The following is a 115,343-nucleotide window of genomic DNA, read 5'->3' as shown; positions in this document are numbered from 1 at the left end:
GACGCTGACAAGGATAGTCCAGGTCAGCCTTGCAAGATACTCTTTTCATGCAAAACGGCTATTGCCGATTTATTTCTTATCATTTACAAAAAAATACCTGCCGAAGCCGACCTATGACTAATCAGGGAATTAGCATAACTATCCATATTGCTGAATCGGATACAGCGATCGTTACCGCACAATTAATCACACCCGTGACGATCCTGGGTTGGTATTAGGGACTATTCTTAACTGGCTCTCTGATGTTCTTGATCACGATGTGAGATTTAAGAGGAGTCCTCAATGGAATATAAAGATCCTGAGTTTGAACTGCTGAGCAGTCTGGAACAGATCATTTTTAAAGATGTACCGCAGATGATTACCCTGCAACAAAAATCCAATCCCTTTACAGAATATGAGCAATTGCGCAAAGGGACAGGACTGAAAACCGAAGAATTCGCCAGAGCGATGGGTGTCAGCGTGGCTATGGTGCAGGAGTGGGAGTCAAAACGTGAGAAACCCACCCCAACCGAGTTACGGCTGATGCGCCTGATTCAGGCCAACCCTGCACTCAGCAAACAGATAGCGTAGTGAAGATTGAATGCCCCCGCCGTTGCGGGGGCTTGTGTTTTACAGGCTATCACAACGCCAACCCGCCTCTTCCCATACCAGCTCATGCGTTAACGCCAGGCCTCTTAAAAAAAACTCATCGTGTGATACCACCAGCAGAGCCCCGGGGAAACCGGCCAGCGCCGCTTCAATGGCCTGGACTGAAGCCAGATCCAGATGGTTGGTCGGTTCATCCAGCAGAAGAAGCTGCGTGGCCTCCGCACGCCACAGCGCGCAGGCCAGGGCAGCCTTAAGACGCTCGCCGCCGCTGAGCGCCGCCAATGGGAGCTTCACTTTGTCGGCCCCCAGTTGAAGCTGCGCTAAACGGGTTCGCAATACCCCCTCTTCCAGAGGAGTATGACTCAAATTGAGATGTGTCATGACCGACTGCGTGAGATCGAGTTGCGACAGATGCTGGTCGAGATAAGCACAGCTGACGGATACCTTACAGGCACCCGAACGGGGAGTAATCTCGCCGAGGATGGTTTTTAACAACGTCGATTTCCCACAGCCGTTCGGTCCCTTTAACGCCACGCGCATCGGTCCGTCCATACGCCATGTGATGGGTGGGACAGGCACATGCGGCAACACCAGATCCTCCAGAACCAGTACCTGTTTCCCTTCCGGGATCTGACTCCCCGGCAGGGTGAACATGACCGGGTTATCGTCTTCAACGCGTTCACGCGCCTTGTTTACCGCGGCGTTCAGGGCTTCATTTTGCTCGCTGTGCTGTTTTTTCCATGAGCCGATCCGCTCCTTTGCCGCGCCTTTGTATTTGACACGCTCAAACGATGCGATATTCAGGGTATCGACGGTGCGTAACGTCTTTGCCGACCGCCGCTGGCTGTCATCATGCTCTTTTTGCATGCGCGCGCGGGTGCGTTTGCGCTCGGTTGCCGCATGTTCCAGCGCCGCGCGGGCAGCCTGCTGTTCGGCATCGCGCTGGGCTTGATAATCCGCATAATTTCCGCCGTAGCTGCGCAGACCCGAGGCGCTCAGCTCAAGAATACGCGGCACCTGCTCCAGAAGTTCGCGGTCATGAGAGGCCACCAGCACGCCGCCCTGATAGCGACTCAACTGGTCGTAGAACCACGCCCGACCTTGTCGATCCAGATGGTTAGTCGGTTCGTCCAGCAGCATGAAATCCGCTTCAGCCGTAAACGCCCCGCACAGCAGGGCGCGGATGCGCTCGCCGCCGCTGAGTTCCTGGGCAGGCTTATCCGGATCAAACGCCGGGAGCTTCGCATTGATAAACGCCTCGCTCAGTCGCTCGGCTACATCCCAGTAGCCGTCGAGCAACGCCAGATCGTCAGGCTGGTAATCACCGCTGTCGATGCGCTTACGCGCAGTAAAAATCGCGTCATATCCGAGAAGTTCAGCCAGCGTCGTGTGCGAAGAAATAACGTGCTGCTGCGCCACAAAGACATGCGAGCCAAAGCGTTCAATATGACCGGTAGCCGGTTCGTCCAGCCCCGCCAGCAGACGCAGCAGACGCGTTTTTCCGCTGCCGTTGCGGCCAACCAGCGCGCACAGAGAGGGTTCCAGCGTGAGATTCAGCGGGCCAAAAAGGGTATCGCCCGTCGGAAACTGACAGGTGACCTGATGCAAAATAAAAGAAGGGGGTTGCGCAAAATGAGCCATAAGCACTCCTGAATGAAATCAAAACATCCCCTGCCGACGCGGTGGCGTTTAGCAAGGATCGAAATTCATCAGTCGTGTTTGTTCATTTTTGGGGGGCACTCCAGCGCGAGAAAGTTAACGTGGATAAGGATAGCGGTAATGTGTTGACGGTTTCAAGGTTAAATTTTCAGCAACACATCATAAAAAAACCCGCCGAAGCGGGTTTTTAGCATTTGTATCAACGGGCACATTACTGCAGCAGCGAAATATCCGCTACGCGCAGGAACAGCTCACGCAGTTTTTCGAGCATAGAGAGACGGTTAATACGCAGCTCTTTATCTTCTACGTTCACCATCACTTTCTCGAAGAAGGCGTCAATGACGTCACGCAGCTCGGCCAGCTCCACCAGCGCTTCCTGGTAGCGACCTTCCGCGAAGACCGGCTCGAGCTTGTCGCGCAGCACCACAACCTGCATCGCCAGGGCGATCTCTTCCGGCTCTTTCAGCGTCGCGGCGTTCACACGCTCGTTCAGCGTCTCGTCGGATTTCGCCAGAATGTTGGATACACGCTTGTTGGCAGCCGCCAGAGCAGATGCTGCTTCCAGCGTACGGAAGTGGGAAACCGCCTTCATACGCGCATCGAAATCAGCCGGACGGGTCGGACGACGCGCCAGCACCGCCTGAATGGTGTCGACGGTGTAACCTTCATCCTGATACCAGGCGCGGAAACGACCGAGCATAAAGTCGATCACGTCATCCACCACGTTCGCGTTGGTCAGCTTGTCGCCGTACAGACGCACCGCTTCTTCGGTCAGGGTCTGCAGATCCAGGTTCAGGTTCTTCTCAACGATGATACGCAGCACGCCCAGCGCGGCACGACGCAGCGCAAACGGATCTTTGTCGCCTTTTGGATGCTGACCGATACCGAAGATACCCGCCAGGGTGTCCATCTTATCGGCGATCGCCACGGCACAGGCAACCGGGTTGGACGGCAGTTCGTCACCCGCAAAGCGCGGCTGATACTGCTCGTTCAGGGCCACGGCCACGTCTTCCGCTTCGCCATCGTGACGCGCGTAATGCATACCCATCACGCCCTGGGTGTCGGTAAATTCGAACACCATGTTGGTCATCAGGTCACACTTGGACAGCAGGCCAGCACGCGTTGCGTGGTTGACGTCCGCACCGATTTCACGGGCAATCCAGCCGGACAGCTCCGCGATACGGTCGGTCTTGTCGCGCAGCGTACCCAGTTGCTGCTGGAACAACACGGTCTGCAGGCGTGGAAGATGATCTTCCAGACGCTTTTTACGGTCGGTATTGAAGAAGAACTCGGCATCGGCCAGACGTGGACGCACGACCTTCTCGTTACCAGAGATAATCTGGATCGGATCTTTCGATTCGATATTTGCCACGAAGATGAAGTTTGGCAGCAGCTTGCCGTCGTTGGCATAGACCGGGAAGTACTTCTGGTCACCCTTCATGGTGTACACCAGCGCTTCAGCCGGAACGGCCAGGAATTTCTCTTCAAACTTCGCGGTCAGCACAACCGGCCATTCTACCAGCGAGGTCACTTCTTCCAGCAGGCTGTCGCTCAGATCGGCTTTACCGCCAATCTTGCGCGCCGCGTCTTCCGCGTCCGCTTTGATTTTGGCTTTACGCTGTTCGTAGTCAGCAATGACCTTGCCGCGCTCCAGCAGGATCTGCGGGTACTGGTCGGCATTGTCGATGGTGAACTCTGGCTCGCCCATAAAGCGGTGGCCGCGGATCACGCGATCGGACGCCACGCCCAGAATGGTGGCCGGAATAACGGTGTCGCCCAGCAGCAGGGTCACGGTGTGAACCGGACGCACAAAGTGCACATCAGACGCGCCCCAGCGCATCAGCTTAGGAATAGGCAGCTTCGCCAGAGACGTGGCAATCATGTCCGGCAGCAGCGCTTCCGCGCTTTCGCCCTTCACGTGCGCACGGTACAGCAGCCATTCGCCTTTATCCGTGGTCAGACGCTCGGCCTGATCGACGGTGATGCCGCAGCCGCGCGCCCAGCCTTCCGCCGCTTTGCTCGGCTTGCCTTCCGCGTCAAACGCCTGAGCAATCGCCGGGCCACGTTTTTCGACTTCGCGATCTGGCTGAGACGCCGCCAGGTTTGCCACTTTCAGCGCCAGACGGCGCGGGGCAGCAAACCACTCAATTTTACCGTGCGCCAGGCCAGCGTTATCCAGCTCGGCGGTCACGTTCGCAGCAAAAGATTCAGCCAGGCTGCGCAGGGCTTTTGGTGGCAGCTCTTCGGTGCCGATTTCCACCAGGAAAGTTTTCTCAGACATGGCCGCCTCTTATTTGTTTCGGTTGCACATCGGGAAGCCAAGGGCTTCACGGGACGCGTAGTAAGCTTCTGCAACGGCTTTGGTCAGGGTACGAATACGCAGAATGTAGCGCTGACGTTCAGTCACGGAGATGGCTTTGCGGGCATCCAGCAGGTTGAAGCTGTGGGCGGCCTTCAGAATACGCTCGTAAGCAGGCAGCGGCAGCGGAGTCTCCAGCGCCAGCAGCTGCTGCGCTTCTTTCTCGTACTGCTCGAAGCAGGTGAACAGGAAGTCCACGTCCGCGTATTCGAAGTTATAGGTGGATTGCTCCACTTCGTTCTGATGGAACACGTCGCCGTAGGTGGTTTTACCCAGCGGGCCGTCGCTCCAGACCAGGTCGTAAACGCTGTCTACGCCCTGAATGTACATCGCCAGACGTTCCAGACCGTAGGTGATTTCACCGGTGATCGGCTTACATTCCAGACCACCCACCTGCTGGAAGTAAGTGAACTGGGTCACTTCCATACCGTTAAGCCACACTTCCCAACCCAGACCCCAGGCACCCAGCGTTGGGTTCTCCCAGTTATCTTCCACGAAACGGATGTCGTGGATGGTTGGATCCATACCCAGCTCTTTTAGCGACCCGAGGTACAGTTCCTGAATGTTGTCGGGTGATGGTTTAATCACCACCTGGAACTGATAGTAATGCTGCAGACGGTTCGGGTTCTCACCGTAACGACCATCGGTCGGACGACGGGAAGGCTGCACATACGCGGTCGCCATTGGCTCTGGCCCCAACGCACGCAGACTGGTCATCGGGTGTGAAGTGCCGGCGCCGACTTCCATGTCCAAAGGTTGAACAATGGTACAGCCCTGACGAGCCCAGTAATCCTGTAAGGTCAGGATCAGGCCCTGGAAGGTCTTGGTATCAAACTTTTGCATAGTATTTCGTGCTGGATACGTGTGGTTTTAAATGGAAGCGACCAGTATACCCGCTGGCTGCAAGATATACAGTACGAAACGGGGTTGTTTAGGGAAAATTGGGAAATAAGCCTTCCGGCCAGAACGCTGACGGCGTCTGGCTGCTGATTATACGAGCAGGCTAGCGCATGGAGAGGTGTAAAAACTGACCGTCCGCATCAAACGAGCAGACAAAGCCCTCTTTGCGCGACGTATGGCCCCGTAGCTCGTAGCTTCCCTGAAAACGCTCGAACCCGGTGACATCAATTTTTTGAACGTCCGAGTTATAGCGCCGAGCGGCCCGATCTTTACAGAGCGCTTCCATATTCAGCGAACGTTCCGGGCTCATTTTACCCTGCTGCGCTTTTTGCACGGGTGCTTCTTGCGGCGCACTGCATCCCGCCAGGATCAACAGCAGAAAGAGTGACGCCACACGCTTCATCATCATTTTTATTACCGTCCCGGTCAGCGGCTGTTATTTTTAGTATCAACACTTTTATAGATTAAGGACTGCCATTCTGCGAATCTCGCGGTCTCCCGGCAAGCCTGCGCATAAAACTCAGAATTTTCCAAACGAAGACTTTTGGACAATGGGAGTCACACTCAATTTACAGGGAATACGAGGAACTGATGCCGTCAAAAATTAACTGGATTGATAACCTGCGAGGAATAGCGTGTCTGATGGTGGTCATGATCCACACGACGACCTGGTACGTCACGAATGCCCACAGCATCAGCCCCGTTAACTGGGATATCGCCAATATTCTCAACTCTGCGTCACGCGTCAGCGTGCCGCTGTTCTTTATGATTTCCGGCTTTCTCTTTTTTGGCGAGCGCAGCGCGCAGCCAAGGCACTTCATCCGCATCGCAGCCTGCCTGGGGTTTTACAGCGCCGTTGCCCTGCTCTATATCACCCTATTTACCTCAATAAACGCCGGACTATCGCTGAAATACGTGCTGCAAAAACCGGTGTTCTACCACCTGTGGTTCTTCTTCGTCATTATCGTTATCTATCTGGTCTCCCCGCTCATTCAGGTGAAAAACGTCAGCGGGAAAATGCTTCTGGCCCTGATGGTGGTCATTGGCATTGTCGCCAACCCGAATACGGTCTCGCAGAAAATCGACGGCGTTGAGTGGCTGCCGGTGAACCTCTATATCAACGGCGATACCTTTTACTACGTGCTTTACGGCATGCTGGGGCGCGCCATCGGGATGATGGAGACGCAAAAACGCGGTCTGAACTGGCTCTGCGGGGCACTGTTTATCGCCGGCGTGGCGGTGATTTCACGCGGGACGCTGCATGAGCTTCAATGGCGCGGTAATTTTGCCGATACCTGGTATCTCTACTGCGGGCCGATGGTCTTTATCTGTGCCGTATCGCTGCTCACGCTCGTTAAAAACACTCTAAATGCGCGTCCCCTTCCCGTACTGAGCGTCATTTCACGACACTCTCTCGGGATTTACGGTTTTCACGCGCTGGTGATCCACGCGCTTCGGACACGAGGCGTCGAGCTTAAAACCTGGCCGGTGCTGGATATCATCTGGATTTTTGCCGCGACCCTGGCGATCAGCCTGCTGCTGTCGATGCTGCTGCAAAAAATAGACGTTCGCCGCTTCGTCAGCTAACGCTGCGCTGCCGGGCGCGATGGTACTGGCGCGGGGAGGAAAACCCTGCCGCCAGGGAAGCCTGCTCCACGCCGCGCCCGTGCAATAGCCACTGCTCCGCCACCGCCAGACGCAGCTGCTCCAGATAATCGCGAACGCTAATGCCTAAATGAGTCTGGAAAAGCCGGGTGAGATGGCGCGGGCTGACGTGCGCCAGCGCGGCGATGTCAGGCAAGCTCCACGCTTTTTGCGGCTCGGCCGTGAGCGCATCCTGCGCCCGATGGATCGCCGGATGAAGATGATTGCGGTAGCGCAGCCACGGGGATAGCTGGGGATCGTCACCGGAACGGCGGAACCAGACCACCATCTCGCGCGCCACACTCAGCGCCTTTTCGGGACCGCACAGGCGGTTAATCATATGCAGCGCCAGATCGATGCCCGACGTGATCCCCGCGCTGGTCCAGATGTTCTCGTCCTGCACAAAGATGCGGTTTTCTTTAATCGTCGCCGAGGGGGCTGCGGTGCGTAAACGGCTGATAACGTCATGGTGGGTTGTACACTGCCGGTTGTTCAGCAGGCCCGATTTCGCCGCCAGCAGCGCGCCAGAACAGACGCACATCACCGTGATATCCCGGCGCTGAATGGCCGGCTGCAGGCGCATCAGCCAGTGCTGTATCCGTAACGCCTGCGGCGTCGAAAACTGAGCGCGGGAGTCACTCACGCCGGGCAATACCAGCAGGCTCCCCTCTGGAAGACGTTCCGGCAGCGGCTGAATGCCGCTCATCGTCAGGCCTATCGATGTCGGAACGTCAGGTTGCGGGCCAATGTAATGCAGACGAAACGCGTCGCCAGCCAGCACAAAGGTCTCTGCCGGGCCCGTCATATCTAATGACAGCACCCCGGGCAACATGACGAACCAGACGTCGATGCTCATTACAGTGACTCCAGCGTCTCCGCTACCGTTTTAATTTCGGCAAAACGCCCGGACAGTACCGTTTCGGTACGGTGGCGAATTTCCGCTGCGCTAAGGGTTATCCCTTTGTACGTCATGGGAAACGTCAGCGTCGCCTCGCTTACAAAGGTCACAGCATAACCCAGATCGGATGCCACCCGGGCGGTGGTTTCACAGCATTGTTCAGTGCGAATGCCGCAGATAATCAGCTGGTTGATATCACGCTCGCGCAGCCAGCGGTCAAGCCCGGTATCCGTGAAGGCATTATGGACGTGTTTCTGAAAAACCACATCCGGCTGATGACGTAAAAAGGCCATCGGTTTGACATAGCCGCTTTCCAGGGTGAAAGGACCGTCTTCATCCACGTGAAAAATATCAACGACCGGGATATTACGTGCCTGGCAGCCATCAATCAGCCCCAGCATCGCCTGCTGAAAGGCAGGGATCTCGCTTTCCTGCCAGTAATTGCGGTGATGGAAGGACTGCTGAGTATCAATATTGATGAGTGCAATACGTGACATGATGAATCTCCTCGCCGGTGGGTGTGACACCATACTGGCAAGGAAAGGAAGGCACGCACAGACCAAAAAAGGACATCCTCGTGCCTCTCCCGGACAAGCGTATTTACGACATCAGCGGCAGCAGCTGCTGGTAGATTTTACGGAATACCGCGCGCCTTTCCGCGTACCGCGCATGGTTTACCGCGTTCGGGAAATGCGCCTGCTCAAGGGTAAGCTGCGGCAGCAGTTGTGAAAGCGGTTTTTCCGGGTTCACAGCAATCTGCGCCAGACGCGCGGCGCCGAGCGCGGGGCCAACATCCCCTCCCGTGCGGAAATCCAGCTGCAACCCGCTGATATCCGAAAGCATTTTTCGCCAGTAAGGGCTTCGCGCACCTCCGCCAATCAGGGTGACGCTCGTCGGTTTCAGGCCGCAGTCGTGCACCACGTCCATCCCGTCGGCCAGCGCATAGCCCACCCCTTCCAGAACTGCACGCGCCAGTTCTGCCGGACCATGCTGATGGGTTAAGCCAAAAAACACCCCTTTCGCTTCCGGGTTGTTGTGCGGCGTACGTTCGCCAGAAAGATACGGTAAAAACCAGACGGTACCGGCATTTTCATCCGCCTGCTGTGCTGCGGCAATCAACGCAGGAACATCGGCCATCCCGGTCAACTTCGCCGCCCAGTCCAGGCAGGATGCAGCGCTCAGCATCACCGACATCAAATGCCATTTCCCAGGAAGCGCATGACAGAAACTGTGCACAGCGCTTTCAGGATTACTACGATACCCATCGCTGACGGCAAAATAGACGCCAGAGGTTCCAAGCGAAAGCATCGCCTGACCCGCCTCAACCATGCCGACGCCCACGGCACCCGCGGCATTGTCACCGCCCCCGGCAACCACCGGCACGGCAGACATATTCCAGCGTTCCGCAACGTCCGGCAGCAACATGCCTGTTACCTCGCTACCTTCGAACAGCGCGGGCATGTGTTCCCGGGTTAGATGGCAAGCATCCAGCATCGCCTCGCTCCAGTCGCGTTTCGCCACGTCGAGCCACATCGTGCCTGCGGCATCGGACATGTCGGAAGCAAAATCGCCCGTCATACGAAAGCGCAGATAGTCTTTCGGCAGCAGAACTTTCGCCACCTGACGGAAAATCTCCGGCTCGTGTCGCTGCACCCACAGCAGTTTGGGCGCAGTAAAGCCAGGCATCATCAGGTTGCCGGTAATTTCACGAGACGTGGGTACATGCGCCTCAAGAAGCGCGCACTCTTCCGCACAGCGGCCATCGTTCCAGAGAATGGCGGGTCGCAACACGCGATGCTCGCTATCCAGCAAGGTTGCACCGTGCATTTGCCCGGCAATCCCCAGCGCTTTAACGTCGCGCAGGCTATGCTGCTCGCCTAAAGCTTTGATTGCACGATCCGTTGCCTGCCACCACTGCTCCGGGTCCTGTTCCGACCACAGCGGATGCGGACGTGAAACCTGCAGCTTTTCAGTCTGCGTTGCTAACACCTCGCCCTGCTCGCTTAACAGGATGGCTTTCACACCCGATGTGCCCAGATCGATCCCGATATACATTGCGGTGACTCCTTTGACAGAAATGCCCGGTGGCGCTTCCGCGTACCGGGCCTGGATGCTGTTATTTATCGAACAGGTAGTGATTAACCAGATTTTCCAGCAGCTCCTGGTGCCCGCTCTGGTGCTGCGGCGCCAGCTGATGGTGTTCAGCGTACTTCGCGATGTCCGCAAGCGATAACTGCCCTTTCAAAATTTGCTGGCCCAGCTCACTGTTCCAGCCGCTGTAGCGCTTCGCCACGCGTTTATCCAGCTCGCCGTCTTCAATCATACGTGCCGCCACTTTCAGCGCCAGCGCCATGGTGTCCATCGCGCCAATGTGGCCGTAGAACAGATCGTATTTGTCGGTGCTCTGGCGACGCACTTTGGCGTCAAAGTTCAGGCCACCGGTGGTGAAACCGCCCGCTTTGACGATCTCGTACATCACCAGCGCATTCTCTTCCACGCTGTTCGGGAACTGATCGGTGTCCCAGCCCAGCTGCGCATCGCCACGGTTCGCATCGACAGAGCCGAAGATGCCCAGCGCAATCGCAGACGCGATCTCGTGGTGGAAAGAGTGGCCCGCCAGCGTGGCGTGGTTGGCCTCAATGTTCACTTTGATCTCTTTTTCCAGACCGAACTGCTTCAGGAAGCCATACACCGTCGCCACGTCGTAGTCATACTGGTGCTTGGTCGGTTCCTGCGGCTTCGGCTCGATCAGCAGCGTGCCGCGGAAGCCGATTTTGTGCTTATGGTCGACAACCATCTGCATAAAGCGGCCAATCTGCTCGCGCTCCTGACGCAGGTCGGTGTTCAGCAGCGTTTCATATCCTTCACGGCCACCCCACAGGACATAGTTCTCGCCACCCAGCTGATGCGTGGCGTTCATTGCCGTCACCACCTGCGTGGCCGCCCAGCTAAACACTTCCGGATCCGGGTTGGTTGCCGCACCCGCGCCGTAGCGTGGGTTAGTGAAGCAGTTTGCCGTGCCCCAGAGCAGCTTCACGCCGCTTTGCTGCTGTTTTGCTGCCAGTACATCCACCATCTGTGCAAAGTTGTTCAGATACTCTTTCAGCGATGCGCCTTCCGGCGACACGTCGACGTCATGGAAGCAGTAGTACGGCACGTTCAGTTTGTGGAAGAACTCAAACGCAACGTCGGCTTTGCGCTTTGCCAGTTCGATGGCCTCACCCGGCTGCTGCCATGGGCGATCAAAGGAGCCCACGCCGAACATATCGGCGCCATTCCAGCAGAAGGTATGCCAGTAACAGGCGGCAAAGCGCAGATGATCTTCCATGCGCTTACCCAGCACCAGCTCATCCGGGTTGTAGTGACGAAATGCTAAAGGATTGGTCGTTTTCGGGCCTTCGTAACGAACACGATCGAGTTGGTCGAAATAAGCTTGCATATTGAGCTCCATAATCAGGGTATGCGGCGAGTCGTTGATACAGGAGTAATAGTGAATAGACATTTTGGGTTGCTCAATTACGTTATTTCACACTGCTATTGAGAGAATGCACAACTGTGCGCTGGCTCGCAAAATAATGCGCAGACAAACTATTTTTCGGCGCATATTCCAGAATCAAATGTAATTAAGACGTTACGTATTTTAAAATCCGATCGCGGTCATAAATTCAGAAATAAACCAAATATCATAATGCGAAGATAAAAATCTGTAATTGCCAGCCCGCCTTTCCGCGTTAAAAATTTGCTGCGTCCCAGCAGTGAATGTTTCTTTTATCTCAGCAACATATACCCCTACAAAAAGGCCTAATAATTATGAAGATAAAGAACCTGACTCTAACGCTCTGCACTACGCTCCTCCTTGCAAGCTTTGCAGGACATGCCAAAGAGGTCAAAATTGGCATGGCGATTGACGACCTGCGCCTGGAGCGCTGGCAAAAAGATCGCGATATTTTTGTTAAAAAAGCAGAATCCCTCGGCGCCAGCGTGTTTGTTCAGTCGGCTAACGGCAACGAAGAAACACAAATGTCGCAGATTGAGAATATGATTAACCGTGGCGTCGATGTGCTGGTCATTATCCCCTATAACGGCCAGGTATTAAGTAACGTGGTGAAAGAAGCCAAACAGGAAGGCATTAAAGTCCTGGCCTATGACCGCATGATTAATAATGCGGACATTGATTATTATATTTCGTTCGACAATGAAAAAGTCGGGGAATTACAGGCGCAAAGCCTGATCGACAAAGTGCCTCAGGGCAATTATTTCCTGATGGGCGGCTCGCCGGTGGATAACAACGCCAAGCTGTTCCGCGAAGGGCAAATGAAAGTCCTTAAGCCGTACATCGACAACGGGAAAATTAAAGTGGTCGGCGATCAGTGGGCCGACGGCTGGCTGCCAGAAAACGCGCTGAAGATTATGGAAAACGCGCTGACGGCCAACAACAACAAAATTGATGCGGTTGTGGCCTCCAACGATGCCACCGCAGGCGGTGCTATCCAGGCCCTGAGTGCACAGGGGCTGGCCGGTAAAGTCGCCATTTCAGGACAGGATGCCGATCTGGCTGGCGTAAAACGCATCATCGCAGGCACCCAAACCATGACGGTCTACAAACCGATTACCGAGCTTGCCAATACGGCGGCGGAAATCGCCGTGGAACTGGGCAATGGCAAGCAGCCTAAAGCAGACGCAACGCTAAATAACGGGCTGAAAGACGTTCCGGCTCGCCTGCTCACCCCTATTGAAGTCAATAAAGAGAACATTGACGCCACCGTCATTAAAGACGGCTTCCACAAGAAGAGCGAACTGTAATCCGGCGCGTCCCCTGCTTTGCGGGGGCGCATCACGTTGTACTGTTCTTCCCTCGGGTTATGTGGAGCAGTTATGCCTTATTTACTTGAAATGAAAAGCATCACCAAGCGCTTCGGCACGGTGAAAGCCGTCGATAACGTCAGCCTCCGGTTGAACCCCGGCGAAGTGGTTTCGCTGTGTGGCGAGAACGGCTCGGGCAAGTCGACGCTGATGAAAGTGCTGTGCGGGATCTACCCGCACGGCAGCTACGAAGGCGAAATCGTCTTTGCCGGTGAAGTTATCCAGGCGACTCACATTCGTGATACCGAACGTAAAGGCATCGCCATCATCCATCAGGAACTGGCGCTGGTGAAGCATCTCACCGTGCTGGAGAACATTTTCCTCGGGGCCGAAATTTCCCGCCACGGCGTGCTGGATTACGACACCATGACGCTCCGCTGTGAAAAGCTGCTGGCGCAGGTGAGCCTCAGCATTTCACCGGATACCCGCGTGGGCGACCTGGGCCTTGGGCAACAGCAGCTGGTCGAAATAGCGAAAGCGCTCAATAAACAGGTCAGGCTGCTGATCCTTGATGAGCCTACAGCCTCGCTCACCGAACAGGAAACCGCGGTTCTGCTCAATATCATCCGCGATCTGCAAAACCACGGCATCGCCTGCATCTACATTTCACACAAGCTGAACGAGGTTAAAGCCATTTCGGATACCATCTGCGTGATCCGCGACGGGCAGCACATCGGCACGCGTGAAGCCGCCGGGATGAGCGAAGATGACATCATCACCATGATGGTAGGGCGCGAGCTGACGGCGCTCTACCCGAATGAGCCTCACACCAAAGGTGATGAAGTGCTGCGCGTGGAAAACCTGACCGCGTGGCACCCCGTTAACCGCCATATCAGGCGCGTCAATAACGTCTCGTTTTCTCTGCACAGCGGCGAAATTCTCGGTATTGCCGGGTTAGTCGGCGCCGGGCGCACGGAGGCCGTACAGTGTCTTTTTGGCGTGTGGCCGGGGCGCTGGGAGGGCACGATTTATATCGACGGCCAGCCGGTGAAAATCGACAACTGCCAGCAGGCGATCGCCCGCGGCATTGCCATGGTGCCGGAAGACCGCAAAAAAGACGGCATCGTGCCGGTCATGGCGGTGGGGAAAAACATTACGCTGGCGGCGCTCGATCGCTTCTCCGGCGCGCTGAGCAGCCTGGACGATGCCGCAGAGCAACAGTGCATCCTCCAGTCACTCGCCCGTCTGAAGGTCAAAACATCCTCTCCGGAACTGGCGATTGGTCGCCTGAGCGGCGGCAACCAGCAAAAAGCCATTCTGGCGCGCTGCCTGCTGCTTAATCCACGCATATTAATCCTTGATGAACCGACGCGCGGGATTGATATCGGTGCCAAATATGAAATCTACAAACTGATTAATCAGCTTGTACAGCAAGGGATTGCCGTCATTGTCATTTCGTCTGAGTTACCCGAAGTGCTCGGCCTGAGCGACCGCGTGCTGGTCATGCATGAGGGGAAACTGAAAGCCAACCTGATTAACCAGAACCTGACGCAGGAGCAGGTGATGGAAGCCGCTTTAAGGAGCGAACGTCATGTCGAAAAGCAATCCGTCTGAGATCAAAGTCGCCGTTCCGACGCCCGGTGCGTTCGCAGGGCTAAAAGCGCTGAACCTGCAGGTCTTCGTGATGATCGCGGCCATTATCGTCATCATGCTGTTCTTTACCTGGATGACCGATGGCTCGTACTTAAGCGCGCGAAACGTCTCCAACCTGCTCCGCCAGACCGCCATCACCGGCATCCTGGCCGTGGGCATGGTGTTCGTGATTATCTCCGCGGAGATCGATCTGTCGGTCGGGTCGATGATGGGACTTCTCGGCGGCGTGGCGGCGATTTTTGACGTATGGCTCGGCTGGCCTCTGCCGCTGACCGTAGCGGTCACGCTGGTGCTGGGTCTGGTTCTGGGGGCCTGGAACGGCTGGTGGGTAGCCTATCGTAAAGTGCCGTCGTTCATTGTCACCCTGGCGGGGATGCTGGCCTTCCGCGGGATCTTAATCGGCATCACTAACGGCACCACCGTCTCCCCGACCAGTGCAGCCATGTCGCAGATTGGCCAGAGTTACCTCTCAGATAGCGTGGGCTTTTCCATCGGCGTGGTGGGATTGCTGGCGTTTGTCGCATGGCAGTGGCGTGGACGCATGCGCCGTCAGGCGTTGGGGCTCGCTTCTCCGGCGTCAACGTCGGTGGTGGGGCGTCAGGCGCTCACGGCGGTCATTGTGCTGGGCGCCATCTGGCTTTTAAACGACTACCGCGGTGTCCCGACACCCGTCCTGCTGCTGGCACTTTTACTGTTGGGCGGTATGTTTATGGCGACGCGCACCGCGTTTGGCCGCCGTATTTATGCCATTGGCGGCAACCTTGAGGCTGCTCGGCTTTCGGGTATTAACGTCGAACGCACCAAACTCGCGGTCTTCGCCATTAACGGCCTGATGGTCGCTATCGCCGGGCTGATCCTCAGCTCAAGACTGGGCGCCGGCTCTCCCTCCGCCGGTAACATCGCCGAGCTGGATGCTATCGCCGCCTGCGTCATTGGCGGTACCAGCCTCGCAGGGGGTATCGGTAGCGTGGCAGGCGCGGTCATGGGGGCATTTATTATGGCGTCGCTGGATAACGGGATGAGTATGATGGACGTCCCGACGTTTTGGCAGTATATCGTCAAGGGGGCAATTCTTTTACTGGCAGTCTGGATGGATTCGGCCACCAAGCGACGGGCCTGATAACGGTATTGTGACTTAATTAGGAAGTGAGCCATGTTTGAAAAGCGTCACCGCATTACGTTGTTATTCAATGCCAACAAAGCCTACGACCGTCAGGTGGTGGAAGGCGTGGGTGAATATTTGCAGGCGTCGCAATCCGAATGGGATATTTTTATTGAAGAAGATTTCCGCACCCGTCTGGAGAACATCAAAGACTGGCTGGGCGATGGCGTCATCGCCGACTATGACGACCCCGTCATCGAACAGCTGCTGACCGACGTCGACGTTCCGATTGTGGGCGTCGGCGGCTCCTACCATTCGCCCGAACACTATCCTCCGGTTCACTATATTGCCACCGATAACCATGCCCTGGTCGAGGCCGCGTTTCTCCATTTAAAAGAGAAAGGCGTCCACCGCTTTGCGTTTTACGGCCTACCCGCCACCAGCGGCAAGCGCTGGGCCGTTGAGCGTGAACACGCGTTTTGCCAGCTGGTCGCGCAGGAGAAGTATCGCGGCGTGGTCTATCAGGGGCTGGAAACCGCGCCGGAAAACTGGCAGCACGCGCAAAACCGCCTCGCTGACTGGCTGCAAACGCTGCCGCCGCAAACCGGTATCATTGCCGTGACGGACGCGCGTGCGCGCCACGTGCTGCAGGTCTGCGAACACTTACATATTCCGGTGCCCGAAAAGCTGTGCGTGATTGGCATTGATAATGAAGAACTGACCCGCTATCTGTCCCGCGTGGCGCTTTCCTCCGTTGCCCAGGGCACTCGTCAGATGGGCTATCAGGCGGCGAAGCTGCTGCACCGTCTGCTGGATAAAGAATCTCTGCCGCTTCAGCGCCTGCTGGTGCCACCGGTTCGCGTCGTGGAACGTCGCTCGACCGATTATCGCTCCTTAAGCGACCCGGCCGTCATTCAGGCCATGCACTATATTCGCAACCACGCCTGCAAAGGGATTAAGGTCGATCAGGTGCTGGATTCGGTGGGTATTTCGCGTTCGAATCTGGAGAAGCGTTTTAAAGAAGAGGTGGGCGAAACTATTCATGCCGTCATCCATGCTGAAAAGCTGGAGAAAGCACGCAGCCTGCTCATCTCCACATCGCTGTCGATCAACGAAATCTCGCAGATGTGCGGTTACCCGTCGCTGCAATATTTTTATTCGGTGTTTCGCAAAGAGTATGACACCACGCCGAAAGAGTATCGGGATCGCCACAGCGAGGTGCTGATCTAGAAAAGAAAACGCCTTCCAGTGGAAGGCGTTTTTTTGATATTACATATGGGCGGCGATTAAGCGCTGGTTATCCTGGTACATAGCAAACAGATAGTTGTTATAGCTCTGTCCCTTCGTCGAATACCCTTTCAGCTTGTGGATCATCGTACTGGCCGTCACTTCCTGGTCCGCTTTACGCAGCTGAGCGCGTGATTTCCGGAACGATGAGTAGGCCGGGTGCGTGTTCAGATTCACCACATAGGCGCTAACGGAATCTTTCACGGATTCAAACTGCGAATAGCCTTTCACTTTGCCCGGCGCATTAGTACAACGGCCTTTAACGCATTTCATGCCGAAAAGGTTGTTGTTGCTACGCGCAAGCTTAGAAGTCCCCCAGCCGCTTTCGGCTGCAGCCATGGTCGCAACCATACTGCCTGGGATAATATCCACACGCTCAAGGAGAGCATTCCACGGAACACGACGCGTGTTACCGTTCCAGCTCAGCTTGTAGCGCTTCGTGATATCCTTCAGACGCGCGCGCTCGGATGGCGACCAGCGGCTATCGTACTGTTTGGAAATCAGCCAGTTACGATCCGCAGTAATCGCGGCATTTTGACTCGTGATGTAAGGCATTACCGTCCGGAGAAACGCTTTTTTCCTTGGTGTTCCGGAAGGGTATTTTCGCAAATCAGGAAGTGAACTACTCTTTGCACTATTGCGAGAATACTCTTGTTTACTGCTAACCTTACTACTTGTCGTCTTTATTACGTGGGCTTTCTTACTCGTTGTATCCGTGTGCGTCTTCGCAAGCACCTCACCCGAAAATGCCGTGGTGAGTAACATGAGTATCGCAGCCCCATATCGTCGAATGGGAGTCGATATCATTAGGTCTCCTGGTCGGATGTAATCATCCTAACACCTTATTTTTTTACAAATTTGAGAGCGGAATCTCAAATCATATCAAAAATAGACTTCAAGAGCACGTATAGAAATAGTCCAATTCCGAAACTATGTCACCTGAAACTTGCTCATAAAAACATCATTCCACAAAAACTGTGTGCGCTATCGCAGATAACTGCCTAATTTTGCGCGAGATCACTCATCCTCACGCATCCTCCTGGCGGAAACCGACTGGGGATGAGTTTTTGCCCCTCGCCTGATGGCACACTGGTCAAAAATGCCGCGACAGGAAAAAGGAATGAAACGTACCGCATTAGCCTTTCTGATGTTACCCGCACTGGCGCATGCCGACTGGTCATCGCCAGGGTTTAGCGCATTTAGCGCCGAAGGCACCGGGGTCTTCACCAGCCAGGCAAAGCTTGCGAAGGGTACGCGTCCTCTTACGCTGAGTTTTGACAAGACGTGCTGGCAGCCTACAGGTGCGATAAAACTCAATGAGATGCTGTCGCTCAAGCCCTGTGACGGCACGCCGCCGCAGTGGCGCCTTTTCCGCGGCGGTGAATACCAGATGCGGATTGATACCCGCTCCGGCACGCCCACCCTGCTGCTGACGATTCAGAGCGCCGCAGAACAGCCGGTTGCAAACGTCATCCGTCAGTGTCCGAAGTGGGACGGTAAGCCGCTGACGCTGGACGTCAGCCATACCTTCCCGGAAGGCTCCGTCGTGCGCGACTACTACAGTAAACAGACGACGACGGTGCAGAATGGAAACATCACTCTGCAGCCAGCCGTCAACAGTAACGGCCTGCTGCTGCTTGAGCGCGCCGAAACCGACAGGTCTGCGCCGTTTAGCTGGCAAAATGCCACCGTCTATTTTGTGCTGACCGACCGCTATGCGAATGGTGACCCGGGTAACGACAACAGCTACGGTCGCCATAAAGACGGCATGCAGGAAATTGGCACTTTCCACGGTGGCGATCTCAAAGGACTTGCCGGCAAGCTCGATTATTTACAGCAGCTGGGAGTGAACGCGCTCTGGATAAGCTCCCCGCTTGAGCAGATCCACGGCTGGGTCGGCGGTGGCACCAAAGGAGATTTTCCTCACTACGCCTATCACGGCTACTACACCCAGGACTGGACAAAACTCGACGCCAACATGGGCACCGAAGATGATTTACGCCATCTTGTCGACGAAGCGCACAAGCGCGGGATCCGCATTCTGTTCGATATCGTTATGAACCACGCTGGCTATGCCACGCTTGCAGACATGCAGGAGTATCAGTTTGGAGCCCTGTACCTGCAGGGTGATGAACTGAAAAAGACGCTGGGAGAACGCTGGACGGACTGGAAGCCGGGCGCGGGACAAAGCTGGCACAGCTTTAACGACTACATTAACTTCGGCGATAAAGCCGCATGGGAAAAATGGTGGGGTAAAAAGTGGATCCGCACCGACATCGGTGATTACGACAACCCCGGTTTTGATGATTTAACAATGTCGCTGGCGTTTTTACCCGATCTGAAAACGGAATCCACCGTCCCTTCCGGGTTGCCCAATTTCTATCAATACAAGCCCGATACCCACGCGAAAGCGATTCCGGGCTATACCCCGCGCGACTACCTGACCCACTGGCTCAGCCAGTGGGTACGTGACTACGGCATCGACGGTTTTCGGGTGGATACGGCGAAACACGTTGAGCTTGCGGCCTGGAAACAGCTGAAAGACCAGGCAAGCCAGGCGCTGGCCGCCTGGAAAGGCGCTCACCCGGACAAAAAGATCGACAACGCACCGTTCTGGATGACCGGGGAATCCTGGGGCCACGGGGTGATGCAGAGCGATTATTACCGTCACGGTTTTGACGCGATGATTAACTTTGACTATCAGGAGCAGGCGGCAAAGGCGGTGGATTGCCTGGCCGATATGGATCTCACCTGGCAGCAGATGGCGGAAAAGCTGCAAAACTTCAACGTGCTGAGCTATCTCTCATCACACGATACGCGTCTGTTCCGCGAAGGGGGCCAGCGCGCGGCGGAGCTGCTCCTGCTGGCGCCGGGCAGCGTGCAAATCTATTACGGGGATGAGTCTGAGCGTCCATTCGGGCCAGCAGGCTCCGACCCGCTGCAGGGCACCCGTTCGGATATGAACTGGCAGGACGTTACGGGCAAGCAGGCCTTAACCGTCGCCCACTGGCAAACGCTGGGTCAGTTCCGCGCCCGCCACCCGGCGATTGGTGAAGGCAAACAAACCACGCTGTCGCTGAAAGAGGGGTATGGCTTCGTACGTGAACATGATGGCGATAAGGTGATGGTCGTCTGGGCGGGGAATCAGTAGATCATACCCCTCACCCTAACCCTCTCCCCATGGGGAGAGGGGAGGAGCTCCAGAATTATTCACTACACAAACCCATTCCCGCCCTATAAAACAACAAATCCGACCACACCACCCGATTTGCACCAACACGGTGCTAGCGTTATGGTTACCCACTTTCAAAATAAGCTCGACAGATCACCTGCTATGACGTTTTCACTTTTCGGCGACAAATTTACCCGCCATTCAGGCATTACTCGCCTGATGGAGGACCTCAACGACGGGCTGCGCACACCGGGCGCAATCATGCTCGGCGGCGGAAACCCGGCTCAAATTCCGGAGATGACGACCTATTTCCAGACGCTGCTCGCTCAGATGCTGGAAAGCGGCAAAGCAACCGATGCGCTTTGCAATTACGACGGCCCGCAGGGTAAAACCGAACTGCTGGCACTCCTCGCCGAAATGCTGCGTGACGAGCTGGGCTGGGATATCGAACCACAGAATATTGCACTGACAAACGGCAGCCAGAGCGCATTTTTCTACTTGTTTAACCTGTTCGCAGGGCGTCGCGCCGACGGCACCACCAAAAAAGTGCTGTTCCCGCTGGCGCCGGAGTATATCGGCTATGCCGATTCCGGCCTGGAAGAGGATCTGTTCGTCTCCGCGCGCCCGAACATCGAGCTGCTGCCGGAAGGCCAGTTCAAATATCACGTCGATTTTGAACACCTGCATATTGGTGAAGAGACGGGCATGATCTGCGTATCGCGCCCGACTAACCCAACGGGCAATGTGATCACCGATGACGAACTGATGAAGCTGGATGCACTGGCAAATCAGCACGGCATTCCACTGGTAATCGATAACGCCTACGGCGTACCGTTCCCGGGCATTATCTTCAGCGAAGCACGTCCGCTGTGGAACCCGAACATTGTCCTGTGCATGAGCCTCTCTAAGCTGGGACTGCCGGGCAGCCGCTGCGGCATCATCATCGCCAATGAGAAAATCATCACCGCCATTACCAATATGAACGGTATTATCAGCCTTTCACCGGGCGGCATTGGCCCGGCGATGATGTGCGAGATGATCAAACGCAAGGACCTGCTGCGTCTGTCGAATGACGTGATTAAGCCTTTCTATTACCAGCGCGTTCAGGAAACAATCGCGACAATTCGCCGCTATTTGCCGGAAGAACGCTGCCTGATCCACAAGCCCGAAGGAGCGATTTTCCTGTGGCTGTGGTTTAAGGATTTGCCTATCACTACCGAACTGCTCTACCAGCGCCTTAAAAAGCGCGGGGTGCTGATGGTTCCGGGCGATTATTTCTTCCCGGGACTGGATAAGCCGTGGCCGCATACCCATCAGTGCATGCGCATGAACTACGTCCCCGACCCGGAAAAAATCGAAGCGGGGGTTAAAATTCTCGCCGAAGAAATCGATAAAGCCTGGCTCGAAGGCAATTGTTAAAAAATAAGGCTCTTCAAATGAAGAGCCTTATTTTTCCGTGATCTGAATCTTACAATAAGGATATATCCTGTAGCGTTTCATTTATCATCCCCATTGAGTTTTCTTAGGAATATTCCTTTAATTTACGCCCACTAACTACTCACTCAATAATTAAGCATCGATTAAATAGCCTAACTTATTGTTATTTTGAATAACCACCTACACCGAAGAAAAATATCTTCCTCAGCCACTTTCATGCATATTTAAAAATACTGCATATACTCACTAATACGCCGCTCGGCGTTCTTTTGCGTGGAGTATTCATATGCTACCTAATAATGTTAGTCGCATCAGCGCTATTGCTGTTGCGGTACTGCTCGCGTTCTCTCTTTCTGCCTGTAGTGGAAGCGGTGGCGGATCACACTCAACGGCCAAAAATAACCCTGCAACGGGAAGCAGCAGCGGCTCAGATGATGGAAGTGGCACAACCGCGAGTAATGGCGGTTCGAGCAGCAACGGAACGGGTTCGGATACCGGGACAGGCGCTGGTGGCGGAACGGGTTCTGGTTCTGGCTCAGGCTCAGGATCAGGGGGCAGTGGAGGAACAACTACCTCAGGCGTAAATACGATACTGGGTGATGCAGGTAAAACCGTGACCAGCGTCGGATCCACTGTGGATGGCCTCGGAAGCCAGCTTCCAACAAATAATCCCGTCACATCAACCGTTTCAACCACCGTCAGCGGTGTTGGCAGTGCCGTGTCCACCGTGGGGACAGGCGTCACGACTGGCGTTGGCGATCCAAACAACCCGAACGGTGTGGGTACAACGGTTAAAGGCGTGACCACGTCGGTCACCTCCCTCGGCAATACCGTTTCAACGGTAGGTACGGGTCTGGCGAGTTCCACTTCCGGAACATCGGTCAGCGGCGTAACGGGCCTGACGGGCAGCGTGGTAAACAGTACCGGGCAACTGGTCAGTAACACCGGCACGGGTCTCACCAACACGGTAAGCAGCCCTGCAGTCACTCAGGTAACAACCGATACCACGACCCTGGCTAACAAGACGCTGGGCGGAGTACAAGGCGTGACGCAAACCGTAGGCACCACAACGGGTCTCGGCACACCGGTCAACGGTCTGCTAACCCAGGTGGGTGGTACCGTCAGCGGCGTAGGGACCAACATTAGCAGCAGCAATAGCGGGCTTAGCAGTGTCGGTCAGGTCGTTCAAAATGTCGGCCAGACGGTCACGGATAGCGGTACGCTAGTGAAACCCACATCAACCACCGGAGGCAGCGGCACAGGATCTCTGACGGCCGATGCCAATGTGACAGCCACAAACAATAGCCTGAGCACAACGGTCAATACCACCCTCAATACGCTGACTGCGGGTGTAACGGCCAATGCAGGCACAACCCAAAATACATCTACGACAAACCCGATTAATGGGCTCAACACGTTAACCACGAGTCTACTGACGTCAAAACAGTAATCCTTTTATTGCCTGTCTGCGCCCCTGGTTCAGGGGCGCTTTATTCAGCGACACTTACCCCAACCGGGGATGACGAACAGGGATTGCGCGATGAAACTCCACTTCCTTTTTTCGCTGACGGGGCTGGTTGTGCTGAGCATGGCCCGCGCCGATACTCTGCCCTCTATTATTAACCCCGATAACCCGGCGCAAGTTTCTCGTAACGTTGCCCCCGAACAGACTGAAGCCGTTCAACAGCCGACCGTCAAAATAGAAAAACCGAAGTCAACGCTGACGCCTGAAACGCCCATTACCATTAATCACATTCAGTTTATTGGCGGCACGCGTTATCCCTTGAAGGAATTACTTCAGCCCTTCAGGCCTTACGCCGGAAAAACCGTGCCGCTAAAAACGCTCACGGGGCTGGTAAACGATATTACGGCGCGCTACAAGGCTGACGGTTTTCCGCTCTCCTATGCCTGGCTGCCCGATAATAATTTCCAGCAGGGCAATATTAAAATTGTTCTGGTTGAAGGCTATGTCGCTCATAGCGACATCACCAGTAATAACCCCCACATCGCTGAACGTCTTAAACGTCTGTCCGAAAAAATCATGGCGGAAAAACCGCTTTCACAGGATACGTTCGACCGCTACAGCCAGCTGATGACGCGCACCCCGAACGTTCCGGTTACGGCTAACGCGCAGCTGCCAACCAATATCTATGGCGCGGCGGCGATGCAAATAACCGGCAACCAGGAGCGGAGCTGGAATATCGCCTCGACGATCGATACCCGTAAAGGGCAAGATTTAATGATGCTGAACGGCACGCTCAGCAACATGACAAGCTATGGCGATCAGCTTGGCGTGGCCACGCTTGTGCCGTTAGATAGCCACACGCGAAAAAACTATGTCGGGCTCAACTGGCAGCAGTTTTTAAACGATGAAGGGCTGACGATGCAGCTCAAAGGCAGCTATTACCATGAAGAGCCGCGAGATTTTTCTCCCCTGCTCTCTTTGCCGAATAATATCAGCGTCGATTCGAAGCAAAAAACAACGCAATACAACGGCGGCGTGACGTTTGGCTATCCCCTGCTGCTGACGCAAAAATCACAAATTAATCTGACCAGCGGTTTTGATTACACCGACCGCCAGGATGATTATGCTCTGCAGGCCAGACTACAGGGCAAAACCTATAGCCTTGACTCCGTCAATCAGCACGCGCGTTATCCCGCCCTTGAAGTCGGCATTAATGGTGCACATCAATTCTCAACGGCCAGCATCAGCGGCCGACTCAACGTTCGTCAGGGTATTGATGCGATGGGTGCCGATATCGTCTCGGCCCCCAGGCCCGATATTAATTTTACACTCACGAAAAGCTATCTGGACGCAGCCTGGCTGTTTGCCGATAAATGGCGGCTATCAACCTCCTGGGAGGGAGACTGGTCAAACAACACGCTGCCCGAGCCCGAACGCGTTAGCTTCGGTGCCCAGCGCTTTGGACGAGGATATCAGGACAGTGAAGCAAGCGGTGACTACGGCTACGGCGGGCAGGTAGAACTGCGCTATATCCAGATGCGAAAAGAGAGTACCTGGCTTGCCACTATCCAGCCCTACATCCTGGCCGATACCGCGCAAACCTGGTTTAACACCTCCGGCTTGCCTCATCAGCGGCTCGGGTCAGTGGCGGCAGGCGTGATGGTAGGCGATACCCGCCACTATAGCATCACGGTTGAGGCGGCAAGACCCGTCGGGGATGTTCCGACAGACAGTCGCAACAGAGACTGGCGCTACAGCCTGACGTTTACCTGGAATTTCAATAAAATGCAGTAAGCTTTTCAGCCCGAAGACTGGCAGGATCAACACAGCGCAGCGCGTGGGTTGGACAGGCCTCCACGCAGGCCGGTCCGCCTTCGCGATGCAGGCACAAATCACATTTCAGCGCTTGTGCCTTACCCCCATCCAGACGCACCTGCATCGCCCCAAACGGACAGGCGACCATACAGCTCTTGCAGCCAATACAGCGCGTCTGCTCAACAAGCCAGGCGCCCGCCATAAGGCAAATGGCATGGGTTGGGCAGACATTGGCACAGGGTGCGTCCTCGCACTGATGGCAACCCACCGCCGTAGTATATGTATCCCCCTTCACAACCCGCAGGCGAGAGGTAAAAGCCTCTGCGGTGAAGTCATCCTGATGCGCAACCGCACAGGCCACTTCACAGGTGCGGCACCCGATGCATTTTTCCGCATCCGCCATGATAAATCGGTTCATCTGTTACGCCTCGCGTGCATTAAAAGCGGGTACTGTATACATCATACATACCGCCAGATTCAGCGAAGGTGTTATGGGTCAAAGAGGATGCGCTCAGCCGGAATTGATATGCTCTTTACAGTACCGCCGTTTCCAGACAGCGGGTGTTAAGCCCGTATGCTTTGAAAATATCTGCCGAACATAGCCCACGTGATTAAAACAGCAGCGGTTTGCCACTTCGGTCAGCGAGGCAGAGCCATCCAGCTACGGTTTTCCGCTGCCCTGACTGAGGCGATGTATCGCCTCAGTCAGGGTTAAATGGAAAGTCCGGCGAAACACGCGCCTGAAGTAATCAATACTGCCGTGCAACGCTTTTGCTGGCTGCGACTTCGAAAGCGGTAAATGAAACTACGTGCGAATGAGCTGCTTCGTCTTCCACGCAATCGCCGCACCGGCCTGATCCGCGCTGTCTTCATACTCTTAAGAGAGCGACACCTGCTATAAAATCATCTCCAGCGCCAGCCTTGCACGCTGACTCTTATTCCCTGGTTCAGTTGGGCAAATCGGGGAGAAGGAGAAATGCGGATCTGGGTGGATGGAACATAAACAAGAATAATATCACCTTTATGAATATATAATATTTTTATGGAGTTCGGTGATGCCGAGTTCCCTGATTATCATCGATTGAAAGACAATGTGATCTAACCCTCGATATTGTTTTTTTGCAGCCGTTCAGCTCAGACATACCATTGTCTGAGATGCCTTTTAGTGTTATTCCATAAAGACACACAGCTAAAAATAAGGATATCCCATGGAATTCACAGAAAGATTAAATGCCTTATCAAATAAAATAAGACAACAACTTGATGCAATTAATACTGAAGAAGCAACAAAAACTGCATTTGTAATGCCATTCATCCATAACGTTCTGGGTTATGATGTTTTTGATCCTTCAGAGGTGACACCTGAGTTTGTCTGTGATGTTGGTACAAAAAAAGGCGAGAAAATCGATTATGCCATAATGAAAAACAATGATGTGCAGATACTTATTGAATGTAAAAAAATTGGCGAACCATTAAATATAAATCATGCCTCGCAATTATTCAGGTATTTTCATGTAACAAACGCCAGAATTTCAATACTCACCAATGGACAAAATTATAAATTTTTCACAGATCTGGATGCCCCTAATAAAATGGATGAAAAACCATTTTTGGAAGTAGATCTTCTTGATATTGACGAAAATATCATACCTGAGTTAAAAAAAATAACTAAGTCTTCCTTTGATTTGGAATCAATTATCAATGCTGCTGGTGAATTAAAATATGTCAGCCAGATCAAAAAAATCCTGCACTCTCAACTAAATAATCCTGAAGATGACTTTGTGAAATTTTTTGCATCCCGAGTTTATGATGGGATTCTGACTCAAAAAGTCAGAGAGTCTTTTTTAAATTTGACCAAAAAAGCTGCAAGTCAGTACATAAATGATCAGGTTAATGAGCGCCTCAAGTCAGCTATTACGGGCATAACCCCAGCGATCATCGAAACTCCAAATGAATCATCACATATTGAGGAAGACGAACATAAAGATGAAAGCGACGTGGTTACAACGCTAGAGGAGCTCGAGGGATATCATATTGTTAAAGCAATCACCAGAGCGGTACTGGAGGCACCCCGTATAACTCATCGAGATACCAAAAGTTACTTTGGTGTTCTTGTAGATGACAACAACCGCAAACCTCTTTGCCGATTGCATTTTAATCGCACACAAAAATACATCGGACTTTTCGACATAGAAAAAAACGAAACGCGTCACCCTATAACGACAGTCGATGATATCTATTCCTTTGCTGATATGCTGAAAGCAACAGCAGCTCTATATAATTAATTTTTTACCCAGGCAGCACGCGACGTGCTGCCTCAGCCCGAAATACGCTTCGAAGTGCGCTATGAGCGCATCACGTGCATCCTTAAAAGCGTCGTACATGGAATCACCTGAAACAACAGCATGGAACGTCAGGGAAAAGCCGCTGGCGCTACCGTCTGAATCAGAATGAATGTAAGCCGGAAAAAACATAACGACTCCTGATATCCGTGCTTAATTCCCGCCTTTCACCAAATACGGGCGAGAGTGCCAGATTTAATTTTCTTTAAGAATGATACACATGATGCACATCTTTATTGATGGCGCAGATCGCATTAGCATATCAGGAACATTAATGAGGAAGTTTTTAAGGGAAAGGAAAATGGGAGTTCATTACAATCAAAAATACCCGGCGGCGCTTCGCTCGCGCGGGCATACGTAAAACTGCGATGGCAGTTCAAGTAGGCCGGGTAAGGTGAACCTGCCCCCGGCTTTACCGCATCAGAAACGCCAGGTCAGGCCGGTCATCAGCGCGAAGCTGTCATCGCGGTCGATCATCGGGCTGTTCTTCACGTCGTCAGGCAACACGGTGTAAACCGCGCTGGCGTTGAGGTATAGATTCTGGGTTAACTGATATTTAGCCGCCAGGCCAACGTATGGCGTCCAACTGTCGCCAGCGGTGTATTTATCCAGTCCGGAGCGGCGAGACTCGCTGCCGGATACGCCGTAGTAATAGTCGTTATAGCTTTCGTCGCTGTAGAAAACACCAACAGAAGGTGTCAGGGTCAGGCGCTCCATTTTGATCGGACGGAAGTACGATACCTCGCCCACCACGCCGCCGCTTTCATCCATCGCATCGCCAGAAACGGCCACTTTCAGCGACCCCCAGCTTTCGTGACGGTAGTACGCCCCACCGAGGAACGCAGATGCTTTACGCTCATCAAGCTGCTTCATCTGATGGTCGTCGTTGTCATCAGGATCGAAATGCAGCGGCATCCACGTTGCGGTCAGGCTGAGTTCATTTTTTGCGTCTTTCCAGAGGATCCATCCACCCGTGGTCTGGCGAACATAAAAGCGATCGCCTTCGTAGCTAATTAACGGTACTGCGGTAGTATTTTCGTTATAACCTTTGTAAGGAGACTCATTAAATACAGCCCCCGCTCCAAGTGAAAAATCACCAGCCATGGCAGACGTTGATGCAAATAACGTGGCCGCGATGAGTAAATTGTATTTAATAGTCATTCTATGTAATCCATTTAAATGCCAAACAAGCGAGGCGCATAATAATGGTTACAAAATTGCCAATGCAACGCTGCGGTTTATATAATATTATATATAAAATCATATAGATGGGTGTGCATGATGAGTACATTACAGCTAAAACCACGCGAATTAAAAATTATCTCCGTCATTGCAGCCACCCACAGCATTGGTGATGCCGCCGCCCTGCTGGGTATGGCGCAGGCCAACGTCAGTAAATATCTGTCTGATTTTGAAACGCGGGTTGGACTCAAGGTTTTTGAGCGCACCACGCGCCAGCTTGCCCTGACCCAGTTTGGTGAAGCGTTGCTCCCTTACGTTAATGCAACACTGGATAAGAACAGCCAGCTTGTGAATTTCATTGCGGATTATAAGCACGAAAAGCGCGGAAAAGTGACGATCTATGCCCCAACCGGCATCGTGACCTACCTCGCGCGACACGTGATCCATCAGATAGAAGACATCGGTGACATTCGCATCTCTTTGAAAACCTACAATCTGGACCGGAATGAATTTTCAGAAGGCGTTTCCTTTCCGGATGACTGCGACATTTTAATTACTTATGCGCAGCCTAAAGACGAAAGTCTGGTTGCCAGCGTTCTGACACAATATTCCGTTACGGCCTTCGCAACCGTGGAGTATTTAAATAAACACCCCTTAACGGGACCGGAAGATTTAATTAATCACTCCTGTATTCTCATTGACTCCATGCTGGTTGATGATGCCAACATCTGGCGTTTCCGAGTGCACGGCAGCGATGACGTGCATGACTACCGGGTGACCGGTAATTATATTTGCGACAATACTCAGACGGCTCTGGAGCTGGCAAGAAATAATCTTGGGATTGTTTTTGCACCAAAAGAAAGTCTGAAAAAAGAATTAACGCAAGGGATGCTGGTCCCCTGCTTCCCGCATCAGGAAGAGTGGTGGCTCGATCTGACGGCCATCTTCCGCAAACGCGAATACCAGCCCTGGCGCGTGCAATACGTACTGGATGGCGTTCTGAACTGCCTGCGCCAGCAAATTGCTCAGGCCGTGCATGGACGGCCTGAGCTGGGTGATTAAAACAGCCCCAGCGGCTTATCGGAGTAGCTGACCAGCAAACATTTCGTCTGCTGATAATGCTCCAGCATCATCTTGTGGGTTTCACGCCCGATGCCCGATTGCTTATAACCGCCAAATGCCGCGTGCGCAGGATAGGCGTGGTAGCAGTTGGTCCATACGCGCCCGGCCTGAATGCCTCTGCCCATTTTATAGGCCAGATTACCGTTGCGGCTCCAGACGCCTGCTCCCAGGCCATACGGCGTGTCGTTGGCAATCTCCAGCGCCTCCTCCATCGTTTTGAAGGTGGTCACGGCCAGTACCGGTCCGAAAATTTCTTCCTGGAAGACGCGCATGTTGTTTTGACCGAACAGGATCGTCGGCTCCAGATAATACCCGTCCTGCAGATCCCCACCGAGTACCTTACGACGCCCACCGGTGAGAATATCCGCCCCCTCTTTCTTGCCGATATCAATGTAGTTGAGGATAGTTTCCAGCTGTCCATGCGAGACCTGCGCCCCCATCTGCGTGGCGTTATCAAGCGGGTTACCGCTGCGGATAGACTCAACGCGCCGAATCGCCCGCTCCATAAAGCGCTCGTAGATGGACTCTTGTACCAGCGCACGGCTTGGGCAAGTGCAGACTTCGCCCTGGTTAAACGCAAACAGCGCAAACCCTTCCAGGGCTTTATCGAAGAAGGCATCCTCTTCCTCCATCACGTCTGCGAAGAAGATGTTCGGGGATTTCCCGCCCAGCTCCAGGGTCACCGGAATGATGTTCTGCGTGGCGTACTGCATGATCTGCTGGCCCACCTCCGTCGATCCGGTAAACGCCACTTTGGCGATCCGTTTTGAGGTGGCCAGATATTCCCCTATCTCCCCGCCCGCGCCGTTAACCACGTTAATCACGCCCGGCGGCAAAAGATCGCCAACGATTTCCATCAGCAGCAGCACCGAGAGCGGGGTCAGACGCGCCGGTTTCAGCACGATGCAGTTTCCCGCCGCCAGCGCGGGCGCCATTTTCCAGCTCGCCATCAGCAGCGGGAAGTTCCACGGTATGATTTGCCCAACGACGCCCAGCGGTTCGTGGAAGTGATACGCCACGGTATCGCTGTCTACCTCGCTTATTCCTCCCTCCTGAGCGCGAATGCAGGAAGCAAAATAGCGGAAGTGGTCAATGGCCAGCGGCACGTCTGCCGCCATCGTTTCCCGTATCGGCTTGCCGTTATCCCAGGTTTCAGCCGTCGCCAGCAGCTCCAGATTCTGCTCCATCCGATCGGCGATTTTGAACAGGATCGCCGCCCGGTCCTGCACGGAGGTGTGAGCCCATTTTTCTTTCGCTTTGTGCGCCGCATCCAGCGCCAGGTCTATATCACGCTTGCCGGAGCTGGCAATTTCGCACAGCGGCTGGCCGGTAACGGGAGTCAGGTTGGAATAGTATTCGCCGTCGACGGGAGCTACCCAGTCGCCGCCAATAAAGTTGTCATAACGAGGCTTCAGCTTGAGGGGAAAACCATACTCGCCGGGCTGGATACGCGATGAGGGAGGATTGTTTGTCATGTCCGTCTCCTTGCTGTTGGTGTACAACAAGGGTAGTTCCGGCTGGCGATTTTCTCGCCAACCGGTAACGGCGTTTACGACGGGGGTCACGGAGTTTCAGGAAATAATAACGAATCGCGTAATAAATGATCGTTACCGCGACGGCGGGTAAAGCCGATGCGGTTGAAGTATTCCAGGATCTGGATCGCCAGCTTGCGCCCCACGTTCAGCCGATCGCGGAAATCCGCTGCGCAGGTCGAGCCGCGCGCCTGATCCAGCTCGCGGATCAGGTTGGCAAACGCCACAATACGATCGTTACGGTAATAACGATCTTTCACGATCGCGACTATTAGCCCCTGCTGCGCCGCATGGCGCAATACCTGGCGCATCAGCTGCTCGTCGGTGTTGGTTTCGCGAGCCAGATCGCGAACCCACCACGGCTCATCGCCAAACAGCGGGGCTACTTTTTGCCATATCGCCTCCTGATCTGCGGTGAACCCGGCCTTGTGATCCGGCAGGTGCAGCCAGCCGTGGTGGCTTTTAATCACCCCGCTTTCGCGCATGTTTTCAATCAGCAGCAGCACCAGCGCATCGTCTTCCATCGGCAGCGCCATGCGTCGCAGACGCTCACGGCCCGGGCCTGGCTCGTCCTGATGCTGTTCGTGGTAAGTCGCAAGCGTGTTCAGTATCTTACGCTGCCATTGCGCAGCAACCGGGGCATTGAGCAGGCTGTCTCCGGCCTGTATAAAGCCCGGCTGCTGGGCCAGCAGGCGTAACCCTTCTTCGCTCAGCTGGCGTGCCCATGCAAAATCACGCAGGCTCACCGCCCCGCGATCGAGGTGCACCCGCAGCGCGGCGTTATCATCGCTGGCCTGCGCCAGCGCGGCCAGCCACTGCAGATATTCAGGTTTGCGCTTGCCGCGTCGCGGTGGATTCAGCGCCACCACGCGCGCCCCGGCCAGCGTTTCCCTTGCAGAAATATCACGCAGAACCAGACGATCGTTGTCTGCCAGCCAGAGCGGTGAATCGAATACCAGTTCGGCAAGATCGTTTTCCAGCAGCGACACGCGCCCGGTGATATGGCTGGCCGCGTGGTGAATATGCAGCGGCTGCCATTGGGTCAGGGGCACGTTTGCCTGCAGGGAGACGATGACGCGTTCAGACGGTTCCAGCGGAGCATCGGCCAGCAGCCAGTCGCCGCGATTAAGCTGCTCTTTTTCCGCATCCCCGGCAATGTTCAGCGCGATCCGCTGCCCGGCGTGGGCGCGGTCTGCGGGCTGGTTTTGTGCGTGCAGCCCGCGCACGCGCATCGGTTTGTTCACGCCCGTCAGCCAGAGCGTATCACCGACGTTCACTTCGCCGCTCAGCGCCGTACCAGTCACCACCAGCCCCGCGCCTTTTACGGTAAACGCCCGGTCGATCGCCAGGCGGAAACGATGATGGCTGGCGTGGTCGCGTGATGAAAGCTGCTGTAAGTGGTGGCGAAGTTCGTCGATACCGCGCCCTTCCGTCGCCACGGTGACAAATAGCGGTGCATCGGAAAAACCATACTCCCGCAAGGTCGCCTGTACCGTTTCGCGCACCTCGCTGACGCGTGCGTCATCCACGCGATCGGCTTTGGTCAGCGCCACGGTCAGCTGCGGGTTACCGGTCAGCTGCAGGATCGCCAGGTGCTCGAGGGTTTGCGCCATCACGCCGTCATCGCAGGCCACCACCAGCAGGGCATGATCGATGCCGCCCACGCCCGCCAGCATGTTGGACAGAAACTTTTCATGCCCCGGCACATCAATAAAGCCCAGCACGCGGCCATCAGGCTGGGGCCAGTAGGCATAGCCCAGATCGATGGTCATGCCGCGCTTTTTCTCTTCCGGCAGGCGGTCGGCGTTTACGCCGGTAATGGCCTGCAGTAACGTGGTTTTTCCGTGGTCAACGTGACCGGCGGTGGCAATAATCATTTCAACAACATCTCCAGAAATCGCTCTTCATCTTCAAGGCAGCGCAGATCCAGCCACATCCGGCCATCGTAAATCCGCCCGATCACCGGCGTCGACAAATTACGCCAGCGCGACGACAGGGCTTCAAGGTGGCTGCCGCGCCCGTCGCGCGGGGTGAACGTCAGCGCTTCACTCGGCAGCCTGTCCACCGGCAACGAACCGCTGCCAATCTGCGACTGGCAGGGCTCAATGCGAACGTCAAAATCGGGGTAGTGAGGAGCGACGCGCGGCAGCAGTAATTCGGCCTGGGCGCGAATCGAGGCGGCATCGCGGCTTAACAGGCGCAGCGTGGGCAGGCGCTCAGCCAGTTTTTCCGGATGGAGATAGAGCCGCAGCGTCGCCTCCAGCGCGGCAAGCGTCATTTTATCGGCGCGCAGGGCGCGCTTGAGCGGATGCTGCTGCAGCTGCGCAATCAGCTCGCGCTTGCCGACGATAATCCCGGCCTGCGGCCCGCCCAGCAGTTTGTCGCCGGAAAAGCTGACCAGGCTAACGCCCGCCGCAATCATCTCCTGCGGCATCGGCTCTTTTGGCAGCCCGTACAGGCTCAGATCCACCAGCGAGCCGCTGCCGAGATCGGCAATCACCGGTATGTTCAGTTCGCGCCCAATCGCCGCCAGCTCCGCCTCTTCAACCGTTTTGGTGAAGCCTTCAATATGATAATTGCTGGTGTGGACCTTCATCAGCAGGGCAGTATTTTCATTCACTGCCGCGCGATAGTCTTTCGCATGGGTACGGTTGGTGGTGCCCACTTCATGCAGCGTACAGCCCGCCTGGCGCATCACGTCCGGAATACGAAATGCCCCGCCAATCTCCACCAGCTCGCCGCGGGACACCACTACCTCTTTGTCGCTGGCGGTGGCCGCCAGCATCAGCAGCACCGCTGCGGCGTTGTTATTCACAATGCAGGCATCTTCCGCACCGGTCAGCTGGCACAGCAGCTCCGCCAGCGCGTGGTCGCGATGCCCGCGTCCGGCGCCGTCCAGATCGTACTCCAGCGTTACAGGCGCTTGCATGGCCTGCACGACGGCGGCAACGGCCTCTTCCGCCTGCTGGGCTCGCCCGAGGTTGGTATGCAGTACGGTACCGGTCAGGTTAATCACCGGGCGTAATGCGCTTTGCGCCTTCTCATCCAGCCGCTGTTCAACTTCCTGCTCCCACGCACTGCACCAGTCGGGCAAGGCGTTTTCTGCCTGAATCGCGCAGCGGGCTTCGTCCTGAAGCAGGCGTAACATTTCCACCGTCGCGGTATGGCCGAAGCGCTCAACAACAGCATGAATGCGGGGCTCGCGAAGGAGACGGTCGGTAGCGGGGATCTGGCTGTACAGCGAACGATGAGTAGTCATGAAAGCGCCTGGCGAGTAAATATCTTCCCCCCTCCCGACGGGAGAGGGAGTTAACATGTAGAGGGATTGTACCGCCTCCGACGCCGAAGTGTTATAACCCGCGTCAAGCCTTTGGCGGTTCGGTACGGGCAAAGCTCTCGCGGCTAAAAAGCGTGTCTGCAAGCTTCACCAGCAGCGGACGGTCGACGCACCAGCCAGGGGAAACCCGGCGGAAGTTGAGATAGCCGATGGCGCAGGCGATGGCGATGGTCCCCAGGTTCAGGCTGTCGATATGGATCTTGCCCTCCCGGATAAGCTGTTCGCACCTGTCCAGGCTACGGCTGATTTTTTCCCGCTGGCGTAACAGTTCCGTTTCCGACTGCTGGGCAGCGGGCCTGGCCTGTTCACGCACGGAGGTTAACGCCGCATCCATAATGCCATCGGCCAGGGCTTCAATTTGCTTCACCGCCAGCGCCGCTTTTGGGTCAGCCGGCAGCATTGCCGGGGCAACGCCCAGCAGCTCGATATACTCCGCAATAATCGGGGAATCAAACCAGTATTCGCCCTCGTCCGTGACCAGCGCTGGCACTTTTCCCAGGGGGTTATACTGCGCGACGCCGTTTTCCGCGTTGTAGGGCTGTTCATTCACGAATTCAAAATCAATCCCCTTCTCAAGCAGGAGAATCGAGATTTTTCGCACGAAGGGACTGGTATAGCTGCCGATGAGTTTCATTGCCTGATCCTTGATGCCGGAAAAAAGTCAGTATGGATCAAGCGATGAAAAAAGGGCAGGTCTGCATGTCGCATTCCTGCCCTGGAAGGATTAGTGATCGAGGTAGAGGTAGTGCATCCAGCTGGTCATACGCAGCAGTACTTTACGCATGACCGAGACGTGGGCGAAGTGGTCCGAATAGACCGCCACCTGGGCATAGATACCGTCCGGCAGGGCATCGACTTCGGCGTTGGGTTCCAGCTCAATAAGTGCCTGAACGCCGTCCGTTCCCGGCACCACCGTCAGCGACTGCAGCGCGCCCTGCGCCTGATAGGTTCCCCCCGGCACCACCGGCAGAATACTGGTGAGCTTCCCGGAGAACACCTGGCCCGGCAGCGCGTTAAACACCACTTCCGCTTCATCGCCCGGCTTCAGACGCAGCAGCGAGTTCTGGCGGAACTGGGCCACAATCTGACGCTTCTGTTCTGGGATAAAGACCATCACCGGACGCAGAGGCAGCGCGGCGGCATAGGTCCCCGGACGTATCAGCACCTGGGTGATGTAACCATCGCTCGGCGCACGCACCACGGTCTGATCCAGATTGTATTTGGCTTCGGCAAGCTGGGCGCGTAACGACGCAATCTGCGACTGCTCGCCGTTCACCATGCTGTCTAACTGGCTTTGGATCTGTACCTGTTCAGCCACGGAGCCTTTCACCAGCGCATCCTGCGCCAGATAGTTCTGCCGCGCGTTGTCGATATCGCTTTCAGAGAACGGATTCACCTTCGCCTGGCTGCCTTTCAGGTAGCGCTGATAATCTTTATAGAGGCGATCGCGTTCAGCGGAGACGCGCGTGGTATTGGCAACGGCTTCCGCCAGCTGCGCTTTCAGATTATCGATATTGTGCGTCGCGGTCACCAGGTCGGCCTGAAGCCTGTCGACCCGCGCCTGATAGCGGCCTGGATCCAGTTTAAATAACACTTCGCCTTTTTTAATTAGCTGGTTATTTTTATCGGTCACTTCGCTGACCACACCGGTCACCTGCGGCGTGATTGGAATAGAAATAACCGCTTTTTGCGCCGTAAACGTATACGGGTGGTTATAGTTCATTAGCAGAATAAGTCCGGCAACAATAAATACGCCGCCTAATGTTGCGGTGGCAAGCGTCCACTGGTTGACCGGAATTCGGAATATTTTAAAGATGGCCCAGGCAAATGCCACGTAGGTCAAAATAATCAACAGATCCATGATTAGCGCTCCAGCGTGTTCTTATCAGCAGCGGGCTTTACCGCGGCCAGCTTTTGTTCTAATTCGGCCACGCGTTTTGCCAGCGCATCCATGCCCGGGACCTCATCAGGCTTTGTGATGTGGTTTTGCATGCCCCAGCCGCGATCCTCGCGGTACAGCGTGGCCCAAATCCACAGGAATGGCCAGATGGCATGAAGCGTAAACAGGCTAATCCAGCCAGCCGTATGAATGGCATCGGCATGCGGATGGTTACGCTTTTTAGCCATATTATAAGGAATATCATGGATGGCGATGATTCCATAAAAGAGAACCAGAAATACAAAAATCAATACGCCCAGCGCAAAATAGTTGAGAAACATATTCTCCTCACTTAAACAACGTCAACTCATTAAATTAATAAAACGGTACGCAACCTAATTAATTTTTTATAAACACGGGGTTGTGCTTATTATTTCCGAGCAGGGGAGTATGGGTTTTTATAATATCTCCATGCAAGTTTATAAGCGTGTCAAAATATATCCTGAATAATAATAGACTTAACCTTACAATATGAGCGTAATCCACCTTTTAACTTTTCGCCATACCACACATCAAAAGTGGTTTTTTGGCTTATCGTGTCGTGCCATATCATCCTGGCGCTGAAACGCGAAGCAGAGTTTGCCGTCGATCACAGCCGGAGAAATCTGCATAAAAATATTTTGTGAAATCAGTCACAATCCAGAAACAAACACGCCAGAACAAAACGTGACAACAATCACACAAAAGGGTGTGTTTTGCTTTTTTTCTCGCCATCGTATTTTTTTTGCCCATCGTTTTTGTGATTCAGATCACCTCATAGATATCCTCACCCCCTACATTTACGTGACATGAATCACATAAATTTTCACTGTCTGGACAGTTGAACGATTCAGTGCCAGATTTCACAGCATCAGAACAGGGCCCGGCTACCTCTGCCGCCTCATTAACAATAAACCTCGGGCCATAAGCCTTAGCGTAAACAGAAGAAGGGGTGTTTTATGTCATCCGATTTCAAGATCAAAGTTCAAAGCTTTGGTCGTTTCCTCAGCAACATGGTGATGCCAAATATCGGCGCGTTTATCGCGTGGGGTATCATCACCGCATTGTTCATTCCGACAGGGTGGTTGCCTAACGAAACGCTGGCGAAACTTGTTGGCCCAATGATTACCTATCTCCTGCCGCTGCTCATCGGTTTCACCGGGGGTCGTCTGGTGGGCGGTGACCGTGGTGGCGTAGTGGGTGCCATCACAACCATGGGTGTTATCGTCGGTGCGGATATGCCGATGTTCCTCGGTGCGATGATTGCCGGTCCTCTGGGCGGCTGGGCGATTAAGAAATTCGACGTCTGGGTTGATGGTAAGATCAAATCCGGCTTCGAAATGCTGGTGAACAACTTCTCTGCGGGCATCATCGGGATGATCCTCGCCATTCTGGCGTTCCTCGGCATTGGCCCTGCGGTTGAAGTGCTGTCTAAAATTCTGGCGGCAGGCGTTAACTTCATGGTGGCGCACGAAATGCTGCCGCTGGCGTCTATCTTCGTTGAACCGGCGAAAATCCTGTTCCTTAACAACGCCATCAACCACGGTATCTTCTCGCCGCTGGGTATTCAGCAGTCTCACGATCTCGGCAAGTCTATCTTCTTCCTGATTGAAGCTAACCCGGGTCCAGGTATGGGCGTTCTGCTGGCGTACATCTTCTTCGGCCGTGGTAGCGCAAAACAGTCTGCTGGCGGTGCGGCTATCATCCACTTCCTGGGCGGTATCCACGAAATTTACTTCCCGTACGTGCTGATGAACCCACGTCTGATCCTGGCCGTTATCCTCGGCGGTATGACCGGCGTGTTCACCCTGAGCGTGCTGGGCGGCGGTCTGGTTTCTCCAGCTTCTCCGGGTTCTATCCTGGCGGTACTGGCGATGACGCCAAAAGGCGCTTATTTCGCGAACCTCGCAGCTATCTTTGCGGCAATGGCCGTCTCCTTCGTGGTCTCTTCTATCCTGCTGAAAACCAGCAAAGTGAAAGAAGATGATGACATCGAAGCCGCAACCCGTCGTATGCACGACATGAAAGCCGAATCCAAAGGCGCGACGCCACTGGCAGCCGGTGATGTCTCTAACGACCTGAGCCACGTGCGTAAAATCATCGTTGCCTGCGACGCCGGTATGGGTTCCAGCGCGATGGGTGCAGGCGTGCTGCGTAAGAAAGTGCAGGATGCGGGCCTGACCAACATCTCCGTGACCAACAGCGCCATTAACAGCCTGCCGCCGGATGTTGACCTGGTCATCACGCACCGCGATCTGACCGAACGCGCCATGCGCCAGGTGCCGCAGGCACAGCACATTTCGCTGACCAACTTCCTCGACAGCGGCCTGTACACCAGCCTGACCGAACGTCTGGTGGCCGCGCAGCGTCACGAAGACAACGAAGTGAAAGTGCGCTCCAGCCTGCAGGACAGCTTTGACGAGAGCAATGCACACCTGTTTAAGCTGGGTGCGGAAAACATCTTCCTCGGTCGTACCGCGGCCACCAAAGAAGACGCGATTCGCTTTGCCGGTGAGCAGCTGGTGAAAGGCGGCTACGTTCAGCCTGAATATGTCGACGCGATGCTGGAACGTGAAAAACTGACGCCAACCTACCTGGGCGAATCCATCGCGGTGCCGCACGGAACGGTTGAAGCGAAAGATCGCGTCCTGAAAACCGGCGTCGTATTCTGTCAGTATCCGCAGGGCGTGCGCTTCGGTGAAGAAGAAGACGACATCGCCCGTCTGGTAATTGGTATCGCCGCTCGCAACAACGAGCACATTCAGGTGATTACCAGCCTGACCAACGCGCTGGACGATGAGTCCGTCATTGAGCGTCTGGCCAATACCACCAGCGTGGAAGAAGTGCTGGCTCTGCTGAACAAATAAGTTCTCTTCCCTCTCCCTCCGGGGAGAGGGCTAGGGTGAGGGGATAAACGTTCCTCACCCCAGCCCTCTCGGGTAAAAACATTGATGAAGGTTAACACTATGAAAGCATTACATTTTGGCGCAGGTAATATCGGTCGTGGTTTTATTGGTAAACTGCTGGCAGACGCGGGCATTACCCTGACATTCGCCGATGTGAATCAGGTCGTCCTGGATGCCCTGAATGCCCGTCATAGCTATCAGGTTCATGTGGTGGGCGAAAACGAGCAGGTTGAGACAGTATCTGGCGTCAACGCGGTCAGCAGCATCGGTGAAGACGTTATTGACCTGATCGCCAGCGTCGATCTGGTCACCACCGCCGTGGGTCCGGTTGTGCTTGAGCGCATCGCTCCTGCAGTTGCAAAAGGCCTGGCAAAACGTAAAGCGCAGGGTATCGACACCCCGCTGAACATCATCGCCTGTGAAAACATGGTGCGCGGGACTACGCAGCTGAAAGGCCACGTTCTTAACGCGGTGGCAGACGAAGACAAAGCCTGGGTTGAAGCGCACGTGGGTTTTGTGGATTCCGCCGTGGACCGCATCGTTCCGCCTTCCGAATCCGCGACCAACGACCCGCTGGAAGTGACCGTAGAAACCTTCAGCGAGTGGATCGTCGATAAAACCCAGTTTAAAGGCGCGCTGCCGACCATTCCGGGAATGGAATTAACCGATAACCTGATGGCATTTGTCGAACGCAAGCTCTTCACGCTGAACACCGGGCATGCTATAACCGCGTACCTCGGAAAATTGGCCGGTCATCAGACCATTCGTGACGCGATCCTCGATGAGAAGATCCGCGAGGTGGTAAAAGGGGCAATGGAAGAGAGCGGCGCGGTGCTGATCAAACGCTACGGTTTTGATGCTGAGAAACACGCAGCATACATCCAGAAAATCCTCGGTCGCTTTGAAAACCCGTATCTGAAAGATGACGTTGAGCGCGTGGGCCGCCAGCCGCTGCGCAAGCTGAGCGCGGGCGATCGCCTGATTAAGCCGCTGCTGGGCACGCTGGAATACGGCCTGCCGCATGCCAACCTGGTGAAAGGGATTGCCGCAGCGATGCACTACCGCAGCGAGCAGGACCCACAGGCGATTGAGCTGGCTCAGCTGATTGATGATAAAGGCGCGCAGGCTGCGCTAGCGCAGATTTCCGGTCTGGACGCCAACAGCGACGTGGTTGCGGAGGCGGTTAACGCATACAACGCAACCAAATGATGCAGAATGCGGCGCAGGTAATCCTGCGCCCTGATTACAGATTGTCAGATATGCAGGCAATAATGGAACAAACCCAGGCCTTTGAAAATCGTGTGCTTGAGCGTCTGAATGCTGGCAAAACCGTACGAAGTTTCCTGATTGCCGCCGTCGAGCTGTTAACCGAGGCGGTGAATATCTTGGTGCTTCAGGTGTTTCGCAAAGACGACTACGCGGTAAAATATGCTGTAGAACCGTTACTGGACGGAGACGGACCGCTGGGCGATTTATCCGTGCGTCTGAAGCTGATTTATGGTCTTGGGGTGCTGAACCGACAAGAGTATGAAGATGCGGAGCTGCTAATGGCGCTGCGCGAAGAGCTCAATCATGACGGTAACGAGTACACCTTTACCGACGATGAGATTCTGGGGCCCTTCGGCGAGCTGCACTGCGTTACCGCGCTGCCCCCTGCTCCCCATTTTGATAACAGCGACCCTGAGCTTTACGCGATGCAAAAGCTGCGTTATCAACAGGTTGTCCGTTCCACGATGGTTCTCTCCCTGACTGAGCTGATTTCCCGAATCAGCTTAAAAAAAGCGTTTCAGAAGTAAGCCTGCTCACATTGGTGTATCCTTCCCTGTAAATTCCCCGTTTTCAGAGTCATTTGTTATGAAAGAAGTCGAAAAGAACGAAATTAAACGCCTGAGCGACCGCCTGGATCTCATCCGCCACCAGATGGCTGGCCTGTCGCTGGTCGATTCCGCCGAGAAATACGCCGAGCTTGAGAAAGAGACCGCGAAGCTGGAAGCGGAAATCGAGCGCCTGCGCGAAGTCAAAGGCCAGAAGCTGAGCAAAGAAGCGCAGAAGCTGATGAACATGCCGCACCGCCGCGCCATCACCAAAAAAGAACAGGCCGACATGGGCAAGCTGAAGAAAAGCGTCCGCGGTCTGGTGGTGGTACACCCGATGACCGAGCTTGGCCGCGAAATGGGCCTGAAAGAGATGACGGGCTTTTGTAAGACCGCGTTCTGATACTTAATCTAAGTAAAATTTAATACAAGCCAGCCCAATATATTCATCAGAAGAATGTATTGGGTTTTTTATTGTCCAAAACTACAGGATTACTTCCCGTAAATCTAAACAAGCAATAGTAAAATCTGCAGGTTCACAATTCTCATTCTTGAGAGTAAAGTGGACATTCATTTCTTTCGATCTAACTAATACACACGGCACGTCATTGAAATATAAAATATTTCTTTGGCATGATGGTATGTCATTGCATTAGGTTATAAATTTTATGAATTCTACTGAGAGCTCTACCTTTCAAAACAGCGCCCTTTCTTTAGAACAAAAACTTGAAAAAGCCAGGGCTGAACTTCTGGATTTGGGGGCAAGAAACCGCTTACTAAACATTCCGCGATCGAAGAATACACGTTTCCTGGAAGTGATTGATGAGCGTTCTGAACTGGTCTACAACCTTCTGTTTAATGAAAAAAAAACGTTCACATTTTTGCATGGTAAATCAGGTAAAGAAGACGACCAGGAGACTGAAGATGGTCTTTCAGACGAAAAAGCTTTTATTTATCAATTTGATGAAAAAAACACCGAAATCAAATCGCAGCATCTTGATACTAAACTGCAGACTCGTTTAACCCCTAAAGGGTTGCAAACTCGATTACTTGATTTGTACCACGACTCCAAAACGCTTGAAGAGGAGCAAGGCGCAAACATTCTTTTCCTGGCACTGGGCACATTGAAGTGGGTAGATCCCGCCAATAAAGAGAATGTCCGTTATGCTCCTCTGATACTAGTGCCAGTAAGTCTGGAACGCGGTAGTGCTGGAGAAAGATTTAAACTAAAAGCACGTTCAGAAGACATCATTCCTAACCTCTCTTTGGAAGCATTCCTTGAACGCGTACATCAGATCACATTACCTGTGATGCAATCTGATGATGATGAAATTAACATAAGTAGTTACTTTGAAGCTGTACAGCAATCAATAGCTTTGAAAACAGGCTGGGAAGTTATAACAAATGACATCATCCTTGGTTTGTTCTCATTTTCTAAATTTTTGATGTATCGAGATCTCGATCCTGCAAACTGGCCCGATGATGAAGCTATTACATCAAAATATCTTATTCGCGCCCTCATGGAAGAAGGGTTTGATGAAAGCGATGGACTACTTTCAGAAGACAGCTCTATAGACCAACTTATCACGCCTAAAGATATGCTTCATATTATGGATAGCGATAGCTCTCAAACGCTGGCGATCCATGAAGTAAGGAGAGGTAAAAACCTTGTCATACAGGGACCTCCTGGCACGGGTAAGTCACAGACAATAGCCAATATTATTGCGTCGGCTATCGCGGATGGAAAAACAGTACTTTTTGTTGCAGAAAAAATGGCAGCTCTTGAAGTCGTCAAACGCCGTCTCGACCAAACAGGAGTCGGTGATGCCTGTTTAGAACTTCATAGCAACAAGGCCAATAAACGACTTTTACTCGAGGAGTTGAAGCGAGTATGGGATTTAGGTTCGCCCCGCGGTGAATTTCCTGATGAATTAATTGAGAACTTAACCGAAGCTCGTGACTCCCTGAATGCCCACCCAGCGCGCCTCCACAAAGTCTATACACCTTCGGGTTTGAGCCCTTATCAGGTGATTGGGCAATTGGTAAGATTGCGTCAAAATGAACAAACACCTACGGACTTCATTCTTCATGGCTTCGATGAATGGAGTAATAACGATCTGATAAAACGACTGGATCTCGTTAAAGAGCTTATTGAACGAATTGAGAGTATTGGGCTACCCCATAATCATCCCTGGAATGGTGTCAAACGAGAATCCGTTTTACCGGGTGAACTCGATCGCCTGATGCCAAAAATTACTACGTTGTTACACAAAGTACATGACTTTCAAAACACTATAGCGACTTTAGCTGTACGAGTTGGAATAACACCTGAACCAGTACTTTTCAACGAGGCGGACAAAATTTTTCAGATTGCTAACCTCATAAATCAGGCACCTGAGTTAGAGGAAGCTGCACTAGTTAATCCTGTCTGGTCTAACTCTCTTTACGAAATAAAAAGTCTAATTGAGCAGGGTACAACGTATCAAAATAATTTCGAGGAAATCAAAGACCAGCTTCATGATGAACAGTTTGATACCCCTCTACTTGAATTCCGAGATGAACTGCAAACAGTCCCAGAGGATCTTTTGCCAGATGCCTTCTCAGCTGCCAGAGCATTACTACCACTATTACCGCAAATTCAATTAACAGTGGCCCATCTGACGAAAGAGCTAGGTACTGAATCTCTGTATCGTTCATCTCAGGAAATCAATAATCTGATTGAACTCAGCATACGCGTAGCTGATGCCCCCGATGCGAGCCCGCAAGCTTTTGTCGCTTCCGTATGGGAGCATGGTGTCGAACAAGCCAGAGAGTTGGTCAATTCAATCGCTGATTTACATTCTTTGCGTCAGAAAATCGATCCCCATGTTTCGGAGACCATATGGGATACCGAACTCACACAAATTCGTCATAACCTTGCGATACATACTGGGATGTTCAAAATACTGAACAGCGAATGGCGTCGTTCACGTGCACTTGCTCACTCCCTCATTCGAAATACAAATCAACCTATTCAGCAGCAAATTGAGCTTTTGGATAAGGTTATTCAGGCGCAAGCGCTACGAAAAAACATCGCCAACGCTAGCGAGTTTGGGGACAGTGCGTTTGGCTCACATTGGCGTGGTGAAAACAGTGACAGCAGTGCTCTGAAGGCATTAGTAGAATGGATGGCAACGCTTAAAGATGTTGGTTCAGAAGCACGTTTACTGGCGAGCCAACTGTCTGATCGTGAAACGTTGAGGCACTTTAGCCAGAAACTGGAGCTGCTTCTTAATCAAGCCGATATTGAACTGAAACAACTTTGGAAGGCTTTTGGCGCAACTGCAGAATCCTGGTTTGATAATCATTATTCTATTAAGCGTGTTCCATTAAGCTATGTTGAAGCTATGGCTCAAAAACTTAGTCGTATAGATTCAACATCACAACAGGTGTTTAAAGATCCGGCAGATCGCCCTGGTGAACGTCTGGCGCTGGTCAAGAAGATTATCGCATTGCAATATCAAAAGAAGGCCATCGAATCCCAATACGAATTGGGAAGCGCAGCATTGGGTAGTGCATGGCGAGGTACACTGTCCAACTGGCAAAATATCGTTAGCGATTGTACATGGATTGAAAAACACGGTGACTTACGCTTCATATGCGCGACAGTAAACGATCCTGGTGAGTTACTGAACTCCGCTAATCAGCTTTCAGCGACACGTGTCTCTATCATTAACGAACTTGAAAATCTGGCCAACGAACTCGAATCGTCCACCGACGAATTCTTCCATTTGGATAATCAGCATTTACGTATCGATAGTGTCCTGCAAAAACTAACCTCCTGGACTGAAAATGCCGAACAACTGTCTAAATGGGTTGCCTGGCAACACCGGCGCAACCAGGCAAATAATTTGGGACTCTCAGAAGTTGTAGAACGGCTTGAGGATGGGCGCTTACCATTATCAACTTGTTATAGCTCGGTCGAATATACCTACTATGAATCGCTGTTCAGTTTAATGGCTAAAGAGACACCGTCTCTTTCCCGCTTCGACGGTGAACTTCATAACCGAAAAGTGCAGTACTTTGCCGAAATGGATTTACGCCGTATAAAGAGCTCAAGTATCGAGGTCGCTCGGGCACACCATCGTCGTATTCCTTCAAAAATCGGAGCGGCAGGTCCGGTTGGAGTCCTGCGTGCCGAAATGGCGAGGAAAAGAGGCCATATGCCTATTCGCCAATTGATGCTTAAAGCGGGCCCGGCAATTCAGGCAATCAAACCGGTCATGATGATGAGCCCACTCTCTGTCGCACAATTCTTGATCCCAGGTAAGCAAAAATTTGATTTGCTCGTTATGGACGAAGCCAGCCAGATTCAGCCTGTCGATGCCATAGGTGCAATTGCGCGCTGTCAGCAAGTTGTTGTTGTCGGGGACGAAAGGCAATTGCCGCCAACCAGTTTCTTCTCTCGTATGACTGAAGCCAGTAACGATGATGGGGATGAAGATTCGACGCAAGTAGCAGATATCGAAAGCATACTTGGATTGTTTGTTGCCAGAGGCTTGCCACAGCGAATGCTCCGCTGGCATTACCGTAGTCGACACCAGTCGCTTATTGCGGTTTCTAATAGTCAGTTCTACGAAAACAAATTGTTTATAGTACCAAGCCCATACACTGAAGAGGCGGGTATGGGCTTGCGATTCCATTATGTTGAAAACGGTGTTTTCGAATCAGGTGCAGGTAATTCCAACCCTATTGAGGCAAAAAGAATTGCTACCGCAATTCTTGAGCATGTACAGCAGAATCCCGAATTGTCACTGGGAGTCGCAACATTCTCGGTTTCACAACGTAAGGCTATTCAGGATGAATTAGAGGTTCTTCGCCGTTTAAATCCTCAATATGAGGATTTCTTTAATTCCCATCCAGGAGAGCCATTCTTCATTAAAAACCTGGAAAATATCCAAGGTGATGAACGTGATGTCATCATGATCTCTGTAGGGTATGCGCGTAATAAACAAGGCTATCTGGCAATGCGATTTGGCCCTCTGGGTTCGCAAGGTGGTGAGCGACGGCTGAATGTGCTGATTAGCCGTGCAAAACGTCGATGTGAGGTTTTTGCATCGATCACCGATGAAGATATTGATCTTGAGCGAGCGAAAGGTGTTGGTGTCATAGCATTCAAACTATTCCTTCAATATGCCCGTACAGGACGATTATCAATGTCCAAAGTTTCCGGGCGTCCGATGGATAGCGTATTTGAAGAACAAGTCGCCTCAGCACTTCAGAACCGAGGCTATCAAGTACACCCGCAAGTAGGAATTGCTGGCTTCTTTATCGATCTAGCAATTGCCGATCCTGAATTACCGGGACGTTATCTTCTCGGGATTGAATGTGATGGCAGTGCTTATCATTCCTCTCGGTCTGCCCGAGAGCGTGATCGTTTACGTCAGGCCGTACTTGAAGATCATGGTTGGATAATACACCGAATCTGGAGTACGGATTGGTTCCAAAGACCAGAGGAACAATTGCAAAAAGTTATTGATGCTATTGATAATGCAAAAGCAGAACTGAATAGCAGAGCAGAACATACATACGGGCGTTCCCGAGCTGTTCCTATTGATATCGTGGCAGTTGAACGAGAAGACGTTATTGAGGTTGGTTTTGATAGAACTGATTCCGCTAATGGCCAGCCTGTAAGTTATGAAGAAGCACAGCCCGAAGCCAATCTTTCATATGCTTTACATGAAACACCAACCGGCATACTTGCTGACATGGTTGAAAAAATAGTCTTCACAGAATCTCCTATCCATATTAACGAGGTAATAACTCGTCTTCGCTCCGCATGGGGATTACAACGGGCTGGTGCACGGATAGAAAGCGTTGTTAGTCATGCTGCTCAAATTGCCTGCAGGAAAGGTAATATTTATAAGGAACATGAATTTTTCATACACAAGGAAGTAACTATTCGACTCCGCAACAGACAGAACGTCTTGTCTGCAAGCTTGCGTAAACCAGAACTGATCGCACCTATAGAAATCGCTTCGGGTATATTTGACATCGTTAGCGCAAGCCTTGGAGCAACTGAAGATGAAATCATTACATCTGTCTCAAGGATGCTTGGTTTTAAATCAACCAGTAGTGTTCTTCGAAAAGTGATCTCCGATGTTATTGAGCTGGAGATTAAAGATAACCGTCTTAAGCAACAAGATGGTTTGATAGTCATCGGGGAGACAGCTTCTATTCAAAATGCTGTCTAATTCCTGAAATTCGATTAACTCTTCTGCGGGGCCCACCATCATACTGTGGAGCCCCTGCCTCAAATTGGCCCAACCAATCCCCCTGCTCTTTCTTCCCTGGTTCACAATTCCATTATTTCCGCTCACAAACTCATTGCCTGACCATAACAATTGGTTAACCATTCATTGTCATTAACCCTACAACACAACATTGGCAGGACCACTTTTACACAACCTGTGACGCAGAGTTGAGCGGAGACTCACCCGCAGCGCAGGCTGTCTGGTCCCCAGGAGACCTGCATGAGCCTCTGGCAACAAAACTACGACCCGGCTGGAAATATCTGGCTGTCGAGCCTGATCGCATCGCTTCCGATTCTGTTCTTCTTCTTTGCGCTGATTAAGCTAAAGCTGAAGGGCTACCTCGCCGCGACGTATACCGTTGCCATCGCCCTGATGGTGGCGTTGTTCTTCTACAAAATGCCGGTCGATCGCGCGCTGGCCTCCGTCGTCTACGGTTTCTTCTACGGCCTGTGGCCGATTGCGTGGATCATCATCGCGGCGGTCTTTGTCTATAAAATCTCGGTGAAAACCGGGCAGTTCGACATTATCCGCTCGTCGATTCTCTCCATCACGCCTGACCAGCGCCTGCAGATGCTGATTGTTGGCTTCTCCTTCGGGGCGTTTCTGGAAGGCGCGGCAGGCTTTGGCGCACCGGTGGCGATCACCGCTGCGCTGCTGGTGGGTCTGGGCTTTAACCCGCTCTATGCCGCGGGCCTGTGCCTGATTGTGAACACCGCGCCGGTGGCGTTTGGCGCGATGGGTATTCCGATTCTGGTGGCCGGCCAGGTCACCGGGCTGGACAGCTTCGAGATCGGCCAGATGGTTGGCCGCCAGCTGCCGTTCCTGACCATTATCGTCCTGTTCTGGATCATGGCGATTATGGACGGCTGGCGCGGCGTGAAGGAGACCTGGCCTGCGGTGATGGTGGCGGGCGGTTCGTTCGCTATCGCCCAGTACCTCAGCTCGAACTTCCTTGGCCCGGAGCTGCCGGACATCATCTCTTCGCTGGTTTCTCTGGTCTGCCTGACGCTGTTCCTGAAACGCTGGCAGCCGGTCCGTATTTTCCGCTTCGCCGACATGGGCGCCTCGCAGGTCGATCAAACGCTGGCCCGCACCGGCTACACCGCAGGACAGGTGATCCGCGCCTGGTCACCGTTCCTGTTCCTGACCGCCACGGTCACGCTGTGGAGCATCCCGCCGTTTAAAGCCCTGTTCGCCCCTGGCGGCGCGCTGTACGACATGGTGATTAATATCTCCGTGCCGTTCCTCGACAAGATGGTCGCCCGTATGCCGCCGGTAGTGCACGCCGCCACGCCGTATGCCGCGGTCTATAAATTCGACTGGTTCTCCGCCACCGGGACCGCCATCCTGTTTGCCGCTATTCTTTCCGTGGTGTGGCTGCGCATGAAGCATGCGGCTGCGGTGCAGACCTTTGCGGCGACCGTTAAAGAGCTGATGCTGCCGATTTACTCCATCGGCATGGTGCTGGCGTTCGCGTTTATCTCGAACTACTCCGGACTGTCATCGACGCTGGCGCTCGCGCTGGCCCATACCAGCCACGCCTTCACCTTCTTCTCGCCGTTCCTCGGCTGGCTGGGGGTATTCCTGACCGGGTCCGATACCTCGTCTAACGCCCTGTTTGCCGCGCTGCAGGCCACGGCGGCCCAGCAGATTGGCGTGTCGGACATCCTGCTGGTGGCCGCGAACACGACGGGCGGCGTGACCGGGAAAATGATCTCCCCGCAATCCATCGCCATTGCCTGTGCGGCGGTGGGACTGGTCGGTAAAGAGTCGGATCTGTTCCGCTTTACCGTGAAACACAGCCTGATATTCACCTGCATGGTCGGGGTGATCACCACCCTGCAGGCCTATGTCTTAACCTGGATGATCCCATGATAGTGATGCCCAGACGCCTGTCCGACGAGATTGCCTCTCGCGTGCGGGCGCTGATTGAAGAACAACAGCTGGAAGCGGGCATGAAGTTGCCCGCCGAACGCCAGCTCGCCGCCCAGCTTGGCGTGTCGCGCAATTCACTGCGCGAGGCGCTGGCGACGCTGGTCAGCGAAGGGGTACTGGTAAGCCGTCGCGGCGGCGGCACCTTTGTGCGCTGGCAGCATGACGACTGGTCCGAGCAAAACATCGTTCAGCCGCTGAAAACGCTGATGGAGAACGACCCGGACTACAGCTTCGACATCCTTGAAGCGCGTCACGCCATCGAAACCAGTACCGCCTGGCACGCGGCCATGAGGGCAACCGACGCCGACAAAGAGAAACTCATCGCCTGCTTTGAGGCCACGCAAAGCAGCGACCCGGATATCGCCTCCCAGGCGGACGTCCGTTTTCACCTTGCGATTGCCGAGGCGTCGCACAACGTGGTGCTGCTCCAGACCATGCGCGGGTTTTTCGACCTGCTGCAATCCTCCGTGAAGCAGAGCCGCCAGCGCATGTATCTGGTTCCGCCGGTGTTTGCCCAACTGACCGAACAGCACGAGGCGGTGCTCAACGCCATTCTTGCCGGTGATGCCGAGGCCGCGCGCAAAGCGATGATGGCGCATCTGGGCTTCGTGCATACCACCATCAAACGATTCGATGAAGACCAGGCCCGACAGGCGCGTATTACCCGTCTGCCAGGCGACAGTGATATTTCCAGGGAGAACAAAGCATGATTATTTCAGCAGCCAGTGACTATCGCGCCGCGGCGCAGCGCATTTTGCCCCCGTTCCTGTTCCACTACATCGACGGCGGGGCGTATGCCGAATACACCCTGCGCCGCAACGTGGAAGACCTGTCGGAGGTGGCGCTGCGCCAGCGCGTGCTGAAGAATATGTCTGACCTGAGCCTTGAGACGAAACTGTTCAACGAAACGCTTTCCATGCCCGTCGCGCTCGCGCCCGTAGGCCTGTGCGGTATGTATGCCCGCCGTGGCGAAGTGCAGGCCGCCGCTGCAGCGGATGCCAAAGGTATTCCGTTTACCCTCTCTACCGTCTCGGTTTGTCCGATTGAAGAGGTCGCCCCAACCATCAAACGCCCGATGTGGTTCCAGCTGTACGTCCTGCGCGATCGCGGCTTTATGCGTAACGCGCTCGAGCGCGCCAAAGCGGCGGGCTGCTCCACGCTGGTCTTTACCGTTGATATGCCGACCCCCGGCGCGCGCTACCGCGATGCGCACTCCGGCATGAGCGGCCCAAATGCGGCGCTCCGCCGCTACTGGCAGGCGTTAACGCATCCACAGTGGGCGTGGGACGTCGGCCTGAACGGTCGTCCACACGATCTGGGGAATATCTCGGCGTATCTGGGTAAACCCACCGGGCTGGAGGATTACATCGGCTGGCTGGCGAATAACTTCGATCCGTCCATCTCCTGGAAAGACCTGGAGTGGATCCGCGAGTTCTGGGATGGCCCGATGGTGATCAAAGGGATCCTCGACCCGGAAGATGCCCGCGATGCGGTGCGCTTTGGCGCAGACGGGATTGTGGTCTCTAACCATGGGGGACGCCAGCTTGACGGGGTGCTCTCCTCCGCACGCGCCCTGCCGGCGATAGCCGATGCGGTGAAAGGCGATATCGCCATCCTGGCCGACAGCGGGATCCGCAACGGGCTGGACGTAGTGCGCATGATTGCGCTGGGTGCCGACAGCGTGCTGCTTGGACGCGCGTATCTGTACGCCCTGGCGACGGCCGGTCAGGCAGGCGTGGCGAATCTGCTCAACCTGATCGAAAAAGAGATGAAGGTGGCGATGACGCTGACCGGTGCGAAAACCATTAGCGAAATCAGTAAGGATTCCCTGGTGCAGGAGTTAAGCAAATTACCGGCAGCGCTGGCTCCGCTTGCTCAGGGAAACGCGGCCTGAATTATCCCTCGTTAACACCTCTTCTCACGCGTCCGATCTCCCCCTCGGGCGCTTTTTTATGCCAAAAATAACATCCAGATAACATATTGGATAAGAAAATTTGACATCCGCCTGCCGTCCGCAATTGTATAGACAAGCAAAGACAAGAACACAAAAACAACATCACATCAGAGGGGAGCGTATGGCGTATTCAGGTAAGGTGGATATTCAGCAGGTGATCGATGAAAGTCGCTTTTCAGGATTTCACTGGCTGCTCATTGTGCTGGGCTTTCTGGTTCTGGCGATCGATGGCTTTGATACGGCGGCGATGGGCTACATCGCGCCTACGCTGTCGGCAGAATGGGGGATTCATAAACAGGATCTGGGGCCGGTGCTGAGCGCGGCGCTGCTGGGGCTGTCGCTGGGTGCGCTGATCGCCGGTCCGGTATCGGACCGGATGGGGCGCAAGCGCGTGCTGGTCTTTTCGTGCCTGTTCTTCGGCCTGGCGAGCCTGGGGACGGCCTGGGCGCAAAGTCTGAATACCCTGACGCTGTGGCGCTTCCTGACGGGGCTCGGGCTCGGTGCTGCGATGCCCAACGCCATTACGCTTATCTCCGAGTTTGCCCCCCAGCGCTGTCGCGCCATGGCGATTAACACCATGTACTGCGGCTTCCCTCTGGGTGCGGCGGGCGGCGGCGCGATCTCGTCCTGGCTGATTCCCCACCACGGCTGGCGAAGCGTGCTGCTGACCGGCGCAATTGCACCGCTGATTTTAACGCTGCTGCTGGCGCTGCTGTTGCCGGAGTCGGTGAAGTTTCTGGTGCAGCGCGGAAGAGATGTCATGCAGGTCCGCCGCATCGCCAGCCGGTTCGCCCGCAGCACGCTGGATAGCGTCACGGGCTTTTTCCTGGCGGAGGAGAAAGTCGCGTCTAAAAAAGGGAGCGTGTCGCAGCTGTTTTCCATGCCCTGGCTGCCCGGCACCCTGATGCTGTGGGTGACCTATTTTATGGGGCTGGTGATTTACTACGTCCTGCTGAGCTGGATGCCGACGCTGATGCAGGGAATGGGTTATGCCCTGGCGGAGTCTGCCTGGCTCACCTCGCTGTTCACCTTCGGCGGCACGGCCGGGATCCTGCTCGCGGGCTGGATGATGGACCGCTGGGAAGCGCACAAGGTGGTCGCGGGCGGGTTTATCCTGACGATGGGGCTGATCCTGCTACTCGGCATGGAGCATAATCATATCGCCCTGTTTGGCGGGTTGATTTTCCTGATGGGGATCGCGATGAACGGTGCGCAGTCGGGCATGCAGACCCTGGCCGCCACCTTTTACCCTACCGAGTGCCGCGCGACGGGCATCGCCTGGATGCAGGGGATCGGCCGCTTTGGCGGCGTGGCGGGAACTATGACCAGCGCCCAGCTTCTTTCGATGCAGTGGCAGGCGGACAGTATTTTAATGATCCTCAGCGTACCCGCTCTGGTGGCCGCCGCGGCAACCGTCTACAAAATGCTGTATAGCCGCTCGCAGGAGCCCGGCGTCGCGTAGTTCCTCTCTTTTCTGCTATCCTGCCCCCGCAATTAAGGGGGCAGCATGCTTAACATCGTTTTATTCGAACCAGAAATTCCGCCGAATACCGGCAATATTATCCGCCTGTGTGCCAACACCGGTTTTCGTCTGCACATTATTGAGCCGATGGGCTTTACGTGGGACGACAAACGCCTGCGTCGCGCAGGGCTGGATTATCATGAATTCACCGCCGTTATTCGCCACCACGATTACGCCGCGTTTCTGGAAGCAGAGCAGCCGCAGCGCATGTTCGCCCTGACCACCAAAGGCACGCCAGCGCACAGCGCCGTCAGCTATCAGGCAGGTGACTATCTGATGTTTGGCCCGGAAACCCGCGGCCTGCCGGCCACGATTCTGGATGCCCTGCCCGCCGAGCAGAAAATCCGTATTCCGATGATGCCGGACAGCCGCAGCATGAACCTGTCGAACGCGGTGTCGGTGGTGGTGTATGAAGCATGGCGCCAGCTGGGATATCCGGGCGCCATTCTCAGAAGTTAAATGCCGTCGCCATACTCGAAGGTATGGTGAATGCCGTTGAAGTGCTGATCCATGTCCATGGACGGCTTGTCGCTGTCTGGCTTACCGACGATGCGCGCCGGTACGCCAGCGGCGGTAGTATGCGGTGGCACAGGCTGGAGCACCACGGAGCCTGCGCCGATCTTCGCGCCGCGTCCGACTTCGATATTGCCAAGAATTTTGGCACCCGCGCCTATCATCACCCCTTCACGAATTTTCGGATGGCGATCGCCGCTGGTTTTGCCGGTACCGCCCAGGGTAACCGACTGCAGGATCGAGACGTCGTCTTCAATCACTGCCGTTTCCCCGACAACAATCCCGGTGGCGTGGTCGAGCATGATCCCACGGCCTATCTTAGCCGCCGGGTGAATATCAACCTGAAACGTCACGGAAACCTGGTTTTGCAGGAAGATCGCCAGCGCGCGGCGGCCTTCATTCCACAGCCAGTGGCCAATGCGGTACGCCTGCAGAGCGTGGAAGCCTTTCAGGTACAGCAGCGGCGTAGAATATTTATCGACCGCCGGGTCACGCGTGCGCACCGCCTGGATATCACAGGCGGCAGAGGCGATCATTTCCGGGTCAGCGGCGTAAGCCTCTTCCACCACTTCACGGATAGCGATAGCAGGCATTATTGAGGATGCCAGCTTGTTGGCGAGCATATAGCTGAGCGCGCTGCCGAGGTTTTCGTGCTTGAGTAGCGTTGCGTGGTAGAAACTGGCCAGCATAGGCTCACAGTCGGCCAGCGCCCGGGCTTCGGCTTTAATGTTGTTCCAGACGATATCCAGTTCTTCACACGGCATTGCTTACTCCAGACGATAGTTAATGACCAGCCAGTTCTGCGCTGGCTGGGTCATTCAGGTGACAACGGTTCCGACTAGTTACTGCTGCGCTCGTCCTTGCGCGCACGACCTAATAAGGTCAATGCTGCCTCGCGCGCATTTTTTCCGCAATATAATACCTGATAAATTTCCTCGGTTATTGGCATTTCGACACCGAAACGGTGCGCCAACTCGCGGACTTCTTTGGTATTGCGGTAGCCTTCCACCACCTGACCAATCTTCTCCTGCGCGTCTTTCACATTGCTGCCCTGTCCGAGCATCATGCCAAAACGGCGGTTACGAGACTGGTTGTCGGTACAGGTCAGCACCAGGTCGCCCAGGCCAGCCATTCCCATAAAGGTGGCCGGATCGGCACCCAGCGCTTCGCCCAGGCGGGACATCTCGGTCAGACCGCGGGTGATCAGCGCCGTACGCGCGTTGGCACCAAAACCAATGCCGTCTGACATCCCGGCACCAATCGCAATCACGTTCTTCACCGCTCCGCCCAACTGCACGCCGATAAAATCGGGGTTGCTGTAGACGCGGAAGCTCTTGCCGCAGTGCAGCAGCTGTTGAAGATCGTCTGAGAAGGCCCGATCGGTTGAGGCCAGCGAAATCGCCGTCGGCAGGCCAGCGGCCAGCTCTTTGGCAAAGGTCGGGCCGGAGATGACCGCCAGCGGGATCTCATCACCCAGCGCTTCACGGGCAACGTCCTGCAGCAGGCGTCCGGTTTCGGCTTCCAGTCCTTTAGTCGCCCAGACAATGCGCGCATCCGGGCGCATCAGCGGCTTAATCTGACGCAGCACGTCGCCAAAGACATGACTCGGAACCACAATCAGAATGTTGCGGCTGGCCGCCAGCGCGGTCGCAAGGTCGCTTTCAAGGTGCAGGGAGTCAGGGAACGGAACGTCCGGGAGAAACGCCACGTTACAGCGGTCGCGCTGCAGCGTTGCGATATGTTTTGGGTCGTGGCCCCAGAGGACCACATCGTGACCATTTCTTGCCAGCGTGATGGCAAGAGCGGTGCCGTATGAGCCGGCACCGATCACAGTCATTGACGCATTAACAGTGCTCATCAGGCATCCTGATGTTGTTCAGCACCTTCGCCAGCCTGCTGCTGCAGATAGTTCATGAACAGCGCATCAAAGTTAACTGGCGCAAGGTTCAGTTGCGGGAATGTACCGCGAGAAACCAGGCTGGTGATGCATTCACGCGCATACGGGAACAGAATGTTCGGGCAGTACGCACCCAGGCAATGTGCCATCTGGTTGCCTTCGATACCGCCGATAGAGAAGATGCCGCCCTGCTGTACTTCACACAGGAATGCAGTTTCTTCACCCAGGGATGCGGTAACGGTCACACGCAGCACGACTTCATACACGTCATCTGCCAGTTGGGTAGAGGCGGTATCCAGATCAAGTTTAACCTCTGGCTGCCAATCTTTCTGGAAAACGTGTGGCGCATTTGGCGCTTCGAAAGAGACGTCCTTGGTGTAGATACGCTGGATCTGGAAAGTCATTTCGGTGTTGTTTTGTTCTGACATGGAAATACCCTTTTTAATTGTCCTAAAGTCTCTTAGCTCAGCAGCGGATCGAGTCCACCACGGGCGTCGAGCGCATACAAGTCATCACAGCCGCCAATGTGCTGCGCATCAATAAAAATCTGCGGAACCGTCGTGCGACCACTACGTTTGATCATCTCTTCGCGTTTAATCGCGTCACCGTCGATCGGCAGTTCCTGGAACGTGACGCCCTTGCTGTTCAGCAGCGCTTTCGCACGATGGCAGAACGGACACGTCGCTTTGGTATAGATCTCAATATTGGCCATGACTGAACTCCTTATTTACCGCGCACCAAAGGAAGATTTTCCCCGCTCCAGCCGGAAATACCTTCTTTCAGCACAGTTACGTTTTCGAAGCCTGCTTTATGAAGCGCGCTGGCAGATTCTTGTGCCTGCATGCCGGTCGCATCGACAACGATAATCGGCTGGGCTTTGTGTTTTTCAAGCTCACCGACGTTGTTCGCTTTGATTTCAGCTGGCAACAGGTTGATTGCGCCCGCAATGTGACCTTTACGGAAATCGTCACGCTGACGCAGATCGACCACGACGGCATCTTCTTTGTTAATCAGACGCGTCGCTTCACCACGGGTGATAACCTTAATCTTAGACGTCAGGCTCTTAAAAGTGGTGAACAGCACAGCGGCCAGCAGGCCAATCCACGCGATGCTCAGAACCGGATGGCGGCTAACGAATTGCATAATTTCTTGCATGGAGGGTAACTACTCCCGACTAAGTGATAAAAAAACCAGGACAGGAGTATACCTGTGCGTTCTGGCAAATACAGCCAGCGACCATAACCTAATCCATTTTCTGCGGCATGCCACCTAAAAAAATGCCTCAAAATGGTCTGGAGGGCACCTTGCCCCTGCGCTTTCTTTGATCTTCTGCGGCTATTTGATCGATTCAGCTGTAGTAAAATTACGCAAATTTTGACTCTTGAGCATGAGGTTGTCGCAATGTCGGTTTCTAAAAAACCTATGGTACTGGTGATTCTGGATGGTTATGGCTACCGTGAAGATAGCCAGGATAACGCTATTTTCAACGCTAAAACCCCGGTCATGGATGCCCTGTGGGCAAAACGTCCACATACGCTGATTGACGCGTCTGGCCTGGAAGTGGGCCTGCCGGACCGCCAGATGGGCAACTCCGAAGTCGGTCACGTAAACCTGGGCGCCGGGCGTATTGTGTATCAGGACCTGACGCGTCTGGACGTTGAAATCAAAGAACGCACCTTCTTCTCCAACCCAACGCTGTCTGGCGCGGTCGATAAAGCCGTTGCCGCTGGCAAGGCTGTACACATTATGGGCCTGCTCTCTGCTGGCGGCGTGCACAGCCACGAAGATCACATCATGGCGATGGTTGAACTGGCCGCTGAACGCGGTGCAGAAAAAATCTATCTGCACGCCTTCCTGGACGGTCGCGATACGCCACCACGCAGCGCAAAAGGCTCTCTGCAAGCCTTCGAAGACAAATTCGCCGCGCTGGGTAAAGGCCGCGTAGCATCCATTATTGGCCGTTACTACGCCATGGACCGCGACAACCGCTGGGATCGCGTTGAACAGGCCTATGACCTGTTGACCCTGGCAAAAGGTGAATTCCAGTTCGCGACCGCCGTTGAAGCGCTGGAAGCAGCTTATGCTCGTGATGAAAACGACGAATTCGTCAAAGCGTCCGTCATTCGCGCTGAAGGTCAGGCCGACGCCGCCATGGAAGATGGCGACGTGCTGATCTTCATGAACTTCCGCGCTGACCGCGCGCGCGAAATCACCCGTGCTTTCGTCAACAGCGACTTCGACGGTTTTGCCCGCAAGAAAGTGGTAAACATCGACTTCATCCAGCTGACCGAATATGCGGCAGACATCAAAGCGCCGTGCGCATACCCACCGGCCTCGCTGGCAAACACCTTCGGTGAGTGGATGGCGAAGAACGACAAAACGCAGCTGCGTATTTCCGAAACTGAAAAATACGCGCACGTGACCTTCTTCTTTAACGGCGGCGTTGAAGAGCCGTTCAAAGGCGAAGACCGCATTCTGATCAACTCACCGAAAGTCGCCACCTACGATCTGCAGCCAGAAATGAGCTCTGCAGAATTGACGGAAAAACTGGTTGCGGCCATCGAGAGCGGTAAATATGACACCATCATTTGTAACTACCCGAACGGCGACATGGTGGGTCATACCGGGGTGATGGAAGCGGCAGTGAAAGCGGTTGAAGCACTGGATCACTGCGTTGATCAGGTTGCGAAAGCGGTTGAATCCGTTGGCGGCCAGCTGCTGATCACCGCAGATCACGGTAACGCTGAACAGATGCGCGACCCGGCGACCGGCCAGGCGCATACCGCCCACACCAACCTGCCCGTTCCGCTGATTTATGTGGGTGATAAATCACTGAAAGCAGTGGAGGGTGGCAAGCTTTCTGACATCGCGCCAACCATGCTGTCGCTGATGGGGATGCCGATCCCTGAAGAGATGACTGGTAAGCCGCTGTTCATCGTGGAATAATCGCTCCCCATGAGGGGAAAGGCGATTTTTTCAATCACATGGGTCGTGAAGCCGTTTAGGTTATCAGTCAGACCTCTGTTTTACGCCAGCGCACTCAGCGCTGGCGTATTGCTGTGCGCCGCATCCGCCCACGCGGATGACCGCGACCAGCTGAAATCCATTCAGGCCGATATCGCCGCCAAAGAGCGTGCGGTACGCCAGCAGCAACAGCAGCGATCCGCACTTCTTGCCCAGCTAAAGCAACAGGAAGAGGCGATCTCCGCCGCCGCGCGTAAACTGCGTGAAACGCAAAACACCCTCGCCCTGTTGAACAAGCAGATCGACGAGATGAACGCGTCGATTGCCAAACTGGAACGCCAGCGCGATGCGCAGGAGCGCAATCTTGCCGCACAGCTTGATGCCGCATTCCGCCAGGGTGAACATACCGGACTCCAGCTGATCCTCAGCGGCGAAGAGAGCCAGCGCGGCCAGCGCCTGCAGGCCTACTTTGGCTATCTCAACCAGGCGCGTCAGGAGACTATCGCGCAGCTGAAGCAGACGCGCGAAGAGGTCACCACGCAAAAAGCCGAGCTGGAAGAGAAGCAGAGCCAGCAGCAGACGCTGCTCTACGATCAGCAGGCCCAGCAGGCGAAGCTCGAGCAGGCGCGCAACGAGCGTAAGAAAACCCTTTCCGGCCTTGAATCCTCTATTCAGGAAGGACAGAGCCAGCTCAGCGAAATGCGCGCCAACGAATCAAAACTGCGTAACAGCATCGCCCGTGCGGAAGCCGCGGCGAAAGCGCGTGCCGAAAAAGAAGCGCGCGAGGCGCAGGCCGTTCGCGACAAGCAGCAGGAAGCGTCCCGCAAAGGCACCACCTACAAGCCAAGCGAGAGCGAACGTTCCCTGATGTCGCGTACCGGCGGTTTGGGTTCTCCTCGCGGCCAGGCTTTCTGGCCCGTTCGTGGTTCAATTCTGCATCGCTATGGCGAACAGCTGCAGGGTGAGCTACGTTGGAAAGGAATCGTTATCGGTGCGTCTGAAGGTAGCGAAGTGAAAGCCATCGCCGATGGCCGCGTGATTCTGGCCGACTGGCTGCAGGGTTACGGACTGGTTGTGGTGGTCGAACACGGTAAAGGTGATATGAGCCTTTACGGCTACAACCAGAGCGCGCTGGTCAGCGTCGGCACGCAGGTGCGCGCCGGCCAACCCATCGCCCTTGTGGGCAGCAGTGGCGGTCAGGGCCGCCCGTCACTCTATTTCGAAATTCGTCGCCAGGGTCAGGCAGTCAATCCACAGCCGTGGTTGGGAAGATAAGTTTTGCTTCAATTTCGTCGAATGGTTTTCTCCGTCGTCAGCGCGCTGGCGCTGGCTGCACCGGTATACGCAGGTAAACTCGCTATCGTGATTGATGACTTCGGTTATCGTCCGCACTATGAAAATCAGGTGCTGGCGATGCCGTCGGCCATCTCTGTCGCCGTCCTTCCAAATGCGCCCCACGCGCGTGAGATGGCGACCAAAGCACACAGCAGCGGCCATCAGGTGCTGATCCACCTGCCAATGGCACCTCTCAGCAAGCAGCCGCTGGAAAAAGATACCCTGCGCCCGGACATGAGCAGCGAGGAAATCGAGCGCATCATCCGTGACGCCTACAACAAAGTGCCGTATGCCGTAGGGCTGAACAACCATATGGGCAGCGCGATGACGTCAAGCCTGTACGGGATGCTCAAAGTGATGCAGGCGCTGGAGCGTTACAACCTCTACTTCCTCGACAGCATGACCATCGGCAACAGCCAGGCGATGCGTGCCGCTCAGGGAACGGGCGTAAAGGTAATTAAGCGCAAGGTGTTCCTGGATGATACCCAGAACGAAGCCGATATCCGCATGCAGTTTAATCGCGCGGTACAGCTGGCCCGCCGCAATGGCTCAGCCATCGCCATCGGTCACCCGCACCCGTCTACCGTTCGCGTCCTGCAGCAGATGCTGCCGACCTTGCCTTCCGATATCACGCTGGTACGGCCGAGCGATCTACTGAATGAGCCGCAGGTGGATACCTCTACACCGAATTCTGCGCAGCCCGTCCCGACAGCGCCGCGTAATCCGTTCCGCGGCGTGAAGCGCTGTGTACCGAAGCAGCCGCTTGAACCGGTCTATGCGACCCGCTTCTTCTCCGTCATCGGAGACAGCATCAGTAACAGTACGCTGGTGAAATACGTCCAGCAGCAGTGGCAGGGATGGGGTAAGAAAGCCTGACGCTTATTTCGCAATCTGAGAGTCCGTCTGCTCGTTAGCAACGGACTCTTTTTTTTCCTGATGCTGATACCAGGATTTGAAATACTTCAAAAAGCTATAGGCTGTGGCATACAGTCCCGTTGCCCCCCCCACTTTGCCCTTACGCCAGGCGCCGCTAAAAAGATACCATTTGAAAAAAGCACCGATGGCGCTGATTACGCCGCGCCCAACAGAGGGCCGTATTTTTTGATGTTGAACCAGGCGGGTTGTATAACAATTTAATTTATTAAAAAGCTCGTGCAGCGTGGGAAACGTATCATGTTTTACATAACCCGGAATACGTTCACAACGGAGAAAACCTTCGACCTGATCGTCTACCGGTCGGTTATTAAACCGGGACTGGTTACGGTTAAAAAGACGCACAGGATAATCAGGGGATGAAACGGGATAAATCGTCCGGACTTCCTCACCCAGAACAAACCAGTGGCGGCATATTTGCCATGCCATTCCCGGGTCTGGCTCATCGCCTGCTTTTAACGTTAAAACGGCATTAACCGTTTCCTGATCAAGAATTTCGTCGCTGTCGATGCACAGGACCCAGTCATTGCCGGCTAAGGATATGGCATGGTTCATCTGCTCGCCATGCCAGACAAATTTTTTATAGACCGGGAGCAGTCCAAAGCTTTCACAAATATATCGTGTTTTGTCCGTACTACCTGAATCAACCACAACGACTTCATCCGCTATTTTTAAAAGAGGCGGAATAACATCATGCAACAATCTCTCAGAATTAAACGTTAATAAGCAGACCGTTATTTTAAACATTTTCCCACTCTCAATAGCAGCCTAAATTAATATTATTAATACTATATAAATGAGTAGAGATGGTTAAAGTCCTGAATCACACTTTTAAAATAAACGCGCTTGAAATTTTCTCTAATCCTGAAGCGCAATAAAATAGAAAAATCTATTTTATTTCAACAGATTCTTTATAATGCTGTCAGATGAAGGGTAGCACACGGATTCAGACATGCCGCACAAAAGTAAAATTCTCCTCCTGGATACGGGTAAAGAATGGGGGGGAGGCACCAACAGTATGCTTGAGCTCCTGAAGCGAATCAATCGCGATAAATTCGATATTACCTGTTGTTTTTACAGTGATTATAGTCGTGCTGAAGGTGAGACGATTGGCCAGGTGCTCAACGGCATCGGGATCCCGCTCATCGTGCTCCCTCAACGCCCGCAGCCGGTCTGGGCCAAATTGCTGAAGGAAGCGGGACGTAGCCTGCTGTTTTTCTCGCGCAGCGCCCGCAAGGCATTAACGCGTCACGTGGATATTATGTGGCGCATCAGGCCTAACGTCAGCAAGATCGAAACTCTTTTCTCGCAGGGCGGTTTCGATACGCTCTATATGAATAACCAACCTGGCTCAAATGAAGAAGGCTATCTGGCGGCGGCGAACCTGCAGGCGCGGGTGATCCAACACTGCCGCATTGAACCTGTTTTGACCCCACCTCTGGTAAAGATGGTTAATGCCCATGCCACAAAAATCATCGCCGTCTCGCACGGCGTTGAACGCGTGTTACTTCAGCATGGCGTCCGGCCCGAACTGTGTACGACGGTCAATAATGCCATCGACATCCACCAGCCTTTGCCTGACCGGCGCGCGATGCGCCAGCGCCTGAATATTGATGACGACACGTTTGTGTTCGGCAGTATTGGCTCCTTAATCCCTCGCAAAGCCAATCACCACACGCTGGAGGCGCTGGCACAGTTCAGCGAGAAGCATCCGCAGGCGAAATGGAAAATGGTGCTGGTCGGCGAAGGCGCCGAACGCCGCGCTTTAGCGGAACAGGCCCGAGCGCTGGGCATTGAACATCACGTCATCTTCACCGGTTTTCAGAACACCCCGTTTGATTACCTCGCTACGTTTGACGCCTTTATCCTCGCCTCAAAAAGCGAGGGGCTACCGCGCGTGGTGCTGGAAGCGATGCTTCTCAATATCCCCGTGATTGGCTCTCAGGTGACCGGCACGGCAGAATTGATTGACCATGATTCGACAGGTCTGCTCTTCCCCTGGAGCGATGTTTCACAACTTGCACAACATCTGGACAATATCTGGGCAGACGCGGAACTGCGGGCTCGACTGGCGGCAGCTGCTTACCAGAACGTCTGTAATAACTACGCCATTGAAAACTACGTCAGCGGTGTCGAAGCCGTGCTTGGCGCGCGCTGACCAAACGAGATAACTATGTTTAAATTTCTTAATGCTCGCTATCGTCATATCACCGGGCGACACAACATTCCTTACAGATCTCTTCCCATGACGGGCGCGCTTGCTGCGGTGGACTCTATTGTGATTCCGTGTACCGGCGCAGATTTCGTCGAAGAAGCATTACTCTCTGCCACCTTCGCGGAACGTTATGCCACCGGGGTGAGCGAAATCGTCATCGTCAGCGATCAACCCGAATCTGCCTTTGGGATACTGCCGCCTAAAACCCGCGTAGTGACGCTTAACCTTCCCGTTCGTGAGGAAAGTTACCGCTATAAGCAGATCTACCTCAGCCGTCTGGTGAAGCTTAACGCCCCGCTACAGGCTCGCGGTGAAGGGATATTGATGATCGATTCCGATCTCAATTTGCTGAAGATGCCAGAGATCAACATGGCCGATATGCACATCTACTCCAGCTTCCGTCAGGGTAAAATGATTGCCAAGCTGGACGGTGCGCCTGCGGAGAAAGTGCCGGCGTATTACAAGGAGACGGTGCGCCCTTATCTGGTCGATCACGTTAACGGCGCGTTTCTTGCGGCAACTAAAAAAACCTGGCGCCGTATCTGCCCGCTGTGGCTGACGCTGTTCCAGGATACCTGGGAACTGATGGACGACACGCAGCCGCCGACCGATCAGCTGCCGCTCGCCGCGCTGCTGGACATGCTGGATTTAAAAACGGTTAACCTGGGTGACTGGATGAACTGGCCGGTCTCCAAGAAGATCGGCGGGCAGGAAGCCGTAGTCCCGAAAGAGGTGATTGGCGCGCACGGCGGTTTCCCTCTCTCAGAATGGCAAAAGTATCTTGAATCACCGGATAACAAACTGCTGTTCAAAGGTCAGGACTACACTCGCAAGGTGCGCTACCTGACGGACGAAGAGAAAAAGAATCAATAAAAAAAGGGGCCTCAGGCCCCTTTTTGATTACTTATCCCAGCTCAGGATCACTTTCCCTGACTGGCCGGAACGCATCGCGTCAAAGCCCTGCTGGAACTCATCGATGGAGAAACGGTGCGTGATAATCGGGGACAGATCCAGACCGGACTGGATCAGCGCCGCCATCTTGTACCAGGTCTCGAACATTTCGCGGCCATAGATGCCCTTAATGAACAGCCCCTTGAAGATGACCTTGTTCCAGTCGATAGACATATCCGATGGCGGAATACCCAGCATCGCAATACGACCGCCGTGGTTCATGGTGTCGAGCATGGTGCGAAACGCCGGTGGCGCGCCGGACATCTCCAGACCCACGTCAAAGCCCTCGGTCATGCCCAGCTCTTCCATCACGTCGCTCAGGCTCTCTTTCGAGACATCCACCGCACGGGTGACGCCCATTTTGCGCGCCAGCGACAGACGGTATTCGTTTACATCGGTGATCACAACGTTGCGCGCACCCACGTGCTTCGCCACGGCTGCCGCCATAATGCCAATTGGGCCCGCGCCGGAGACCAGCACGTCTTCACCAACCAGGTCGAAAGAGAGCGCCGTGTGCACCGCATTGCCGAACGGGTCGAAAATGGAGGCCAGATCGTCAGAAATATTGTCCGGGATTTTGAACGCGTTAAAGGCCGGGATCACCAGATATTCCGCGAAGCAGCCCGGACGGTTCACGCCCACGCCGATGGTATTACGGCACAGGTGAGTACGTCCGCCGCGGCAGTTACGGCAGTGGCCGCAGGTAATATGGCCTTCACCGGAGACGCGGTCGCCAATTTTGAAGCCTTTTACTTCCTGGCCGATACCCACCACTTCGCCGACATATTCGTGACCGACAACCATCGGTACCGGGATGGTTTTCTGCGACCACTGGTCCCAGTTATAGATGTGAACGTCAGTACCACAGATGGCCGTTTTACGAATTTTGATCAGCAGATCGTTATGACCGACTTCCGGCTCCGGCACGTCGGTCATCCAAATCCCTTCTTCCGCTTTCAGTTTGGATAACGCTTTCATCACACGTCCTCAGGCAATTACGCCCAGCTGTTTACCAATGCGGGTAAAGGCTTCTACCGCACGTTCAATTTGTTCAGGCGTATGCGCCGCAGACATCTGGGTGCGGATACGCGCCTGACCTTTTGGCACCACCGGGAAGAAGAACCCGGTGACGTAAATCCCTTCTTTCTGCAGTTCGCGGGCAAATTGCTGCGCGACGACCGCATCGCCGAGCATCACCGGGATGATCGCATGGTCGGCACCGGCCAGGGTAAACCCTGCGGCGCTCATTTTTTCACGGAACAGACGGGCGTTGGACCACAGGCGGTCGCGCAGCTCAGCGCCGGACTCCACCATCTCCAGCACTTTAATGGAAGCGGCAACAATCGCCGGCGCCAGGGAGTTGGAGAACAGATACGGACGGGAGCGCTGACGCAGCCACTCGACCACCTCTTTACGCGCGGCGGTATAGCCGCCGGACGCGCCGCCGAGCGCTTTGCCCAGCGTGCCGGTGATGATGTCCACGCGGCCCATCACGTCACAGTATTCGTGGGAACCGCGGCCGTTTTTGCCGACAAAACCGACCGCGTGAGAGTCATCGACCATCACCAGCGCGTCGTATTTATCCGCCAGGTCGCACACGCCCTTCAGGTTGGCGATCACGCCGTCCATGGAGAACACGCCGTCGGTGGCGATCAGCACGTGGCGAGCACCCGCTTCACGAGCCTCTTTCAGGCGCGCTTCCAGCTCAACCATATCGTTGTTGGCGTAGCGGAAACGCTTCGCTTTACACAGGCGTACGCCGTCGATGATGGAAGCGTGGTTCAGGGCGTCGGAGATAATCGCATCTTCTGCACCGAGCAGGGTCTCAAACAGACCGCCGTTGGCGTCAAAGCAGGAGGAGTAAAGAATCGCGTCTTCCATTCCGAGGAAGCTCGCCAGCTTTTGCTCAAGCTGTTTGTGGCTGTCCTGCGTACCGCAGATAAAGCGTACGGAGGCCATGCCGAAACCGTGGGTGTCCATGCCGTTTTTTGCAGCGGCAATCAGCTCAGGGTGATTTGCGAGACCTAAGTAGTTGTTCGCACAAAAGTTGATCACATGGCTGCCGTCGGCAACGGTGATGTCCGCCTGCTGGGCAGACGTGATAATACGCTCTTCCTTGAACAACCCTTCCGCACGTGCGGTGTCGAGGTCGCTGTTTAACTGTTTGTAAAAATCACCACGCATTGCAATTCTCCAGACTCGGCAAATTTCGGGACATATTACCCAAACCTATAGTTCATGACGAGATGACACGTCATCTCTTGTCGTTTTTGCAGCATAAATCACGCGTACCCCTGCGCTGTGAAGGTGAATGGCTGAAGGGCAGCCATACTAATGATATGATAGAGACATTAGCGTCCGGGATTGTCCCCGGGCTCCACACTTCAAAGGTTACAGTTATGATCATCGTTACCGGCGGCGCGGGCTTTATCGGCAGCAATATTGTTAAGGCTCTCAATGACAAAGGCATCACCGACATCCTGGTGGTTGACAACCTGAAAGACGGCACCAAGTTTGTTAACCTGGTGGATCTGAACATCGCTGACTACATGGATAAAGAAGACTTCCTTATCCAGATTATGGCAGGCGAAGAGTTCGGCGAGATCGAAGCCATCTTCCACGAAGGTGCGTGTTCTTCCACCACCGAGTGGGACGGTAAGTACATGATGGACAACAACTATCAGTACTCCAAAGAGATCCTGCACTACTGCCTGGAGCGTGAAATTCCGTTCCTGTACGCCTCCTCTGCTGCAACCTACGGCGGCCGCACCTCAGACTTCATCGAGTCCCGCGAGTATGAACAGCCGCTGAACGTCTACGGTTATTCTAAGTTTCTGTTCGACGAGTACGTGCGTCAGGTTCTGCCAGAAGCGAACTCGCAGATCGTCGGCTTCCGTTACTTCAACGTCTACGGACCGCGCGAAGGCCACAAAGGCAGTATGGCAAGCGTAGCGTTCCACCTGAACACCCAGCTGAATAACGGCGAAAGTCCGAAACTGTTCGAAGGCAGTGACGGCTTTAAGCGTGATTTCGTCTACGTAGGCGACGTTGCCGCAGTGAACCTGTGGTTCTGGGAAAACGGCGTATCCGGCATCTTCAACCTGGGGACCGGCCGCGCGGAGTCCTTCCAGGCAGTGGCTGACGCCACGCTGGCGTATCACAAAAAAGGCAGCATTGAGTACATTCCGTTCCCTGACAAGCTGAAAGGCCGTTATCAGGCATTCACGCAGGCCGATCTGACTAACCTGCGCGCAGCGGGTTATGACAAGCCGTTCAAGACCGTTGCCGAAGGCGTAACGGAATATATGGCCTGGCTGAACCGCGACGCGTAAGTATGAAGATTCTGGTGATCGGCCCGTCATGGGTGGGCGACATGATGATGTCGCAAAGTCTCTATCGCACGCTCAAGGCGCGCTATCCCCAGGCGATAATCGACGTGATGGCACCTGCATGGTGCCGTCCTCTGTTGTCGCGTATGCCGGAAGTGAATGAAGCCATCCCGATGCCGCTTGGCCACGGGGCGCTGGAAATCGGCGAACGCCGCAAACTCGGTCATAGCCTGCGCGAGAAGCGCTACGATCGGGCGTATGTCCTGCCAAACTCCTTTAAATCCGCCCTGGTGCCCTTCTTTGCGGGGATACCGCACCGTACCGGCTGGCGCGGCGAAATGCGCTACGGCCTGCTGAACGATGCACGGGTGCTGGATAAAGAGGCCTGGCCGCTGATGGTGGAACGCTACGTGGCTTTGGCCTATGACAAAGGCGTGATGCGCAGTGCGAAAGACCTGCCGCAGCCGTTGCTCTGGCCACAGCTTCAGGTTAACGACGGTGAAAAATCCCAGACCTGTAACGCGTTTGGTCTTTCGTCTGAACGCCCGATGATTGGCTTCTGCCCTGGCGCCGAGTTCGGCCCGGCAAAACGCTGGCCGCACTATCATTATGCGGAGCTGGCGAAACAGCTGATTGACGAAGGCTACCAGATTGTCCTGTTCGGCTCGGCAAAGGACCACGAGGCAGGCAACGAAATTCTCGCGACGCTCAGTAATGAACAGCAAGCCTGGTGCCGCAACCTGGCGGGAGAAACGCAGCTTGAACAGGCGGTTATTCTGATTGCCGCCTGTAAGGCTGTAGTAAGTAACGATTCTGGCCTGATGCACGTCGCTGCCGCGCTCAACCGCCCGCTTGTGGCGCTGTATGGCCCAAGTAGCCCGGACTTCACGCCCCCGCTTTCTCATAAAGCGCGCGTCATTCGCCTGATCACCGGCTACCACAAAGTGCGCAAAGGCGATGCCGCAGAAGGCTACCATCAGAGCCTGATCGACATTACCCCAGAGCGCGTTCTCGAAGAACTTAACGAACTGCTGCTGAGCGAAGAAGGATAACGAATGCGGGTACTGATCGTTAAAACCTCTTCGATGGGCGATGTTCTGCATACGCTGCCGTCACTGACGGACGCCATGCGGGCCATTCCCGGCATTCGTTTTGACTGGGTAGTGGAAGAAGGTTTCGCGCAGATCCCCACCTGGCATGAAGCGGTTGACCGCGTGATCCCGGTGGCGATTCGCCGCTGGCGCAAAGCGTGGTTCTCCGCGCCAATTAAAGCCGAACGCAAAGCCTTCCGTGAGGCGGTGCAGGCACAACATTACGACGCTATCATCGACGCCCAGGGGCTGGTGAAAAGCGCTGCGCTGGTGACGCGTCTGGCACGCGGCATAAAGCACGGCATGGACTGGCACACCGCCCGCGAACCGCTGGCGAGCCTGTTCTATAACCGCCGCCACTACATCGCAAAGCAACAGCATGCCGTCGAACGTACACGCGAGCTGTTAGCAAAAAGCCTGGGCTATGCCAAACCGGAAACCCAAGGCGACTACGCCATTGCACAGCACTTTTTGCGCAATACAGATCCCTGTGCTCAGCCTTATCTTGTGTTCCTGCATGCCACAACTCGCGACGATAAACACTGGCCGGAAACGCACTGGCGAAGCCTGATTGAACTAATGCAACCTACCGGCATCCATATTAAACTGCCCTGGGGCGCTGAACATGAGCGGCAGCGTGCAGAGCGTCTGGCTGCAGGATTTTCGCACGTCGAGGTATTGCCGAAACTCACGCTGGCGCAGGTTGCTGCACAGCTGGCGGGGGCGAATGCTGTTGTTTCCGTTGATACCGGTTTAAGCCATTTAACCGCGGCGCTGGATCGTCCGAATATTACGATTTTTGGTCCGACCGATCCCGGATTGATCGGGGGTTACGGTAAGAACCAGCATCAGATGGTCAGCCCGACCCAGCAAACGAAGGATATCAGCGCAGATGCTATTTTTTCATTTTTACAGGGCAGCCGTTGGCTTTCCAACAGGGATATCTAACGCATGAGTTACGTATTTCTGCTGATTTTACTTTTTCCGGTGAAGCTTATCCGGAAGCTGTTCCGCAAAGAGACAGGTAAAAACCTGGTCATTCAGACAGCTAAAATCGGCGATTTTGTTAATGCAACGCCCCTTCTGGCATACCTTCAAAAAAGCGACGTACTCATCAGTCGTAGCGTGGGTGCGCTGGCGAAGCATGATGAGACAATCGATGAAATTTTTTTCATCGAGCAGCATAAGCGTAACCTGTGGCGAAAACTGGTCTTTGCCTGCCGGATCATGAATCGCTATGACAATGTCTATCTCCTGCAACCTAACAGCGTAAATCTCTTTTTCGCCTCCGTGTGTAATGCTAAAAAGAAACAGTTTTTAAGCACTTACACGCGCAGATGGTATCACGGTATTTTCTATGCCACGGCAGACGGTATTGTTGAACATGGTAAGAAGACTCTTTCGGTCACGAATTATCTCAAGCTGGCCGATCGCACCTTAACCTGGCAAGACTCGCCAAAGCACGCCACAAAGCCACTTTACAAACCCGCAACCTATCCGGCAATCCTCGATAAACCCGGCGTGATCCGCATTGGCATCAGCGTAGCCGCCGGGAATAAAGCGAAAACCGTTCCGCCGGTCATCTGGAAGCAAATTGCCGATCGTCTCGCTGACCTGCCTTGCGAATTTTATGTTTTTGGCGCCCCAAATGAACAATCGTGGATGGACGATATCACCCGCACTTATGGTGAACTGCCCAACTTTATTAATCTGATTGGCAAAATCTCGCTTGAAGAGCTGCCGTGGGCCATTTCTAAAATGGATTGTTATATCGCCTCTGACTCGGGGAATGTTTACATCGCCGATGCCGTCGGAGTGCCAGTTATCCTATTGTTCGGGCCTTGTTGCCACTATGAACAGCGTCCGCTGGGCAACGTATTGCTAATTGGAAATGATGACAACATTTGCTCATACGTTTTTGAAACGCGGTATTACTTCTCACAGAGCAGAGAAGAACTCTTCGCTGTAACTGAAGAATCGCTACGTGACCTCAAACATTTTATTTGCGAGTTATCAACAACTAACGCAACCGCATACTCCTTTGATGCTCAGGGAAAATAATTACTATGGCTTTTCTAAGCATCATTATTGCCGCGCATAACGCTAAAGATACGCTTCACGCAACCCTGGAAAGCCTGCAAAAGGCAATTGATGGTGCGGGCAACGATGTAGAGATCATTATCTTTAACGACAGCTCCAATGACTCAACGCAGGATATTATTGAAGCATGGCTGCCAGCGTTTCCAAATGTCCAATCGCGATACGTTGAATACCGTAACGTAGGTCATGTTCGAAACAGTGCCCTCTCGCTAGCCTCAGGTGAATATATTACCATGCTGGATAGCGATGACCGATTGAAACCAAGCAGCATCAGGGACGCCGTGGAGTTTCTCAAAAAAGAACGCCCTGATATGTTACTGACGCGCCTGCTGGAAATTCGCGACACTAAGAAAATCACCGCCGACTGGCAGGGTTTCTCTCCTGTTGCGTTGTCACAGCATGAAGCAATAAAGCGGTTCCTGCAGCACAAAGATTTTCAGGCACATCTCATCGGGCAATTCATGCATCGAAAATTGTATGCAAGCAACCCGATTCCTTCGATGATCTGCTATGAAGATTTCGCCGTATTTCCCGGCATGCTGATGCAATCGAGTAAAATAGTTTATCAGCGTCAGGGACACTATTATTACATTAAACGTAGCGACAGTTTGTCGAGTCGACTCGACGCCAGTAAAATCGCTATGCTGGTTGAATGCACACTACAGATGGAAAAAACATTTCCGCCATCATTTAGACACCTTGTGAATTGTCACTGGTTTGATATTTACAGTAACCACCGCCAGCATCTGACTGAACAGCAACTCAAACTGGTTAAGCAGCGGGTAAACGCTCTTTATTCTTTCTCTTTTTTCTTCTCCAGAGATGTACGTTTCAGCTACAAAAAAAGGGTCATTGAGGCATTATGGAAAAAGTAAAACTGCGGCTTTATCAGCTTACGCTGATTTTGAGCCTTATTTCGCTTGCGCTGGCGCTGCTGAGTTCAGGTAAGCAGCGCGAGTTTTTCTATATTGCAATTTATGCCAGCATCATCGGTTTAGCTTGCGAATATAAAAAGATCACAGTGCGCCCTTTTACTATCGCATTGCCGATTTTATTAATCGGGTTGCTTAACCTTAGCTGGTATATGGTGTATGAGTATCATAGCGAGGGTTTGAACGTTTATAGTGATTATCTCGGTGCAAGTAAAAAATTGATTCTGGCGAGTATCCTTATATTCTATCTTGACCGGTTTAAGTCTTACATTGATCAAGCATCCTTCCAGAAATATTTCTTATACGCTTCTGGTGCTGGGTTTATTCTTGCTACTGGCTATGGCTTATGGCAAGCATCGCAGGGTATGGGGCGTATCGAGATGGCCATAAACCGTTCAACCGTGTCGGCCTATGTTTACTCTGTACTGTCACTGGCGTTTGTATATAGCCTTTATCTACAGAAAAATATAAAACTGTATGTAGCCGCAGGATTCATCATATTAATCTCTTACTTTGTCATTCTTCTAACGGGCACGCGTGCCGCAATGGGATTATATTTACTCCTGGCGATTATACTCACGCTCTACCACTTCAGAAGAATACATCTTAAATCAACGTTGATTTTCTTATGCATTGTGGCGGGCATTGTTGTCGTTAGCTACAAGCCATTAATTTTACCAAAGATACAACAAACACAAATTGAAGTTGAAAATTACCAAAAAGGTAATGATGCAACCTCGCTCGGCGCACGTTTCTCTATGTGGAGTGTGGGTATTCAAAACGGACTTGCCCATCCTTTAGGGCAATCAGTTGAAGACCGCGAAGTATGGACACAGCAATATGTGAAAAATGGGCATCCACATCTTGCGTCCGCACTCGAGTTTATCAAAGTGCATCTGCACAATGAGTTTATTGAAAAATATTCACTGCAAGGGATCCCCGGGCTAGCGATATTATTCTTTGCCTATATATCGATGTTCGCTTACGCACTAAAAAACAAAAATGGCCTGCTGCTGACGACCCTGCTTCTTTTATTACTCTACGGCATGACGGACGTCATACTATTGAGTTCAGAGGCCTTAATTTTCTTTGTCACCGTGTTTGCGCTGAGTACACCTTTTTCACAAACCAGGCAACGTTAATGATAGTGCCCGCCTTGCGGGCATTATTTTTTCTTGTATTGATAAAACTCCGCCAGCGTCATCCCTACCGTCTTATCGGATAACCAGCCAAAGAGCGTTTCTAAATCCTGATACAACCCTTCTATCGCTGCCTCATCTTTAAACGTAGGACTTCCGCCTGGCATAAATTCCGACGAATGAAGCATAAACTCCACGTACTCATTTCCCTGCGACAGGCATTGCTGTGCGACCTGAATCATTTGCGCCGCATTCCCACCGGACGGTCTTAGCCAGTTGACGGACGGGGAACGGTATTTACCCCGAAGCCGATCGTAACCCTGTTTGATCGTGTTCAACCACGCCGGGTGTTTATACTGAATGCTCATCGGCACTTCGAGTAATGGGCTATTACCTGCCCGGGAAATATTGTCTAAGTCCATGAAATAGGCGTGGTCGGGGAAATGCTGGTAATCCGTTCCGCCATTGCCCTGCGGGGCGCCTTTCGCATTGCGCCAGTTCACGCGTGGCGTCACGGAGCAATCAACCTGGTAACCCAGTTCAACGAGCAATTTTGCATAGCGACTGTCAAATGCCCAACGTCCGGCACGGTGGCTTAACATTTTGGTCTGGAAGGTCTCTTCCAGCAGTTGGGTCATGAACAGCACTTTCTCGCGCATCATCTCATCGGAAAATTCAATCAGATAAGGCTGCCAGCGCCAGTCATCTCCCGTGAGATCGTGTTCCGGCGGGCTATTCCATGCGTGGAGGTGCATTCCCACCTCCCCCTGACCGCGGGCGATCGCGTCCCTTGCGAATTCGATGAAAACGGGCTCGATCGCCATCTCATAATTGGTCAGCCAGACGGGCTTAAAGCCGAAACGCTCGCAAAGCGTCTGGAAACGCGCCAGATAGCGCGCGTTTTCCGTTTTAATGACGCGGTGATTTTGCCAGAGATTATCGCCCTCAGTATCAATTGTGATGATAAACGCTGGTTTGTTCATAATGAGTCCGCAAGACAGGAAAGTTAGCGCTATGTTACGCACTCTCCAAAGCATGAGTAAACCCTTCCAGGGAAATTACTGAGATTATGGAGAAAGAGTGCAAGTCGCTAACAGGTCTATTAGAATTGCCATCAGTACAACGCCGATAAGATGATGATGAATAACTTACCTGACACACCTGATTTGCGCATTTTACTTATCAAACTCCGCCATCATGGCGACATGTTGCTGACCACTCCCGTCATTGATTCGTTACGTCAAAAATGGCCGCAGGCGCAGATTGATGTCCTGCTGTATGAAGAAACCCGCGATATGCTCGCCGCGCATCCAGCGATCGGTACAATTTATGGAATTGATCGCAAATGGAAACAGCTGGGCACGCTGAAGCATCTTCAAAAAGAGTGGCAGTTGTTGTGTGCGTTAAGAAATCAGCATTATCATCTGGTAATTAACCTTGCCGATCAATGGCGTAGCGCGATCGTTACCCGTTTCACCGGTGCCCCCGTTCGCCTCGGATTTGCGTTTAACAAACGCAATAGTGCGTTCTGGCGTTTTTGTCATACCGATCTGGTCTCTGTCGACGGCCATAAATCCCTGCATACGGTCGAACAGAATCTCTCCATTTTGGCACCATTGCCGATCGCGCCACAGCCTGCCGTAACCATGGCCTACACCGAAGAAGACTGGGATCATGCCCGTCAAAGATTGACGCAGAAAGGTGTGGGCGACAGCTATATCGTGATCCAACCGACGTCCCGCTGGTTCTTTAAATGCTGGAGCGAAGACAAGATGGCGCAAACCATGACTGCTCTGCAGCAGGATGGTCATACGATTGTGCTCACCGCGGGGCCGGATAAAAAAGAGCTGGCGATGATCGATCGCATTCTCGCTGCCGCACCCAAAACCGGCGTGGTTTCGCTGGCAGGCCAGTTGACGCTGCGTCAACTGGCATCGCTTATCGATCATGCCTCTCTGTTTATTGGCGTTGACTCCGTTCCAATGCATATGGCCGCCGCGCTGCAAACGCCCTGCGTGGCATTGTTTGGTCCATCAAAACTGACATTCTGGTCACCGTGGCAGGTTAAAGGGGAAGTGATCTGGGCCGGCGATTACGGCCCGCTGCCCGATCCGGATGCCATTGATACTAAAACGAAAGAACGCTATCTCGATGCCATTCCTGTTGATGCAGTCGTCTCCGCTGCAAGGAGATATCTGTCATGAAAAACCATCGTCTGGCCATTGTTCGCCAAAAATATCGCCCTGATGGCGGGGCAGAGCGCTTCGTTTCGCGAGCTCTCACCGCATTGAGCAATCAGAACCTTGAACTCAACGTCATCACGCGTGAGTGGCAGGGAGAGAAGCAAGACGACTGGCATATCCACATTTGCAACCCTCAAAAATGGGGCCGCATCAGTCGAGAACGCGGGTTTGCACAAGCCGCGCGCGCGCTGTGGCAGCAACAGCAGTTTGATATTGTTCAAAGCCATGAGCGCATCCCGGGTTGTGATATCTATCGCGCGGGTGATGGAGTGCATCGCCGCTGGCTGCTTCAGCGCGCGCGCATTTTACCTGCCTGGCGTGCGCAAATGCTGATGTATGACCGCTATCACCGCTACGTGATGCGCGCGGAACGGGACATGTATCAGGCACCTGAGTTAAAAGCCGTAATTTGTAATGCGGAGATGATCAAACGCGAAATCGTTGAAGACTTTGATATTGACGCAAATAAAATTCATGTGATTTATAATTCTATTGATTCCAGCCGATTCATTCCGGCTCAGGCGGCGCAACGTGCGATTTTGCGCCAACAATTTGGTTTGCCGGTCAATGCGGTGGTGTTCTGTTTTGTAGGATCAGGGTTTGAACGAAAAGGCTTGGCGAGCGCCATACGCGCTATTGCTGGAACATCAGCCTGGCTGATTGTGGTTGGACAAGATAAAGCAGAAAATCGTTATCGCGACCTCGCCCGTTCGTTAGGCTGCGAGGGGCAAATCCGTTTCCTGGGGGTGCAAAAAGAAACTCTGCCTTTTTATCAGCTATCCGATGGTTTACTGTTACCAACGCTGTATGATCCCTTTCCTAACGTTATTCTTGAAGCGATGGCCTGCGGCTTGCCCGTCATTACTTCAGAGAGTTGCGGTGGTGCAGAGTTTATTCAACAAGGCCAGAACGGATTTTATTGTGACGCGCTTGATATCAGTACATTGAAGGAAGCGGTAGCCGCTATCCCTTCACTGGAAAAAAATAACAATATGGGACGAGCGGCACGTGAACGTGTAAAAGACGCCACTCCCGAAAAACTGTCAAGTCAGCTTATTACGCTTTATCAAAAATTACTGGATTAAAAATGCGCATCCTAATGATTATTGATGGTTTACCCGGTGGAGGAGCTGAAAAAACGGTTCTTACACTCTCCCGCGGATTAATAGATATGGGGCATCAGGTCTCTCTATTCTCTCTGCGAAAAGTGTGCGACTACGCCATCCCGGAGGGCATCGATTATCAGGTTGTTCAGGACACATGTAAAAAACCGTGGCGAAAGCTGACGGAAATTCCACGCCGCGCCCAATTGCTGGATCAAGCTATTGAGCGGGCTGAACGCAGCGACAAATTTGATGTGGTGTTCTCTCATCTGCACAAAACAGACCGGATTGTGGCGCACTGCCGCGCCCTTGAACGTAACAAAGTTTGGTTCTGCGTGCATGGCATGTTCTCGTTCTCCTATCTTCGCCATCGCAGCGGGCTTTCGCGCTGGTTTAAACATCTTAAAATTCGTCATACCTACGAAAACCGCAACGTCGTTGCCGTCTCAGGCGCCGTGTTGAACGATCTTTCCGAGACGCTGGCACTCAATCTTCGACGCAAAGCGGTTATCCATAATCCTTTCGATATTCCTGAAATTCAGCGTCTGGCGGATGCGCCCTTCGAGATGCAGGGAAAGGATTACATCATTCATGTTGGCCGCTTCCATGAGCACAAACGCCACGACCGTCTCTTACGTGCGTTCGCCCTGAGTAAAATTGACACAACGCTGGTCATGATGGGCAATGGATCTGACGCTCAAATTCAAAAACTCAAGCAGCTTGCCCGCGATTTGGGCATTGAAAACAAAACGGTTTTCCGCCAGTTCGAGTCCAATCCCTATCCCTGGATTAAAGGGGCACGCCTTTTAGTGTTAAGTTCTGACTGCGAAGGTTTTGGTAATGTGCTGGTCGAAGCCATTATCTGCCAGACGCCACCGGTCAGCACAAATTGCCCAGGAGGCCCTGCCGAAATCCTTACCGGGGCTTTAGCGCGCGGGCTGGCAGAGTTAAATGACGCGTCACTAGCAAAAACGCTGGCGGATATTTATACCGCCCCGCCGGTCGTTGGCGATGCAACCATCGCGTCGTTCGGTATCAGTGCCATTTGCCAGCAATATATTGCTCTGGTCGACAATCAAAAATAATCAGGTTTTTTATGCAAAATTCAGCCCCATTGTTAAGCGTGGTGGTTGCCGTTTATAACGGTGAAGCTTTTCTGGATCAGTTCTTTACCTGCCTTGTCAATCAACTCATCGACAGCATGGAAGTCATCATTGTCAATGACGGCTCTACTGACCGCTCGATGGAAATCGTCGAGAAATGGCGAGAAAAACTGCCGCAGATGCAGGTCATAGAACAGCAAAACCAGGGTGTATCCATCGCGCGTAATACCGGTCTGGCCGTTGCGACGGGTCAATATCTCTCTTTCCCGGATATTGATGATGTCTTTAAGCCAGGCATGTACCAGCGCCTGCTGGATATGGCCGTCACGCAGGATCTGGATGTCGCCACCTGTAACGGGAACTACGTCTGGGAGAATAACAAGAAACCCTCGCGCCCGATTTTTCCTGAAGACAAACTGGCTTCGACAGGGGTCATGGCTGGCCCTGCGTGGTTAAAAATGGCGTTGGATTCTCGCAAATTCCTTCACGTCACCTGGCTGAACATCTATCGCCACGACTTTATCCGTAAACACAGCTTCCATTTTGAACCCGGCCTGCGCCATCAGGATATTCCGTGGACCACCGAAGTGCTGCTCGCGGCAGAGCGGGTTCAGTACACCAGTGAACGTTATTACGACTACTACATTCACTCTGCATCGGTGTCCCATATGCCGGACAATGACGACACGCTGATTCGTTCCGCGCGTCACTACATGAAAATCCTGCAGATGCTCGACGCCATTAATCAGCGTTACCCGGATAAGGTAAAAGGGATCCCTGCCTGCCACTGGCAAATTGCCAAAGAGGGGCTGGGAATTATTCACACCTTCGACAACATGAAGGATGAGAAGAAGAAATCAATGATTATTAAAGAGTTCTTCGAAACAGGCATCTGGAAACTCATCTGGAAAAGTGCAAAAAGTCCGCGTCTGCGCTGGCGGCTGGGTAGACGTTATTTCCGTTTGAAACGGTATCTGGCATAAGAGATAGCTTTACCTGGCCTAAATGCTTAGAATTTGCCCGCCGAAACTAAAAAAACGGATAATCGCTTGGAATTGTTGTATACCGCTCTGCTCTACATCATTCAGCCACTGGTGTGGCTGAGACTGTTGCTTCGTAGCCGGAAAGCGCCTGCGTATCGCAAACGCTGGGCTGAACGCTATGGCTTCTGCCGCAATAAAGTCGTACCGGACGGTATTTTGCTGCATTCCGTTTCTGTTGGTGAAACGCTGGCGGCGATCCCGCTGGTTCGTGCCCTGCGTCACCGCTACCCTTCACTGCCAATCACCGTCACGACGATGACGCCAACCGGCTCGGAGCGCGCGTTATCCGCTTTCGGTAAAGACGTGCAGCATGTTTATCTGCCTTACGATCTGCCCTGCGCCATGAATCGTTTCCTCAACACCGTGCGCCCGAAGCTGGTGATCGTGATGGAAACCGAACTGTGGCCGAACATGATTTCCGCCCTGCATGCCCGTAAAATCCCGCTGGTCATTGCCAACGCGCGTCTCTCAGAGCGCTCGGCGAAAGGTTACGGCAAGCTGGGTAAATTTATGCGCCGCCTGCTCAGTAAGATCACGCTGATTGCCGCGCAGAATGAAGAAGATGCAGCACGCTTTATCTCTTTGGGCCTGAAACGCAACCAGCTTGCGGTAACGGGAAGCCTGAAATTTGATATTTCTGTAACCCCTGAACTCGCCGCTCGCGCCATCACGCTGCGTCGCCAGTGGGCTCCACGTCGTCAGGTCTGGATTGCAACCAGTACCCATGATGGCGAAGAAGAGATCATCCTGCAGGCTCACCGCAAGCTGCTGGAAAAATTCCCTGATTTACTGCTGATCCTTGTGCCTCGCCATCCGGAGCGTTTTAAAGATGCCCGTGAAATGGTCCAGAAAGGCGGCTTCAGCTTCACTCTGCGCAGCAGCGGTGAAATCCCTTCCGGCAGCACCCAGGTGGTGATTGGCGATACGATGGGCGAACTGATGCTGCTGTACGGCATTGCTGACCTCGCGTTTGTCGGTGGTAGCCTGGTCGAGCGCGGAGGCCATAATCCGCTGGAGCCAGCAGCCCACGCCATTCCGGTGCTGATGGGACCGCACACGTTTAACTTCAAAGACATCTGCGCGAAATTACAGCAGGCCGATGGTTTAATTACCGTGACCGATGCGGATTCGGTGGTCAAAGAAGTATCGACCCTTCTGACTGACGAAGATTATCGCCTGTGGTACGGCCGCCATGCCGTCGAAGTGCTGCACCAGAACCAGGGCGCACTGACCCGTCTGCTGCAGCTTCTGCAACCTTATCTGCCTCAGCGGAGCCACTAATGTCAACGCGTCTGTCGGTCGTGATGATCGCCAAAAACGCCGCCGACCTGCTTCCGGACTGCCTGGCGTCGGTTGCCTGGGCTGACGAGATTGTCGTGCTCGACTCCGGAAGTACGGATGATACGGTAGACGTTGCCCGGGCTGCGGGCGCAAAAGTCTTTACCGATACGGACTGGCAAGGCTATGGCATCCAGCGCCAGCGCGCGCAGGGGTATGCCACCGGTGATTATGTATTGATGCTCGACACCGACGAACGCATCACGCCGGAGCTTCAGCAGGCCATTCAGGCGGTGCTTTCTTCGCCCCAGCCTGGCGCCGTATACAGCATTGCCCGCCGCAACTACTTCCTTGGTCGTTTTATGCGCCACAGCGGCTGGTATCCCGATCGCGTCATGCGCCTCTACGAGCGCGAGCGGTATCAGTACAATGACAATCTGGTTCATGAATCCCTGAGCTGCGATAGCGCCCAGGTCATCCCCCTGAGGGGCGATTTGCTGCATCTGACCTGCCGTGATTTCGCGAGCTTCCAGCGTAAACAGCTCAACTATGCCACCGCATGGGCGCAGGAGCGTCACCAGCGCGGCAAGAAGGCCTCGCTGACGGGTATCTTCACCCACACGCTGGGCGCGTTTCTGAAAACGCTGCTGCTGCGTGGTGGCGTGCTGGACGGTAAGCAGGGCTGGTTACTCGCGGTAGTAAATGCCCAGTATACTTTCAACAAATACACCGAGCTGTGGGCGCTCTGCCGCGGCTACTCAGAGAAAACGTGAGCCATGAGCACAAAAGCGATTTATCCGGGTACCTTCGATCCGATCACCAACGGTCATCTTGATATCATCACCCGTGCGGCGAGCATGTTCGATAAGGTGATCCTGGCCATTGCCGCCAGCCCCAGCAAAAAGCCGATGTTTGATCTCAACGAGCGCGTGCAGCTCGCCACCGATGCCATTTCGCACCTACCGAATGTTGAGGTGGTCGGGTTTAGCGATCTGATGGCTAACTTCGCCCGCGCTCAGCAGGCCAATATTCTGATCCGAGGTTTACGCGCGGTAGCAGACTTCGAGTATGAGATGCAGCTGGCGCACATGAACCGCCACCTGATGCCGGAGCTGGAAAGCGTGTTCCTGATGCCCTCCAAAGAGTGGTCGTTTATCTCGTCCACGCTGGTAAAAGAGGTGGCGCGCCATCATGGGGACGTTACCCATTTCCTGCCGGTTAACGTCCACCAGGCGTTGATGGAAAAGCTCAAGTAGCGCTATTTCTGGCACTGACGGCAGTAGAACGTGGCGCGCTGGGCGTGCTTCGTGGCAATCACTGGCGTGCCGCAGACTCTGCACGGTTCGCCTTTACGGCCATACACCTGCAGCTCCTGGGCAAAATAGCCCGGCTTGCCGTCACTTTGCAGGAAGTCCTTCAGCGTTGTTCCCCCCTGTTCAATCGAGCGCAGCAATACGGCTTTAATCACGCGGACCAGCAGCTCACACTCCTCCGCCGACAGCGAAGAGGCTAGCCGATCGGGATGGATCCCGGCGGCAAACAGCGATTCGCTGGCATAGATATTCCCCACGCCGACCACCAGCTTGTTATCCATCAGCCACGGCTTAATCGGGCTTTTCTTTTTCGCGCACTTCGCTTTCAGGTATTCCGCGTTAAACGCGTCTGAGAGCGGCTCAGGGCCCAGATGCGCGAGCACGTTATGCCCTTCCAGCTCTTTCGTCCACAGCCACGCGCCAAAGCGCCGTGGGTCGGTATAACGGAGCACTTTGCCGTTGCTCATCACCAGATCGACGTGGTCGTGCTTTTCCGCAGGCAGTTCTTCGGTAAGAATGCGCAGGCTTCCGGACATCCCCAGGTGGATAATGATCCAGCCGTCGGGCAGCTCCAGCAGCAGGTATTTCGCGCGACGCTGTACGCTCAGGACGGGTTTGTCACTTAACGCGTGGATCTCATCGGACACCGGCCAGCGCAGACGTCCATTGCGGATCACCGCGTGAAGAATCGTCGCACCGACCAGATGGGGCTCAATACCGCGGCGGCTGGTTTCTACCTCAGGTAATTCAGGCATGGTTCCTCCGTTGAGATACAGAATGCAAAAAACCCCGCAGTTGCGGGGTTTTTCGTTACAAGGAGACTAAAATTATTTGATTTTAGCTTCTTTGTACAGTACGTGCTGGCGTACAACTGGATCGAATTTTTTCAATTCCAGTTTTTCCGGCTTAGTACGTTTGTTCTTCGTGGTGGTGTAGAAGTGACCTGTACCAGCAGAAGAAACCAGCTTGATTTTCTCGCGAATACCTTTAGCCATGATTTATTTCCTCTTTAAGTACTTAGTACTTTTCGCCACGGGCACGCAGTTCGGACAGAACTGTATCGATGCCTTTCTTATCGATTACACGCATACCTTTAGCAGATACGCGCAGGGTGACAAAACGCTTCTCGCTCTCAACCCAGAAACGGTGAGAGTGCAGGTTCGGCAGGAAACGGCGTTTAGTCGCGTTCAGTGCGTGGGAACGGTTGTTACCGGTCACCGGACGCTTGCCAGTAACTTGGCAGACTCGGGACATGTCTATTCTCCAAAAATCAAATTAGCTCGAGCTTCGTATGGGGTATCGGCGCCTCGTCAGGCTTTACAGCCCGGTCATCGCATAGTTCTAAGTGAACTCTCGATTGCCAGGCCCAAATGCCAAACCCGAGATTCTCAAAGGTGGCGTAGTATACGCTGACTCGGCGGTGTGCTCAAGTCCCGAACAGACAAAGATCCCGATGGATCGCGAGAAATAGCCTAAATCCAGCCACGTTCTGCGAAAGAAATGTACTCACCGCGGCCAATTATCAGATGGTCCAGCACACGAATGTCCATGAATTGACAGCATTTGATAATGCGCTCGGTGATTTCTTTGTCAGCTCTGCTCGGTTCTGCACAGCCAGAGGGGTGATTATGCGCGAGGATCACGCCCGCTGCATTCACTTTTATCGCTTCCCGCACAATTTCACGCGGATGCACCTCAACGTGGCTCAATGTGCCCGCAAAGAGACAGCTATGTTTAAGCACTCGATTTCTGTTATCGACAAAGATCACCATAAAGATCTCGCGTTCAATATCGGTTAACTGACTTTGCAGGAATTCACGCGTCATTTCTGGCGTCAGGATCGGATCTTCCTTCTCCATGCGGACATTATAAAAACGGCGGGCAAGTTCAGCTATGCCCCTCAGTTGGGCATATTTCGCCACGCCAATTCCCTCAACGTGCTTAAACTGCGCCAGATCGGCGGTCAATAAACCGTACAGCGAACCGAAATGTGCTATCAGCTCTTTAGCCAGCGTAAATACCGTTTTTCCGGGCGTTCCGGTACGTAAAAAGAGCGCCAGCAGTTCATCGTCTTTTAACAGGGTGACGCCATAGCGCAGCAGTTTTTCGCGCGGTAGCAGCTCCTCGTCCTCTTCTTCCATGCTCTTTCTCCCTTTTTTAACCTCATGCTGCCACAGGCCAATCCGTCGCTCGACGAGCACATTGCGTTCTTGCGTGGCGCCTCGCAAAGTGGCCGAAGGACAAAATCACCCCGCTTTGGGGATTGTGATAAAATGCCTGCTCTCTGGTGAAACCCAACAGGAAAGAATCATGATGAGCCTGGCCGGTAAAAAAATCGTTCTTGGCGTGAGCGGCGGCATTGCTGCTTATAAAGCGCCGGACCTCGTGCGTCGCCTGCGCGAGCGAGGGGCTGACGTGCGGGTCGCGATAACCGAAGGCGGTAAAGCCTTTATCACTCCCCTGAGCCTGCAGGCCGTTTCAGGATACCCGGTTTCTGACAGCCTGCTCGATCCGGCCGCCGAAGCCGCGATGGGCCATATTGAACTGGGTAAATGGGCAGACCTGGTTATCCTCGCCCCCGCCACGGCCGATTTAATCGCTCGGGTGGCGGCCGGTATGGCAAACGACCTGGTTTCCACCATTTGTCTGGCCACGCCTGCGCCTGTTGCCGTCGTTCCTGCTATGAACCAGCAGATGTACCGTAATGCGGCCACCCAGCACAATCTTGAGACGCTGGCCTCACGCGGACTGCTTATCTGGGGACCGGACAGCGGCAGCCAGGCCTGCGGCGACGTTGGCCCGGGTCGCATGCTTGATCCGCTGACGATTGTTGATATGGCCGCCGCCCATTTTTCGCCTGTCAACGATCTGCAACATCTCAACATCATGATTACCGCGGGCCCTACGCGCGAACCGCTGGACCCGGTGCGCTATATCACCAATCACAGCTCCGGTAAGATGGGTTTTGCCATTGCCGCCGCAGCGGCGAAGCGCGGCGCGAACGTCACGCTGGTGAGCGGCCCGGTATCGCTGCCTACCCCTGCGTTTGTGAAGCGAATTGACGTTACCACCGCGCTGGAGATGGAAGCCGCCGTGCAGGTACATGCGCAAAGCCAGCAGATTTTTATCGGCTGTGCAGCCGTTGCAGACTATCGTGCCGAGACGATCGCCGAGGCTAAAATTAAAAAGCAAGGCGATGAATTAACAATAAAAATGGTGAAAAACCCGGACATCGTTGCCGGTGTCGCCGCACTAAAAAGCCATCGTCCATACGTTGTTGGGTTTGCCGCAGAAACGAATAATGTGGAAGAATATGCCCGGCAAAAACGTACCCGCAAAAACCTCGATTTGATTTGCGCGAACGACGTATCGCTGGCCACACAGGGATTTAACAGCGACAGCAACGCACTGCACCTTTTCTGGCAGGATGGAGATAAAGTCTTACCGCTTGAGCGCAAGGAACTCCTGGGCCAACAATTACTGGACGAGATCGTTACCCGTTATGATGAAAAAAATCGACGTTAAGATTCTGGACCCGCGTGTTGGCGAGCAATTCCCGCTGCCAACCTATGCCACCTCCGGCTCTGCCGGTCTTGACCTGCGCGCCTGTCTCGATGACGCCGTAGAACTGGCTCCGGGTGCCACTACCCTGGTTCCAACTGGCCTGGCGATTCACATTGCTGACCCGTCTCTGGCAGCGGTGATCCTGCCGCGTTCTGGTCTGGGCCATAAGCACGGCGTTGTGCTGGGTAACCTGGTGGGTCTGATTGACTCCGACTATCAGGGTCAACTGATGGTCTCCGTCTGGAACCGTGGTCAGGACAGCTTCACCATTGAACCAGGCGAGCGTATCGCACAGATGGTCTTTGTACCGGTGGTACAGGCAGAATTTAACCTGGTGGCAGACTTTGACGCCACCGACCGTGGCGAAGGCGGCTTCGGCCATTCCGGGCGCAAATAACGGCCCGAAAGACACGTATCTCACAGCGTCATAATGCAATAACAAACCGCAAACGTCCGTTTGCGGTCGCTGTGTGGATGCCAGCCTGGCAAGTGCTTATTTTCAGGGGTATTTTGTAACATGGCAGAAAAACAAACCGCGAAAAGGAATCGTCGCGAAGAAATACTTCAATCTCTGGCTCTGATGCTTGAATCCAGCGATGGCAGTCAACGCATCACCACCGCTAAACTGGCCGCCTCTGTGGGCGTGTCTGAGGCGGCGCTGTACCGTCATTTTCCGAGCAAAACCCGGATGTTCGACAGCCTGATCGAATTCATTGAAGACAGCCTGATCACGCGCATCAACCTGATTCTGAAAGATGAAAAAGACACCACCGCGCGTCTGCGTCTGATTGTGCTGTTAATCCTGGGCTTCGGTGAACGCAATCCGGGCTTAACCCGTATCCTCACCGGCCACGCGCTGATGTTTGAACAGGACAGACTGCAGGGCCGCATTAACCAGCTTTTCGAGCGAATTGAAGCGCAGCTGCGCCAGGTACTGCGCGAAAAGAAAATGCGTGAGGGCGAAGGTTACAGCATTGATGAAACGCTGCTGGCGAGCCAGATTCTGGCGTTTTGTGAAGGCATGCTCTCCCGGTTTGTGCGTAGCGAATTCAAATACCGTCCAACGGACGATTTTGATGCCCGCTGGCCGTTAGTGGCTGCTCAGCTGCAGTAATCCGTAAGCCCGGTAAGCGTCGCGCCACCGGGCAATTTAACTACACCCCGAACTCTTCCCGGTACGCACGTACCGCCGCCAGATGGTCCGCCATCTCAGGCTTCTCTTCCAGATACGCAATCAGCTCTTTCAGGGTGATAATCGACGTCACTTTACAGCTGTAATCGCGCTCAACTTCCTGAATAGCGGAAATTTCACCGCGACCACGCTCCTGACGATCCAGAGAAATCAGCACGCCAGCAAGCGTCGCACCGTTGGCCTGGATAATCTCCATCGATTCGCGGATCGCCGTACCCGCGGTGATCACGTCATCGACCAGCATGACGCGGCCCTGCAGTGTGCTGCCGACCAGATTCCCGCCTTCACCGTGGGTTTTAGCCTCTTTGCGGTTAAAACAGTACGGCACGTCGCGGTCATGGTGTTCCGCCAGCGCCACCGCGGTGGTGGTCGCAATCGGAATGCCTTTATAGGCCGGGCCAAACAGCAGATCAAAATCAATCCCGGAATCCACCAGCGCTTCGGCATAGAAACGGCCTAACAGTGCCAGATCGCGCCCGGTATTAAACAGCCCGGCGTTGAAGAAATAGGGACTCTTACGCCCGGATTTCAGCGTAAACTCGCCAAACTTAAGTACCTGCTTGTTAAGCGCAAACTCAATAAACTGGCGCTGATACGATTTCATGGATTTGCTCCTTTGGTTTTTCTGTCTTACAGGCAAAAAAAAGGCGACTCATTGGTCGCCTTTTAAATCAATTTTCTAACGCCGCTTTCTGCGTCGTTACAATGGATTCGATTCCCCCTCGGGCCAACGCCAGCAGGGAGAGAAGCTCGTCGTGGGTGAACGGCTCGCCTTCCGCCGTGCCCTGTACTTCAATGATGCGACCGTCTTCGGTCATCACCACGTTCATGTCGGTCTCGGCGGCAGAATCTTCAACGTATTCCAGATCGCAAAGCGCTTCACCGTTAACGATACCCACGGACACCGCCGCAACCATACCTTTCATTGGGTTGGTTTTCAGCTTACCGGCCGCAACCAGCTTGTTAAGGGCATCCGCCAGCGCCACGCATGCGCCAGTAATGGACGCCGTACGCGTACCGCCGTCTGCCTGAATAACGTCGCAGTCCAGCGTAATGGTGAATTCGCCGAGGATTTTCAGATCAACGGCTGCACGCAGCGCACGCGCGATCAGACGCTGAATTTCCATGGTACGACCGCCCTGCTTGCCCTTTGCCGCTTCGCGGGCGTTTCGGGTATGGGTCGCACGCGGCAGCATGCCGTACTCTGCGGTGATCCAGCCCTGGCCCTGACCTTTCAGGAAACGCGGAACGCCTTCTTCAATGGACGCGGTGCACAGAACCTTCGTGTCACCAAACTCAACCAGCACGGAGCCTTCAGCGTGTTTTGTATAGTTACGGGTCAGGGTGACGGGACGCACCTGATTGGCGCTACGACCTGATGGACGCATGATGGATTCTCCGGCTTGAAACGAATGTGGCTGCGCATTATACGGATAAAGGACGCTTATTCCTATCCTGAGAAGCCCCCGAAAGCTATAATCCCCCCATATCTCCTTTAAAAACGGGAATGTCTATGATCCGCAGTATGACCGCCTACGCCCGGCGTGAAATCAAGGGTAGCTGGGGTAGCGCCACATGGGAAATGCGCTCGGTAAACCAGCGTTACCTGGAAACGTATTTCCGTATGCCGGAGCAGTTCCGCAGCCTTGAGCCTGTCGTACGTGAACGTATCCGTACGCGTCTGACGCGCGGGAAAGTGGAATGTAACCTGCGCTTTGAGCCTGATGCCAGCGCTCAGGGCGAACTGATCCTCAACGAAAAACTGGCGAAACAGCTCGTGAATGCGGCGAACTGGGTCAAAATGCAGAGCGATGAAGGCGAAATCAACCCGGTTGATATTCTGCGCTGGCCTGGCGTCATGGCCGCCGGTGAACAGGACCTGGATGCCATTGCCGCTGAAATCCTGGCAGCCCTCGACGGCACGCTGGACGACTTTATCGTTGCCCGTGAAACCGAAGGCCAGGCGCTGAAAGCGATGATTGAGCAGCGCCTTGAAGGCGTGAGCACCGAAGTAGCCAAAGTCCGCGCCCATATGCCAGAAGTGCTGCAATGGCAGCGCGAGCGTCTTGTCGCCAAACTGGAAGAAGCGGAAGTTCAGCTGGAAAACACCCGTCTGGAACAAGAGCTGGTGCTGATGGCGCAGCGTATCGATGTCGCTGAAGAGCTGGACCGTCTGGAAGCGCACGTTAAAGAAACCTACAACATTCTGAAGAAGAAAGAAGCTGTGGGCCGCCGTCTGGACTTTATGATGCAGGAGTTCAACCGCGAGTCGAACACCCTGGCGTCTAAATCAATCAATGCAGAAGTGACGAATTCAGCGATTGAGCTGAAAGTGCTGATTGAGCAGATGCGCGAGCAGATCCAGAATATTGAGTAACGCATTTCGGGTGGTGTCGATGGTGCCACCCATTACTATTTCTAATCCATCTCAGCACCTATTTTTGTTTCTTACCGCCGCTCATCAAGCTCATTCATCCTATCCTGATAAAAATTTATAGGGCAAACCAGGTCGCCTTAGAAAATCTCAATCGTGATCTTGCGCACAAATCGCTAACCTCCCCCGCGTTCACACCGGAGGATATATGCTGCTTCACATCCTTTATCTCATTGGCATCACCGCAGAAGCCATGACCGGCGCACTTGCCGCCGGACGTCGCCGTATGGACACCTTCGGCGTAATCATTATTGCTACAGCGACCGCACTGGGCGGCGGTTCCGTGCGCGATATTCTGCTTGGCCATTACCCGCTCGGCTGGGTTAAACACCCTGAGTACGTGATTATCGTGGCAACGGCCGCCGTGTTAACCACCATCGTGGCGCCCGTTATGCCCCATCTTCGCCGCCTGTTCCTGGTGCTTGATGCGCTGGGGCTGATCGTATTTTCGATCATCGGTGCGCAAATCGCGCTCGATATGGGGGAAGGCCCGGTAATCGCCACCATTGCTGCCGTGGTCACGGGCGTATTCGGCGGCGTGCTGCGCGATATGTTCTGCAAACGTATTCCTCTGGTCTTTCAAAAAGAGCTGTATGCTGGCATTTCCTTTGCGGCAGCGGTGCTTTATATCGCTCTGCAGCATTATGTTTCTAACCATGACGTGGTGGTCATCTCGACGCTGCTGTTTGGCTTTACGGCCCGCATGCTGGCGCTGCGTCTGAAGCTCGGGCTGCCCGTTTTTCATTACAAACACAGCGCACACTAGCTTCAGAACCCATTGATGTGCTGTTCAGCGAGCCATTTCGCCAGCACATCAATTTGAGGCGCGTGCAGCCAGTTAATAATTTGTCGCGCTTTCTCCTCTCCCGTTCCCGGCAGGGTCTGCCAGTCCTTTGCGTTGCGCCCGCTCATCTTCTGCCACGATATGTCTCCCATTGCCTTCAGCGAAGACTGCGACATTGGCACACCCAATGCCATGAGCCAGCGGATAAAAGGCTTCTCGCGCACCAGATTAAATCGGTGCCAGAGCGCCAGCCCGCGCGCAGAGGAAAATCCCGGTACAGCCTGCAGCTGCGCCTGCGTTAATAACAGCCACGAAAAGAGATGTTCAAAATGATGCGCCTGCCAGAGGGTTCGCCAGCCTGACTCGCCTAATCCATCAATATCAAGTACCTGCTTTGAACTAAGCCAGGTCAGTCGGGCAAAGAACTGTTCCATACACTCCGGTGAAGCATAGAAACAGCTAAGAGAATGATAACGTGGGGCCGGAGGCTCTGGTTTATGTCTGTCAGTCCCGCGCCAGAGCACCTTATCAAATCGGGGGATACCTTGCCCGGCCAGGCTGATCTGGATCTGATCCCCCGGGGCAATATCCAGCCCCTGCCAGCGCTCAACCGAGCCCAGACTCACCCGCTGCACCTTTTTATCATCCAGTTGCACGGGTTCCAGCGCTGCTACAACGGAAATTTTGCCCGTTCGTCCCACGGAAAAATGAATATCACTCACCTCGGCGACCTGGGCTGCAGGAGGATATTTCCACGCGACGACCCAGCTGCCTTCTCCCGGTAACCAATCTTCGCCCGCGGGTTCATTCTCCGAACGCACCACAATGCCATCCGTGGCAAAGGGTAATGCGGTTACGTGCCAGGCCGCGCGCTGTTTCTCGACGGCATCAACAGAATCGGCGGGTAACGTATACCGTGCCGACAGCGTAAAACCAGCCTGAGACAGTTCAGCTAGAGATGTATGCATCTCTTTCGGTCCGTCCGGCCAGGCCCAGATGAATACGCCGAGCTTATTCGATAGCGCGTTATCCTTTTGCCGCATCATCGCACCCGCAACTTTTGCGCGAGCATTCATCCCGCCCATCTGCCGCTGAACGTGATTGTCGCTTAACCAGAAAAGCTCGCCCTGTAAGACGCTATTTGCCAACTTGCCGGTGAGCTTTTGCGGAACAGACGGGATTAAACGTACCTTATCGGTCCAGTCTTCCCCTTTCAGGCCATCACCTCGACTGATGGCCTGGGTCAACTTTCCGTCACGATAGACCAGCGTTACCGCCACACCGTCAACTTTGGGCTGCATCCACAGATGTTGCCGAGCGAGCATCCACTGTCTCAGAGTCTCTTTGCTGGCCACTTTATGTACGCCCGTATGGGCGACAGGATGTTTTACGCTCCCCGTCAGATTAGGGAGTTTCTCTTCTGAAGGCTCGCTGCCGAAACAGTGCTGCCACTGCGTTAACCGCCCGTGAAGCTGGTCGTAAACTTCGTCGTTGACCTCGCTCACCCCCTCCTTCCAGTAAGCGTTATCCCAGCGTTTGATTTGCGCGCTTAACGACGCCATCTCTTTCTCTGCTTTTGCCTGCGACCACACTGGGCAAACCGCCGCGCCATAGCCACACCACAACAACATTACCCCGCTTATCCATCGCCACATCGCTACCCCTCCTTTGCATTGCAGGAGGTATACCCTGATGCCTGAAACAAGGCTAACGGCAACGTTTCACAATGCGAGACGCTATCCGGTGTTTCTTTTGGTTGCTGAAAACCCCAGATAAAACCTGAAAACGGCACGCAAAATTCAATAATCCGAGGGAAAAAGTGTGACAAAGACTACGTCACACGGCGGTGACGTGTATAATAAGCCCGTATGTAGGACTTCTTCGTTAACACATACAAAAGACTCTCATGGCTCAAGGCACGCTTTATATTGTTTCTGCCCCTAGCGGCGCGGGTAAATCCAGCCTTATTCAGGCACTGTTAAAAACCCAACCGTTGTACGACACACAGGTTTCTGTTTCTCATACCACGCGAGCGCCGCGTCCGGGTGAAGTGCACGGTGAACACTATTTCTTTGTGGATCACGACGAATTCAGAGCGATGATCGGCAGAGACGCGTTTCTTGAACACGCTGAAGTCTTCGGTAATTACTACGGTACCTCGCGTGAAACCATTGAGCAGGTTCTGGCCACGGGCGTGAATGTGTTCCTGGATATCGACTGGCAGGGTGCGCAGCAAATTCGCAAGAAAATGCCTGACTCCCGCAGTATCTTTATTTTACCGCCATCGAAAGATGAGCTGGATCGCCGCCTGCGTGGGCGCGGCCAGGACAGCGAAGAAGTGATCGCAAAGCGTATGGAACAGGCTGTTGCAGAAATGAGCCATTACGCGGAATATGATTACCTAATTGTGAATGATGATTTTGATGCCGCGCTGAGCGATCTCAAAACCATTCTTCGTGCAGAACGTCTGCGTATGAGCCGCCAGAAGCAGCGACATGACGCATTAATCACCAAACTGTTGGCAGACTGAACCCACTTTCAGTATCATGCCCAGTCATTTCTTCACCTGTGGAGCATTTTAAGTATGGCACGCGTAACTGTTCAGGACGCTGTAGAGAAAATTGGTAACCGTTTTGACCTGGTGCTGGTCGCCGCGCGTCGCGCTCGTCAGATGCAGGTAGGCGGTAAAGATCCGCTGGTACCGGAAGAAAACGATAAAACCACCGTTATTGCACTTCGCGAAATCGAAGAAGGTCTGATCAACAACCAGATCCTCGACGTGCGTGAGCGCCAGGAGCAGCAAGAGCAGGAAGCCGCAGAACTGCAGGCCGTAACCGCTATTGCTGAAGGTCGTCGTTAATTAAACCTGCGGGTCGCCCTTGTATCTGTTTGAAAGCCTGAATCAACTGATTCAAACCTACCTGCCTGAAGACCAGATTAAGCGTCTTCAGCAGGCGTATCTCGTTGCACGTGACGCTCACGAGGGCCAGACACGTTCAAGCGGTGAACCCTATATCACGCACCCGGTAGCGGTGGCCTGTATTCTGGCCGAGATGAAACTCGACTACGAAACGCTGATGGCCGCTCTGCTGCATGACGTGATCGAAGATACCCCTGCCACTTATCAGGACATGGAACAGCTGTTTGGCAAAAGCGTTGCCGAATTGGTGGAAGGGGTCTCTAAGCTTGATAAGCTGAATTTCCGCGACAAGAAAGAGGCGCAAGCCGAAAACTTCCGCAAGATGATTATGGCGATGGTGCAGGATATCCGCGTCATTCTCATCAAACTCGCTGACCGCACCCACAACATGCGCACGCTGGGCTCACTTCGCCCGGATAAACGTCGCCGCATTGCCCGTGAAACCCTCGAAATTTACAGCCCGCTGGCGCACCGTTTAGGTATTCACCACATTAAAACCGAGCTGGAAGAGCTGGGTTTTGAAGCATTGTACCCGAACCGTTATCGCGTCATTAAAGAGGTGGTGAAAGCCGCACGCGGTAACCGTAAAGAGATGATTCAAAAAATCCTCTCTGAAATCGAAGGGCGCTTGCAGGAAGCGGGAATTCCGTGCCGCGTTAGCGGTCGCGAGAAACACCTGTACTCCATCTACTGCAAAATGGTGCTCAAAGAGCAACGTTTTCACTCGATCATGGATATCTACGCCTTCCGCGTGATCGTCCATGACTCGGACACCTGTTATCGCGTGCTGGGGCAGATGCACAGCCTCTACAAGCCGCGTCCGGGGCGCATGAAAGATTATATCGCCATTCCAAAAGCGAACGGCTATCAATCTTTGCACACCTCGATGATCGGGCCGCACGGCGTGCCTGTTGAGGTGCAAATTCGCACCGAAGACATGGACCAGATGGCAGAGATGGGTGTAGCCGCACACTGGGCCTATAAAGAGCACGGCGGCGAAAGCAGTACGACCGCACAAATCCGCGCCCAGCGCTGGATGCAGAGCCTGCTGGAACTTCAGCAGAGTGCGGGCAGCTCGTTTGAATTTATCGAGAGCGTTAAATCCGATCTCTTCCCGGATGAGATTTACGTTTTCACCCCAGAAGGTCGCATTGTCGAACTGCCTGCGGGCGCAACGCCGGTCGACTTCGCTTACGCCGTGCATACCGATATCGGGCATGCCTGCGTCGGCGCGCGCGTCGACAGACAGCCTTATCCGCTGTCTCAGCCGCTCTCCAGCGGCCAGACGGTAGAAATTATTACCGCGCCGGGCGCACGTCCGAACGCGGCCTGGTTGAACTTTGTCGTAAGCTCCAAAGCACGCGCCAAAATTCGCCAGCTGCTGAAAAACCTCAAGCGTGATGATTCCGTCAGTCTGGGACGTCGGCTGCTCAACCACGCGTTGGGCGGTAGCCGTAAGCTGGCTGAGATCCCACCGGAGCATATCCAGCGCGAACTCGACCGAATGAAGCTCACGTCTCTGGACGATCTGCTGGCGGAAATTGGTCTGGGCAACGCTATGAGCGTCGTAGTAGCGAAAAACTTGCAGCAGGGCGAAGCGACACCTTCTGCTCCAGGCGCATCTGGCCATGCTCATTTGCCGATTAAAGGCGCGGACGGGGTACTGATCACCTTCGCAAAATGTTGCCGCCCAATTCCTGGCGACCCGATTATTGCGCACGTCAGCCCGGGCAAAGGGTTGGTTATCCACCATGAATCCTGTCGTAACATTCGCGGCTACCAGAAAGAAGCCGAGAAGTTTATGGCGGTCGAGTGGGATAAAGAGACCGCGCAGGAATTTATCACCGAAATTAAGGTGGATATGTTCAACCACCAGGGTGCCCTGGCGAACCTGACGGCAGCGATCAACACGGCCTCTTCCAACATTCAGAGTCTGAATACGGAAGAAAAAGATGGCCGCGTTTATAGCGCCTTTATTCGTCTGACCGCCCGCGACCGCGTACATCTGGCGAATATTATGCGCAAGATCCGCGTCATGCCGGACGTGATTAAAGTCACCCGAAACCGAAACTAGGTTTATGAATTCACAACGTTATGCACGTATCTGCGAAATGCTCGCCAGGCGTCAGCCTGACCTGACGGTCTGCATGGAGCAGGTGCATAAACCTCATAACGTCTCTGCCATCGTCCGTACCGCAGATGCTGTCGGTGTGCATGAAGTGCACGCCGTCTGGCCGGACGGCCGTATGCGAAATACGGTCTCAGCGGCGGCAGGCAGCAACAGCTGGGTGTCCGTCAAAAATCATCACACCATTGGCGAAGCCGTATCGCACCTGAAAGGGCGCGGGATGCAGATCCTTGCCACTAACCTGTCCGCTAAAGCCGTAGATTTCCGCGAGATCGACTACATCCGCCCGACCTGCATTTTAATGGGTCAGGAGAAAACCGGGATCTCCCAGGAAGCGCTGGATCTGGCGGATCGGGACATCATCATTCCGATGATCGGCATGGTCCAGTCTCTCAACGTCTCCGTGGCGTCCGCGCTCATTCTTTATGAAGCGCAGCGCCAGCGTCAGAACGCGGGGATGTACGAGCGCAGCAACAGCATGCTGCCGGAAGATGAACAGCAGCGCCTGCTGTTTGAAGGTGGTTATCCGGTGCTGGCTCGCGTTGCGAAGCAGAAAAAATTGCCTTACCCCCACGTCAACGCGCAGGGCGAAATTGAAGCCGATGCCGAGTGGTGGGCCACCATGCAGTACGCTGGGTAAGCGATGAAAGGCCGCCTGCTGGATGCCATCCCGCTTAACAGCCTGACGGGCGTGGGCGCGGCGCAAAGCAATAAGCTGGCGAAAATTGGCCTGCACACCGTGCAGGATCTCCTGCTTCACCTCCCCCTGCGTTACGAAGACCGCACCCAGCTCTATAAGATTGGCGATCTCCTTCCCGCCATTTACGCCACCGTTGAAGGCGAAGTACTGAACTGCAATATCACCTTCGGCGGACGCCGGATGATGACCTGCCAGATCAGCGACGGCACCGGCATTCTTACCATGCGTTTTTTCAACTTCAGCGCGGCGATGAAAAACAGCCTGGCGACGGGCCGCAGGGTGCTGGCCTATGGTGAAGCCAAACGCGGGAAATACGGCGCAGAGATGATCCACCCGGAGTACCGCGTGCAGGGCGATCTCAGCACGCCAGAGCTGCAGGAGACGCTCACCCCGGTTTACCCGACGACCGAAGGCATCAAGCAGGCGACGCTGCGTAAGCTCACCGATCAGGCGCTGGAGCTACTGGATACCTGCGCCATTACCGAGCTGCTGCCGCCCGAGCTGGCGCAGGGCATGATGAGCCTGCCCGAGGCGCTGCGAACCCTGCACCGTCCGCCGCCAACGCTGCAGCTCAGCGATTTAGAAAGCGGCAAACACCCCGCCCAACAGCGTCTTATCCTTGAGGAATTACTGGCGCATAACCTGAGCATGCTGGCGCTTCGTGCGGGCGCGCAGCGCTTCCACGCTCAGCCCTTAAGCCAGAATGATGCGCTCAAAGATAAGCTGCTGGCCTCTCTGCCGTTTAAACCCACCGGCGCGCAGGCGCGCGTCACCGCTGAGATTGAACGCGATATGGCGCTCGACGTGCCGATGATGCGCCTGGTGCAGGGCGATGTAGGGTCCGGTAAAACGCTGGTTGCCGCGCTGGCAGCCCTGCGCGCGATTGCCCACGGTAAACAGGTCGCGCTTATGGCGCCGACCGAGCTGCTGGCTGAACAGCACGCCAACAATTTCCGCGCCTGGTTCGCGCCGCTGGGGATTGAAGTGGGCTGGCTTGCCGGGAAGCAAAAAGGCAAAGCGCGACTTGCGCAGCAGGAAGCCATCGCCAGCGGGCAGGTGCAGATGATTGTCGGCACGCACGCTATCTTCCAGGAGCAGGTGCAATTCAGCGGCCTTGCGCTGGTGATTATCGATGAACAACACCGCTTTGGCGTCCATCAGCGTCTGGCGCTGTGGGAAAAAGGCCTTCAACAGGGCTTCCACCCGCATCAGCTGATCATGACCGCCACGCCGATCCCGCGCACCCTGGCAATGACCGCCTACGCCGATCTGGATACCTCCACTATCGACGAACTGCCGCCGGGGCGGACGCCGGTGACGACGGTCGCGATTCCTGACACGCGTCGCAGCGATATTATTGACCGCGTGCGCAACGCCTGCACCCACGAAGGACGTCAGGCCTACTGGGTCTGTACGCTGATCGAGGAGTCTGAACTGCTGGAAGCGCAGGCTGCCGAAGCCACGTGGGAAGAACTCAAGCTGGCGCTGCCGGAGCTGAACGTGGGTCTGGTTCACGGACGCATGAAGCCCGCTGAAAAACAGGCGGTGATGCAGTCGTTTAAGCAGGGCGAGCTGCATTTGCTGGTCGCCACGACGGTCATTGAAGTGGGCGTGGACGTCCCGAACTCCAGCCTGATGATTATCGAAAACCCGGAGCGCCTGGGTCTTGCCCAGCTCCACCAGCTGCGCGGGCGCGTTGGCCGCGGCGCGGTAGCCTCCCACTGCGTCCTGCTCTACAAAGCCCCGCTCTCGAAAACCGCCCAGATGCGGTTGCAGGTGCTGCGCGACAGCAACGACGGTTTTGTGATTGCGCAAAAAGACCTGGAGATCCGCGGCCCGGGTGAACTGCTGGGCACGCGCCAGACGGGGAACGCCGAATTCAAAGTGGCGGATTTGCTGCGCGATCAGGCTATGATCCCGGAAGTTCAGCGCCTTGCGCGCCACATTCATGAACGCTACCCCGAACAGGCGGCAGCGTTAATTGAGCGCTGGATGCCGGAAACCGAGCGGTATTCCAACGCCTGATTTCAGGCAAACATCGGCAGCATCAGGTATAGCTTGATCACCAGCGCGTTGACGATATCAATAAAGAACGCCCCGACCATCGGGACCACCAGAAACGCCATGTGCGATGGCCCGAACCGTTCTGTGATCGCCTGCATGTTAGCGATGGCCGTTGGGGTTGCCCCCAGACCAAACCCGCAGTGACCCGCCGCCAGCACCGCCGCATCGTAGTTTTTGCCCATCATGCGCCAGGTGACGAACATAGCGTACAGCGCCATAAACAGGGTTTGCACTGCCAGAATCGCCACCATCGGCAGCGCCAGCGAGGCCAGCTCCCATAGCTTGAGGCTCATCAGCGCCATCGCCAGGAACAGCGACAGGCAGACGTTGCCGAGCACCGACACCGCCCTTTCAAACACGCGGTAGAAGCCCATCAGCGCCAGACCGTTGCTCAGGATCACCCCGATAAACAGCACGCAAACAAACGTCGGCAGCTCAAACGCGGAGCCCGCCAGCCATTGCGCAACCACTTTGCCCACGGTCAGGCAGATGGCGATCGTCGCGATGGTTTCAATCAGCACCAGCGAGGTGATACTGCGCCCAACGTCCGGCTTTTCAAAGGCGGTAGGCACCAGCTCATCGTCCGGCCTGCCGTCCGGCGTGGTAGAGTGCTTCACAAGATAACGCGCCACCGGGCCGCCAATCAGGCCACCCAGCACCAGGCCAAAGGTGGCACAGGCCATCGCTACTTCCGTCGCGTTTTCAAAGCCGTAGCGTTCGATGAATAGCTTGCTCCACGCGGCCCCGGTTCCGTGACCGCCCGAAAGGGTAATCGACCCCGCCAGCAGCCCCATCAGCGGATCCAGCCCCAGCAGCGTTGCCATGCCGATGCCAATGGCGTTTTGCATCAGCAGCAGCCCCACCACCACAATCAGGAATACGCCGAGCACCTTACCGCCCGAGCGCAGGCTCGCCAGGTTGGCATTCAGGCCAATGGTGGCAAAGAAGGCCAGCATCAGCGGGTCTTTCAGGGACATATCAAAATCTATTTCCCAGCCCAGGCTTTTTTTCAGCACCAGCAGGGCCAGCGCTACCAGCAGGCCGCCGGCGACGGGTTCAGGAATGGTGTACTTTTTCAGAAGGGAAACGCTATGTACCAGCTTACGACCAAGCAGTAAGACCAGCGTTGCGGCAACAAGGGTCGACAACGTATCGAGATGAATCATAGAAGGCTCCTTTTTTGCGCGTGTTCCATACACACGCGGCGTTATCCTGGGCCGGTTTGCGCTCTTCATGAGCCCCCGGCGCAAAAAGTGTAATTTTTTTTCCCGATGCGTTGTAGAAAACCTGCTCACAGCGGCAGAATTTCTTGCCTTTTTTTGCTGGCAATCGTTTGCTTTTACCAGGTGGTCAGATAAAATGCCCGCTTTTCCACCGTGGGATTGCCGCCGATGTCCGTTAACACCATAGAGTCGCCTGATGCGCAACCGATTGCGCAGAAGCAAAATAGCGAACTGATTTACCGCCTTGAAGACCGCCCGCCGCTGCCGCAAACGCTTTTCGCTGCCTGCCAGCATCTTCTGGCTATGTTTGTTGCGGTGATCACTCCGGCGCTGCTGATTTGCCAGGCGCTCGGCTTACCGGCGCAGGACACGCAGCACATTATCAGCATGTCTCTTTTCGCCTCCGGCGTGGCCTCGATTATTCAAATTAAAGCGTGGGGTCCGGTGGGGTCGGGTTTGTTGTCGATTCAGGGCACCAGCTTTAACTTCGTGGCACCGCTGATCATGGGCGGTACGGCGCTGAAAACCGGCGGTGCGGATGTTCCGACCATGATGGCGGCGCTGTTCGGCACGCTGATGCTGGCCAGCTGTACGGAGATGGTGATCTCCCGCGTTCTGCATCTGGCTCGCCGCGTCATCACCCCGCTGGTTTCCGGCGTCGTCGTGATGATTATCGGCCTGTCGCTGATTCAGGTGGGCCTTACCTCCATCGGTGGCGGCTATGCCGCGATGAGCGACCATACCTTCGGCGCGCCGAAAAACCTGCTGCTGGCAGGCGTCGTGCTGGCGATCATTATTCTGCTTAACCGTCAGCGTAACCCTTACCTGCGCGTCGCCTCGCTGGTGATCGCCATGGCGGCGGGTTACCTGCTGGCCTGGGCGCTGGGCATGCTGCCGGAGAACACCGCGCCGACCAACAGCGCGCTGATCGTCGTCCCCACGCCTTTGTACTACGGTCTGGGCATTGACTGGGGTCTGCTCCTGCCGCTGATGCTGGTCTTTATGATCACCTCTCTGGAAACCATCGGCGACATCACCGCTACCTCAGACGTCTCCGAGCAGCCGGTGTCCGGCCCGCTGTACATGAAGCGACTGAAAGGCGGCGTGCTGGCGAACGGTCTGAACTCGTTTGTCTCTGCGGTATTCAACACCTTCCCGAACTCTTGCTTCGGTCAAAACAACGGCGTCATCCAGCTGACCGGCGTGGCCAGCCGCTACGTCGGTTTTGTGGTGGCGCTAATGCTGATCGTTCTCGGCCTGTTCCCGGCGGTAAGCGGCTTTGTGCAGCACATCCCAGAGCCGGTGCTGGGCGGCGCAACGCTGGTGATGTTCGGGACTATCGCAGCCTCCGGCGTGCGTATCGTCTCCCGCGAGCCGCTGAACCGCCGCGCGATCATGATTATCGCGCTGTCGCTGGCCGTTGGTTTGGGCGTTTCCCAGCAGCCGCTGATCCTGCAGTTCGCCCCTGACTGGGTGAAAAACCTGCTCTCTTCCGGCATTGCTGCGGGCGGTATCACCGCTATCGTGCTAAACCTCGTTTTCCCGCCTGAGAAAAATTGATTTCTCTCACGGCAGGCAGTCAATGCCTGCCGTGACATCGAATTACACCATTCCCGCCTTGAGGATTGCGCATAAATCGTGCATAACTCCCTTATGTGCGTTTTGCGGGATGGAAGACCATGAAATTTATTGGAAAGCTCCTCATCTATCTTCTGGTAGCCCTGCTCATTGTGCTGCTGGCGTTCTACATTTTGCTCCAGACCCGCTGGGGCGCGTCTCAGGTCAGCAGCTGGGTAACGGTGAATACCGACTACGAACTCAGTTTCGACAAGATGAATCACCGCTTTTCGTCGCCTTCCCACATCATTCTGGAAAACGTCACCTTTGGTCGGGACGGTAAACCCGCCACGCTGGTAGCCAAAAAAGTCGATATTGGCCTGAGCAGCCGTCAGATAACCGATCCGCTGCACATGGACACCATCACCCTCTTCGACGGCACGCTGAATCTCTCGCCCCAGACGGCACCGCTGCCTTTCCAGGCGGATCGCCTGCAGTTGAACAACATGGCGTTTAACAGCCCGAATACCGAATGGGATTTGAGCGCGCAGAAGGTCACGGGCGGCGTCAGCCCATGGCAGCCGGAAGCCGGCAACGTGCTGGGGCATAATGCGCAAATCCAGATGAGCGCAGGATCGCTGACCCTGAACGGCGTACCGGCCACCAACGTGCTGATCGAGGGCCAGCTTAACGGCAAGGAGGTGGTGCTGAAAACGATTGGCGCCGACATGGCTCGTGGCTCACTCACCGGCTCCGCCCTGCGCAACGCCGACGGGAGCTGGATTATCGATACGATGCGCCTGAACGAGATCCGCCTGCAGAGCGATAAAACGCTAACGGCGTTCTTCGCGCCGCTGGCCACCATTCCCTCTTTGCAGATTGGTCGTCTGGACGTGACCGACGCCCGGCTTCAGGGTCCGGACTGGGCGGTGACCGATCTCGACTTAAGCCTGCGCAACCTGACGCTAAGCAAAGGTGACTGGCAGAGCCAGGAAGGTCGTCTGTCCATGAACGCCAGCGAGTTTATCTACGGCTCGCTGCATCTTTTCGACCCGATCCTGAATGCGGAGTTTTCCCCGCAGGGCATGGCGCTGCGTCAGTTCACCTCCCGCTGGGAGGGCGGCATGGTACGCACCTCGGGCAACTGGCTACGCGACGGTAAAGCGCTGGTGCTGGACGATGTCGCCATCGCCGGACTGGAGTACACCCTGCCGCAGAACTGGAAAACATTGTGGATGGAGCCTCTGCCGGAATGGCTGAACAGCGTCACGCTGCAAAAATTCGGCCTGAGCCGTAACCTGGTGATCGACATCGATCCCGCCTTCCCCTGGCAGATCACCTCTCTGGACGGCTATGGCGCAAACCTGCAGCTGGTCAAAGATCGCCAGTGGGGCGTCTGGGGCGGGAGCGCAACCCTGAACGGCGCGGCGGCGACCTTTAACCGCGTCGACGTGCGCCGCCCGTCGCTGGCGCTGAATGCCAACGCCGCCACGGTGAACATTGCCGACCTGAGCGCATTTACCGAAAAAGGCATTCTGGAAGCCACGGCGACCGTTTCACAACTCCCGCAGCGGCAGACCACGGTAAGCCTGGACGGGCGCGGCGTACCGCTCAACGTGCTGCAGCAGTGGGGCTGGCCTGCTCTGCCGATTACGGGCGACGGCAATATTCAGCTCACCGCCAGCGGCAGCGTGCAGGCGAATGCTCCGCTGAAGCCGACGGTGAATGGTAAGCTGAGCGCGGTGAATATGGATAAACAGCAGGTGCAGCAGACGATGACGGGCGGGGTGGTTTCAACACCACCCTCACCCCAGCCCTCTCCCTGAAAGGGAGAGGGAGCAAACCATTCCCTCGCCCCTTTGGGGAGAGGGTTAGGGTGAGGGGAATTAAAGGTGAACCACCACCTCATCGCCCTCCGCTTTCACCACCACACCCCACTCGCTGCCCGCATGCGAACCGCCCTTCACGCCGCTCACCTTCTGCACGTTGCGCAAGCACACCGACCAGTTTTGCGCGTCTCCCGCGCCGGTAAAGGTCACGATGTCGCCCCGACGTGACGCCTTCAGCGTAAACGCCACGGAGCCGTCCGCCGCAGGGACTTCGCTCACCGCCGTTACGCCATCGTCCAGGTTAAACAGCTGGAAGGCCGTTCCCTCGTGCCACGCATAGTCCGGCTTCTGGTTATTGTTGCCTAGCGCCAGCAGCGTGTTGTCGCGCACGTAGACCGGCAGGCTCATGAAATCGTGCTGCTGCTTATGCCAGCGGCTGCCCTGAATTTCGTCGTTGTGCCACAGGTGCGTCCAGCGTCCTTCCGGCAGGTAGAACTGCACGTCGCCCGCCTCGGAGAACACCGGCGCGACCATCACCGAATCCCCCAGCATGTACTGGCGGTCGAGGTAATCGCACGCCGGATCGTCCGGAAATTCCAGCATCATCGCGCGCAGCATCGGCGTGCCGAACTCGCGGGCCAGCGCCGCCTGACGATACAGGTACGGCATCAGCTGGCACTTCAGCTGGGTGAAGTGGCGCACCACGTCGCAGGACTCGTCATCGTATGCCCACGGCACGCGGTAGGATTTGCTGCCGTGCAGGCGGCTGTGGCTGGAGAACAGCCCGAACGCACACCAGCGCTTGTAGACGTGCGCCGGGGCCGTGTTTTCGAACCCGCCGATATCGTGGCTCCAGAACCCAAAGCCGGACAGGCCAATCGACAGCCCGCCGCGCAGGCTTTCGGCCATCGACTCATAGTTGGCGTAGCAGTCGCCGCCCCAGTGAACCGGGAACTGTTGCGCACCCACGGACGCGGAGCGTGCAAACAGCACCGCCTCTTCTTCACCCACCGTCTCTTTCAGCACGCTCCACACCAGTTCGTTGTAGATGTAGGCGTAGTGGTTGTGCATCTTCTGCGGATCGGATCCGTCAAACCACTGGACGTCGGTCGGGATACGCTCGCCAAAGTCGGTCTTGAAGCAGTCGACGCCGATATCTACCAGGCCTTTCAGCCTGTCGGCATACCACCGGCACGCGTCCGGATTGGTGAAGTCATAAATCGCCAACCCCGGCTGCCATTTGTCCCACTGCCACAGGGAGCCATCCGGGCGCCTGAGCAGGTAGCCCTTCTCTTTCAGCTCCCGGAAGATGGGGGATTTCTGGCCGATGTACGGGTTGATCCACACGCAGACCTTCAGCCCTTTCTCTTTCAGGCGGCGGATCATCCCTTCCGGATCCGGGAAGGTCACCGGGTCCCACTCGAAGTCGCACCACTGGAAGGCCTTCATCCAGAAGCAGTCGAAGTGGAACACGTGCAGCGGCAGGTCGCGCTCGGCCATGCCGTCGATAAAGCTGTTCACCGTCGCTTCGTCGTAGTTGGTGGTGAACGAGGTGGTCAGCCACAGGCCGAACGACCACGCAGGCGGCAGCGCCGGACGCCCGGTGAACTGCGTATAGCGGTTTAATACCTCTTTTGGCGTCGGGCCGTCGATCACGAAGTATTCCAGATATTCCCCTTCCACGCTGAACTGCACCCTGGAGACCTTCTCGGAGCCAACTTCAAACGAGACGTTCTCGGGATGATTCACCAGCACGCCGTAGCCGCGGTTGGTCAGGTAGAACGGGATATTTTTGTAGGACTGCTCGGTGCTGGTGCCCCCGTCGCGGTTCCAGGTTTCGACCGTCTGGCCGTTGCGCACCAGCGCGGTAAAGCGCTCGCCCAGGCCGTAGACCGTTTCGCCCACGCCCAGATCCAGACGCTCGAACACGTAATTGCGATCGGTATTGCTGTCCTGCACGTAGCCGTTGTTTTTCAGCTGGCTGCCGGTAATGCGCTGGCCGTTGCGCAGGAAATCCAGCGCCCAGAACTCACCTTTGGTGACGCGCGCGCTGACGCTTCCGCTTTTAAGCTCGGCAAAATCGGCGTTGTTTTCAATCTCTACCTTCACGTCTTTCAGAACGTTCAGCGGATAGTGCGGGCCGTTATTCAGCGCGCCCTGGAAATGTTCGATGCGCACCCCGATAATCCCTTCCTGCGGGGCAAACAGGCGCACCGTGAACATCAACGTGTCGAGCTGCCAGGTGCGTTCGCGCACGTCGCGCGGCGCAACAAACACCACCAGGTCGTTGCCCTGCTGCTCCACGTCGAAAACCTGAACCGGATACGTCACGTTCAGGCCCGGTTGAATAAGCCAGTTTCCATCACTGATTTTCATGCTTTCGTCCTCTTAGTTCTGCAATTCTTTGCTGACCGGCAGGTTTTCAAACTCCTGCTGGTTGCGGCGCGCGCCCTGCGCCAGCTCGCCCAGGATTTTGGTCAGGAAGGGGGTTTTCAGCGTGTAGTAGCGTTTGGCGATGATGGCGCTCAGCACGTAGCAGACCGCCGGCGCCAGGGTAAACAGGCCGATAATGATGCTGATGGTCGCGCTGTTCTGGGTTTTGGCCGCCGCGTCGTAGCCGCCGCCTGCCAGCATCCAGCCGATCATCGCCCCGCCCAGCGCCAGGCCGAGCTTCAGTACGAACAGCGTGCCCGCAAAGCTGATGCCGGTCAGGCGCTTGCCGTTGGTCCATTCGCCGTAGTCGACGGTATCGGACATCATCACCCACTGAATCGGCGTCACCAGCTGGTGCAATACGCCAATGACGAAGATAAAGGCGAACATCAGCACGGTGGCGTGCATCGGCACGAAGAACATCGCCACGCTGACCACCGCCAGCGCGGCGTTGGTCCACCAGAAGATGCTGACCTTGCACTTCCAGTCGGTGAGCGGTTTCGCCAGCGCGGAGCCAATCAGGTTGCCGACGCAGTAGGTTGTGAGGAAAGCGACGAACACCTCCGGCGAGCCCATGATCCAGGTGCAGTAGTACATCATCGCGCCGCCGCGCACGCAGACGGCGAGGATGTTGAGGATGGTGAGCACGCCGACGATGCGCCACTGGTCGTTGTGCCAGATGTCGCGCAGGTCTTCCCGCATAGAGGTGGTGCTCGGCGGCACCTGGATGCGCTCTTTGGTGGTAAAGAAGCAGAACGCCAGCATCAGGAACGCGACCACCGACAGCACGGCGATCCCGCCCTGGAAGCCGAGCGCCTTATCGTCGCCGCCAATCAGGTTCACCAGCGGCATCATCAGCACCGTGGAGAGCATGCCGCCCGCCGTCGCCAGCACAAAGCGCCAGGACTGAAGGGAGATACGCTGCGTCGGGTCGTTGGTGATCACGCCGCCCAGCGCGCAGTACGGGATGTTCACTACGGTATAGAGCAGGGTCAGCAGGGTGTAGGTAACGGCGGCGTAAACCATTTTGCCTTTAAGGCTGAGGTCCGGCGTGGTGTAGGCCAGCACGCAGACGATGCCGAACGGGATCGCGCCGAACAAAATCCACGGGCGGAACTTGCCCCAGCGGCTGCGGGTGCGGTCGGCAATCAGCCCCATGCACGGGTCGGAGATCGCATCCAGCGCGCGCGCCAGCAGGAACATGGTGCCGACAAACCCGGCGGGAATGCCGAAAATATCGGTGTAGAAAAACATCATGTACAACATGACGTTATCAAAAATGATGTGGCTGGCGGCGTCTCCCATGCCGTAGCCAATCTTCTCTTTTACTGACAATACTTCGCTCATCTTTTTTTATCCTTCACGCTGTAGGGGGCGCTGAGACCGGTTACAGAGTTTTAAACCATTGTTTCAGGAGCGGGTATTGCGTTTTCTGGTTAGCAGATTACGTTTCTTGTTTTTTGTGATCGCGATAAATGTTGGAGAGCACAAAAGGCTAACCTGAGGATTTTCTTAGGAATTAGCTGAAACAGGGGGGTACAGGTCAAAAGAGAAGTGAAAAAAGTGGTGTGGGGTATGTGGTAAATGCCTGAAAGTAGCTATAATGCGCCCCGCCTCCATGTAGCAATCGAGGCGCGGAAGATCGTCATCTCCGGTGAGGTGGCTGGACTTCAAATCCAGTTGGGGACGCCAGCGTTCCCGGGCAGGTTCGACTCCTGTGATCTTCCGCCAAAAATTAAGCTTCTTAGTAAGGTATCTTACAAATATATTCGCCCTTCATTTAGCCTTTCTTGGTAAAGATATATTATATAAATTCATTGAATGTGAGTGCAATACAATGTCGCACTGTGTATTATATAATCTGTTCATCATTCAATTTAAGAGGGAATAAGAGTGGAAATCACTAAGTTACAAACAATAAATGACTACCAACTTTTTTTGGAACAAATGTATGGAAATGCGAATGAAAGCAAGGATCCAGACTATATATATTCATTTCTTGTAAGAAAGGTATCCTTTCTTTCACGAGCAATTCTTCGCGATGGTGAGTTTGAAAAAAGCTTCATTCAAAGCTTATCTTGGTTATTCACTTTGGCATCAAAGTTTGATATTAATTTAAATGAAGCATTTTATAAAAAATTTCCTGATGCATGTCCCTATTGCCTTAAATCTACATGTGAGTGCGTCCAAACACATAAACAACCAGCAGGAAATTTAGCAGCATATGCAGCAAGGCACGAATTGAATGAGAAATTCCTTTCACTTCAAAACACTCATACCTTAAACAGAAGATTAATTGATAAAGCAGTAAGTAATATTAACGACATCTACCCCTCAAACGGTGCAGTTTGGAAAATATTTGGCAGTTTCTACCATTTTTCAAGGATTTTTGAAGAATTAGGCGAAACGCAGGAAGCTTATTCTGCAGTTATAAAAAACAGTGGGAATATCTCTAATTTGGCAGAGGAAATTGCAGATGTAGCAGCTTGGATTTTCTCTGCATGGGGAATCAAATGTCCGAAAAGAAGCTTAGGTGATGCATTTAAAGATTACTATTTAGACGGTTGCCCAGTCTGCAAGAAAAATATCTGTGAATGTGAATCCTACTCTGGCAGGTCAGAATCCATGGCTACAGGAAAAGATCTTGAAAACATAAAGAGCCAACTTACCGAATTATCCACACTGCTAGTGGATAAATCTTCAGAAATTAACGAATTAGTAAAATCAATTGACGATGCCATGGAGGCTAACACCACTCTTGATGCCAAGAGAGCAGTTACCCAGGCTGATGGATTTTTGAAGAGGACACAGTCTGCAATTGAATCAGGCGCAACAACTGCAGAAAATACAGCCAAAATAGCAACAGCACTTACGACAATAATAGGGTTCATTGATAAAATCAAAGACGGATGGCTTAATTAGCACGTCAATAGGCTGATGAATATTGTTCATCAGCCCCCTATTTAATTCAAGCGCTCAAGATTTATAATTTAATTTTTTCATTTAATCTTAGCCAAAATGCCTCTTTCACCCACTTACTAAAATTCCCTTTCCCCGCCGCCTTTTCAATCTTTTCTAAAAGCTCATCCTCGAACCGGATGTTCTTCATCGTGCTTTTGGTACGGTCAAAATTTGGTTTCTTTTTCTCTTGCGTGGTAGGTACCACTTCGGTTGGCTTATCTGCATGTGGTACTTACCACATGGATTTGAAAATCTAGCAACGCCTAGCAGGGTTGAAGCATTAAAGAGCGTCTAACCTCACCAACTATCAAGGAGTTGATTATGGCTGATTCGCATTCTACCCCAGACACCGACCAATCCGGAACCGAGCGTTCGTTAATTGTGGGATACCGCCCGAATGTTTTCGACAAATCCACGCCGAAAATCATCCTTTCCGGCAAGTGGCTACGCGCGGCGGGTTTTGATACCGGGCAGCAGTTCACGGTAGAGGTCATGAAGGGATGCATCGTTTTGGTGGCGTATAACGAGCAGGAGCAGAGGTTGCAGGATGATTATAAACGGACGAAAGCAAAGCTTATTGAGATAGAGAACGCGCTTGCGGCGATTCAAACTCCACGTCCTGGAAAGCGCCTCGCAAAATCAAATACAAACTACCTGGCTTAGCGGCTGTTTCTGGCATACTAAGTGCCTGGTGCGTTAATCGTTGAGGATGTGGAGGGGAGACATGGCAGATAAAGACGTAATCCAATCTCCAGCAGGCGAATTTATTATGTTTGCCAGCGGTGACGGAAGAGTTCGTGTCGAATGTCGCTTCGAATCAGACACGATCTGGTTATCCCAGGCAGCAATGGCCGAGCTGTACGGTAAAGATGTTCGAACTATCAACGAGCATCTGATGAATATATTTTCTGATGGCGAAATTGATCAAAATTCAACTATCCGGAAATTCCGGTTAGTTCGTCAGGAAGGAAAACGTCAGGTTTCCAGAGAGATAGAGCACTACAATCTAGAAGCAATACTAGCTGTCGGCTACCGGGTGCGCTCGTCTCGAGGCATCCAGTTCCGACAATGGGCCACCCAAACGCTGCAGGAATATCTGGTAAAAGGCTTCGTTATGGACGACGAGCGCCTGAAAAATCCACCTGTCGGATCATCCGCCGTACCTGACTATTTCGATGAAATGCTGGAACGCATTCGCGATATACGGGCCAGCGAACGTCGGGTCTACCTTCGCGTAAGGGAAATTTTTGCATTAGCCGCTGACTATCAGCCGTCACTCAAAGAAACCACGCAATTCTTCCAGACCATCCAGAATAAACTGCATTTTGCCTGCACGGGCCACACCGCTGCTGAGTTGATTCACCAGCGCGCCGATGCCACTCAACCGCATATGGGGCTGACAAGCTATAAAGGCGAAGAAGTTCGTAAAAGCGATGTCACCACTGCAAAAAATTATCTGTCTCAGGATGAGGTGAGCGAACTTAATCGCGTCGTTAACATGTGGCTCGATTTTGCCGAAGATCAGGCCAAACGCCGCAAGCAGGTATTTTTACGAGACTGGCAAACCAAACTGGATCAGTTCCTGCAATTTAATGACCGGGACGTTTTAGAAGGCGCAGGCAAAATCAGCAAGAAAGCGGCTGATGAAAAGGCGTGCTCAGAATACATTGAGTATGAAAAGAAGCAGCGCCTACTGAAAGAAGCCGAGGGTGAGAAAGATATCATCGGCTTATTAAAATGGGATACGCAGGCTAAGCGCTAATCCCGATTCAACCGCATATGCAGCAACGGAAACGGATTCCCCTGCCCGTCCACTTCCGAGCGCCCGACCTGCTCAAACCCCATATGGCGATAAAACGCGACGCCCTGCGGGTTCTGCTCATTCACATCCACTTCGTTCGCGCCGAACGCTGCGATGGCGTGTTGCAGCAGCAATTTCCCGACGCCCTTACCCCGGCTCGCATCATCAACAAACAGCATTTCAATGCGGTTTTCATCCACGCCTAAAAAGCCGTGAATAACGCCTGTTTCATCACGGGCAATGAAAACGTTGAGGTTAGGCAGATAGGCGTTAAGCAATAACGGACGCAGCGCCGCAATATCGCTTTCCTGTAAAAAGTGATGGGTGGCGCGGACGGAGGATTCCCAGATCGCGACCAGACGTTCGAAGTGTGTGGGGAGTGCGGTTTCAATTTTCATGGGGCGGATCATGTGCGGTTTAGGACGTTAATTCAAGTTACTCCGTGCGCCCTGTTCCCCCTCACCCTCTCCCTCAGGGAGAGGGAACAGATCGCGCTAACCCCTAATCTCCATCACCGCGTACACCCCATCCTTCGGCACCACCACGGTGACGTTTTCCACCGGCACGCCCGCCGCGAGGTGAATATCCTGCAGCTGCTGTAACGACCTCGGGTGAATATCCTCCCAGCCGATACACCGCAGAACAAAGTCAATGTGCGGGCTGCTGGTGAGCATGTTCGACACAATCACCGCCCCGCCGGGCTTGACCAGCCGCAGCGCGCGCTGGAGAAAAATCACCGCATCGGTATCGTTGAAGTATTCGAAAATCCCCAGCGCGTCAACCAGTTCGGCCTGATGCTCGCCCAGCTCCAGCAGCAGGTCCTCGTTACGCACCAGCGTATGGAGCAGGTTGCGCCTGAGCAGTGTCAGCTGTTCGCCCACCACAATGCCTTCCTGCGCCGCCATGGTTTCCGCCCAGCTCAGCGCCACCGGGTCTTTGTCAACCAGCGTGAGATAGACCTGCTGGCCATCAAGCTTTGCTTCGCGCAGCGCCTCCAGCACCGGGATAGCGGCGCCGCTCGCGAGGCTGACCCAGTTGTTCTCGCTTTCATTGTGAATGTACCTATCCACCAGCGCGGCCAGCACCCGGGCGCGGGAACGCACGCCAACCGCATCGTTAGCGTGGATAAACCACTGGCGGCTGTCGCTGTCCATTTTCGTGCCGTCGGGCAGGCGGTCCTCCAGCGGGTTTTGCACCACAAACAGCGCCAGCGCGGAGGGCACCAGCCGGGTGCGCCACGCGGTGAGCGCCGGGCGGTTGCGGAAGGCCTGTTCGGAATAGCGGTTCTGGGTGACAAGCACGGCCAGCCCCCCTTCGTCGTATTCTACCTTCGGAGGGCGGAGCGCTGGCTCGGCTTTTAGAGCGCGGTCAAGGGAGGCGATCTCACGGGCAGCATCGTCTTTCATCGGCCACTGGTCACTGACGTCGGGAAATGACGCGCTGAAAATCGTCATATTTTCCGGCGCATCGCCGCGAAAAGGCTGCCAGTTCATGTCGTCTTCCCTCCGTTAGGCTTTTAACGGAAGTCTATCCAGGCGAGCCAGTAAAACCCTACGAAGAAAGCACGAAATAGGTGCATCAGTTCTGCGACATGCGCCATACCCCCGGCGTGCAGCCGTACTCGCTCTGAAAATGACGAATAAAGTGGGCGCAGTCGCTAAACCGCATCCGTCGCGCGATATCCGTAACGCTTTGCTGAGAGTTTTTCAGCAGCCAGCAGGCATAGCGCAGCCTGGCGCTGCGAATAAACTCCCGCGCCGTTTTGCCAAACTCGGCGTGAAACAGGCGATTAAGCTGACGTTCGCTCAGCTTAACGTCCTGCGCGAGCCTGGCGGCGTTCAGCGGGTGAGTCAGATACTGTTCGACGATCGTCACCGCCCTGCGCAGGCGCGAATCAGGGATCATGGCGATATTCGCGGGCCGCGGCGTGGCGGCATCATGCGGAGGAAGGGACAGCCGCCGGGAGGTGGTGGCCGCAATGTCGTCTCCCCCGTGGGCGCGGATCAGCGCCGTTATCAGGGTGAGCGTTGAGATCCCCCCCGCGCAGGTCAGCACATCGCCTTCGTCGATAAAATCGAGGCTTTGCTCAGCATAAACCTGCGGAAAACGTTGCGTGAAAACGTCATGGTGATGCGGATGAATCGAGGCGCGGCGCTCGTTCAGTAAGCCTTCCTCCGCCAGAATAAAGCTGCCGGTACCAATACCAATCAGGGGAACGTTGTTGTGATGAGCATCCGTGAGAAACGCTCTGTCGCCACGGTGTCCCAGGTGAAGATGAGCAAGACTTCCGCCGATCGCCGCAATATAGTCGAAGTCGCCGGGCGGCGCATGGGCGGCCTCGGGCCGCACGCTGAGCCCTGAGCTGCTCACTACCGGTAAGTCGGGGTAAGTGCTTATCAGGCTGAGTTTAAAGCGTATTTTCTGGCTACGCTTCTGGACGCTGGAAGCAATACGTAACGCCTCTATTAATCCTGAATATGCGAAAAGAGAGAAATGGGGCCACAGGAGTAACCCCATATGCAGGGACTTATTCCGTGCAGGCGTCATTCTGACGCTATCATCAATTATATTTTTCATTAATTTGCCGAAGAATAATTACATTATCGCAACATTGTTGTTGCTGTTATATTTTCCTAAGATAGGTCCTGGCTGTTAAATCAAGCATAAATGATGGTTGCAAAAACTTAAAAACATTTCTCCCTGTCGCTATCCGTTTTTTGACGTGTGGCACACATAGGTCGGCAGCGTTCCCAGAATAAATAAATAATTCTCATTCTGCTGTTTCTTAATTCGCATATAAATATTCTTATTCGGATAGATAAAAAATAAAGGTTCGTACTTCTCCAGCCAGCTGTCGCTGATGTAGTCGTCCGGAAATTTCATATTGCGTATAGACGTCAGATTATAGACGCTGTCTTTGCGCTCAATCTGAAAGAAAACTTTGCGATTCAGGGTTTTCGTGGGATCGCTTTTCAACCGGCCATTCATACTGAGTATTCCGCTGTTGCCTTCCACGGTGTAATTCAGCCACAGAGAGAGCGTTTCATCACGGTGATGCTGAATAAAGTTCGCCTGGCAGGAAAAGGGCTGGATGTAATGGCGATGCCAGAGGTAATACGCCGCCACGACAGCCCCCATCAGCAGGCACAGGCAGAGCACAACAAGCGTTTGACGGTAGCGAACCATACTAGCGATCCTCTATAAAATAATCGGACATACAGCGGTTGGGTTCCGTCATCGGTCTGTCACAGCGAATGACCGATGCACGGGGCAGCAGGATGTAACCGCTGACGTACACCCAGGGATAGTTCGCGCACTGGTCCTTAAACGGGGCGGCATAGGCCAGGGCTTTATCCCTGTCGCGCTGCGTTTCAATATCGCGAGAAAAATAGAGCTGACACTCGCCCATCTTCATCGCGAAGCGGTACCCGTCTACGAAATAGCTGTCATGCAGCAGGTTATGGCTGATAACGCTCACGCCAGCCAGCATCAGCAATAGCACCAGCGCGCCCGACAGCCAGAAGCGGTTTCTTGAGACCGTCGGGGCGACGGTCTCTTCGTAGACATCCGGAGCAGCACATTCTTCCTCTTCAGCCTGCGGCTGCATCTCTTTAATAGTGATTTGCGTATCGCTTGCGAGCGTCAGCCCTATGCGCGGGATAGTGACAATTGGATCGGTTTCGAAACCCACCTTCTTCAGACCTTTGCGCAGAATAGAAATGTTCTGGTAATAGGTATTAGGCGAAACCAGCATCCCCCGGCGCTGCCAGACAATATCCATGCACTCCTGTTGAGTCACAATACTTCCGACTCTTTCTATTAATAACAACAAACAGCGGCCCGCCGGGGAATTTAATACCACCACCCGGTCAGGATTGTTGAGATCGCGTAATGTGCTGGCGGCTGGGTGAAACTCTACCAGGCCATTAATAATGTAATGCTTATGCATAGAATAGGCTAAATACCTCCGGTCAACGCCTGTTGCTCCAGTAGATTCCCTTCACGGTTAACCTGCGTATCCCTCGCCTGTGTAAGGCTTAATGTGACGGATAATTGCGCAACTGTATATCCTGGCACCTGGCGAAAAATCTTATTTTTCCTTTCTCTTTATCTGACCGGTCTGAAGTTTTCTTAACCGCCATTTAAAGCCGTCTTGACACTGACAAAACTCGACAAAGGCGCCCGTTGAACGCTTTAGCCATTGTTGTCTGAATTATTCAGCGTGCTTAATTTGTTTTTTTGATAAAAAGCAGAGGGGACGCTCTCTGCCAGCGGGTTTCGAAATTACAACCAGTTCGAAAGCTGTCGTCTTAATTAACAATTTCGCCACGAAACTGTTAGCTACCGTCAGTAACTACCCTCATCACATGACGTCAGCAGACTATTTCCTTACAAAACATTTATTAAAGCTAACTTTTCAATAAAAACTACCGGTATGATTATTTACAGGCAGATAAGCAAAAGCCGGTTTAGCGAGGAGAAATTGACGCCACACCTAAACTGTACTTAAAACAAATTAAGATTAATTCAGGTTACCTATTTAACGCCCTGAGTATAGTGGGCTCACACCGTGCAATGCTTAATTGCTTCGAAAATACAGGCATCGCTCTGCCAGACAGAGGAGTCTCATTACAATTATAAATCGAGGGAATGACATGGCGAATAAGCTCAACAACACACGTCATTTAAATATCGCGCTATTGGGTGGAGATCACTTTGCGCGTCAGGGGATCGCCGCGTTATTAAAAAATATCACCCCGACCATGCAGATAACAGCATCGATCGATAATTATGCGGAGATCGAAACAATACTCGCGGCCGCACCGGTAGACTTAATTTTTTTATCCGGTACGGAGAAATATCACGCGGGATATGATTGCCTGAAATATATCAGGAAGATGAAAGTCCTCTATCCCGACGTACTTATTTGCATGTATTCCGCACCGGCAAATTCCTGGCTGTGGATACGCGGTGAAATAGACGCCTATATCTCGCTACAGGACCCGCTTTATCACTGGCGAGCCAGCGTATTAAAAATGGTCGATAGCCGTTATCGCCCAATAAAAAAACCCACGGCGTTATCGCTGACGCCGGGTGAATGGAGGGTATTGAAGGAACTGCGAAAGGGTCTGGATATGCGTTACATCGCCGAAACAGAGCAGCTTTCTTACCGTCGTGTCAGCGCGTTAAAAAGCTCAGCGATAAGAAAACTCGGGCTCAGGAACAAGACAGATTTGCTGGTCTTTTTAACCAGTTAGACCTGCTGCTTTCAGAGCAAATCTCGACATAACACCATAATGGAATCAGGACAATGAAAGCTCAATTCAATAATAAAACGCTGCTTGCGATCGCTATTGCGGCAGTACTGCCAGTGGGCTCGGCGCTGGCTGTCGGCACCAGCGGCGGCACGGTGAACTTTAGCGGCAAAGTGGTGACCTCCGCCTGCGCCATCAGCGCAGGAAGCGCCAACATTGACGTGGATATGGGTGAAGTGCGGACCGCAACGCTGAAGACGGCAGGCAGTGAAGCCAGCACGGCAAAAGCGTTTGCCATCACCCTGGAAGATTGTGAAATCGCCGATACCTCAGCCTCAACGGCAGAGAACCCGATTGCTGCGACCACAGTGGCCGTCACCTTCACCGGTACGCCGGACGGTTCCGATGTCAATAGCTTGTCCGTCGGTGCAAACGGCAGCGCCAACTCTGCGCAAAACGTGGCTATTCGCCTTTATGACGAGCAAGGCAACGTGGTGAAGCTGGGTGAACCGGCATCGGCCATCCCTCTGCGTAAGGGTGCCAACACACTGAACTTCAGCGCGAAATATTACTCGCCGAAGGGCGGCGCCACCGCGGGCGATGCCAGCGCCGTCGCGACTTACACCGTGACCTATTCGTAATCTTCAGGCCCGGTCTGCGAGCCGGGCCTGTCTTAGCTTTCAGGAGAAACACTATGCGCGTAAATACATGGATTTGCCTGGCGGGCGCGTTATGTTCATCCGCCGTCTATGCCGGTGGCGTGGGATTGGGCGCAACGCGAATGGTCTACTCCAGCGCCACCAGCCAGGCCATGATGCAGGTGAGAAACACCCATCCCGAGGCCACGTTCCTCATCCAGTCCTGGATGGAGAATGAGAAAGGCGAACGCACCAACGACTTCGTGATCACGCCACCGCTGTACGTCATGAAACCGGCCAGCGAAAGCGCGGTAAAAATCATGTTTAACGGCAAAGCCCTGCCAGAGGATCGGGAGACGCTCTACTGGATGACCGTCAAAGCCATCCCCCAGCAGGCTAAAAGCGGCTCCGGGAACACGCTGCAGTTTGCGTCGGCTAACCGCATCAAGGTCTTTTATCGCCCAGAAGGACTCAGTGAGAGCCCGGCAGAGGCATGGAAAAAACTGGCCGGTGTCTACCGTGCCGGAAAGGTTACGCTCAGCAACCCCACGCCGTACTACCTCACCACCATCAACGTGAAAATTGACGGCATGCCGGTGCAGCCGGTGATGGTGCCCCCGAAAGGCAGCGTGACGCTGGCCGAAACCTTCAGCCATGCGGGCAGCATGAGCTATCAGACCATTAACGATTACGGGGCATGGACTCCCGCCACGCGCGCGTCGTTATCCCAATAAAAAAAGTAAGGCGTGACCACGTGAAAATAAAAATCCTGTGCGCCACGGTGATCTCCCTGGTGATTCGGCAAGCCGTGGCTGCTGAAAGCGAGCTGCAATTTAACCCCGCATTCCTCAACGGCGAGAGCGCGAACAGCGCCGATCTCGCCTGGGTCAACGCCGGGAGCGCGTTGCCGCCGGGTGATTACAACCTCAACGTGTATATCAATACCAACTACGCGTTCACAGGTAACGTCACGTTCCGCCTTGCTGAAGACAGTACGGGTGAAGCACTGCCCTGCCTCACGCCCGAGCAATTCGACGCGCTGGGCATCGATAGCCATCAGGCGAAGGGCGGAGTGCTGCCGCTGGCGCAACGCTGCATCGTCTTAACGAAGGCGTTTGCGGATACGCAGTTTGATCTGGACCAGAAGACGCTCACCCTGAGCTTCACCGTACCGCAAAGTGCGATGCGCAATTTGCCGCGCGGATATGTCAGCCCGGAAAGCTGGGAGGCGGGCATTCCTGCCGCGTGGCTGAATTACGTGGTCAATGGTTCGAATAATGAATATCGCGGCGAGACGCGCACACGGGAACAGCAGCTGTTTGCAAGCCTCAACAGCGGCGTCAACCTGGGCGCGTGGCGGCTGCGTGATTTCACCACGTGGACCAAAGACAGCAATGAACTTGCCCACGTGCAGACCTGGCTGCAGCGCGATATTCACGCCCTGCGCGCGCAGGTGTACGCCGGGGAAACGTACACCTCGGCGCAGGTTTTCGACTCCGTGGGCCTGCGCGGTATCGCCCTGAAAACCGATGACAACATGCTGCCCGCCAGCCTCAGCGGCTATGCTCCTGAAGTCCGGGGCATTGCGCGCAGCAACGCCACGGTCACGGTTCGCCAGAACGGCAACATCATCTATCAAACCTCCGTTCCGCCGGGGGCGTTCGTGCTGAAAGATCTTTACCCGACCTCCTCGGGAGGCGATCTGGCGGTCACCATTCAGGAGAACGACGGCAGCAAAA

Annotated in this window: 102 protein-coding genes, 1 tRNA gene and 3 pseudogenes (1 of these 106 cut by a window edge); 62 read left to right on the top strand and 44 right to left on the bottom strand. The window is 54.3% G+C overall.

Annotated features, from left to right (window positions below):
• Positions 1 to 282: 282 nt before the first annotated feature.
• A complete protein-coding gene (locus UR504_RS16845; RefSeq protein ID WP_111964342.1) occupies positions 283 to 570 on the top strand; it encodes an HTH-type transcriptional regulator in 288 nt (95 codons plus the stop codon).
• A 39-nt stretch (positions 571 to 609) separates the two neighbouring features.
• On the opposite strand, the gene UR504_RS16840 is transcribed toward UR504_RS16845, so the two are convergent.
• From UR504_RS16840 to UR504_RS16825, 4 genes are all read right to left on the bottom strand, one after another.
• A complete protein-coding gene (locus UR504_RS16840; RefSeq protein ID WP_302238297.1) occupies positions 610 to 2,229 on the bottom strand; it encodes an ABC-F family ATP-binding cassette domain-containing protein in 1,620 nt (539 codons plus the stop codon).
• 229 nt (positions 2,230 to 2,458) lie between these two features.
• The gene (gene glyS / locus UR504_RS16835) at positions 2,459 to 4,528 is read right to left on the bottom strand and encodes a glycine--tRNA ligase subunit beta (RefSeq protein ID WP_045907867.1); all 2,070 of its coding nucleotides are present in this window, start codon (positions 4,526 to 4,528) and stop codon (positions 2,459 to 2,461) included.
• 9 nt (positions 4,529 to 4,537) lie between these two features.
• Positions 4,538 to 5,449 (bottom strand): glycine--tRNA ligase subunit alpha, encoded by a 912-nt coding sequence (glyQ, locus tag UR504_RS16830; protein ID WP_003860141.1) that lies wholly within the window; start codon positions 5,447 to 5,449, stop codon positions 4,538 to 4,540.
• A 160-nt stretch (positions 5,450 to 5,609) separates the two neighbouring features.
• Positions 5,610 to 5,915: a YsaB family lipoprotein gene (locus UR504_RS16825; protein ID WP_024909071.1), complete on the bottom strand. Its 306-nt coding sequence runs from the start codon at positions 5,913 to 5,915 to the stop codon at positions 5,610 to 5,612.
• Between the two features lie 182 nt (positions 5,916 to 6,097).
• Between UR504_RS16825 and UR504_RS16820 the strand changes: the two genes are divergently transcribed.
• Complete coding sequence (locus tag UR504_RS16820) at positions 6,098 to 7,093, top strand: acyltransferase (protein WP_302238290.1); 996 nt, start codon at positions 6,098 to 6,100, stop codon at positions 7,091 to 7,093.
• On the opposite strand, the gene UR504_RS16815 is transcribed toward UR504_RS16820, so the two are convergent.
• The 4 genes from UR504_RS16815 to xylA form a co-directional block, all read right to left on the bottom strand.
• Positions 7,086 to 8,006: a GlxA family transcriptional regulator gene (locus tag UR504_RS16815; RefSeq protein WP_302238288.1), complete on the bottom strand. Its 921-nt coding sequence runs from the start codon at positions 8,004 to 8,006 to the stop codon at positions 7,086 to 7,088. The two genes, UR504_RS16820 and UR504_RS16815, sit on opposite strands and share 8 nt — an antisense overlap.
• Complete coding sequence (locus tag UR504_RS16810; protein WP_302238286.1) at positions 8,006 to 8,545, bottom strand: isochorismatase family protein; 540 nt, start codon at positions 8,543 to 8,545, stop codon at positions 8,006 to 8,008. The genes UR504_RS16815 and UR504_RS16810 overlap by 1 nt, the downstream gene beginning before the upstream one ends.
• A 103-nt stretch (positions 8,546 to 8,648) precedes the next feature.
• Positions 8,649 to 10,103, bottom strand: a complete 1,455-nt coding sequence (gene xylB / locus UR504_RS16805) for a xylulokinase (RefSeq protein WP_320739941.1) — start codon at positions 10,101 to 10,103, stop codon at positions 8,649 to 8,651.
• 61 nt (positions 10,104 to 10,164) lie between these two features.
• Entirely contained in the window at positions 10,165 to 11,487 is a 1,323-nt protein-coding gene (gene xylA / locus UR504_RS16800) for a xylose isomerase (protein WP_302238338.1), read from the bottom strand.
• A gap of 371 nt (positions 11,488 to 11,858) precedes the next feature.
• On the opposite strand from xylA, the gene xylF reads away from it, so the two are divergent.
• The 4 genes from xylF to xylR all read left to right on the top strand — a co-directional run bounded on the left by xylF (position 11,859) and on the right by xylR (position 16,836).
• Positions 11,859 to 12,851 (top strand): D-xylose ABC transporter substrate-binding protein, encoded by a 993-nt coding sequence (gene xylF, locus UR504_RS16795; RefSeq protein ID WP_111964335.1) that lies wholly within the window; start codon positions 11,859 to 11,861, stop codon positions 12,849 to 12,851.
• Positions 12,852 to 12,923: 72 nt separating this feature from the next.
• Positions 12,924 to 14,465 (top strand): xylose ABC transporter ATP-binding protein, encoded by a 1,542-nt coding sequence (locus tag UR504_RS16790; RefSeq protein WP_115876672.1) that lies wholly within the window; start codon positions 12,924 to 12,926, stop codon positions 14,463 to 14,465.
• Positions 14,443 to 15,624 carry a xylose ABC transporter permease XylH gene (gene xylH / locus UR504_RS16785; RefSeq protein WP_133293538.1) on the top strand — a complete coding sequence of 394 codons (1,182 nt, stop codon included), beginning with the start codon at positions 14,443 to 14,445 and terminating at the stop codon, positions 15,622 to 15,624. Before UR504_RS16790 ends, xylH begins: the two co-directional genes overlap by 23 nt.
• A 33-nt stretch (positions 15,625 to 15,657) precedes the next feature.
• Positions 15,658 to 16,836 (top strand): D-xylose utilization transcriptional activator XylR, encoded by a 1,179-nt coding sequence (gene xylR / locus UR504_RS16780; protein WP_021242460.1) that lies wholly within the window; start codon positions 15,658 to 15,660, stop codon positions 16,834 to 16,836.
• A 39-nt stretch (positions 16,837 to 16,875) separates the two neighbouring features.
• Here the strand turns inward: xylR and UR504_RS16775 are convergent, their stop codons facing one another.
• Positions 16,876 to 17,700 (bottom strand): protein bax, encoded by an 825-nt coding sequence (locus UR504_RS16775; RefSeq protein ID WP_111964332.1) that lies wholly within the window; start codon positions 17,698 to 17,700, stop codon positions 16,876 to 16,878.
• Between the two features lie 313 nt (positions 17,701 to 18,013).
• On the opposite strand from UR504_RS16775, the gene UR504_RS16770 reads away from it, so the two are divergent.
• The 5 genes from UR504_RS16770 to UR504_RS16750 all read left to right on the top strand — a co-directional run bounded on the left by UR504_RS16770 (position 18,014) and on the right by UR504_RS16750 (position 24,761).
• Positions 18,014 to 20,044: an alpha-amylase gene (locus tag UR504_RS16770; protein ID WP_302238275.1), complete on the top strand. Its 2,031-nt coding sequence runs from the start codon at positions 18,014 to 18,016 to the stop codon at positions 20,042 to 20,044.
• A gap of 183 nt (positions 20,045 to 20,227) precedes the next feature.
• Positions 20,228 to 21,484: a valine--pyruvate transaminase gene (gene avtA / locus UR504_RS16765; protein WP_302238272.1), complete on the top strand. Its 1,257-nt coding sequence runs from the start codon at positions 20,228 to 20,230 to the stop codon at positions 21,482 to 21,484.
• 317 nt (positions 21,485 to 21,801) lie between these two features.
• Entirely contained in the window at positions 21,802 to 22,086 is a 285-nt protein-coding gene (locus UR504_RS16760; RefSeq protein ID WP_302238269.1) for a hypothetical protein, read from the top strand.
• A gap of 50 nt (positions 22,087 to 22,136) precedes the next feature.
• Positions 22,137 to 22,952, top strand: a complete 816-nt coding sequence (locus UR504_RS16755; RefSeq protein ID WP_320739937.1) for a collagen-like triple helix repeat-containing protein — start codon at positions 22,137 to 22,139, stop codon at positions 22,950 to 22,952.
• Between the two features lie 90 nt (positions 22,953 to 23,042).
• Positions 23,043 to 24,761, top strand: a complete 1,719-nt coding sequence (locus UR504_RS16750; protein WP_302238265.1) for a ShlB/FhaC/HecB family hemolysin secretion/activation protein — start codon at positions 23,043 to 23,045, stop codon at positions 24,759 to 24,761.
• On the opposite strand, the gene UR504_RS16745 is transcribed toward UR504_RS16750, so the two are convergent.
• Together UR504_RS16745 and UR504_RS16740 are read right to left on the bottom strand one after the other, a co-directional pair.
• Positions 24,745 to 25,200, bottom strand: coding sequence for a 4Fe-4S dicluster domain-containing protein (locus UR504_RS16745; protein ID WP_271369152.1), 456 nt, complete (start codon positions 25,198 to 25,200; stop codon positions 24,745 to 24,747). The two genes, UR504_RS16750 and UR504_RS16745, sit on opposite strands and share 17 nt — an antisense overlap.
• A gap of 93 nt (positions 25,201 to 25,293) precedes the next feature.
• A pseudogene (locus UR504_RS16740) lies at positions 25,294 to 25,650 on the bottom strand (helix-turn-helix domain-containing protein); the annotation flags it as partial.
• A gap of 45 nt (positions 25,651 to 25,695) precedes the next feature.
• Here UR504_RS16740 and UR504_RS21590 point away from each other — a divergent pair.
• Together UR504_RS21590 and UR504_RS16735 are read left to right on the top strand one after the other, a co-directional pair.
• A pseudogene (locus UR504_RS21590) lies at positions 25,696 to 25,785 on the top strand (hypothetical protein); the annotation flags it as partial.
• Between the two features lie 205 nt (positions 25,786 to 25,990).
• The gene (locus UR504_RS16735; RefSeq protein WP_115876680.1) at positions 25,991 to 27,067 is read left to right on the top strand and encodes a type I restriction endonuclease; all 1,077 of its coding nucleotides are present in this window, start codon (positions 25,991 to 25,993) and stop codon (positions 27,065 to 27,067) included.
• Between the two features lie 48 nt (positions 27,068 to 27,115).
• On the opposite strand, the pseudogene UR504_RS21585 reads toward UR504_RS16735, so the two are convergent.
• A pseudogene (locus UR504_RS21585) lies at positions 27,116 to 27,256 on the bottom strand (type II toxin-antitoxin system HicB family antitoxin); the annotation flags it as partial.
• A gap of 288 nt (positions 27,257 to 27,544) precedes the next feature.
• Positions 27,545 to 28,285, bottom strand: a complete 741-nt coding sequence (locus UR504_RS16730) for a MipA/OmpV family protein (RefSeq protein WP_133293532.1) — start codon at positions 28,283 to 28,285, stop codon at positions 27,545 to 27,547.
• 117 nt (positions 28,286 to 28,402) lie between these two features.
• Between UR504_RS16730 and UR504_RS16725 the strand changes: the two genes are divergently transcribed.
• Entirely contained in the window at positions 28,403 to 29,368 is a 966-nt protein-coding gene (locus UR504_RS16725) for a LysR family transcriptional regulator (RefSeq protein ID WP_111964325.1), read from the top strand.
• Here the strand turns inward: UR504_RS16725 and aldB are convergent.
• From aldB to UR504_RS16695, 6 genes are all read right to left on the bottom strand, one after another.
• Positions 29,365 to 30,903 (bottom strand): aldehyde dehydrogenase AldB, encoded by a 1,539-nt coding sequence (gene aldB, locus UR504_RS16720; protein WP_111964324.1) that lies wholly within the window; start codon positions 30,901 to 30,903, stop codon positions 29,365 to 29,367. The genes UR504_RS16725 and aldB overlap by 4 nt on opposite strands.
• 86 nt (positions 30,904 to 30,989) lie before the next feature.
• Positions 30,990 to 32,837, bottom strand: a complete 1,848-nt coding sequence (gene selB, locus UR504_RS16715; RefSeq protein ID WP_271369151.1) for a selenocysteine-specific translation elongation factor — start codon at positions 32,835 to 32,837, stop codon at positions 30,990 to 30,992.
• The gene (gene selA / locus UR504_RS16710; RefSeq protein WP_302238252.1) at positions 32,834 to 34,219 is read right to left on the bottom strand and encodes an L-seryl-tRNA(Sec) selenium transferase; all 1,386 of its coding nucleotides are present in this window, start codon (positions 34,217 to 34,219) and stop codon (positions 32,834 to 32,836) included. The genes selB and selA overlap by 4 nt, the downstream gene beginning before the upstream one ends.
• A gap of 103 nt (positions 34,220 to 34,322) precedes the next feature.
• Positions 34,323 to 34,931 (bottom strand): glutathione S-transferase, encoded by a 609-nt coding sequence (locus tag UR504_RS16705; protein WP_302238248.1) that lies wholly within the window; start codon positions 34,929 to 34,931, stop codon positions 34,323 to 34,325.
• A gap of 90 nt (positions 34,932 to 35,021) precedes the next feature.
• Positions 35,022 to 36,158 (bottom strand): HlyD family secretion protein, encoded by a 1,137-nt coding sequence (locus UR504_RS16700; RefSeq protein ID WP_115876687.1) that lies wholly within the window; start codon positions 36,156 to 36,158, stop codon positions 35,022 to 35,024.
• Positions 36,159 to 36,160: 2 nt separating this feature from the next.
• Entirely contained in the window at positions 36,161 to 36,517 is a 357-nt protein-coding gene (locus tag UR504_RS16695) for a DUF3302 domain-containing protein (RefSeq protein ID WP_024906600.1), read from the bottom strand.
• Positions 36,518 to 37,174: 657 nt separating this feature from the next.
• Here UR504_RS16695 and UR504_RS16690 point away from each other — a divergent pair.
• The 10 genes from UR504_RS16690 to trmL all read left to right on the top strand — a co-directional run bounded on the left by UR504_RS16690 (position 37,175) and on the right by trmL (position 53,098).
• Complete coding sequence (locus UR504_RS16690) at positions 37,175 to 39,082, top strand: PTS mannitol transporter subunit IICBA (protein ID WP_045337118.1); 1,908 nt, start codon at positions 37,175 to 37,177, stop codon at positions 39,080 to 39,082.
• 99 nt (positions 39,083 to 39,181) lie between these two features.
• Positions 39,182 to 40,330 (top strand): mannitol-1-phosphate 5-dehydrogenase, encoded by a 1,149-nt coding sequence (gene mtlD / locus UR504_RS16685; protein ID WP_302238240.1) that lies wholly within the window; start codon positions 39,182 to 39,184, stop codon positions 40,328 to 40,330.
• Entirely contained in the window at positions 40,327 to 40,917 is a 591-nt protein-coding gene (mtlR, locus tag UR504_RS16680; RefSeq protein WP_115876689.1) for a mannitol operon repressor MtlR, read from the top strand. The genes mtlD and mtlR overlap by 4 nt, the downstream gene beginning before the upstream one ends.
• 58 nt (positions 40,918 to 40,975) lie before the next feature.
• Positions 40,976 to 41,338 carry a YibL family ribosome-associated protein gene (locus tag UR504_RS16675; protein ID WP_008502724.1) on the top strand — a complete coding sequence of 121 codons (363 nt, stop codon included), beginning with the start codon at positions 40,976 to 40,978 and terminating at the stop codon, positions 41,336 to 41,338.
• Positions 41,339 to 41,603: 265 nt separating this feature from the next.
• Entirely contained in the window at positions 41,604 to 47,168 is a 5,565-nt protein-coding gene (locus UR504_RS16670) for a DUF3320 domain-containing protein (protein ID WP_320739930.1), read from the top strand.
• A 279-nt stretch (positions 47,169 to 47,447) separates the two neighbouring features.
• Positions 47,448 to 49,103 carry an L-lactate permease gene (gene lldP, locus UR504_RS16665; RefSeq protein WP_320739928.1) on the top strand — a complete coding sequence of 552 codons (1,656 nt, stop codon included), beginning with the start codon at positions 47,448 to 47,450 and terminating at the stop codon, positions 49,101 to 49,103.
• Entirely contained in the window at positions 49,100 to 49,873 is a 774-nt protein-coding gene (gene lldR, locus UR504_RS16660) for a transcriptional regulator LldR (RefSeq protein WP_023294814.1), read from the top strand. The genes lldP and lldR overlap by 4 nt, the downstream gene beginning before the upstream one ends.
• Positions 49,870 to 51,057 (top strand): quinone-dependent L-lactate dehydrogenase, encoded by a 1,188-nt coding sequence (gene lldD / locus UR504_RS16655; RefSeq protein WP_320739926.1) that lies wholly within the window; start codon positions 49,870 to 49,872, stop codon positions 51,055 to 51,057. Before lldR ends, lldD begins: the two co-directional genes overlap by 4 nt.
• A gap of 181 nt (positions 51,058 to 51,238) precedes the next feature.
• On the top strand, positions 51,239 to 52,579 hold the full coding sequence (locus UR504_RS16650) for an MFS transporter (protein WP_136195900.1): 1,341 nt from the start codon (positions 51,239 to 51,241) through the stop codon (positions 52,577 to 52,579).
• Between the two features lie 45 nt (positions 52,580 to 52,624).
• Entirely contained in the window at positions 52,625 to 53,098 is a 474-nt protein-coding gene (gene trmL, locus UR504_RS16645; RefSeq protein WP_021242431.1) for a tRNA (uridine(34)/cytosine(34)/5-carboxymethylaminomethyluridine(34)-2'-O)-methyltransferase TrmL, read from the top strand.
• Here trmL and cysE read toward each other — a convergent pair.
• From cysE to UR504_RS16620, 5 genes are all read right to left on the bottom strand, one after another.
• Positions 53,095 to 53,916, bottom strand: a complete 822-nt coding sequence (gene cysE, locus UR504_RS16640) for a serine O-acetyltransferase (protein WP_008502718.1) — start codon at positions 53,914 to 53,916, stop codon at positions 53,095 to 53,097. The two genes, trmL and cysE, sit on opposite strands and share 4 nt — an antisense overlap.
• A 74-nt stretch (positions 53,917 to 53,990) precedes the next feature.
• Entirely contained in the window at positions 53,991 to 55,010 is a 1,020-nt protein-coding gene (gene gpsA / locus UR504_RS16635) for an NAD(P)H-dependent glycerol-3-phosphate dehydrogenase (protein ID WP_115876693.1), read from the bottom strand.
• On the bottom strand, positions 55,010 to 55,477 hold the full coding sequence (gene secB, locus UR504_RS16630; protein ID WP_003860835.1) for a protein-export chaperone SecB: 468 nt from the start codon (positions 55,475 to 55,477) through the stop codon (positions 55,010 to 55,012). Before secB ends, gpsA begins: the two co-directional genes overlap by 1 nt.
• 32 nt (positions 55,478 to 55,509) lie before the next feature.
• Complete coding sequence (gene grxC / locus UR504_RS16625; protein WP_023309914.1) at positions 55,510 to 55,761, bottom strand: glutaredoxin 3; 252 nt, start codon at positions 55,759 to 55,761, stop codon at positions 55,510 to 55,512.
• Between the two features lie 11 nt (positions 55,762 to 55,772).
• Positions 55,773 to 56,204, bottom strand: coding sequence for a rhodanese-like domain-containing protein (locus UR504_RS16620; protein WP_023309913.1), 432 nt, complete (start codon positions 56,202 to 56,204; stop codon positions 55,773 to 55,775).
• Positions 56,205 to 56,450: 246 nt separating this feature from the next.
• Between UR504_RS16620 and gpmM the strand changes: the two genes are divergently transcribed.
• The 3 genes from gpmM to UR504_RS16605 are packed head-to-tail and all read left to right on the top strand — an operon-like array spanning position 56,451 to position 60,224.
• Positions 56,451 to 57,995: a 2,3-bisphosphoglycerate-independent phosphoglycerate mutase gene (gene gpmM, locus UR504_RS16615; protein WP_271369147.1), complete on the top strand. Its 1,545-nt coding sequence runs from the start codon at positions 56,451 to 56,453 to the stop codon at positions 57,993 to 57,995.
• 33 nt (positions 57,996 to 58,028) lie between these two features.
• Positions 58,029 to 59,288, top strand: a complete 1,260-nt coding sequence (gene envC / locus UR504_RS16610; protein ID WP_274243364.1) for a murein hydrolase activator EnvC — start codon at positions 58,029 to 58,031, stop codon at positions 59,286 to 59,288.
• Between the two features lie 3 nt (positions 59,289 to 59,291).
• On the top strand, positions 59,292 to 60,224 hold the full coding sequence (locus UR504_RS16605) for a divergent polysaccharide deacetylase family protein (RefSeq protein ID WP_115876696.1): 933 nt from the start codon (positions 59,292 to 59,294) through the stop codon (positions 60,222 to 60,224).
• A 3-nt stretch (positions 60,225 to 60,227) separates the two neighbouring features.
• On the opposite strand, the gene UR504_RS16600 is transcribed toward UR504_RS16605, so the two are convergent.
• Positions 60,228 to 61,028: a glycosyltransferase family 2 protein gene (locus tag UR504_RS16600; RefSeq protein ID WP_320739925.1), complete on the bottom strand. Its 801-nt coding sequence runs from the start codon at positions 61,026 to 61,028 to the stop codon at positions 60,228 to 60,230.
• 205 nt (positions 61,029 to 61,233) lie between these two features.
• Between UR504_RS16600 and UR504_RS16595 the strand changes: the two genes are divergently transcribed.
• Together UR504_RS16595 and UR504_RS16590 are read left to right on the top strand one after the other, a co-directional pair.
• Entirely contained in the window at positions 61,234 to 62,439 is a 1,206-nt protein-coding gene (locus tag UR504_RS16595) for a glycosyltransferase (protein ID WP_302237279.1), read from the top strand.
• A gap of 15 nt (positions 62,440 to 62,454) precedes the next feature.
• Positions 62,455 to 63,369 (top strand): hypothetical protein, encoded by a 915-nt coding sequence (locus UR504_RS16590; RefSeq protein ID WP_320739924.1) that lies wholly within the window; start codon positions 62,455 to 62,457, stop codon positions 63,367 to 63,369.
• Between the two features lie 27 nt (positions 63,370 to 63,396).
• Here the strand turns inward: UR504_RS16590 and tdh are convergent, their stop codons facing one another.
• A complete protein-coding gene (gene tdh, locus UR504_RS16585) occupies positions 63,397 to 64,425 on the bottom strand; it encodes an L-threonine 3-dehydrogenase (RefSeq protein ID WP_111964308.1) in 1,029 nt (342 codons plus the stop codon).
• 9 nt (positions 64,426 to 64,434) lie between these two features.
• On the bottom strand, positions 64,435 to 65,631 hold the full coding sequence (gene kbl / locus UR504_RS16580) for a glycine C-acetyltransferase (protein ID WP_115876700.1): 1,197 nt from the start codon (positions 65,629 to 65,631) through the stop codon (positions 64,435 to 64,437).
• A 215-nt stretch (positions 65,632 to 65,846) separates the two neighbouring features.
• On the opposite strand from kbl, the gene rfaD reads away from it, so the two are divergent.
• The 6 genes from rfaD to UR504_RS16550 are packed head-to-tail and all read left to right on the top strand — an operon-like array spanning position 65,847 to position 72,041.
• Positions 65,847 to 66,779 carry an ADP-glyceromanno-heptose 6-epimerase gene (rfaD, locus tag UR504_RS16575; RefSeq protein WP_008502707.1) on the top strand — a complete coding sequence of 311 codons (933 nt, stop codon included), beginning with the start codon at positions 65,847 to 65,849 and terminating at the stop codon, positions 66,777 to 66,779.
• 2 nt (positions 66,780 to 66,781) lie between these two features.
• Positions 66,782 to 67,828 (top strand): ADP-heptose--LPS heptosyltransferase RfaF, encoded by a 1,047-nt coding sequence (rfaF, locus tag UR504_RS16570; protein WP_032661897.1) that lies wholly within the window; start codon positions 66,782 to 66,784, stop codon positions 67,826 to 67,828.
• A gap of 3 nt (positions 67,829 to 67,831) precedes the next feature.
• On the top strand, positions 67,832 to 68,815 hold the full coding sequence (rfaC, locus tag UR504_RS16565) for a lipopolysaccharide heptosyltransferase RfaC (RefSeq protein WP_302237271.1): 984 nt from the start codon (positions 67,832 to 67,834) through the stop codon (positions 68,813 to 68,815).
• Between the two features lie 3 nt (positions 68,816 to 68,818).
• Entirely contained in the window at positions 68,819 to 69,928 is a 1,110-nt protein-coding gene (locus tag UR504_RS16560) for a glycosyltransferase family 9 protein (RefSeq protein WP_302237268.1), read from the top strand.
• Positions 69,929 to 69,933: 5 nt separating this feature from the next.
• The gene (locus UR504_RS16555) at positions 69,934 to 70,842 is read left to right on the top strand and encodes a glycosyltransferase family 2 protein (RefSeq protein ID WP_302237266.1); all 909 of its coding nucleotides are present in this window, start codon (positions 69,934 to 69,936) and stop codon (positions 70,840 to 70,842) included.
• On the top strand, positions 70,830 to 72,041 hold the full coding sequence (locus UR504_RS16550; RefSeq protein ID WP_274241566.1) for an O-antigen ligase family protein: 1,212 nt from the start codon (positions 70,830 to 70,832) through the stop codon (positions 72,039 to 72,041). The genes UR504_RS16555 and UR504_RS16550 overlap by 13 nt, the downstream gene beginning before the upstream one ends.
• A 23-nt stretch (positions 72,042 to 72,064) precedes the next feature.
• Here UR504_RS16550 and UR504_RS16545 read toward each other — a convergent pair whose 3' ends face one another.
• Positions 72,065 to 73,021: a polysaccharide deacetylase family protein gene (locus UR504_RS16545; RefSeq protein WP_274241564.1), complete on the bottom strand. Its 957-nt coding sequence runs from the start codon at positions 73,019 to 73,021 to the stop codon at positions 72,065 to 72,067.
• A gap of 150 nt (positions 73,022 to 73,171) precedes the next feature.
• Here UR504_RS16545 and rfaQ point away from each other — a divergent pair, with 150 nt between their 5' ends.
• The 7 genes from rfaQ (at position 73,172) to coaD (ending at position 80,064) form a co-directional block, all read left to right on the top strand.
• Positions 73,172 to 74,242, top strand: a complete 1,071-nt coding sequence (rfaQ, locus tag UR504_RS16540) for a putative lipopolysaccharide heptosyltransferase III (protein WP_115876707.1) — start codon at positions 73,172 to 73,174, stop codon at positions 74,240 to 74,242.
• A complete protein-coding gene (locus UR504_RS16535) occupies positions 74,239 to 75,366 on the top strand; it encodes a glycosyltransferase family 4 protein (protein WP_127729119.1) in 1,128 nt (375 codons plus the stop codon). Before rfaQ ends, UR504_RS16535 begins: the two co-directional genes overlap by 4 nt.
• A gap of 2 nt (positions 75,367 to 75,368) precedes the next feature.
• Entirely contained in the window at positions 75,369 to 76,469 is a 1,101-nt protein-coding gene (locus UR504_RS16530) for a glycosyltransferase (protein WP_302237254.1), read from the top strand.
• Between the two features lie 11 nt (positions 76,470 to 76,480).
• On the top strand, positions 76,481 to 77,470 hold the full coding sequence (locus tag UR504_RS16525) for a glycosyltransferase (RefSeq protein ID WP_302237251.1): 990 nt from the start codon (positions 76,481 to 76,483) through the stop codon (positions 77,468 to 77,470).
• Positions 77,471 to 77,536: 66 nt separating this feature from the next.
• Positions 77,537 to 78,811, top strand: coding sequence for a lipid IV(A) 3-deoxy-D-manno-octulosonic acid transferase (waaA, locus tag UR504_RS16520; protein ID WP_029740803.1), 1,275 nt, complete (start codon positions 77,537 to 77,539; stop codon positions 78,809 to 78,811).
• A complete protein-coding gene (locus tag UR504_RS16515) occupies positions 78,811 to 79,581 on the top strand; it encodes a glycosyltransferase family 2 protein (protein ID WP_115876711.1) in 771 nt (256 codons plus the stop codon). Before waaA ends, UR504_RS16515 begins: the two co-directional genes overlap by 1 nt.
• A 3-nt stretch (positions 79,582 to 79,584) precedes the next feature.
• Entirely contained in the window at positions 79,585 to 80,064 is a 480-nt protein-coding gene (gene coaD, locus UR504_RS16510) for a pantetheine-phosphate adenylyltransferase (RefSeq protein WP_111964298.1), read from the top strand.
• 2 nt (positions 80,065 to 80,066) lie between these two features.
• Here the strand turns inward: coaD and mutM are convergent, their stop codons facing one another.
• From mutM to radC, 4 genes are all read right to left on the bottom strand, one after another.
• Positions 80,067 to 80,876 carry a bifunctional DNA-formamidopyrimidine glycosylase/DNA-(apurinic or apyrimidinic site) lyase gene (mutM, locus tag UR504_RS16505; protein ID WP_111964297.1) on the bottom strand — a complete coding sequence of 270 codons (810 nt, stop codon included), beginning with the start codon at positions 80,874 to 80,876 and terminating at the stop codon, positions 80,067 to 80,069.
• A 72-nt stretch (positions 80,877 to 80,948) separates the two neighbouring features.
• A complete protein-coding gene (gene rpmG, locus UR504_RS16500; protein ID WP_003024094.1) occupies positions 80,949 to 81,116 on the bottom strand; it encodes a 50S ribosomal protein L33 in 168 nt (55 codons plus the stop codon).
• A 22-nt stretch (positions 81,117 to 81,138) separates the two neighbouring features.
• On the bottom strand, positions 81,139 to 81,375 hold the full coding sequence (rpmB, locus tag UR504_RS16495; RefSeq protein ID WP_002436699.1) for a 50S ribosomal protein L28: 237 nt from the start codon (positions 81,373 to 81,375) through the stop codon (positions 81,139 to 81,141).
• Between the two features lie 218 nt (positions 81,376 to 81,593).
• A complete protein-coding gene (gene radC / locus UR504_RS16490; protein ID WP_115876713.1) occupies positions 81,594 to 82,262 on the bottom strand; it encodes a RadC family protein in 669 nt (222 codons plus the stop codon).
• A gap of 172 nt (positions 82,263 to 82,434) precedes the next feature.
• On the opposite strand from radC, the gene coaBC reads away from it, so the two are divergent.
• The 3 genes from coaBC to slmA all read left to right on the top strand — a co-directional run bounded on the left by coaBC (position 82,435) and on the right by slmA (position 84,799).
• Entirely contained in the window at positions 82,435 to 83,646 is a 1,212-nt protein-coding gene (coaBC, locus tag UR504_RS16485) for a bifunctional phosphopantothenoylcysteine decarboxylase/phosphopantothenate--cysteine ligase CoaBC (protein ID WP_302237305.1), read from the top strand.
• Complete coding sequence (gene dut, locus UR504_RS16480) at positions 83,624 to 84,082, top strand: dUTP diphosphatase (protein WP_008502691.1); 459 nt, start codon at positions 83,624 to 83,626, stop codon at positions 84,080 to 84,082. The genes coaBC and dut overlap by 23 nt, the downstream gene beginning before the upstream one ends.
• A 120-nt stretch (positions 84,083 to 84,202) precedes the next feature.
• The gene (slmA, locus tag UR504_RS16475) at positions 84,203 to 84,799 is read left to right on the top strand and encodes a nucleoid occlusion factor SlmA (protein WP_008502690.1); all 597 of its coding nucleotides are present in this window, start codon (positions 84,203 to 84,205) and stop codon (positions 84,797 to 84,799) included.
• A gap of 40 nt (positions 84,800 to 84,839) precedes the next feature.
• Here slmA and pyrE read toward each other — a convergent pair whose 3' ends face one another.
• Positions 84,840 to 85,481: an orotate phosphoribosyltransferase gene (pyrE, locus tag UR504_RS16470; RefSeq protein WP_111964296.1), complete on the bottom strand. Its 642-nt coding sequence runs from the start codon at positions 85,479 to 85,481 to the stop codon at positions 84,840 to 84,842.
• 67 nt (positions 85,482 to 85,548) lie between these two features.
• Positions 85,549 to 86,265 carry a ribonuclease PH gene (gene rph, locus UR504_RS16465; protein ID WP_048975619.1) on the bottom strand — a complete coding sequence of 239 codons (717 nt, stop codon included), beginning with the start codon at positions 86,263 to 86,265 and terminating at the stop codon, positions 85,549 to 85,551.
• A 125-nt stretch (positions 86,266 to 86,390) separates the two neighbouring features.
• Here rph and UR504_RS16460 point away from each other — a divergent pair, with 125 nt between their 5' ends.
• Together UR504_RS16460 and UR504_RS16455 are read left to right on the top strand one after the other, a co-directional pair.
• Positions 86,391 to 87,254: a YicC/YloC family endoribonuclease gene (locus UR504_RS16460; protein ID WP_090420358.1), complete on the top strand. Its 864-nt coding sequence runs from the start codon at positions 86,391 to 86,393 to the stop codon at positions 87,252 to 87,254.
• Positions 87,255 to 87,459: 205 nt separating this feature from the next.
• Positions 87,460 to 88,077 (top strand): trimeric intracellular cation channel family protein, encoded by a 618-nt coding sequence (locus tag UR504_RS16455; protein ID WP_023334014.1) that lies wholly within the window; start codon positions 87,460 to 87,462, stop codon positions 88,075 to 88,077.
• Between the two features lie 2 nt (positions 88,078 to 88,079).
• On the opposite strand, the gene ligB is transcribed toward UR504_RS16455, so the two are convergent.
• Positions 88,080 to 89,750 (bottom strand): NAD-dependent DNA ligase LigB, encoded by a 1,671-nt coding sequence (gene ligB, locus UR504_RS16450; protein ID WP_302237229.1) that lies wholly within the window; start codon positions 89,748 to 89,750, stop codon positions 88,080 to 88,082.
• A gap of 251 nt (positions 89,751 to 90,001) precedes the next feature.
• Here ligB and gmk point away from each other — a divergent pair, with 251 nt between their 5' ends.
• The 5 genes from gmk to recG are packed head-to-tail and all read left to right on the top strand — an operon-like array spanning position 90,002 to position 95,868.
• The gene (gene gmk, locus UR504_RS16445; protein WP_010426438.1) at positions 90,002 to 90,625 is read left to right on the top strand and encodes a guanylate kinase; all 624 of its coding nucleotides are present in this window, start codon (positions 90,002 to 90,004) and stop codon (positions 90,623 to 90,625) included.
• Between the two features lie 54 nt (positions 90,626 to 90,679).
• The gene (gene rpoZ / locus UR504_RS16440) at positions 90,680 to 90,955 is read left to right on the top strand and encodes a DNA-directed RNA polymerase subunit omega (protein ID WP_000135058.1); all 276 of its coding nucleotides are present in this window, start codon (positions 90,680 to 90,682) and stop codon (positions 90,953 to 90,955) included.
• A 19-nt stretch (positions 90,956 to 90,974) separates the two neighbouring features.
• Complete coding sequence (spoT, locus tag UR504_RS16435; protein WP_111964293.1) at positions 90,975 to 93,089, top strand: bifunctional GTP diphosphokinase/guanosine-3',5'-bis pyrophosphate 3'-pyrophosphohydrolase; 2,115 nt, start codon at positions 90,975 to 90,977, stop codon at positions 93,087 to 93,089.
• A gap of 4 nt (positions 93,090 to 93,093) precedes the next feature.
• Positions 93,094 to 93,783 (top strand): tRNA (guanosine(18)-2'-O)-methyltransferase TrmH, encoded by a 690-nt coding sequence (trmH, locus tag UR504_RS16430; protein ID WP_302237224.1) that lies wholly within the window; start codon positions 93,094 to 93,096, stop codon positions 93,781 to 93,783.
• 3 nt (positions 93,784 to 93,786) lie between these two features.
• A complete protein-coding gene (gene recG, locus UR504_RS16425) occupies positions 93,787 to 95,868 on the top strand; it encodes an ATP-dependent DNA helicase RecG (protein ID WP_302237222.1) in 2,082 nt (693 codons plus the stop codon).
• Positions 95,869 to 95,870: 2 nt separating this feature from the next.
• Here recG and gltS read toward each other — a convergent pair whose 3' ends face one another.
• The gene (gene gltS / locus UR504_RS16420; RefSeq protein WP_133293503.1) at positions 95,871 to 97,073 is read right to left on the bottom strand and encodes a sodium/glutamate symporter; all 1,203 of its coding nucleotides are present in this window, start codon (positions 97,071 to 97,073) and stop codon (positions 95,871 to 95,873) included.
• Positions 97,074 to 97,298: 225 nt separating this feature from the next.
• On the opposite strand from gltS, the gene xanP reads away from it, so the two are divergent.
• Entirely contained in the window at positions 97,299 to 98,690 is a 1,392-nt protein-coding gene (gene xanP / locus UR504_RS16415; RefSeq protein WP_023309879.1) for a xanthine/proton symporter XanP, read from the top strand.
• 119 nt (positions 98,691 to 98,809) lie between these two features.
• Complete coding sequence (locus tag UR504_RS16410) at positions 98,810 to 100,513, top strand: AsmA family protein (protein ID WP_320739921.1); 1,704 nt, start codon at positions 98,810 to 98,812, stop codon at positions 100,511 to 100,513.
• Between the two features lie 60 nt (positions 100,514 to 100,573).
• Here the strand turns inward: UR504_RS16410 and yicI are convergent, their stop codons facing one another.
• Together yicI and UR504_RS16400 are read right to left on the bottom strand one after the other, a co-directional pair.
• Positions 100,574 to 102,892 carry an alpha-xylosidase gene (yicI, locus tag UR504_RS16405; RefSeq protein WP_302237212.1) on the bottom strand — a complete coding sequence of 773 codons (2,319 nt, stop codon included), beginning with the start codon at positions 102,890 to 102,892 and terminating at the stop codon, positions 100,574 to 100,576.
• Positions 102,893 to 102,904: 12 nt separating this feature from the next.
• Positions 102,905 to 104,296, bottom strand: coding sequence for a glycoside-pentoside-hexuronide family transporter (locus tag UR504_RS16400; protein ID WP_320739918.1), 1,392 nt, complete (start codon positions 104,294 to 104,296; stop codon positions 102,905 to 102,907).
• 289 nt (positions 104,297 to 104,585) lie between these two features.
• Between UR504_RS16400 and UR504_RS16395 the strand changes: the two genes are divergently transcribed.
• Positions 104,586 to 104,680, top strand: a tRNA-Sec gene (locus UR504_RS16395).
• Between the two features lie 162 nt (positions 104,681 to 104,842).
• Positions 104,843 to 105,871 carry a hypothetical protein gene (locus tag UR504_RS16390; protein ID WP_143344472.1) on the top strand — a complete coding sequence of 343 codons (1,029 nt, stop codon included), beginning with the start codon at positions 104,843 to 104,845 and terminating at the stop codon, positions 105,869 to 105,871.
• Between the two features lie 61 nt (positions 105,872 to 105,932).
• Here UR504_RS16390 and UR504_RS16385 read toward each other — a convergent pair whose 3' ends face one another.
• Positions 105,933 to 106,115, bottom strand: a complete 183-nt coding sequence (locus UR504_RS16385; RefSeq protein ID WP_127729074.1) for a YlcI/YnfO family protein — start codon at positions 106,113 to 106,115, stop codon at positions 105,933 to 105,935.
• Positions 106,116 to 106,231: 116 nt separating this feature from the next.
• On the opposite strand from UR504_RS16385, the gene UR504_RS16380 reads away from it, so the two are divergent.
• Together UR504_RS16380 and UR504_RS16375 are read left to right on the top strand one after the other, a co-directional pair.
• Complete coding sequence (locus tag UR504_RS16380) at positions 106,232 to 106,573, top strand: SymE family type I addiction module toxin (RefSeq protein ID WP_302237199.1); 342 nt, start codon at positions 106,232 to 106,234, stop codon at positions 106,571 to 106,573.
• Between the two features lie 61 nt (positions 106,574 to 106,634).
• Entirely contained in the window at positions 106,635 to 107,672 is a 1,038-nt protein-coding gene (locus UR504_RS16375) for a virulence RhuM family protein (protein WP_302237196.1), read from the top strand.
• On the opposite strand, the gene UR504_RS16370 is transcribed toward UR504_RS16375, so the two are convergent.
• From UR504_RS16370 to UR504_RS16350, 5 genes are all read right to left on the bottom strand, one after another.
• Positions 107,669 to 108,109 carry an acetyltransferase gene (locus UR504_RS16370; protein ID WP_302237193.1) on the bottom strand — a complete coding sequence of 147 codons (441 nt, stop codon included), beginning with the start codon at positions 108,107 to 108,109 and terminating at the stop codon, positions 107,669 to 107,671. The genes UR504_RS16375 and UR504_RS16370 overlap by 4 nt on opposite strands.
• A gap of 96 nt (positions 108,110 to 108,205) precedes the next feature.
• Entirely contained in the window at positions 108,206 to 109,204 is a 999-nt protein-coding gene (locus tag UR504_RS16365) for a class I SAM-dependent methyltransferase (RefSeq protein ID WP_320739912.1), read from the bottom strand.
• Positions 109,205 to 109,289: 85 nt separating this feature from the next.
• Positions 109,290 to 110,228: a GlxA family transcriptional regulator gene (locus UR504_RS16360; RefSeq protein WP_320739948.1), complete on the bottom strand. Its 939-nt coding sequence runs from the start codon at positions 110,226 to 110,228 to the stop codon at positions 109,290 to 109,292.
• 189 nt (positions 110,229 to 110,417) lie between these two features.
• Entirely contained in the window at positions 110,418 to 110,897 is a 480-nt protein-coding gene (locus UR504_RS16355; protein ID WP_320739911.1) for a hypothetical protein, read from the bottom strand.
• Position 110,898: 1 nt separating this feature from the next.
• On the bottom strand, positions 110,899 to 111,660 hold the full coding sequence (locus UR504_RS16350) for a winged helix-turn-helix domain-containing protein (RefSeq protein ID WP_127729064.1): 762 nt from the start codon (positions 111,658 to 111,660) through the stop codon (positions 110,899 to 110,901).
• Positions 111,661 to 112,366: 706 nt separating this feature from the next.
• On the opposite strand from UR504_RS16350, the gene UR504_RS16345 reads away from it, so the two are divergent.
• The 4 genes in view from UR504_RS16345 to UR504_RS16330 are tightly spaced (at most 53 nt apart) and all read left to right on the top strand, a layout consistent with a single transcriptional unit that may run on beyond the window.
• The gene (locus UR504_RS16345) at positions 112,367 to 112,969 is read left to right on the top strand and encodes a helix-turn-helix transcriptional regulator (RefSeq protein WP_115876727.1); all 603 of its coding nucleotides are present in this window, start codon (positions 112,367 to 112,369) and stop codon (positions 112,967 to 112,969) included.
• A 53-nt stretch (positions 112,970 to 113,022) separates the two neighbouring features.
• On the top strand, positions 113,023 to 113,607 hold the full coding sequence (locus UR504_RS16340) for a fimbrial protein (RefSeq protein ID WP_320739908.1): 585 nt from the start codon (positions 113,023 to 113,025) through the stop codon (positions 113,605 to 113,607).
• 53 nt (positions 113,608 to 113,660) lie between these two features.
• Positions 113,661 to 114,338, top strand: coding sequence for a molecular chaperone (locus UR504_RS16335; RefSeq protein ID WP_115876729.1), 678 nt, complete (start codon positions 113,661 to 113,663; stop codon positions 114,336 to 114,338).
• A 20-nt stretch (positions 114,339 to 114,358) separates the two neighbouring features.
• Positions 114,359 to 115,343 carry the beginning of a fimbria/pilus outer membrane usher protein gene (locus tag UR504_RS16330; protein ID WP_320739905.1) on the top strand. 1,541 nt of this gene lie beyond the right edge of the window, so only the first 985 of its 2,526 coding nucleotides appear in the window; the start codon lies at positions 114,359 to 114,361; its stop codon lies off the right edge, out of view.

Origin of the sequence: Enterobacter sp. 241F3 (genome assembly GCF_034106785.1) — a bacterium.
GTDB classification, from domain to species: domain Bacteria; phylum Pseudomonadota; class Gammaproteobacteria; order Enterobacterales; family Enterobacteriaceae; genus Enterobacter; species Enterobacter vonholyi.
The sequence above is the reverse complement of the archived record's forward strand: the minus strand, read 5'-3'. Positions and strand labels throughout refer to the sequence as shown.

Bases quoted from the DNA above. Each gene is read 5' to 3' on its own strand.
- UR504_RS16845 (WP_111964342.1), top strand. From the start codon at position 283: ATGGAATATAAAGATCCTGAGTTTGAACTGCTGAGCAGTCTGGAACAG.
- UR504_RS16840 (WP_302238297.1), bottom strand. From the start codon at position 2,229: ATGGCTCATTTTGCGCAACCCCCTTCTTTTATTTTGCATCAGGTCACC.
- glyS (WP_045907867.1), bottom strand. From the start codon at position 4,528: ATGTCTGAGAAAACTTTCCTGGTGGAAATCGGCACCGAAGAGCTGCCA.
- glyQ (WP_003860141.1), bottom strand. From the start codon at position 5,449: ATGCAAAAGTTTGATACCAAGACCTTCCAGGGCCTGATCCTGACCTTA.
- UR504_RS16825 (WP_024909071.1), bottom strand. From the start codon at position 5,915: ATGATGATGAAGCGTGTGGCGTCACTCTTTCTGCTGTTGATCCTGGCG.
- UR504_RS16820 (WP_302238290.1), top strand. From the start codon at position 6,098: ATGCCGTCAAAAATTAACTGGATTGATAACCTGCGAGGAATAGCGTGT.
- UR504_RS16815 (WP_302238288.1), bottom strand. From the start codon at position 8,006: ATGAGCATCGACGTCTGGTTCGTCATGTTGCCCGGGGTGCTGTCATTA.
- UR504_RS16810 (WP_302238286.1), bottom strand. From the start codon at position 8,545: ATGTCACGTATTGCACTCATCAATATTGATACTCAGCAGTCCTTCCAT.
- xylB (WP_320739941.1), bottom strand. From the start codon at position 10,103: ATGTATATCGGGATCGATCTGGGCACATCGGGTGTGAAAGCCATCCTG.
- xylA (WP_302238338.1), bottom strand. From the start codon at position 11,487: ATGCAAGCTTATTTCGACCAACTCGATCGTGTTCGTTACGAAGGCCCG.
- xylF (WP_111964335.1), top strand. From the start codon at position 11,859: ATGAAGATAAAGAACCTGACTCTAACGCTCTGCACTACGCTCCTCCTT.
- UR504_RS16790 (WP_115876672.1), top strand. From the start codon at position 12,924: ATGCCTTATTTACTTGAAATGAAAAGCATCACCAAGCGCTTCGGCACG.
- xylH (WP_133293538.1), top strand. From the start codon at position 14,443: ATGTCGAAAAGCAATCCGTCTGAGATCAAAGTCGCCGTTCCGACGCCC.
- xylR (WP_021242460.1), top strand. From the start codon at position 15,658: ATGTTTGAAAAGCGTCACCGCATTACGTTGTTATTCAATGCCAACAAA.
- UR504_RS16775 (WP_111964332.1), bottom strand. From the start codon at position 17,700: ATGATATCGACTCCCATTCGACGATATGGGGCTGCGATACTCATGTTA.
- UR504_RS16770 (WP_302238275.1), top strand. From the start codon at position 18,014: ATGAAACGTACCGCATTAGCCTTTCTGATGTTACCCGCACTGGCGCAT.
- avtA (WP_302238272.1), top strand. From the start codon at position 20,228: ATGACGTTTTCACTTTTCGGCGACAAATTTACCCGCCATTCAGGCATT.
- UR504_RS16760 (WP_302238269.1), top strand. From the start codon at position 21,802: ATGTTAGTCGCATCAGCGCTATTGCTGTTGCGGTACTGCTCGCGTTCT.
- UR504_RS16750 (WP_302238265.1), top strand. From the start codon at position 23,043: ATGAAACTCCACTTCCTTTTTTCGCTGACGGGGCTGGTTGTGCTGAGC.
- UR504_RS16745 (WP_271369152.1), bottom strand. From the start codon at position 25,200: ATGAACCGATTTATCATGGCGGATGCGGAAAAATGCATCGGGTGCCGC.
- UR504_RS16735 (WP_115876680.1), top strand. From the start codon at position 25,991: ATGGAATTCACAGAAAGATTAAATGCCTTATCAAATAAAATAAGACAA.
- UR504_RS16730 (WP_133293532.1), bottom strand. From the start codon at position 28,285: ATGACTATTAAATACAATTTACTCATCGCGGCCACGTTATTTGCATCA.
- UR504_RS16725 (WP_111964325.1), top strand. From the start codon at position 28,403: ATGATGAGTACATTACAGCTAAAACCACGCGAATTAAAAATTATCTCC.
- aldB (WP_111964324.1), bottom strand. From the start codon at position 30,903: ATGACAAACAATCCTCCCTCATCGCGTATCCAGCCCGGCGAGTATGGT.
- selB (WP_271369151.1), bottom strand. From the start codon at position 32,837: ATGATTATTGCCACCGCCGGTCACGTTGACCACGGAAAAACCACGTTA.
- selA (WP_302238252.1), bottom strand. From the start codon at position 34,219: ATGACTACTCATCGTTCGCTGTACAGCCAGATCCCCGCTACCGACCGT.
- UR504_RS16705 (WP_302238248.1), bottom strand. From the start codon at position 34,931: ATGAAACTCATCGGCAGCTATACCAGTCCCTTCGTGCGAAAAATCTCG.
- UR504_RS16700 (WP_115876687.1), bottom strand. From the start codon at position 36,158: ATGGATCTGTTGATTATTTTGACCTACGTGGCATTTGCCTGGGCCATC.
- UR504_RS16695 (WP_024906600.1), bottom strand. From the start codon at position 36,517: ATGTTTCTCAACTATTTTGCGCTGGGCGTATTGATTTTTGTATTTCTG.
- UR504_RS16690 (WP_045337118.1), top strand. From the start codon at position 37,175: ATGTCATCCGATTTCAAGATCAAAGTTCAAAGCTTTGGTCGTTTCCTC.
- mtlD (WP_302238240.1), top strand. From the start codon at position 39,182: ATGAAAGCATTACATTTTGGCGCAGGTAATATCGGTCGTGGTTTTATT.
- mtlR (WP_115876689.1), top strand. From the start codon at position 40,327: ATGATGCAGAATGCGGCGCAGGTAATCCTGCGCCCTGATTACAGATTG.
- UR504_RS16675 (WP_008502724.1), top strand. From the start codon at position 40,976: ATGAAAGAAGTCGAAAAGAACGAAATTAAACGCCTGAGCGACCGCCTG.
- UR504_RS16670 (WP_320739930.1), top strand. From the start codon at position 41,604: ATGAATTCTACTGAGAGCTCTACCTTTCAAAACAGCGCCCTTTCTTTA.
- lldP (WP_320739928.1), top strand. From the start codon at position 47,448: ATGAGCCTCTGGCAACAAAACTACGACCCGGCTGGAAATATCTGGCTG.
- lldR (WP_023294814.1), top strand. From the start codon at position 49,100: ATGATAGTGATGCCCAGACGCCTGTCCGACGAGATTGCCTCTCGCGTG.
- lldD (WP_320739926.1), top strand. From the start codon at position 49,870: ATGATTATTTCAGCAGCCAGTGACTATCGCGCCGCGGCGCAGCGCATT.
- UR504_RS16650 (WP_136195900.1), top strand. From the start codon at position 51,239: ATGGCGTATTCAGGTAAGGTGGATATTCAGCAGGTGATCGATGAAAGT.
- trmL (WP_021242431.1), top strand. From the start codon at position 52,625: ATGCTTAACATCGTTTTATTCGAACCAGAAATTCCGCCGAATACCGGC.
- cysE (WP_008502718.1), bottom strand. From the start codon at position 53,916: ATGCCGTGTGAAGAACTGGATATCGTCTGGAACAACATTAAAGCCGAA.
- gpsA (WP_115876693.1), bottom strand. From the start codon at position 55,010: ATGAGCACTGTTAATGCGTCAATGACTGTGATCGGTGCCGGCTCATAC.
- secB (WP_003860835.1), bottom strand. From the start codon at position 55,477: ATGTCAGAACAAAACAACACCGAAATGACTTTCCAGATCCAGCGTATC.
- grxC (WP_023309914.1), bottom strand. From the start codon at position 55,761: ATGGCCAATATTGAGATCTATACCAAAGCGACGTGTCCGTTCTGCCAT.
- UR504_RS16620 (WP_023309913.1), bottom strand. From the start codon at position 56,204: ATGCAAGAAATTATGCAATTCGTTAGCCGCCATCCGGTTCTGAGCATC.
- gpmM (WP_271369147.1), top strand. From the start codon at position 56,451: ATGTCGGTTTCTAAAAAACCTATGGTACTGGTGATTCTGGATGGTTAT.
- UR504_RS16600 (WP_320739925.1), bottom strand. From the start codon at position 61,028: ATGTTTAAAATAACGGTCTGCTTATTAACGTTTAATTCTGAGAGATTG.
- UR504_RS16595 (WP_302237279.1), top strand. From the start codon at position 61,234: ATGCCGCACAAAAGTAAAATTCTCCTCCTGGATACGGGTAAAGAATGG.
- UR504_RS16590 (WP_320739924.1), top strand. From the start codon at position 62,455: ATGTTTAAATTTCTTAATGCTCGCTATCGTCATATCACCGGGCGACAC.
- tdh (WP_111964308.1), bottom strand. From the start codon at position 64,425: ATGAAAGCGTTATCCAAACTGAAAGCGGAAGAAGGGATTTGGATGACC.
- kbl (WP_115876700.1), bottom strand. From the start codon at position 65,631: ATGCGTGGTGATTTTTACAAACAGTTAAACAGCGACCTCGACACCGCA.
- rfaD (WP_008502707.1), top strand. From the start codon at position 65,847: ATGATCATCGTTACCGGCGGCGCGGGCTTTATCGGCAGCAATATTGTT.
- rfaF (WP_032661897.1), top strand. From the start codon at position 66,782: ATGAAGATTCTGGTGATCGGCCCGTCATGGGTGGGCGACATGATGATG.
- rfaC (WP_302237271.1), top strand. From the start codon at position 67,832: ATGCGGGTACTGATCGTTAAAACCTCTTCGATGGGCGATGTTCTGCAT.
- UR504_RS16560 (WP_302237268.1), top strand. From the start codon at position 68,819: ATGAGTTACGTATTTCTGCTGATTTTACTTTTTCCGGTGAAGCTTATC.
- UR504_RS16555 (WP_302237266.1), top strand. From the start codon at position 69,934: ATGGCTTTTCTAAGCATCATTATTGCCGCGCATAACGCTAAAGATACG.
- UR504_RS16550 (WP_274241566.1), top strand. From the start codon at position 70,830: ATGGAAAAAGTAAAACTGCGGCTTTATCAGCTTACGCTGATTTTGAGC.
- UR504_RS16545 (WP_274241564.1), bottom strand. From the start codon at position 73,021: ATGAACAAACCAGCGTTTATCATCACAATTGATACTGAGGGCGATAAT.
- rfaQ (WP_115876707.1), top strand. From the start codon at position 73,172: ATGATGATGAATAACTTACCTGACACACCTGATTTGCGCATTTTACTT.
- UR504_RS16535 (WP_127729119.1), top strand. From the start codon at position 74,239: ATGAAAAACCATCGTCTGGCCATTGTTCGCCAAAAATATCGCCCTGAT.
- UR504_RS16530 (WP_302237254.1), top strand. From the start codon at position 75,369: ATGCGCATCCTAATGATTATTGATGGTTTACCCGGTGGAGGAGCTGAA.
- UR504_RS16525 (WP_302237251.1), top strand. From the start codon at position 76,481: ATGCAAAATTCAGCCCCATTGTTAAGCGTGGTGGTTGCCGTTTATAAC.
- UR504_RS16515 (WP_115876711.1), top strand. From the start codon at position 78,811: ATGTCAACGCGTCTGTCGGTCGTGATGATCGCCAAAAACGCCGCCGAC.
- coaD (WP_111964298.1), top strand. From the start codon at position 79,585: ATGAGCACAAAAGCGATTTATCCGGGTACCTTCGATCCGATCACCAAC.
- mutM (WP_111964297.1), bottom strand. From the start codon at position 80,876: ATGCCTGAATTACCTGAGGTAGAAACCAGCCGCCGCGGTATTGAGCCC.
- rpmG (WP_003024094.1), bottom strand. From the start codon at position 81,116: ATGGCTAAAGGTATTCGCGAGAAAATCAAGCTGGTTTCTTCTGCTGGT.
- rpmB (WP_002436699.1), bottom strand. From the start codon at position 81,375: ATGTCCCGAGTCTGCCAAGTTACTGGCAAGCGTCCGGTGACCGGTAAC.
- radC (WP_115876713.1), bottom strand. From the start codon at position 82,262: ATGGAAGAAGAGGACGAGGAGCTGCTACCGCGCGAAAAACTGCTGCGC.
- coaBC (WP_302237305.1), top strand. From the start codon at position 82,435: ATGAGCCTGGCCGGTAAAAAAATCGTTCTTGGCGTGAGCGGCGGCATT.
- dut (WP_008502691.1), top strand. From the start codon at position 83,624: ATGATGAAAAAAATCGACGTTAAGATTCTGGACCCGCGTGTTGGCGAG.
- slmA (WP_008502690.1), top strand. From the start codon at position 84,203: ATGGCAGAAAAACAAACCGCGAAAAGGAATCGTCGCGAAGAAATACTT.
- pyrE (WP_111964296.1), bottom strand. From the start codon at position 85,481: ATGAAATCGTATCAGCGCCAGTTTATTGAGTTTGCGCTTAACAAGCAG.
- rph (WP_048975619.1), bottom strand. From the start codon at position 86,265: ATGCGTCCATCAGGTCGTAGCGCCAATCAGGTGCGTCCCGTCACCCTG.
- UR504_RS16460 (WP_090420358.1), top strand. From the start codon at position 86,391: ATGATCCGCAGTATGACCGCCTACGCCCGGCGTGAAATCAAGGGTAGC.
- UR504_RS16455 (WP_023334014.1), top strand. From the start codon at position 87,460: ATGCTGCTTCACATCCTTTATCTCATTGGCATCACCGCAGAAGCCATG.
- ligB (WP_302237229.1), bottom strand. From the start codon at position 89,750: ATGTGGCGATGGATAAGCGGGGTAATGTTGTTGTGGTGTGGCTATGGC.
- gmk (WP_010426438.1), top strand. From the start codon at position 90,002: ATGGCTCAAGGCACGCTTTATATTGTTTCTGCCCCTAGCGGCGCGGGT.
- rpoZ (WP_000135058.1), top strand. From the start codon at position 90,680: ATGGCACGCGTAACTGTTCAGGACGCTGTAGAGAAAATTGGTAACCGT.
- trmH (WP_302237224.1), top strand. From the start codon at position 93,094: ATGAATTCACAACGTTATGCACGTATCTGCGAAATGCTCGCCAGGCGT.
- recG (WP_302237222.1), top strand. From the start codon at position 93,787: ATGAAAGGCCGCCTGCTGGATGCCATCCCGCTTAACAGCCTGACGGGC.
- gltS (WP_133293503.1), bottom strand. From the start codon at position 97,073: ATGATTCATCTCGATACGTTGTCGACCCTTGTTGCCGCAACGCTGGTC.
- xanP (WP_023309879.1), top strand. From the start codon at position 97,299: ATGTCCGTTAACACCATAGAGTCGCCTGATGCGCAACCGATTGCGCAG.
- UR504_RS16410 (WP_320739921.1), top strand. From the start codon at position 98,810: ATGAAATTTATTGGAAAGCTCCTCATCTATCTTCTGGTAGCCCTGCTC.
- yicI (WP_302237212.1), bottom strand. From the start codon at position 102,892: ATGAAAATCAGTGATGGAAACTGGCTTATTCAACCGGGCCTGAACGTG.
- UR504_RS16400 (WP_320739918.1), bottom strand. From the start codon at position 104,296: ATGAGCGAAGTATTGTCAGTAAAAGAGAAGATTGGCTACGGCATGGGA.
- UR504_RS16380 (WP_302237199.1), top strand. From the start codon at position 106,232: ATGGCTGATTCGCATTCTACCCCAGACACCGACCAATCCGGAACCGAG.
- UR504_RS16375 (WP_302237196.1), top strand. From the start codon at position 106,635: ATGGCAGATAAAGACGTAATCCAATCTCCAGCAGGCGAATTTATTATG.
- UR504_RS16370 (WP_302237193.1), bottom strand. From the start codon at position 108,109: ATGAAAATTGAAACCGCACTCCCCACACACTTCGAACGTCTGGTCGCG.
- UR504_RS16365 (WP_320739912.1), bottom strand. From the start codon at position 109,204: ATGAACTGGCAGCCTTTTCGCGGCGATGCGCCGGAAAATATGACGATT.
- UR504_RS16360 (WP_320739948.1), bottom strand. From the start codon at position 110,228: ATGGGGTTACTCCTGTGGCCCCATTTCTCTCTTTTCGCATATTCAGGA.
- UR504_RS16355 (WP_320739911.1), bottom strand. From the start codon at position 110,897: ATGGTTCGCTACCGTCAAACGCTTGTTGTGCTCTGCCTGTGCCTGCTG.
- UR504_RS16350 (WP_127729064.1), bottom strand. From the start codon at position 111,660: ATGCATAAGCATTACATTATTAATGGCCTGGTAGAGTTTCACCCAGCC.
- UR504_RS16345 (WP_115876727.1), top strand. From the start codon at position 112,367: ATGGCGAATAAGCTCAACAACACACGTCATTTAAATATCGCGCTATTG.
- UR504_RS16340 (WP_320739908.1), top strand. From the start codon at position 113,023: ATGAAAGCTCAATTCAATAATAAAACGCTGCTTGCGATCGCTATTGCG.
- UR504_RS16335 (WP_115876729.1), top strand. From the start codon at position 113,661: ATGCGCGTAAATACATGGATTTGCCTGGCGGGCGCGTTATGTTCATCC.